Genomic DNA, 115,343 nt, shown 5'->3' with positions numbered 1-115,343 from the left:
TTTTTATATGTTTCTGAGAAACATTTTTACATCTGATCATAAAATCCTGCACCGCTTTGGAAGGGGAGGTCTGCGCAAAAGCAAGGCATAACCTGACTCCCATCTCATTTGTCTGGATGTTCATATATAAATGAGATATCTCAATCGCGTTTAACGGACGTTTATCACTAAATGGATTGAGTCCGTTGAAATACTTTTTGCTGTCTACATAATCAATTTGTTTTGGAGGCTCAATATAGGGATGCCTTGAATTGATTCCTTTTTTTAAAGCAATTTCCACAGCATGATCATAGAGGGAGGCCATGTCCTGAAGTGCCTGTATAGAATAATCCCGGATTTTCTTTTTTGTACTCATTGTGACGAATCCGCTATACGTAATCATCCCAATTCTTGCCATATGTGTTACATAGGTTAAACAAAAAACATCGGTGAAAAGCCAGGGTGCATTCATATTGACATCCTTCTCTGTAAATCCGTTTGGAGTTGCAAAGTTCTCTTCTTCATAAATCTGATGCAGCTGGTCTATTTGTTTTGTGAAATTGTCATAGGCATGCTGGACAACAGGCTTTATTTCAGGATCATCCATATGCTTTAACATAAAGCTTAAAATGCTTTTTGCCAGCGTATCATTCATATATCCTGTCCATACTGAAGCAATCTCGGCAGCAGTTAAATGTATATTTTTTTCATCCATTTGATTTGTGACCCCTTTCGCAGGCGATATAGATAGGTTTAGATTTTACAGCTGGATATATTTTATACATAAATGAGGTCCTATTGGGAAAAAGAAGAGGAGTAACTATTTTTAGAGGGTGTTCAAAAAGTCTGGGTTCTCCTCCTTTTTGAACACGTACTATTCAGATGACTTGAGGGGATAATGTTGGGACGATCTTTCTATTGGCAAAATAAAAAGAAAAGTGGAAAAGAAAATTTCTCTCTGGAAATCGGAACAAAACTGACTGATAACCTGGAAAATATAAGAAAAATGCTCGAGAATCCAAGTGATTTAGTAATACGTGAATTCACTATTGGCAATACGAATCATCGAATCGCAATTGTTTATATCGATGGCATCGTGGATAATGTCTACATTTATGATCATATTATGGAGGATTTGAAAAATGCTTCGGGCTTGCCTGAGGACAAACAGAAGCTTTTTGATGCGATTGATAAGAAAGTTATTACGGTAACAGGCATCGAATTTGGAAACTCGTTAGATGATGTATCGAATGCCATTTTAAGAGGAAATACGGTGCTTTATTTAGATGGAGTGGACCAAGTACTTATCATGGATACGATAGGCGGAGAAAGTCGTGCTATCGAGGAGCCGCAGTCGGAATCGCTGATTCGCGGATCCAAAGAGGGGTTTGTCGAAAATATACGAACCAATACCATGATGATCCGCCGGTATATTGCGGACCCTAATCTGCGTTTCAGCACCTATAAAGTCGGCAGACGCTCCAAGAAAGAGCTTGTTGTGTCCTATATGGATGGTATTGTGAATCCCGATATGGTGGATGAAGTAAAACGTAGACTGGAAACAATTGATATTGATGATGCACCGGAAAGCGGCTATATTGAGCAATGGATTGAGGATAGCTTTTTATCTCCTTTCCCGCAGATTTTAAATACGGAAAGACCAGATAAGGCTTCTGAGGCACTTCTTAAAGGAAAAGTAGTTATCCTCCTTGATCGTACGCCGTTTGTATTGATTGCACCGGCGACCTTTGGAAGCTTGCTGCAGTCACCTGAGGATAATTATTGGCGCTGGTCTCTTGGAACGCTGGTTAGAATGCTGCGTTATCTGGCAGCTTTTATTTCCGTATTTTTACCGGCTCTTTATATCGCTTTGGTATCCTATCATCCAGGTCTGATCCCATCTGATTTAGCATTTTCCATTGCGGCAAGCAGAGATGAAGTTCCTTTCCCGCCTGTTATGGAAGCATTGATTATGACGGCAACGATGGAATTACTGCGGGAAGCTGGATTACGGCTGCCGACTGCGATTGGGCAGACCATCGGCATTGTTGGCGGACTCGTTATCGGGGAGGCAGCAGTTTCCGCTGGGATCGTCAGCCCTGTGATGGTCATTGTCGTTGCACTCAATGCCATTGCATCGTTTGCTTTGCCTTCCTATAGTATTGCCATCACATTTCGAATCCTGCAGTTTGGGTTGATGGCTGCAGCGGCTGTATTCGGACTTTATGGAATCATCCTTTGCTACATCATGATTAATATCCATATTGTGAATTTGATGAGCTTCGGTGTGCCATATTCCACTCCATTTGCACCAAGCTTTATGAATGATTGGAAGGACCTTGTGTTACGTGCACCGATTGCAATGATGAAAAGGCGGCCTGTCTATATGCAGACCAATGATAAAAAGCTCATGAACAAAGGGGAGCGTAAACAGTGAAAAGGTTTAAATATGCAGATGAAAGAATTAGTGAAAGAGATATCATGATTGCTATCCCATCCATTGTAATTGGGGTAGGGATTCTTTCGATGCCAAAACAATTAGCCTCTGTAACGAAAGGTGCTGATGGATGGATCCCCTTGCTCCTTGTCGGATTATTTGCTGTTTTTATATCCTGGGCAATAGCTAAATTTGCGTCAGGATTTCAAGGGCAAACCTTCCTTACCTACGCTTCCAAAATCGTAACAAAACCAGTAGCGATAGTTTTAAGTCTGATGTTTGCAATTCTCTCCATCTTTGTCACTGCCTATCAAATTCGTAAAATCAGTAATATATCGCAGCAATATTTATTCGACCGTACCCCAATTGAAGTGATTGCACTGACCTTTTTGCTGGTAGTTGTTTATGCTGTTTCGGGATCACGCGCTGGGCTGTTCCGAATCAACATGATGTTTATGCCGATTATTCTTTCGATAGCTCTTATCATCGTGGTATTTAATGTTGGTTGGTTGAACGCTGGAAACTTAATGCCTGTATTACAGACCCCCATAACTGGTTATACACAGGTGATTGCGAATACAGGTGCCATCTCTTATCTTGGATTTGGAATTTTATGGTTTTACCTTTCGTTGGTTGATAAACCAAAAAAAGCACCAAAGGCAGCTGCACTTGGTATGTGTATTCCTGTTGGATTATATATAATGATTTTTATCATGTGTGTTGGCGTCTTTGGGAATGCTGTTACAGCTAATTTACTCTATCCGACGATAGAGCTGGCAAAGGTGGTAGAGATACCCGGCGGTTTTTTTGAAAGGTTTGAATCGGTTTTCTTTGTGATATGGATTATGGCTATTTTTATTACGGCAACAATGGCTATGGACATTGGGGTCTTTGCATTGAATGCCATTTTTGAAAATGCGGAGAAGCTAAAAATTATTTTTATTTTAACACCTATCATATATTTTGTCGGGATGTTTCCGCAAGATGTCATGGAAGTGGATTTATTAGGATCAGTAATGAGTTGGATGATGCTTATTTTGAACATCACGGTGCTTATTCTATTGACGGCAGTTGCTAAAATCAGAGGGGTGAAGCGAAATGAATAAAGCATATCTATTCCTTTTTGGCTGTATTTGTTTGCTGCTCGCCGGATGCTGGGATGAAGTGAATATTGAAGAACGAGGGTTTGTGATTGGTGTTGCACTCGATTTAGCAGAAGAACAATCTGGAGATAAACCAATTATAACAATGACAGATCAGTTTGTTGTTCCTTCAGGGTTAGGCACTCCCAGCGAAGGCGGAAACAATGCTGATACTCCTTATAACAACCTATCTATTAGCGGTCAAAGTTTGTTTAAAATAACTCGGGAAATGGCACTCATTCAGGGCAATCCTCCCTTTTATGAGCATTTAAAATTAATCGTGGTTTCAGAAGAATTAGCAAGGGAACCAGAAATATTTGCAAATAGCATGGATTTACTTATTCGTGACCCCGAGATGCGAAGAGAAACCAAAGTGATCATTTCCGACCAGAAGGCGAAAGAGTTGCTGGAAATCGAATCCCAAATAGAGCCGCTTCCTGCGATGCATATTGACAGGGTAAATGAAAATATGGATAAATCAGGAGCATTGATTGAACCGCTACGAATAGGGGACCTAAATGAATACATGTTAGAAAAAAATAATTACCTTATTCCAAGAGTCGTTCCATCAGATGGAAAAATGATGTTTAACGGAGCTGGTGTCTTTAATGGAAAGACGAATCAATTAGTTGACGTTATCAGTGGATTAGAGATTGTTTCCGTCAATTTAATAACAGGAGATTTAAAAGGGGGTTATATTGAATTTGAGAGTAATGATGGAGAGATGGTTTATGAAATTAAGCGTGCAAAAAGTAACATAGAAATGGACATAGATGAGACGGGTAAACTGAACATTGATATAGAAATTGATACAGAGGGTAATATTGCCGAAGTGTTTAGCGATAATTCCTTGCTAAGTAAAGACTATTTCAATGAATTAGATAAACTGATAAGCGGAAGGATGGAACAAATCACATCCAATATCATAAAAAAGGCACAAGAGGAAATAGGAATGGACTTTTTTGGATTTAGAGAAATGATGGAGGAAAGGGATTACAAAGAGTGGTTGAAAGTAAAGGATAACTGGGACGAAGGCGAAAATATCTTTCAGAATGCATCCATAAATGTAACGGTAGATGCCACTGTCCGTGCAACAGGCACCATGGATCAGACAAGGGATTAAGAAGGGAAGTGACGTATTTATGTGGGATCAACTGACAGGCATATTACCTAATTATTTAATTCTGCTGTGTACCTTATTATCCTTCCTGGTTCCGTATGTTATTTATAAAGTGAATCAAAAGCTGCATGAATATGGAGACCCGCCGTGGAAGCATAGCAGATATGAAGAAAATAAAAACAAAAAATCATGACCCCTGCAGATGCTGGCAGATAAACAGATTATGTTCCGTTTTTGTGGAAGATAACAGCAGCGAAGCAGGGGCAGTTAATCAATTGTTATTTCGGAAACGTCCAAATACTCAACACCGAGAACTGCAAGACAAAGCAACCTGTGATGTAAATTGGAGAAAAAGGAGTGTGTACAGATGGTGCTCGATATCATTATTCTTATTCTGCTTAGTCTGTTTATTATCATGTTTTTTTTGTTGTTTATCATGAGACGCCATTTGATAAAAAGGATGGTTGATCATTATGGGAAAACCTTAATGGAAGATCGTTATCAAGAGAATTTATTTGAAATGGTAACCGGTTTTAAACATATGGGGATCCAGCGAACCTTTGAGAATAATTTACGGGCGGAATCTGGCGATGTCTTGCACCGTCCGCTTGGTTCTTCCAAAACGTGGCCGGATTTTGAAATGCTGACATTTATACCGGCCCAAGTAGCCGCGTTCCCAACAGAATATACGGAGCAGGTAGATTTAAAGGTGAAGATAGGTCCGCAGGCCAAGCAGCCAATGGAATTAGATATTCCCTTAATGGTCAGCGGGATGGCGTACGGGATTGCATTAAGCAAAGAAGTGAGACTGGCGCTGTCTGATGCGGTAAATCAGCTGGGCACCGCACTTAATTCTGGAGAAGGCGGGGTGATGGAGGAAGAAATTGATGGAACAGATAAGTATATCCTGCAGTTTTCCAAGACAAGCTGGTCCAAGGAAGAACAGCTTATCAAGAAAGCATCGATGATTGAAATAAAATTTGGCCAAGGTGCTTTGATGAGCTCCGGTGTTGTGATTCCGGCAGAGGAACTTCAAGGAGATATTCGAAAGGTCTTAAACCTGGATGATGGAGAAGAGGCCATTATTCATAATCATTTTTTTAAGGATCAAACCTTAGAAGATTTTAAAAACCTTGTCCAGGAGTTAAAAGAATTGACTAACGGCGTGCCGATTGGAGCAAAAATTGCTGCCGGCGGAAAAATAGAAGCGGACATTGATGCTTTATTAGAAATCGGCGTAGATTATATTGCTGTAGATGGCGCACAGGCAGCAACCCACGGAGCACCGCCAATCTTATCAGAGGACTTTGGGATTCCTACCATTCACGGTCTGCACCGGGCGCATCAGCATTTGCAAAAAAAGAAGGCAAGAGATAAGGTCAGTCTGATTATTTCGGGCGGAATGTTTACACCGGGACAATTTTTAAAAGCAATGGCATTAGGGGCGGATGCTGTTTATTTAGGATCGGCTGTTTTATTTACTGTCTCTCACAAGCAGGTGTTAAATGCTGTGCCCTTTGAACCGCCGACACAGGTTGTCTGGTACGATGGCAAATACAAGGATGACTTCAACAGACAGGAAGGGACGAAGGCATTAGTCAATTATTTCAATGCTTCGGTAAAAGAAATGGAAGAAGGGATTCGAATGATGGGAAAAAAAGCATTATCGGAATTATCGAAGGATGATCTTGTGGCCTATGATGAGGCTGTTGCCCGGGATTTTGATGTCCCTTATAGTGTTTGTTCGGATGAGGGAGATTCTGAGAAGAAGGAGGAGCCGATGATTGAGCTTTAGATTTTAAAATTTATACCTATTTCATCTATTTTGTTGTTGTATTTTAAATAAAGTAACCTCTCCAAGATAAATTTTGGGAGAGGTTACTTTATTTAGTGAAAAATTAATAGAACTTATCAAATTATATTTTCTTAGGAAAAAATATATTATATTTTTATATGCTTAACTATTAAAACCTCTTTAGTCAAATTTATTAGTTGGCAATCAAATTAAAATAAATTGTATCGCTGTATTCTAATTTGATTATGAATTTATAAATCATTTAAAATAATTAGAAAATTACATTGACAATATATCATATATGATGTAGGTTAGATGATATAGGATGATGAAAGGAGTAGTTGACGTGAGGGGATACCAAACCAAGAAAGATATAATTTACGAAACATTAAAAAAAGAAATATATGAAGGTGAGTATGAATTCGAAGAAAAATTGGTAATTAGTAAGATAGCAAAAAGGTTTGATAGTAGCGAAAGCCCAGTAAGAGAAGCAATGAATAAATTGAATTCTGAAGATTTAATTGAATTCAAACCACATGTAGGAGCAGTTGTTAGCACGTTATCATCAGAAGATATTAAAGATATTTTTGAATTAAGAATAGAATTGGAGGGATTCGCAACTAGGTTAGCAACAAATAATTTAGAGGAAAAAGATTTTGAAGAAATTCGACATATAGTAAAGGAATCATACAGTGCAATAGAAAAACAGGATTATGACTTGTTTGAGAAACTAAATATTGATTTTCATATGAAAATATATAGCAAATGTCAAAACAAATTACTGGTTAAAACAATACAGGATTTGTGGAAAAACACCAATCGCTACCCTTCGCTATTTAAAAAAAATGATGAACATAATAAACTTTCCGTTAAAGAACATGAGGAAATTTATTTAGCTTTACTAGAAGGCGACAGTGTATCTGCTGAAAGAAATATGTTGAAACATAAAGCACGGGCAGGAAAAGAAATTTTAAGACTTACAGAACAAGAATTTTATAAAGATTTAGATTCAGTTAGTTTATCAGAAACACAAAAAATTACAAATATGTAAAATTTTAGTAAAATAAATAAATTTAAGCAGTATATACTGGGAGGGTAGTTAAAATTCAATGAAAATTATTTCTTATAGTAATGAGAATCAAATAAGTGTAGGGGTAATTAAAGATAATGCAATAATTGATATTAGTAATGAGTTTCAAGACGTTTTATCAATTATCAAAGCAGGAAGTGAAGGACTTAATAGAATTAACCAAATTATTCATTCTAATGTTGAAAGTAGAGAAATTCAAAGCGAGCATCTATTGTCTCCAATACCTAAATTGAAGCGAAATATTATGTGCGTTGGATGGAACTACTTTGAACATTTTAACGAAAGAGCACTACAGGATATCGATTTGCCATCGAAGCCGACAATATTTACAAAAGCAACCGGAACTATTGCTGGTCCTTATGAAGGGATCCCTATTCCAGAACATTTTACAAATAAATTTGATTATGAAGCAGAGCTGGCAGTTGTTATTGGACGTGAAGGGAAATTAATTTCTGAAGAAGAAGCGGAAGATTATGTTTTTGGGTATATGTGCGCCAATGATTTATCTGCAAGAGATGTACAACAAGCTCATGGAGGCCAATGGTTTATGGGGAAAAGCATGGACAAGTCCTGCCCGACAGGCCCTTGGATTGTCACAAAAGATGAGATATCAAATGTTCAAAATTTAGATATAACTTGTAAAGTTAACGGAGAAACTGTCCAATCTAGTAATACAAGTTTAATGATGTTTTCAGTGAATAAGATTATCTCTGAAATTTCAAAAGCGATGACTCTTATTCCTGGAGATATTATTTTGACAGGAACACCCCCTGGAATTGGGGCTAAACGTAATCCACCGATTTTATTAAAACAAGGAGACGTAGTTGAAATTGAAATAGCTGAAATTGGCAAAATAAAAAATAAGGTTGTTGCTGATTATGTCTAGATTATAATACAAAATATAGACTTTAATGAGGTGAAAATATGTTAGAGAATAAGATAGATAATAGTAAACTTGGTATCACCAAAAAGGATGAATTGCAAGTTTTGGATACTAGTCAAGAGAATATTACTTGGAGATCTGGAGCAGTTGGAGAGAAAATTTGGATGGGAAGTTTGACAGTTGCTCCCAGTGCTGAATCAAATGTACAACATCATGCACAATCAAATACAGTCCATTATGTATTAAATGGACAAGCATCGTTTTTCTACGGAAAAGGATATAAAAAAGTTATAGAACTAAATGAAGGCGATTTCATTTATATACCATCTTATCAACCATATATGTATCAAAATAATAAAGATGCAACCCCGCTTCAAATTATTACCACTATGGCTCCGTCTTATCAATTAGAATATCTGAATAAAGATGAAAGTGTTATAAATTCAGGAAATGACAATAGTCAAGAAGAAATTTCAATTGTGAAGTCTTCTGATTTAATGGATTCAACAAGTCAAACGAAAAATATGCCAAGAAAAACAGCAGTTCAAGCTCCTAACCTTTGGATTGGTCGCGTTACTGGTGAAACTGCGATGGATTCAGGAACACATCATCATGGAGAAGCAGAAACAGCTGGCTTTATTATTAGTGGTACCACTGAACTTCTATACGGTGAAGAGTATGAAGATTATGAAAAATATAACCAAGGAGATTTCCTTAGAGTTCCAGCTTATTTACCGCATATTGAACGTAATCCAAGTAAAACAGAGCCAATTGAATTTTTAACTGCCCGTAATCCTAAGAATGTTGTGGTAAACATAGATTAAAAATTAAATAATAAGTGAAAGAAACTAAAGAAACAATCAGCAGTATTTTATTTACATTATTAGTATACTGAATGTTTCGTTGAATAATTCAGAAGCAAAGAACAAGGTTTTATAGGAGGGACTAAGTTGGCATTTCCTAAAAAGGTAATAATACGTGAAGTTGGACCAAGGGAAGGAATGCAGATAGAAGAAGCACCTGTATCAACGGAAGATAAAATTCGAATAGTGGATATGATTTCAGAGTGTAATTTTCCAGTTATTGAAGTCACCTCTTTTGTAAGTCCGAAATGGGTCCCTAAAATGGCAGATGCGGAAAAGGTCGCTGCGGGTTTTAAACGATATCCTGAAACAGAATATCAATGTGTCTATCTTAACGCAAAAGGAATTGAGAGAGCTCAAGCCACTGGGAAATTTGATTTAGAAGGCGTACTTCAGATTACAGCGAGTGAAACTTTTTCTGTAAAGAATACAAATTTAACAATCGATGAGACATTTACAAAAATGGACGAACGAATTTGTACACTGAACGAATTTAATATACCAGTTCACACTATCGCAGTTATGACTGCTTTTGGATGTACGTATGAGGGGGACACCAATCCGGAACTTGTGATCCAATTGATTGAACGTTCGATAGCAAAAGCAAACTCGTTTGGTGAAAATCCTAAACATATTCTGTTGGGAGATACAGTTGGCTGGGCAAACCCAATTTCCACAGAGATGCTTGTTGGGAAAGTACAGGATAGATGGCCTGAAAAAGACATCATCTTGCATTTGCATGATACTCGTGGAATGGGCATGGCGAACGCTTATGTTGGATTGAAGATGGGGGTTACTCACTATGATTCCTCTGTGGGAGGACTTGGAGGATGTCCGTTTAGTGGGGCTAAAGGAGCTGCTGGAAATATTGCAACAGAAGATTTAGTTCACATGTGTCACGAACTTGGCATTTCAACTGGAATTGATCTTGAAAAGCTATTAAAAGTAACTGAGAAAATTGAAGGAATACTTGGAAGAGAGCTTCCGAGTAAAGTATCTAAAGGAAGAAGTTTAAATTCTTATCGACGAATTGCTTCAAATTAATTGTAAAAGCATTTCATAACAGCAGTTATGTAAGCGGTTTAATTATAAATGAAGGAAGTGATAGGTTATGCAACAGGATATATTAAATAAAAAGAGCGGCCATGATCAAAAAGTATATGAAAAATTGGATGAGATAAAGACAAAATCGAATCGGCCCTACTATCAAAAGTTGAAAGATCAAGGAAAGCTATTTGTTAGAGATAAAATTAAATACTTGGTTGATGAAGATAGTATTGAAATTGAAGATGGCGTTTTTGCACGTGAAAACGATGAACAGTTTTTACCTGGAGATGCTGTTGTTACTCTTATTGCTAAAATTAATGGGCGAAAAGTTGCGATTATCGCTAACGATTTGACTGTAAAAGCTGGGACTTGGGGAGTTAAAACGATTGAAAAAATAATGCGAATGCAAGAATTAGCTGAAAAACGAATGATTCCATTAATTTACATGATTGATTCTGCTGGAGCACGTTTAAATGAACAATTTGATACCTTTATAGATCGCCGTCATGCGGGAAAAATTTTTTATAATACAGCTCGTATATCAGGAAATGTTCCACAAATCTCACTCGTCTTTGGAGCTTCTCCAGCAGGAAGTGCTTATCTTCCAGCTCTATGCGACTTTGTTGTCATGGTAGATAAAAACGCTAGTGTTTATCTTGGTTCGCCTCGAATGGCAGAAATGGCAACTGGAGAAAAAGTATCCATGGAAGAAATGGGTGGAGCACGAATGCATAATCAAATTAGTGGCCTTGGAGATATGTTAGTAAAAACTGAACAGGAAGCATTAGATGCCACTAAACGTTATTTGGAATTTATGCCACAAAATTGGAAAGAGACTGTTCCGCTTTCAGAGTCTATAGATCCATTACCTGGAAAAAACATTGAAGAGATTGTACCAGCTAACCAACGTGTTCCAATGGATATGTATGCTGTAATTGATCGAATTGTGGATGCTGATTCTTTCTTCGAATTTAAACAACTATATGCGAAAGAGTTGATTACAGGATTTTGTAGAATCGGTGGAAGAGCAGTTGGAATTGTGGCAAACCAATCCAAAGTAAAAGGAGGAGTACTATTTCCTGAATCTGCTGAAAAAGCTGCGCATTTCGTATCTTTATGTGATGCATATAATGTCCCTTTACTATTTTTAGTAGATTTACCAGGCTTTATGGTTGGAAGTAAAGTTGAAAAAGAAGCGATTATCCGCAGGGGAGCAAGAATGTTATCTACAGTAGCAAATGCTACGGTGCCTAGGATTTCAGTTATTGTGAGAAAAGCCTATGGCGCTGGATATGTGGTAATGTCAGGCGCCTCCATGCAACCCGATGCGTGTATTGCGCTTCCACAGGCACAACCTGCTGTTATGGGTCCTGAGGCAGCAGTTAACGCAATGTATTTTAATAAAATTCAATCTATAGAAGACCCGGAAGAGCGACAAAAATATATTATTGAGCAAAGAGAAAAATATAACAAAGATATAAATGTATGGAGCCCAGCATCACAATTGTTTATAGACGATGTGGTACCTGGGGATAGGCTCCGAAATGATTTGATAAATCGCTTCGAATTATATTCAGAAAACAGGGGTACTCTGGAGGGAATTGCTGATAAGAAAACAGTAGTCAGAAGAGGTTAAGTATTATTTTTAATAGCTCAAAGGAGGTTTAGGCTAAAAGTGGTCTCTCTTAAAAGTCGAAGAAAAACATTTGAAATAAAAAGTAAAGAATGGAGTCCTGAACCTGTTCATGAACTTTTCTTTCAAATGGCCAACCAATATAAAAATAGTGAATTCATCATTTGTGAAGAAAAATCTTGGTCTTATTCAGATGTGGAAGATTTCAGCAAGCGATTTGGTGCTGGGTTAATCGATTTAGGATTGAAAAAATATGATCATGTAGCTTTAATTTTTCCAAACTATGCAGAATTTATCTTTACAAAATTTGGAGCATCCGCAGCTGGAGGAATTACGGTACCTATAAATTATAGATTAAAAAAAGAAGAATTCGCATATTTAATCAATCAATCTGATTCTTCATTTATCGTTACCGTAGATGAATGGAATGAGATCAATTATGTTTCAATTTTAAAACAATTATGTCCAGAAGTCTTTAAAGAAGAGCAATCAGAACGATTTCCAAAGTTGAAAGAAATTATTGTTTTCTCTCCAAAAGGAAAAAAATATTCAGGTACAACCGATTTTTATGAACTGATTTTTTCTTCGGAAAGAGATCGGGCGGGAAGGGTAATTAGCAATATACCAAAGTCACAGGTAACAGAGGTAACAGATATTATGTATACGTCTGGAACCACTTCCATGCCAAAAGGCGTGTTAGTTACACATGATATGATTTGGCGCAGTGCATTAGGCAGCTGCTTAAACCGTGGTTATCAAGAAGGAAGAAGAATTTTCATTCCAATTCCGTTTTATCATTGTTTTGGTTTTATTGAAGGAATTATTGCAGGAAGTATGGTAGGGGGAAGTTTAATACTTCAAATCAATTTCAATGGATCGAAAGCACTGGATTTAATGGAGCAGCACGAAGCGACAGACATCTTATGTGTGCCGACGATTGGTTTAAAACTAGTGGAAGCTCAGCAACAGCTGCCTCGTGATTTATCAAAATTACAATCCATGTACTGTGCAGGTGCTGAAGTGTCTCAACAAATGTGGAAGGATATTAAGAATCAATTGAAAATTAAAGAATTAAACACAGGTTATGGCATGACCGAGTGCGCAGCGGGAGTGTTACAAACCGATCCGAATGATGATATCACCTATCTTTCTAAATATGTTGGGCGCATCATCCCCGGCGGACATGTGGGGCTTGATGAATTAGAAGGAAAAAATATCTCATTCAAAGTCAGGGATTTAGAAACTGGAGATATCCTCTCTCATGGACAATCTGGGGAGTTGATTTGCAAAGGACCTTTAGTTACAAATGGGTATTACAACAAAGAAAAAGAAACTGCTGAAGCTATTGACCGGGAAGGCTGGTTAAAAACAGGTGATTTAGCGGTGATAGATGAAAATGGTTATATTTCTTTAACGGGAAGACTTAAAGAAATATATCGAATGGGTGCAGAAAATGTGTCACCTAAGGAGATCGAAGATGTATTAACTGGCCATGAATTAATTAACCAGGCATATGTAGTCGGTGTTCCTGATCCAGTGATGGGTGAAGTAGGATTGGCTTGGGTTGTGCTTGAACAAAATGCGTCTTTAAGTGAAAATGAAATATTTATATATGCCTCTGAATCTCTAGCTAAATATAAAATTCCGAAATATATAAAAATTGTTGAAAAAAATGAGCTTCCAATGACACCAGTAGGAAAAGTGTTAAAACGAGAGTTAAAAGAATGGTTTATTGGTGAACAACAAAAAGTAGAATCCCGTTTCTAATATTTTTAAAATATGATTCCGATGCAGTACAAATTTCTAGTGTTCCAAGTATAAGAAAATATCATATTTATAAGTGTTGAAAGAAGAGTTCGTTTACTATAAATTAAAATATCTGACGAGGTGAAAGTGATGAATATAACTTCTAACATGGCAGGAAATGTATGGAAAATAACAGTGGCAGAAGGAGATAAAGTTAGTGCTGGACAAGATGTTGTTATTTTGGAATCGATGAAAATGGAAATCCCTATTTCAGCAGATTCAGAAGGGGAAGTAGAAGAAATTATTGTTAGTGAAGGTGACTTTGTAAGTGATGGAGATGTGATTTTAAAGTTAAAACAATAGGTTACCATAATCTTTAATATAGAAAGGTGATTATTTTGTTCAAGAAAATTTTAATTGCTAATCGAGGAGAGATTGCAGCACGAGTAATTCGTTCTTGTCACTCAATGGGAATCGAAGCAGTAGCAATTTACTCAGAAGCAGATGAAAATTCTCCGCATGTTAGAGTGGCGGACAATGCTTATTTAGTTGGTGGACCACGTGTGAATGAAAGCTACTTAAATGTAGATAAAATTATTGAAATAGCGCTAGAAGCAAATGTAGATGCAATTCATCCGGGCTATGGATTATTATCTGAAAATGCTGGATTTGCAAAAGCATGTCATAATAACGGGATTGTTTTTATAGGACCAACTCCTGAAGTAATTGAGAAAATGGGAAGTAAAATTGAGGCCAGAAAAGCGATGGAAGCAGCCGGTGTTCCAATTGTTCCGGGTGATAGTACACCTTTATTAAATGTAGAAGAAGCTGAAATTGCAGCAAAACAAATTGGATATCCAATTATGCTGAAAGCATCTGCCGGTGGTGGAGGAATTGGAATGCAAATGGTTCATAATCAGGATGAATTGAAAAAAGCATTTAGTGGAAATCAAAAACGAGCAACTGACTTTTTTAGCAATGGTGCTATGTTTTTAGAAAAACTGGTTGAAAAACCGAGACATATTGAGATTCAAATTCTAGCAGATAATGAGGGGAATACAATTTTCCTCGGAGAAAGAGAATGCTCTATCCAAAGGCGTCATCAAAAAGTAGTGGAAGAGGCACCTTCACCTTTTTTAGATGAAAAAACGAGAAGAAAAATGGGGGAAGACGCAGTTCAAGCTGCTAAAGCTATTGGATATAGAAATGCGGGAACCGTTGAGTTTATTATGGACGAAAATAAAAACTATTACTTTTTGGAAATGAATACAAGATTACAAGTGGAACATCCAATTACTGAAGAAATTACTGGGGTAGATTTAGTAGAGCAGCAAATCAAAATTGCTAATGGAAATTTACTTACTTTAGAGCAATCAGATATTCAATTAAATGGTCATGCAATTGAAGTTCGAATTTATGCAGAAGATCCTAAAACATTTTTCCCTTCTCCTGGAAAAATCACAAAATTTAATATTTTAACTGGAGAGAATATTCGTCATGAGTTAGCAATTGAAGAAGGAACAACTGTCACACCATTTTACGACCCAATGATTGGAAAATTGATTGTAAAAGGAAATAGTCGTGATGAAGCAATTAAGAACTTAGTAAACGTTCTAGAAAAGTATGAAATAGAAGGTATCAAATCAAATATTCCCGTATTATTAAAAATTGTTACTCACCCTGAATTTAAAAATGGAAATACGACCACCAATTTCATTAAAGAATATTTATTTCAAACGAAAGTTTAGGTGGCAACATTAAGTTCATTGTGGAAATAACTTTATTTCCACAATGAAAACAGTTCAGTGTAAAGGATGGTATTGAAATGAATAAACAAGAAATTGTGGTAGAAAAACATAAAGGAGTAGCTACTTTATTATTAAATCGTCCTAACGTTCATAATGCACTTTCAGGTGAAATGATGGAGAAGTTTAAACAAGCCTGTGAAGAGTTGTCAAACGATTCTGAAGTAAAAGTTGTCGTGTTGAAGGGAGCAGGTGAAAAGTCATTTTGTTCAGGAGCAGATCTTGGAGGAATGAGTGAAGATAACAATATAATCAATTTCAAAAAACATGTTACTAAATATAGAGATTGTTTATTAGCTTTACGCAAAATGAAAAAACCTATAATCGGTGCCATAAACGGGTATGCTTTAGCTGGTGGTTTGGGATTGGCGGTTTCTTGTGACCTAGTTTATGCAAAAGAGTCTGCTCAGTTTGGCGCTCCAGAAATTAACGTAGGTTTATGGGGGATGATGATCAGTTCTCCCTTAGTAAATAGTGTTGGACAGAAAAAGGCTTTTGAGCTGATGTACACCGGTGATCGTATAAATGCAGAAAAGGCCAAGGAAATAGGATTAATAAATGAGTTTTTTTTAGGGGAAGAATTTGAAGAAAAGGTATATGAGATGGCAGAGAAATTAAGTGCAAAAAATCCTGTAGCACTTTCTCTAGGCAGAGAAAGCATGTATATGATTCAAAATATGGATTATGAAAGCTCTTTAACATATTTAAGAGATCAGGTAGTTGTGTTGAGTAGAACAGAAGATTACAACGAAGGAATGTCAGCATTTAAAGAGAAGAGAGATCCGATTTGGACAGGGCGATAACGAATAATAAGAAGGGTGAGTTCAATGACAATGTACTTTGATGACTTTGCAATTGGAGATGAAATGATATCTCCTCGACGTACAATTACTGAGTCCGATGTTGTACAATTTACAGGCCTGTCAGGCGACTTTAATGCATTGCACATCGATGAAGAATTTGCTAAAACGACACCATATAAGACGAGAGTAGCGCATGGGCTATTATCTGTTTCCGTTGTTACTGGGTTACAAGCTATGATGGGACATGTGAATGATTCTACTCTTGGCTTGCTGGAAATTAATTGGCGATTTAAAAAAGGAGTTGTTCCAGGGGATACAATTCATGCAAAATTTGTTGTAAAAGAAATGAAGGAAACTTCAAAAAAAGACAGTGGTGTGCTAACTCGTAGTGTCTATGTTTACAACCAGCGAGGAGAACTTGTTTCAGAAGGAGTAATTATTTTACTGATGCAAAAAAAAGCTTCTTCTTTTTAATAAAACTAAGGGCGGGATAAAGAATGAGTAAAAGAATAGTGTCTCTATCTGTTGTATTAATGATGTTTAGCTTCATTTTGTCTGGTTGTTTAAATGAAGATTCTTCTGCTTCAACAGAAAATTCAAGCGGAGAAACATTTAGTTGGAGAATGTCAAGTACGTATCCTTCTGGCTCAATTCAATTTGAACGAGATAAAAGATTTGCAGAACTTGTGAATGAGCTTAGTAATGGACGGTTAGATATTACCTTACACCAAGAGGGCGAATTAACAGCCAGTGATCAGTTGTTAGATACGGTTAGCAACGGGACAATTGAAGCAGGGGGGGATTGGCCTGGTTCATGGTCTGGGCTTAATTCAGCATTTAGCTTGTTAGGCACAAGTGCAGCTGGAATGAGTGTTTTTGATTATGCTATGTGGATTCAATCAGATGAAGGAATGGAAATCTACAATGAAATTTATGGTCAGCAAAATCTTGTCTACTTTCCGTACAATATTCCAGCTACTGAATCAGGTATTCGATCAACTGAACCGATTGAAAGTCTCGAAGATTTAAATGGTTTGAATATTCGTTTTGTAGGAACTGTACAATCTAGGTTAATGCAAGAATTTGGAGGTAATCCTGTCAATTTGCCAGCTGGAGAATTATATGAATCGATACAAAGAGGAGTAATTGATGCTGTTGAATTTAGTGGACCATCGGGAGATAAAGCACTGAATCTTGATGAAGTTACAAACTATGTTGCAACACCTTCTTGGCATCAAACTGCTTCTGTAACAGGAGTAATGATTAATCAAGATGTTTGGGAGTCTTTACCTGAAGATTTACAACTTGTCGTTGAAACGGCAGCAAAAACAACAATGTTGGAAACAACATTTGATGAGCTTTATCAAGATGCGCTCGTTACAGGTGAAATGATAGAATCAGGTTCTGTTACAGTTACTGAGTTTCCAGAAGAAGATGTGGAAACGATTATCGAAACAACAATTAAAATTCAAGATGAATTGGCAGAAGAAAACTCGGATTTTGCAATGGTCTTAGAAAGTCAAAAAGAATTTATGAAAACGTTTTCTGGGTATCGGGATATCATGGGACCTTGGGGATTTGGAACAAATGCAGAGACATTATTAGATTAAAATTTTCTGGTTATTTTAGAACAAATTCCTCTAATTTAGATAGTAGGGGGCTGATAAATCGGCCCTCTAAAACTCCAGTGAAGTTATTATATCCTGAGAAAATGGAAGGAGTAAGTTAATATGCGTGTTGTTCATAAAGTTATCAAAGGTATAGACACGATAAATTTATGGGTAGGAAGAATAGGATCCTGGTCTATTCTCGTGTTGACCTTGCTTATTGTATTTGAAGTAATCAGTCGAAGGGTCTTTAACTCTCCTACCATATGGACTTATGAAGTAATTACTATGGTATTTGGTTTTCATTTTATGATTGTCGCAGCCTTCGCTCTACTTTACAAAAGTTTAGTTTCCGTTGATTTGCTATATAGCCGTCTATCAGAAAAAAAGCAGGCAATCATGGATTTAATTACTTACTTTATTTTGTTTTTTCCATTTATTATCTTTGTTTTCTATATAAGTTTCGGAAATGCTGTTGATTCGTGGATTATAAAAGAGACCTCCTCATCCTTATTTGGAGCACCAGTGTACTTAACCTATACTATAGTCCCGGTTGCATTTGGGCTATTGATGCTGCAAGGTATATCTGAAGTATTAAAAAGAATCGTTATATTAGCGAAGGAGGGAAGTCACTAATGGCGGAAATCCTGGCTATATTACTGTTTGTAGGTTTAATTCTAGGGCTTATGACAGGACATCCCATCGCTTTTGTGTTGGGAGGGCTTGCTCTCATATTTGGTTTAATTGGATGGGGTCCGCAATCCGTAAGCATTTTTGTCAATGGTATCTATGACATAATGAATAACTATACTTTAGTTGCAATCCCTTTATTTACTTTTATGGCAAATTTGCTGGCTGGATCCAAAATCGCAGAAGGGTTATTTGAGTCGTTGCGGTACTTATTAGGCGGACTACGTGGAGGAGTAGCATTAGCTATCGTTATTGTATCGACTGTATTTGCAGCAACAACAGGTGTTGTTGGTGCGTCCGTTCTAACAATGGGTGTTTTAGGTATCCCAGTTTTATTAAAGTATGGATACAACAAAAGCTTATCAGCAGGTGTTGTTGCTGCAGGTGGAACATTAGGTATACTAATACCTCCAAGCATCATGTTAATTGTAATGGGAGCTCAGGCTCAAGTATCTGTAGGGGACTTATTCAAATCAACCATTGTTCCTGGACTGCTTTTGGCGTTTTTCTATGCTGTATATGTTCTTTTTATATGTTGGAAAAACCCAGATTATGGACCAGCTTTAACAGAGGAAGAAGCAGCGGCTATGCCGATTAGAAAACGAATTACAGGAAGTTTAGTTAATTTGGTTCCTCCTTTAATTTTAATTTTGGCTGTGTTGGGTACGATATACACAGGAGTTGCCACACCAACAGAGGCTTCTGGTGTAGGTGCATTTGTGGCATTTTTAATGACAATATTTTACCGGAAGTTTAGTTTGAAGATGCTTACGGAAGCAATGTATGAAACAGCTAAGACAACGGCAATGGTTTTAATTATTATGATTGGTGCTACAGCTTTTGCATCCATGTTCTTAAGTTTGAATGGGGCGGGGGTAATACAAGGGTTTGTTGATACGTTAGGACTGAATCAATGGGGAATCTTTATATTTATGATGGTTCTTGTCTTTATTTTAGGTATGTTTCTTGATTGGGTTGGAATTATAATGATTATTTTTCCGATATTTATGCCTTTGATTCAAATGCATGATTTCAATATGATTTGGGTAGTCACCTGTATTGCAGTACTTTTACAAACTTCATTTCTTACACCTCCATTTGGGCATGCGCTTTTTTATACGCAAGGAGTTGTAAAAGGACAAATAACAACAGCAGAAATTTATCGAGGGGTTGTTCCATTTATTCTTATTATCATTTTTGTTCTTATTCTAACGTTAGTATTCCCGCAATTAGTTTTGTGGTTACCAAGTATTTTTAGTAATTAATGAAAGGTTGTGAATGAAAATGAGTAAATTATTTTCAACGTACAAGTTGAAAGGAATTACTTTAAAAAACAGAATTGTCATGTCTCCAATGTGTATGTATTCATCAAAAGAAAAAGACGGTAAAGTAAACGAATTTCATAGATTTCATTATATAAGCCGAGCTATGGGGCAGGCAGGATTGATTATTCTGGAATCAACAGCTATCAATCCACAAGGGAGAATTTCTGAATTAGATTTGGGAATCTGGAAGGATGATCATATAGCAGGTCTTACAACAATCGTGGATGCTGTTCACAAATTTAATTCTAAAATAGGAATTCAACTTGCACATGCTGGCAGAAAAGCCGACGTGGAAGGTCCTATATTTGCTCCTTCTTCGATTCCGTATAAAGATACAATGAAAACACCTAAAGAAATGAGTAATGCAGATATCAAGACTACTATAGAAGAATTTAAAGAAGGAGCAAAGAGGGCTAAAGAGGCAGGTTTCGATGTTATTGAACTCCATGGTGCACATGGGTATTTAATCAATGCGTTTTTATCACCGTTATCTAATAAAAGAACCGATGAATATGGAGGAACTAGAGAGAATCGTTATCGTTTTTTAAGAGAGATTTTAGATGAAATAATAACCGTATGGAGTGGCCCTTTATTTGTAAGAATATCTGCATCTGAATATCATCCGGAAGGAAACAAGATGGATGATTTCATTTATTTTGCCAAACAAATGAAGGAGCAAGGTGTTGATTTAATAGATTGTAGTTCTGGAGCAGTGGTCCCAGCCAAAATCGAGGTGTTTCCAGGTTATCAAGTTCCTCTTGCAGAGAAAATTAAAGAACTAGCTAAAATAGACACTGGAGCTGTTGGGTTAATTACCTATGCCAGTCAAGCTGAAGAAATATTAAAAAACCAGAGAGCAGATTTAGTATTTCTGGCAAGAGAATTATTACGCGATCCTTATTGGCCGCTAAGAGCTGCAATCGAATTAGGAGAATCTATCGAAGGACCGAAAAGCTATGAAAAAGCGTGGAGTGAGGTATTGCCTAAAGGACTTAACAGAGTTTCTGAAAAATGGTACCCAGGAAAAGAATCATTAATTCAGCGTTAATTATAAAAGATTATAGATTAATGGAGGATTTAAAGTGAAGAGACTAGAAGACAAAACAGCTATTATTACAGGCGCCGCTAGCGGTCAAGGAAGAGCAGAAGCTTTATTATTTTCTAAACAAGGAGCGAAAGTTGTTATAACGGATATAAATGAAGAAGGTTTGTACGAAACAGAAAAAGCTATAATAAATCAAGATGGAGAAGTAGTTTCTATCAAACATAATATTTCTTCAGAAGAAGAATGGGAGAATGTTGTATCTATTACAAAAGAAAGATTAGGAAAATTAAATGTGCTTATAAATAATGCTGGTATATTATCAAGAGAAGGGTTAGAGTCGACCTCACTTGAAGATTTTAATCATATTCAAAGTATAAACACGCAAGGGACCTTTCTAGGTATGAAGCATGCTGCACCCTTAATTAAAAAATCAGGCGGAGGGTCAATTATAAATATTTCTTCAATTTACGGTCTCGTAGGTAGTGGAGGATCTATTTCTTATCATGCTTCAAAAGGGGCAATAAGATTAATGAGTAAATCAGCTGCTGTACAATTGAGCAAAGACTACATTAGAGTTAATTCGATTCATCCAGGTGTTATAGAAACTCCAATGTCAAGTTCTATAGCAACAAACGAGGGGCATCCTCTTGAAAGTAAATTTCCTTGGCCAGAACTAGGCAAACCAGAAGATATTGCTTACGGTGCTCTTTATCTAGCGTCGGATGAATCTAAATTTGTGACAGGAAGTGAATTAGTAATTGACGGAGGCTATACTGCGCAATAGAGAAATAAGATGAATAATTTTAATGAAAACAGGAAGGTGAAAAGCTAATGGTTGTTAGAATGGGGATATTACAAAAAAAGAAAAATATAACGATTGAAGAATTTCACAATTATTGGGTAGAGAAACACGGTTCAATTGCTTCCCAAATTCCGAGGCTACGTAAATATCATCAAAATCATGTGACTAGTTCTGAACAATTAGGTATAGATTATACACGAGGATCGCAAGCGGTAGATGGTTTTTCTCAGCTCTGGTTTGATGACTTAGCTTCAATGAAACACAGTTTTAATTCAGATATTACTAAGGTGCTTTCAAAAGATGAAGAGCAATTTATTGGAAAAATGCAATTAATTATTGTAGAACAAAATGTAGTAATTCCAGTTTCTAATGATGAATCTCTTTTAAAACGGATGTCACTGCTTAAGCGCCGTCCAGATGTGGATATAGAGGTTTTTAAAAGTGAGTGGGCAGAAGTACATGCAGAACTTTTAAAAGCTATGCCTGATGTAAAAGGTTATACACAAAATTTAGTGATCGACCGTAACATTAACAGATCCCCAGCTGGATATGAAGATGTACCAATCGATGGTGTTGTTGAACTTTGGTTTGAGGATACAAACAGTTTGAAGGCTGCTTTTGCTTCAGAAGCAGGCAAGAAGGCAATGGAACATGCAAAAACATTTATTGAAGAAATTACTACCTTTATTGTAGACACACATGAGATTGTTTAACGTTATAAGGAATTCTCAAAATTTAAACCTTATGACTTAATCATTATACCAATTTATAGGTTTATTTTGGAAATTAATATTTTAATCATTTAGAAAAGCGTTTTCCTTTATGAGAGTTTATTTAAGATATTTGTTGAAACTTAGTATGCGAGGAGAAATTATAATGGGAAAGTTAAATGGTAAAGTTGCGTTGATTACTGGTGGTTCTGGCGGCATTGGTAAAGAAACAGCAACTACCTTTTTAAAAGAAGGAGCGAAAGTAGTTTTAGTTGATTTGTTTGAAGAATCGCTTAATAAAGTTAAGGAGGAACTTGAGTCTTTTGGCCAAGTAATTACAGTTGGGGCAGATGTGTCTAAAGAAGAAGACGTTAAAAATTATGTGCAAAAAACTGTTGAACAGTTTGGACAAATCGATATTTTCTTTAGCAATGCAGGTATAACAGGCAAAAAAACCTCCTTAATTGAACAAACAGCCGAAAACTTTGATAAAGTGCTTGCTGTAAATACTCGCGGTGTATTTTTAGGACTTAAATATGTACTGCCAATTATGATAAAACAAGAAAGTGGCAGTGTTATAAATACTTCCTCTGTTGACGGATTAAGAGGTTCTCCTGAGATGGCACCATATGCAGCTTCTAAACATGCTGTTGTGGGGTTAACGAAAACTGCCGCATTAGAAGTATCTGATAATAATATCCGAATAAATTCCATTCATCCATCACCAGTGAACACTGAAATGATGCGTTCACTTGAAGCAGATACGAATCCGGATGAACCGGAGTCTGTAAAAACAACTTATAGTCAAGCAATTCCATTAAAGCGTTATGCAGATTCAAATGATATTGTTTCCTTAGTATTGTTTCTAGCCTCTGATGAAAGTAAGTTTATAACCGGATCACAATATCGAGTTGACGGTGGGATGGGAGCTATTTAAAGTCAATTTGAGTATTAAATTTAATTTTATATATTATATAACCAATATTCAGTAGTGTTTAATTTAGTATCATGAAAAAAAAGTTTTTTTTACTTGCAATTGTGTTAGGTAATACATTCATTTGGCAGAATTTTAATTCAGCTCCAAATTTAAATGTGTGATTGACGTTACTTATCCAGCGATATATAATAAAATTAAATTCAGAACGGAAGGGAAAATGTGCTAAGATGAGATTTCGATTCCTAGACTTGAACAATTAATTTGATAACATGTTCAAGCTCTGCCTGTGCTTTGACGCTCGCAGAGAAATAGGAGTCGTCTGTCTTTTTTAGCTATTATAAGGAAGGTATACATGAGGTATATCTTTTTCCTGAAGGAAGTATGTAAAAAGGACAGCAGACGATTTGCTGTCCTTTTTTAATGATGAAATACAGGTACAACAAAAGGATTTCTATTTCTTTTTGCGCGGGGAAGCAGGGTGTTCGTTCTAATAAAAAATAGGGAGAGATGACGATGCAGATGCTATTGTTCTTTTAATGGATACGGGCTTGTTATCAGAAAATACAAGCTCGTATCGATCCAGTTACAGGCTATCGATACGAGAAATTAAAAAATCTCGGAGGTAGCAAATATGCAAAACATTCAATTTGAAATAAAAGACGTCGAATTAACGTATTTAGATAAAGATATTTTTTCCATCGAACGGTTAGCGGTTCATTTTATGGATCGGATTGGTATTGTCGGTCCGAATGGGGCGGGAAAAACAAATCTGCTCCGTTTGCTGGCAGGAGAGATAGAGCCGACAAAAGGGAAAATACACCGCCATGCAAGCTTTGCTTATTTAAAACAAATGGAATTCCCGGGTGAGGAACAAGCAGATCCAAAGGTATTAGGCAAGCTTCAGGTTCCCAATATAGAGGAAGGTATCAGCGGCGGTGAGCAGACGAAAATAAAAATAGCACAGCTTTTGGCAGCGTATAACGAAGCACTGTTGATTGATGAACCAACTACGCATCTTGATCAGCAGGGAATCCGTTATTTACGGAGAGAACTGGAGAATTATTATGGGACGCTAATGTTAATCAGCCACGACCGGAAGCTTTTAGACCAGCTCGTTACAACGATTTGGGAAATTCGTGACGGAGAAATCCATGTTTACTCCGGTAATTATACGGAGTATGAAGAACAGAAGGCTTTGGAGGAATATCTGCAGCAGGAAGCGCATGAGCAATATTTGAAGGAAAAAGCCCGTTTAGAAGCAGCAGCACAGGATAAAATGCAAAAGGCTGCGAAAATGACGAAGGGCGCAAAAGCAAATGCCCGAAAGAAAGAAGGAACGGACCGGCGGCTTGCGTCAAAACCTAAAGATGTTTCGCAAAAGGCGATGCAAAAAAGTGCCAAAGCCATGGAAAAACGGATGGACCAATTGGAAAAGGTCGATGCTATTCAGCATGAACGGCCCATTCAGTTTCATCGTTCCAAAGCGTTAGAACTGCATCATTCCTTTCCGGTAATGGGAAATCAGCTGACGCTAAAGGCTGGGGAAAAACTGCTTTTAGAAGAAGTCCGTTTTCAATTTCCTTTGGGTAAAAAAATTGCGATTACCGGAGCGAATGGTTCTGGAAAAAGTACGCTGCTGAAGGCGGTTTACGAGCGGCAGGAAGGACTGGAGATTTCACCGAAAGTAGCATTTGGTTTCTTTGACCAGCTTGCTTATCAGGAGAAGTCAGACGAAACGGTTTTAGACAGTTTAAAGAAAACAACCGATTATGAGGAAGGCTTTTTACGCAGCATTCTGCATGCTATGTATTTTAAAGGAAATTCGATTTATAAAAAACTGTGTCACTTAAGCGGCGGTGAAGCGATCCGGCTGCAGCTGTGCAGATTATTTCTTGGCTCTTACCATATTTTATTACTGGATGAGCCGACGAATTTTTTGGATATCCAGACAACGAAAGCTTTAGAAGCATTCTTTAAAGGCTATCCGGGCACCATTATTTTTGTTTCCCATGATGCAGCCTTTATCGAAAATACAGCAGATCATGTATATGAAATAAAAAATAAAAATATCACTGAAAAGTAAGGAGAGCAGGGGCAGCTATTTGCTCCTGCTTTTTTACCTTATATAATAAAAACAAAAAATCATACACTTTCCAGATGGACAAAACAGTTCACAATATCAATAATAAGAACAGACAATTCATTTAAAGCAAAAAAGGTGGACAGCATGATGAAAAAGATACTTATTATTACATGTGTCATTGTAGCAGGAGTATTTTTCCTCGTTGGAAAATGGGGAGGAGATAGTAAACTATTTGCACAAACATTACCCTCTAATATGAATGAAGCACATGAGATTAAAGAAATTACCATATACGAAGTGAAGCCGACAGGAAAGCCTAAAGCCATTTCGCTAACGGAAAAAGAAGATATTGCCAAGATTTTAAAAGCTGGTGAAGCAATGGAACTCAATGAAACAAATGACTTTGTAAGCTCTGGTTATCTGCTTCTGTTTCAAGGCTCTAAAGAAAATTATGCGTTGACCGTAAATGAAGAAGGGAACATAGATATGAACGGGCATGAAGAACATTATGATATTAAAGGAAAAAATGCATTATTCCAGGCTATTCAAGGAATGGATAATCAATGGGAGCTGTTAAAGGAAGGGGAGTTATAGAGATTTACTATTTTGACGATCTGGAGGTGAAGAAATGATTTTAATGATAGATAACTATGATTCATTTGCTTATAATATCGTCCACTATCTGGAGAATTTAGGTGAAAAGGTTGTCGTTAAATATAATGACCAGCTGACTATCGAAGCAATCGAGCAGCAGCAGCCGGAGTATATTGTCTTATCGCCAGGACCCCATACGCCTGAAGAAGCAGGAATGACATTAAAGGTCATTGAGCATTTTAAAGGAAGTATTCCTATTCTTGGTATTTGTCTCGGGCATCAGGCTATCGGCCAAGCCTTTGGAGCTGCCGTGATAAAAAATAATCCTGTTCATGGAAAGCAGTCGCTTATTTTTACTGACCAGCAGGGCGTTTTTTCACAGCTTCCTAAAAGCTTTACGGTGACAAGATACCATTCCTTAAGTATCGATTCGGACAGCATTCCGGAATGCCTTGAAGTCAGCGCGACTACAGAGGATGGAACAATCATGGGGATACGTCATAAAGCCTACCCCATCGAAGGGATGCAATTCCATCCGGAATCCATCAGCACGGAGCATGGCTATACATTGCTGAAGAATTTTCTAATGCAATATAAAAAGGCAGGTGAACTTCAAAAATGATAGAGAATACGAAAATGTTATTTGATTTTTCATTTGAAGAAGAAGCAGGTGTGCGCCGTATTTTTGACAAGCCGATGGACATTCTAATTGCTCATTCAGATGATGAAGTAGAAAATGTTTTTGCACAAATGGAAGGATACCAGCAGCAGGGCTATTATCTGGCTGGATATATTTCCTATGAAGCTGCCTCGGCATTTGATAAAAATCTGGTGACCCATAAAAAAAGCGACCTGCCGCTTATGGTGATGGGGGTTTTTAAAAGTGTACAGCTGGAGCACACAAGGCCGGCTGCTGACCGTGCCTATCCTCTGGTGAATTGGGAGATGACAACCCCCAAGCAGCAGTATCAGCAAAATATCGAATCGATAAAAGCTGCGATTGCGAGAGGAGATACATATCAAGTAAATTATACTGTTCGGATGGAAGCAGATAGATCAGTGGATGCAGATTTACTGTATGAACAATTATCTGGAGCGCAGCAGGCAAGGTATGGTGCCCATCTGCAAATAGGGGATTACCAAATTGTATCTGCCTCTCCGGAGCTGTTTTTTGAACGAAGGCAGCAGTTCATCCATACGAAACCAATGAAAGGAACCATCAAACGAGGGCGGACTCCAGAGGAAGATTCCTCTAATAAAAGGAAGCTCACTCATTCCGAAAAGGACCGGGCAGAAAATGTAATGATTGTGGATTTACTTCGAAATGATTTATCGAAAATTGCTGTGAGGGGCTCTGTTCATGTACCGAAGCTTTTTGAAATAGAAAAGTATCCTACAGTTTATCAAATGACCTCAACCATTAGGGCAGAATTAAAAAAAAACCTCAGCAATTTTGATCTATTTAAAGCGTTATTTCCTTGCGGTTCCATCACCGGTGCACCAAAGCAAAGTACAATGGAAATCATTCACGAGCTGGAGGATTCACCGAGAGATATTTATTGTGGAAGTATCGGTTTTATCACACCAAATCAAGATGCACTATTTAATGTTGCGATACGGACTGCTTGGATGAAGGATGGGAAACCGCCTGTTTATGGAGCAGGAGGAGGAATTACCTGGGAGTCGGATACGGAAGGGGAATATGAAGAAGCTTTAGCAAAAACAGCCATTTTAAAAGCGGCTTCTCCATCCTTTCAAATTGTAGAAACAATGAAATATGATGGGACACAGATACTTCGGCTGAACAGGCATTTCGCCCGGCTAAAACGAACGGCGCTTCAATTCCAGTATCCTTATTCCATGGATAATATCCGGCAACAGCTGAAGGAAAAGGTAAAGAATTATGATGGAGAACAAAGAGTACGCCTTTTATTGGGGCAGGATGGGGAAATAAACATAACCTGTACGCCGCTTATGAAAGAGTCGGAAGCAATAAAAAAAGCAGGGATAGCTTCCTCGCCAATCAATAAAAATGATATTTTTTACTATTATAAAACGACGAATCGGCAAATGTACACGTCTTTTCGAGAGCAAGCCCCTGCTTCCTTTGATGTCCTTCTATGGAATGAAGAAGAACAGCTGACGGAGTTTACGATTGGGAATCTGGTAATAAAACAACAGGGTGACTATTATACGCCGCCTGTTTCTTCGGGACTCCTTGCGGGTACTTACCGGGAAGAACTGCTGGAGCGGGGAGTAATAAAAGAAAAAATTCTATGGAAGAAAGACATCTCTTCTTTTGAAGAGGTCTGGCTGATTAATAGTGTACGAGGCTGGGTAAGGGTAACATTTTAAAAAATAATTTTGTAAAAAAGATTGCATGATTAACCGGTGCAATCTTTTTTTATGCATTATGAAATGACTGGAATATTGCTGCAGCAAAAAGGATTTATAGCTGTTCGATTATAAACATGCATGTTGTTAAAAGAAGTCGATGGCAGTCGAAAAAAAGGCAAAAAAATTTTGAGCAAAAGTATATCTGAAATAAAAAAGTTGTGATATGATGTATCAGATTCCTAAGGGAGGTTTTAAATGAAATTTTAGTTAAGGAGAAATGAAGTATGGAAAAACAAAATATGACACTGTCTATCTTGCTGATGAATTTGTTTATTGCATTTTTAGGTATTGGGTTAGTTATTCCAGTTTTACCTACTATTATGAATGAATTGAATTTGTCTGGATCTGTTGTAGGGTACTTGGTAGCAGCTTTTGCAGTTGCGCAGCTTATTGTTTCACCACTTTCTGGAAGATGGGTCGATGTGTTTGGACGTAAACGCATGATCGTTATCGGATTATTGATTTTTAGTTTTAGTGAGTTTTTATTCGGTATCGGGAAGACCGTAGAAATTTTATTTATCTCAAGAATTTTAGGTGGAGTGAGTGCTGCTTTTATAATGCCTGCAGTTACCGCATTTATTGCCGATATTACAACGCTTGAATCCAGACCGAAAGCGTTAGGCTATATGTCTGCAGCGATCAACACCGGATTTATTATTGGTCCTGGTGTCGGTGGATTGCTGGCGGAAGTAGGACCGAGAGTCCCGTTTTTCGCAGCGGCAGGTTTAGCCTTATTCACAGCGGTTTTATCCACAATAACATTACGTGAACCAGAAAGAAAACAAATGGAACAAGGAGAAACAGCAGCTCCAAAACCCGGCTTAGGAAGAATCTTTGTTCCAATGTACTTTATCGCGTTTATTATTATATTTATTACCGCATTTGGTTTATCTTCCTTTGAATCGCTATTTTCTCTATTCGTGGATCATAAATTTGCATTCACACCGAAGGATATTGCGATCATTATTACCGGAGGAGCGATTGTCGGCACGATTGCACAGGTTGCCTTGTTCGGTAAATTGGCAAATAAATGGGGAGAAATCCGTTTGATTCGTTATTGTCTCATTTTCTCTGCCATTCTTGTTACGGCAATGACCGTTGTGGAAAGCTATGCGATGATTTTATTCGTAACGATTGTTATCTTTATAGGCTTTGATTTACTAAGACCGGCTGTGACCTCTTATCTGTCAAAAGCGGCTGGAAATAATGAACAAGGCTTTGTTGGTGGAATGAACTCGATGTTTACAAGTATTGGAAATGTATTTGGACCAATTATTGGCGGGATATTATTTGATATAAATTTAAATTATCCTTATTATTTTGCAGCAATGGTATTGTTAGCAGGTATTGCTGTGGCAATGGTTTGGAAAGAACCAAAAACGCAGGCAGAACACGCATTAGAAAAAATAAAATAATTGCTGAAGAATAACTGGATAGAAGAAACGCACTTGTGCGAGCGGAAGGCTCTGAAGCACAAGTGCGTTTTGTGTATTAGCAATCATTTTTTTACAGAAAGGGAGCAACCTTCAGGAAACAAAAGCTAATCCTTTCTGCTTATATTTTCAATCGTAATCGATTTTGGCTTTCTAGCATCTCTCTGCAGTTTTAAATCGTCTGTAGAAGCCCGCATAAACGACCATGCCAGCAGAATCATGATGAAAATAACCGGGAATCCGGCAACAATACTGGCTGTTTGCAAGGTCTCCAACCCGCCGATAAACATTAACGCCATCGGCAAAATCATTAGCATAAATGCCCAGAAAATCCGGTGCCAGCGCATTGGCTCGCCGCCGATTAGTTTTCTTTGGGCTACAGCTGCCAAAATATAGGAGGCTGAATCAAAGGTGGTCGCTAAGAAAATAATAGCGAGTATCGTGAAGACAGGAATAATAAACCAGGAAATCGGCAGCTGATCCAAAATAGCAATAATGGCAGCCGGGGCTCCATATTCATTCATAAATCCAATCACATCGAAAGATTGGGACAGCTGCAGATAAAGGCCATAATTTCCTAAAATCCCAAAGAACAGGACACAGCCCAGTGTTCCGTAAATTAATGTTCCAAGAACCATCTCTTTGATTGTTCTTCCTCGTGAAATTCTAGCTACAAAGAGCCCGACAAACGGTGCATAAACCACCCACCATGCCCAGTAGAAAACGGTCCAGGTTTCCGGGAAATTCGTTGCTTCATATCCTGGAACAGAAGCTAATGGCTCAAGCCAGGTTGCCATGGAAAAGATATTATTGACAATCCGTCCGATACTTGTAAACGTCATTTCGCTGATAAATAAGGTTGGACCGAAAATAAAGACGAAGGCTAGAATAAATAACACGAGCCAGATATTTAAGTCACTCAGCAATTTAATCCCTTTATTAATACCGGAATACGAGCTGAATGCAAATATAGCAGTACATATGAGCATAATGACTGCCTGCATTCCCAGCGATACAGGAATACCAGTAACGTGATTCACGCCTTCTGCAATCATTGGCGTTCCAAGTGCCAGCGTTGTTCCGGCTCCACCAAGCAGACCGAAAATAAACAAGACATCAATTATTGTCCCCAGCGGTCCATCTGCGTGTTTGCCAATAACCGGTCGGGAAGCTTCGCTGATTTTAAGTACAGGTTTTTTGCGGACATAGTAAAAGTAAGCGATTGGCAGGGCGGGCAATGTATATAGTGCCCATGCAACAGGTCCCCAGTGGAACATGCCGTAGCTTGCTGCCCAGTTGATAGCCTCCTCCGATTCCGGTGTAATACCGAACGGCGGCCCTTCATAATAGTAAGCCCATTCAATCATTCCCCAATATAATATACTGGAGCCGATACCTGCGGAAAAGAGCATGGCAGCCCATGAAAATGTTCCAAATTCTTTTTTTGTATTTCTGTCGCCGAGTTTTATGTTACCGTTTCTGCTGAATGACACATAAAGCAGAAAGATTAGGACGCCGAGTCCCAATAATAAGTATAGAATACCAAAATTTCCTGTGACAAATTCATTTGCCTGATTAATCACGGATGCGCCGGCTTCCGGGAATAAAATCAATGGAATAACGACACTAAACAAAATAACAAGCGCTAATATGAAAGTAGGCCAGTCTATTAAACGTTTATTCATTTATTCATCTCCTCATCTGTGTTGAATGTTTTTAGGATGTCATGGATAACTGTCTGAATCAATGGTTTAAAAAGGGCCTGCCTTGTTTTGTATGCTTCCCTATATATCCGTTTACAAACAAAAGTACAAGGGACTCATGTTTCCTGGCTGAAACGCTCTTGCAAACGGTATAGTAAAAAGCAGAAATTATTTAACATTCGGAACGGAAAAGGACGGTATTATTTTTTTCGTTAGCTATTAGGAAGCGGAATTATTCCTGATAGCGGACGATGCGAATGCTGGGGCAGAATATTGTAGAGAAAAGTCGCCATTTGTAAAACGATATCATTATAATATTCTCTGCAGATTTTATCAAGGGCATTTAGATGGAGGAGGCTTTGTTCCGGGCAGTTTGAAACCGTATCGTTTATGGTAAAAATAAGGTAGAATAAAAGGAAATTGGGAAGGAGATACAACAATTTGAAGAAAACACGATGACATTCCCGCTAAAGCAGATTCAGGCAGGCGCTGTACCAAATATATTGCAGCAATCCGAATCAGAGATGGACCTGCTGTTTCCCTATTAAAAAAGAAATATAAGGAAGTGATTCGATGACGTTTCATGAATATAAAAACTATGATGCAACGGGTCTGGCAGAGCTTATCCGGCTAAAAGAAGTACAGCCCTCTGAATTAGTAGAAACCGCCTTTAGTCAGCTGCATCAAGTGAATCCCGAGTTAAATATCACTACCCATCAACGGGAGGAAGCAGTGAAAAAAGAAGCAAATCAATTTCTTGTTCAAGAAGCTGCTTTTTCAGGTGTTCCCATATTGATGAAAAATATCTCACAAGCCATTGAAGGAGAAAAATTAACCTCAGGCTCGCGGCTGCTTCAGAATCATGTAGAGAAGCATGATAATTATTTTGTTAAAAAATTTCGGGAAGCGGGCTTTTTATTTATGGGGCATACCAACAGCCCTGAATTTGGCTTGAAAAACATAACCGAGCCAACGCTGTATGGGCCGACAAGAAATCCTTGGAACCCGGCTTACTCTCCTGGCGGGTCAAGCGGAGGGGCTGCAGCAGCTATTGCCTCTGGTGTTGTCCCAATGGCAGGAGCAAGCGACGGCGGCGGTTCAATCCGCATACCTGCATCCTTTAGCGGGCTGGTCGGATTAAAACCGACACGCGGACGAACTCCTGTAGGACCGGGAGTCGGCAGGCAGTGGCAGGGAGCATCGATTAATTTTGTATTAACCAAAACTGTACGGGACGCTGCTGCCATGCTGGACCAATTACAGGTGGTAGAGCCTCATGCTGCCTTTCAGACGCCGTTATATGAAGCGGGATATCAGCATACGCTGTCTGCCAAGCTTCCCCAACTGCGGATTGCTTTCACTACAGACTCACCGGCAAATACCCCTGTATCCGATGATGCGAAAAAAGCAGTGCTGCAGTTTGTCCGCCATTTGGAACAGAATGGACATATTGTGGAAGAAAAAACTTCTCCCGTTGACGGGGTTCAGCTGATGCGGGATTACTATGTGATGAACAGCGGGGAAATGAATAGCGTTATCCGCGGACTTGAAAAGACAATGGGAACGTCATTGACAGCAGAGGATATGGAAATCGAGTCATGGCTGCTTCATCAAGCTGGAAAATCTGTATCAGCTGCAGATTATTCGGACAGTCTGGCGTCCTGGGACCGTGCAGCAGAAACTATGTCTATTTTCCACCAGTCCTATGATTTCTATATTTCTCCGGCTGCCGCTTTTCATGCTCCAAAGGTCGGGGAGCTGACGATGACAGCGCAAAAGGAACAGGAATTTAAGGAAAGAATGGCTGTTGAAAAGGAAAAGCAGAGCATCATTTACGATATGTTTTTGCCCAGTTTAACGTACACCCCATTTACGCAGCTTGCGAACTTAACAGGGCAGCCGGCTATTTCTTTGCCGCTTTATGTCACAGATAATGGATTGCCAATTGGTGTGCAGGTTATGGCAGGAAAAGGCGGAGAGCATCGTCTTTTGCAGCTTGCCTATGAAACAGAGAACAGTGATTTATGGAAGGGCATGCAGGGCAACCCTTATTTTTCATAATAAACCTTACTCCTTTTAATATCTGTTAGAATAATGAAAAAGTAGTTTAAATAGAATAAAAGAAGTGTCGAGGAGGGACCAAATGGAAATTACAGTTCAAGATATGTTGCAGGAAGAGTTATTTGCACAGGCTGTTGTCGAGACAGGGAAATCGAACTTTTCTGAGAAGAAAATCCAATGGGTATCTGTCATTGAAATGCCTGTGGAGAATTTTGTCCGGAAAAATGAGCTTGTTTTAACTACAGCGCTTGGCTGTAAAGATGATTTGGATGCTTTCATGCAATTTGTAGAAGATATTATCCGTGCAGAAGCGAGTGCATTAGTCATTGCAACAGGGAGACATATTAATGAGATACCGTCTGAAATCAAAGCGTTGGCAGAATCGCATTGTTTAACAATGATTCGCATTCCCTGGGAAATCCGTTTTGCAACGATTGTGGAATTCGTCATGGAGGAGCTGGCACAGAGGAAAAGTTCGGAAATCCTTCAGAATGTGAAGGTACAGCAGGAGCTGCTGCAATTTCTTCTGGAAGAAAAACGTCTGCACGAGCTGCTGGAATTTATCCAAATGCAGGTCGCTGCAAATGTATACCTGACGGATCATCACTTTCGTTTGTATGATTTGGAGGAGTATTCCAAAGGAGCACAGGAAAAATGGCAGCTTGTTTTTCAAATGGAAGAGAAAATCATTCTTCGACAAGATAGATTCATGCGTGACCCATATAGGCAAAAATTTGATTTAGTTGCTTTTCTGGATAAAGAGCTGATTCAAATTCCTATTTTGCAAGTAACCGGCGAAGCGAAAGGCTATTTATTTGTAGAACTTCCCAATCAGGCAGCTTACGAGCCTTTTTTAAATAAATACGGTCAAATACTGGAGCATGCGGCTACAACGATTGCCTTATGGCTCTCTAAAAGAAATGCCGTGGAAGCAACAGAGAATAAACTGCGCAGTGATTTTGTCGAAGAACTGGCAAAAGGAAAATTTCGTAATGTGGAAGAGGCGGCTTTACGTGCAAATCCGTTAGGGTACTCTGTTTATCATACGTATGTATGCATTCTTGCTCAGCCGGAAAAACTGCGTGAGATTTATAAACAGAGGAAAAATGCATCAGGCACTTATACTTTATGGGAGAAAACGATGCTTGGCTACTTAGAGGAAGAACTGGTATATGCTGCGCAGACGTTAAAACAAGAAGTGATGATGACGCAAACAGAGGAAGCATTTTTGGTATATTTGCATATCAAGCATCAGACGGATTATCAGCTTGCGACGGATTTTTTGGATTTGGTTGACAGACGGCTGAAACTTTTTTTTCCTGAGGTAACTTTACGTTGGGGAGTTAGTGGAAAAGTAGAATCATTTACCGATTTTCAAAGATCATTTATCGAAGCAAAACAGGCAATGCAAATTGGAGAAAAGAAAGGAAATCCGCGTACATGGTATGAAGATACAGTGCTTGAGCGGATTTTGTTGCAGCTCCATCCTATTTCAGAAATGGATACCATCAGGGAGAACGTATTAGAGCCGCTGTTAATGTATCAAGAAGAAAGGAAGATTAATCTGATAGAAACATTTCTCACTTTCCAGCAGCATCGGGGAAATGTCAGTAAAACAGCTCAATCACTCCATCTTCACCGACAGTCATTGTTATACCGCTTGCGAAAAATAGAAGCGTTGACGGGACTGTCGCTCCATGATTCTCATCATTTATTCCTGTTGGAGTTGAGTATGAGAGCATGGGAAATAAACAAAGCATGAGCGGAGTAACGAGTGGAAGTACAAAAGAATCAAACGAAGAGAAAGTATGGTCCGTATGATCATGCTTTTTTATTTAGGACGACACCCCCTAACTGTATAATAAAATAATTTTCTTTTCATACAAAATGTCGGATGATTTAAAGAATAGTTTAAATATATAATAAATTCAAACAGAAATAAATATCTTTTCATCGCAGAAGAGCATTTTTGGAAAATAGGAAGATAGGGAGGGGGCTTGTTTGCTGTGAAAGTGGCTCGAGAGGAGTACCGGGAACGTTTAGCGAAGACAAAGGAGAGTATGGCAAAGCAGAAAATAGAAGTATTGCTTATCACCAACCCGGCAAATATGTATTATTTAACCGGTTTTGACGGCTGGTCCTTTTATGTCCATCAGATGCTGGTTGTAATTGATGAGGAGGAGCAGCCAATCTGGATAGGGAGAACAGCAGATGCCAATGCTGCAAAAGTGACCACATGGCTTCGGGAAGAAAATATAATTGCTTATCCAGACACGTATGTACATTCGCAGATAACCCATCCTATGGATTTCATCGCAGCAATTTTAACAGAAATCGGTTTAAGCAGCCGCCATATTGGTGTGGAAATGGATAGTTATTATTTTACGGCAAAATGTTACGCTGCGTTAACTCAAGGGCTTCCGGATGCAATATTTAAAGATGCGACGTTACTTGTGAACTGGCTGCGTATCGAAAAGTCTCCAGCGGAACTAGCTATGATGGAGCGTGCTGCAGTGATTTCTGAACAGGCGATGCAGGCAGGAATCGAATTGGTGAATGAAGGGGTTAGAGGATGTGATGTCGCTGCCCAAATCAGCTATGCACAATTCCGTGGAACGCCGCAATTTGGCGGCGATTATCCAGCGATTATACCATTGCTACCAGCCGGCGAACGGACTTCCACGCCTCATTTAACATGGACGGATCAGCCCTATCAGATGAATGAGACCGTTATTTTAGAGCTGTCAGGCTGCTATCAGCGCTATCATGCCCCGATTGCGCGGACCGTTCAAATTGGGAAGCCGTCTGTATCGATGAAAAAACTATCATCTATTGTTTTAGAAGGCTTGCATGTATGTCTTGATTTTATTAAGCCGGGAGTCACCTGTGAGGAAATAGAAGCAGTTTGGCGGAAAACGGTAGAGAGACATGGCGTCTTCAAAGAGTCACGTCTCGGCTATTCGATGGGATTAAATTATCCTCCAGACTGGGGGGAGCATACAGCAAGTATTCGAAAAGGGGATAAAACAATCATCCGTCCTAATATGACATTCCATCTCATTCCTGCCATCTGGTCGGAGGGGGAAAGCTTTGAAGTCAGCGAGTCTTTCTATGTGACAGAAACAGGCTGCAGAACATTTGGAAACGTACCAAGAAATCTTTATGTCAAGGAATCCATGCCAATGAAAGAGATAGAGGAAGACAAAAATGAAAATTCTGCCGGGTAAGGGAAGGCGGCAAAATAGGAGGCTGAGAAAATGACACACAAGAAAGAAATTGGCTTGGCGACCAAAACGGTCTGGGCGGGAGAAGCGGATTATTTGGTTCATGGGGCGACGCAGGTGCCTGTTGTGTTGAGCGTAGCCTATAATTATGATGATATAGATGAATGGTTTGACGTAGCTACAGGAAAAAAAGCAGGGCATATTTATGGCCGGAATACGAATCCAACCGTCCAATCCTTTGAAGATAAAATCAAAGAAATGGAGGGGGCAGAAGCGGTAACCAGTTTTTCAACGGGAATGGCAGCAATCAGCAACACATTAGCTACGTTTTTAGTTCCGGGAGATCGAATTGTTTCTATTAAAGACACTTATGGCGGAACGAATAAAATATTTTCCGAATTTCTTCCGCGTCAGCAAATTGAAGTTCATTTATGCGATACAGGAAATATGGCAGAAATGGAGAAAGAGATAAACAAAGGCTGTGAAATTTTATATTTAGAAACGCCTACGAATCCAACTGTAAAAATAACCGATATTGAACGGATGGCTAAGGCAGGGAAGGAAGCGGGCGCATTAGTGATTGTGGATAATACGTTTGCAACACCGATGAATCAACGTCCGCTGGCTCTTGGAGCAGATCTTGTTATCCACAGTGCGACCAAGTTTCTGGGAGGGCATGCCGATGCTTTAGGGGGTGTCGTCTGTGGCAGGAAAGCGCTGATTGAGCCTATTTTCCATTATCGGGAAATCAATGGTGCTACAATGGACCCCATGGCTGCTTATTTAGTCCTCCGTGGTATGAAAACATTACATCTTCGTGTTCGTGAGCAATGTAAAAATGCGATGGCGCTGGCATTATACCTTCAAAAACAGGATATCGTAGAGGATGTATTTTATCCCGGCTTGCCAGACCATCCCAATCATGATATTGCTAAAAAGCAGATGGATGATTTTGGCGGCATGCTGAGCTTTTCTGTAAAGGGAGGCATCGATACAGTTCGAAAAGTACTTCCAAAGCTGCAGTTTGCCCATCGTGCTGCGAACTTAGGGGCAGTGGAAACAACAGTAGGACCGGCAAGAACAACCAGCCATGTGGAATGCACACCAGAGGAGCGTGCAGCCCTTGGTATACCGGAAGGGCTTATCCGTGTTTCCTGCGGTATTGAAGCTACCGATGATATAATCCATGATTTTGAGCAGGCGCTGCAAGCAGCGAAATCAGATAAGCTGCTTTCTTAATCATAACAATAAGAGTAAATATGAAAACCGAATGGGTACCTTACATTCGGTTTTTCATGCTGCAGGATAGCATATTAAACGAAATGTTAAGACCGTTCTACAGAAGGCCTCCTTGATAATAAATACAGTATTCATAAAATTATACCTAATGTTACTTTTATTACTTTTGCGGAAAGGGTTTTCATTATCGATTAATCTATGTATAATGAGAACCGTTCTCTAGGCCTTTTATTAGTCAGAATATTATCGATTTACAAAAAGAGAGGAGCGACAATATGTCTAAAGAGAAAAAGAATCCATTTCAACGATTTTTAGATTTTGTGGAAGTGGTCGGAAATAAATTGCCGCACCCGGCTACATTATTTGCCATTTTGGCCTTACTGGTTTTAGTCCTTTCTGCGGCATTACAGCCATTTAATATAAGTGTTGAAAACCCTGGCGATCCAGGAGAAGCGGTGGAAATTAAGAATCTTCTGAATGCAGAGGGGATTGAATATATTTTTGGCAGTATGACCGATAACTTTATCGGATTTGCGCCGCTTGGTGTAGTACTTGTTACGATGCTTGGAATCGGGGTAGCAGAGCGGACAGGCCTTATTAGTGCGTTGCTGCGAGGGTTTGTATTGGCAATCCCGAACCGCTTTATTACATTAGGTATCGTTTTTGCGGGGGTAATGTCCAGTGTGGCTTCTGATGCAGGCTATGTTGTTTTACCTCCATTGGGTGCATTAATTTTTGCGGCGCTTGGACGCCATCCATTAGCAGGTCTTGCGGCAGCATTTGCCGGCGTATCTGGCGGTTTCAGTGCGAACTTATTCTTATCCGGAACAGATGTGATGCTTGGAGAAATGACCATTGCCGGAGCTGCTATTATTGACCCTGCCTATGCAGAGCAAATGAATATTGCCATGAACTACGGTTTTATTGCCGCATCAGTGGTAATACTCACCCTTATCGGCAGCTGGGTAACAGAAAAAATTGTGGAGCCTCGGCTGGGTACGTATAAAGGAGAAGCAACGGAAGACATAAAAGGAATTACAGCAATAGAGAAAAAAGGACTTATTTGGACAGCAGTTTCGTTTGTTGTTTCTTTTGTACTCGCGGCATTGCTGGTTATCCCTTCTAATGCGCCGCTGCGTGGAGAAGACCCTGGATTAGACGGGATTATCATGTCACCATTTATGGATTCCCTTGTACCGATTATCGCTATTTTATTCTTAATCCCAGGACTTGTTTACGGTTTGATAACCAAAGAAATTAAAAGTGATAAAGATGTTGCAGCACAAATGAGCGATACGATGGCATCAATGGGGATGTTTATCGTCCTTGCCTTTACAGCAGGTCAATTTGTCGCTTACTTTAATGAAACCAATATGGGACTGGTAATTGGTGTTTATGGAGCAGAATTCTTAGACAGTGTAAACTTCAGCGGAATTGGCTTAATTCTGTTGTTTATTCTGATTGCTGCATTTATCAATATCTTTATTGGAAGTGCATCTGCAAAATGGGCCATGATGGCTCCCGTATTTGTTCCGATTATGATGCAGCTTGGCTATGCACCGGAATTTACACAGATGGCATACCGTATTGCTGATTCAGCAACAAATATTATCTCGCCATTGATGACATACTTTGCAGTAATTATTGCCTTTGCCCAGAAATATGATAAGAAAATGGGAATTGGAACCCTCGTATCAACCATGCTTCCATACTCTATCTTCTTCTTGATAGGCTGGACAATCATGCTGGTTGTTTGGATGTGGCTTGGTATTCCGCTTGGACCAAACGGACCGATTCATTACGGATAAATTGAAAACCATGAAGAGTGTGACAGCTTTTCATGGTTTTTTAATTTGTTTATTATTTTAATAACTGTTCCATTTTACTTATCCACCCTGGAAATGGTAGAACGAAGTCACTATAAAATCATGGAAAAGCATTAGCCGCTATGTTTAAATGGAAGTAAGATTGGATGAGCATGAAGGTTATGACAGTGCCTTCTTAAAATAGTGAATGAAATAGAAATACAGCTGGAAGGGAACGATCCACATGGAATTAGAGGAATTGTTATCACAAATGGCAGAAGAAGGTGTGATTCATGGCGGTTCAGAAGTCAATAAGGCAATGGTGGCCGTATCAGATGAAACGAGGCGATTATGTGCCATATTAAATAATGGCGTGTATACCAATGAAGAAATCAGACAGCAGATGTCCCAGATTACCGGCCAAGAATTAGATGAAAGTTTTTCCTTGTTTCTACCGTTTACCTCCGATTTTGGAAAGAACATAAGCATCGGGAAAAATGTATTCATAAATTCGGGATGCCGTTTTCAAGATCAGGGACAAATCATTATCGGTGATGGAAGCTTAATCGGGCATAATGTTGTGTTCGCAACTATCAATCATGACTATGATCCGTTAAACCGGGGAACGATGTACCTTAAACCCATTGAATTGAAGGAGAAAACCTGGATTGGTTCGAATGCAACCATTCTGCCTGGGGTAACAATTGGTGAAAATTCGGTTGTTGCAGCTGGATCCGTCGTTACGAAAGATGTTCCGCCGAACACCATCGTTGGCGGGAATCCTGCTAAATTTATCTCGAATTTAGAGGATAAAATAAAGTAATCCACGTTATTTTTAACTGGCAGAAGAATGGATAGTAATAAGTATGCCACAGGCAGGTCAGAGTGATTTGCATGCAGTAAAAGAACATGGTTTAAACCATACCGATTTACGGGAAAATACGTTTCGATAATAAACAAATAGGATTTATCACATTTGCGATAAATCCTATTTGTCGTAAGTAATATTAGGTATGCTTTTGGAGTATGAATTGCATGCAATCTAGGCATTTGTTGTCAAAGATACCGCGTTTTATAATGATAGATAATGAGGGGAATATAAAGTAGATTTGTTGGCAACCGTTAGAAAAAAGCGAATATTCGTAATCAAAGAAGGGTGTTTTAGATGGAATATGTAAAGTTTGGCAATACTGGTCTGGATGTTTCTCGTATCTGCTTGGGAGCGATGGGATTTGGAGATCCCGAAAAATGGATTCATAAATGGGTTTTAAATGAAGAAAAAAGCCGGCCTGTGATAAAAAAAGCGATCGATGCAGGAATTAATTTCTTTGATACGGCGAATGTTTATTCCATGGGAGAAAGTGAACGGATTCTTGGGAAAGCGTTAAACGATTATGCCAATCGTGACGATATCGTTCTGGCTACTAAAGTGCACCAGACGATGCGCCCAAATCGTCCAAATGGAGGCGGTTTATCCCGTAAATCCATTTTGAGTGAAATAGATCATAGTTTAGAACGTCTTGGTACAGATTATGTTGATTTATATATTATTCATCGCTGGGATTACGATACGCCGATTGAAGAAACGATGGAGGCACTGCACGATGTAGTGAAGTCTGGAAAAGCACGTTATATCGGAGCCAGCGCCATGTATGCGTGGCAGTTCCAAAAAGCTCAACGGGTAGCGGAACGCAACGGCTGGACGAAATTCGTCTCTATGCAAAATCACTATAATTTAATCTATCGGGAAGAAGAGCGTGAAATGGTACCTTTCTGCGAGGATGAAAAAATAGCACTCACACCATATAGTCCGCTTGCTTCAGGAAGATTGACACGTGACTTGTCTAAAACGACGTATCGCTCGGAAACAGATACCGTTCAACAGTACAAATATGATGCTATGATGGAATCGGATAATGGTATCGTAGAACGTGTGGGTGAAATAGCAAACAACCATCAGACAACAAGAGATAAAGTTGCCCTGGCTTGGCTTCTTCACCAGAATCAGGTTGCAGCTCCAATCATCGGTGCCCAAAAAGAAAATCATATTGAAAGCGCAGTAGCTGCATTAGATATTCAGTTGACGTCTGAGGAGATAGATTATCTGGAAGAATTATATATACCTCATCCAGTCGTTGGGGCGCTTTAATGTTTTAAAAGAAAGGTGTAAAACTCGTTATTTTCTCGATACCGCCTCTTTTGCGTTTCATTTTGCTCTAAGAGTGGAACAGACATAGAAAGCAGTTCCTAAAAAGAGGAGTGAAGCGCAATGAAAAAGGTGGAAATTGCCGGCAGAGAAGTGCTGCCGATTGGCTTAGGCACCATGAACATGGGAGACAAGGCGGGTACATTTAATCAAGAAGTACAGGCCATCCGTACCGGGATTGATCAGGGTGTACAATTGATTGATACGGCTGAAATGTACGGCAGCGGGAATGCGGAGAAATTAGTTGGAAGCGCTATAAAGCCTTATGCCCGGGAAGATTTATTTCTTATTTCAAAAGTTCTCCCGTCGAATGCATCAAAAAAAGATTTGCCAGTCAGCTTGGATAATAGTTTAAAAAGGTTAGAAACCAATTATATCGACTTATATTTACTGCATTGGAAAGAAGAGGTTCCTCTTAAAGAAACGGTAGAAGCTTTAGAGGAGGCAAGAAATCAAGGCAAAATCAAAGCATGGGGCGTTTCTAATTTAGACGTAAACGATTTGGAGCATGTGATTCATTTACCGGGCGGGGATAACTGCAAAGCGAATCAAGTACGCTATAATGTCGCAAACAGAGGTATCGAATTTGATTTAGTGCCGATGATGGCTCAGCATAACATGCCCGTGATAGCTTATTCTCCAATTGACCGCGGCGACAGCTTCGGAGCGAATTTAACGAAACAACAGGTGTTAAAGGATCTAGCAGAAAAAAACGAGGCAGACGTATTCCAAATTCTATTAGCCTGGTCGATACGGAATGGAAGAACGATTGCTATCCCGCAATCCAGTAATCCGGATCATGTTGTGAATAACATAAAAGCAGCGGAAATGGAACTAACAGAGCAGGATTTGAAGCAAATCGATACAGTGTATCCTGAACCAGCCTCGAAGCAGCGCCTTGCTTTATGGTAGGAAGGTTTCGGGAAATCTGATTTTATTAAAAGGAAGGGCAGCTGAGGAAGAAACCCCGGCTGCTCTTTTTGCATGTTGAAAATAACAGTGTAATTCGTTGACATAAAGTTCACTTTATAATGTAAGGTGAACTTATTAAGTGAAATTACATTTAGTGGTCTTTTCCTCCTCAACTGAAAGATTCTTATAAAAATGAGTTTAAACTATCTAAGTTGAAATAGTTAATCTATCTTTTTTGAGGAGGCTGAGGACAAGCCCGTGGAAAGCGTAGTGTATTTCCGGAGCGACTGCTAGAAAGTAAAATCTTTGTTCCAACTAATATATATCAGAAAAATGCATTAACAACCAACCAATGAATATTCATTCTATCATTTGTCCACAATAAGAGATAACTAAAACTTTGGAATGCATTTCGTTTCAATATGCTTCCTAATATAGTAACATGAAAGGCAGAAAGGTTCAGGAAGATAAGGAGGGTGATGATGGAACAGGAAAAGTTAGCAGAAAATATACAGATTCAAGATGTGTTAAATAATATTAATGACGTTATTTTTGGTAAAGAAGAAATTGTAAAATTGAGTTTAGTAGCCTTATTAATAGAAGGTCATGTCTTACTGGAGGATGTGCCCGGAGTAGGGAAAACAATGCTCGTCCGCACATTAGCAAAATCAGTAAATTGTAATTTTAGCCGGATTCAATTCACACCAGACCTGCTGCCGTCGGATGTGACAGGGGTGTCTATTTACAATCCCAAAGAACTAGAATTTGAGTTTCGGGAAGGACCGATTTTTGGAAATATTCTTCTAGCAGATGAAATTAACCGGACGTCTCCCAAGACACAATCCGCCTTGCTGGAAGCGATGGAAGAAAAGAGCGTCACTGTAGACGGAGAGACACGACGGTTGAATAGTCCTTTCTTTGTGATGGCGACTCAAAACCCGATTGAATATGAAGGAACCTATCCGTTGCCAGAAGCGCAGCTCGATCGCTTTCTATTAAAATTGCGCATGGGCTATCCAACCTATGAGGACGAGTTAGAAATGCTTGCGAGAAATAAAAGCCATCATCCGATTGAAGAAATCCAGGCAGTGATGTCGCAGGAGGAATTATTGCTGGCGCAGGAAGAAGCCAAAAGTGTCTATATAGACGAAACGATCCAGCAATATATCTTAAATATCGTTACGCGCACGAGATCACACCCTTCGATTTATTTAGGCGTGAGTCCGAGAGGGTCACTTGCTTTAATGGAAGCCTCCAAAGCGTATGCGTATATCGAAGGAAGAGATTATGTTATCCCGGATGATGTGAAGTATCTGGCAGGATTTGTGTTAGCTCATCGGGTGATGCTGAAAGCAGAAGCGCGATATCAAGGCAAATCAAGTGAGGAAATTCTTGATTCTATTATACAGTCTGCTCATATCCCGATTAAGAAAGGCTTTGGAGAATGAAGGAGAATCTCCGGATTATCCTTCGCAGTCTTGGCGTTTTGACACTCATTGTTATTCTCTTCTGCTATGCCATGTTCCAGGGAGGATTTGTCAGCTGGTTTTTATTTTATGGCTACTTGCCAATCGGCATCTACCAGCTCCTCTTTGCCAGCTATCCACTGCGTGCGTGGCAGATTTACCGGGAAATCAAGAATCCGGTATGTCAGGCGGGAGATGAAATCGTTGTGAAGGTGCATTTAAAACGGAAGCTGCCTTTTCCTTTATTATATTGTACGTTTGAAGAAAAATTTCCCCAGTCTTTAATGAAGGAAGATACAAAGAAGGCGAAATACCTTTCTTCTCAGGCTTCAGGACAAATGACAGTTTCTCGCAGACTGATACGTATGTTATTTCCTCTATTCCGCAGAAATTTTACATTCAGTTATTCGATACAATCCCTGCCGCGCGGAGAGCATGTACTGGATAAAGTAACGATCCAAACAGGTGATATATTTGGTTTTATTAAGAAAAGCCGCGATTTTCAGGTGGAAAATACATTCGCTGTCTATCCTTATGAGCATGAGCTTCGTTTAGTGAGTGATATGGCAAGCTACGAGCAGGGCGGAGTGCTATCCAACCAATTACAGCATATGAATACGACCGTTGCTTCCGGAGCCAGGGAATATGCTCCAGGGGACCGATTTGCATGGATTGACTGGAAACAGACAGCAAGAAAACAAACGATGATGACCAAGGAATTTGACCGGGAGAAAAGCATGGATATCTTGCTGGTTCATGATAATTTTATGAACGGGAATAAAAATGAACTTATCTATGAAGCATCAATTGAAATGAGCTTATCTTTTATAGAAAAAATAGCAAAGAAAGATTATCAGACAAGCTTTCTTTCTATTGGCGAGAGGCCGCATGTATTTGAGCTGGGACAAAGTGAGCAACAAATGGAGCGGATGAAGCATTATCTTCTGACAGCGAGAGGGGAACAGGAAGGTTCTTTTTCCATCCGTTTTCGTGAAGAAATGGCTCATTTCCATCAAGCGGATATTATCTTTTTGATTGTAACATCCATAGATCCCCAATTTGTGCAGGCTATCCAGGAAGCCAGACAGCGTATGAAGCATTTATCGATTATTTATATCCATCCAGAGAAAGTCCTGCCGGACACGGAGAAGCATCTGCTTGAGCCTTTGCGATTTTCCGGGATAGCGGTACAGCAATTAAGTATGGAACAGCTTGCAGCGGATCCGGTTGAGGTGATTTTTAAATGATAAAGACCCAAAAACAAGTAAAAACGCTGCATACACTACTATTATATATTGCAGGATTTTGCCTTTTCTTAGAATGGCTCTATCCGCTTGGGGATATTTCGGAAACCAATATTGGTGTTTTTGTATTATTCGCGCTGTACTGCTTTTTTATTTCTTATTTTCAGCTGCATTGGCTGATTAGTATCCCTGTAAAAGGACTGGGATTGCTTTTTATCGTCCATATGCTTTACTTTGAGACAAGCTTTTTAGACCTGAACTGGGCAGGAGAAGTCCTCCAGGAAGTCAGGTATAATATGGAGTTGATGTTTTCAGGCGACTGGTATATGCTTACCAACTTTTTCAGAAGTCTATTATTCCTGGTGCTCATTTGGCTGATGAGCTATCTGCTTTATTACTGGTTTGTCAGAATGAAAAATATTATCTTATTTATTCTGTTGACCTTTGTCTATATCGGCATTTTGGATACATTTACGGTATATGAAGGCGCTGCGGCAATCGTCCGTATTTTCATTATTTCCTTTATTGCACTCGGAATGTCCAGCTTGAGTAAGGAGATTGAAAATAAACGAATTCCTATTTCTGTCGGCGAACGATTAAAATATTGGCTGCTGCCGCTTGTGTTTGTCGTAGTAATCGTAAGTATTATTGGATATCAAGCACCGAAAGCAGAACCGCAATGGCCGGACCCGCTGCCATTTTTGCAGGGGGCTGCCGATAACATAGGAGATAGCGGCGTCGGAACTGGACGGGTTGGATATGGAGAAGATGATTCCCAGCTTGGCGGCTCCTTTGTCCAGGATGATACAGTTCTTTTTGAAGCGACCGTAGAAGAGGATCATTATTGGCGGATTGAAACAAAGGATGTCTATACAGGCAAGGGATGGGAGACTTCGCAAGATCGAAACCTTCTGCATCAGACAGGCGGGCAGATTACCCTATCTACCTTCGAGGACAGTGTCGAGACAGAAACGTTAGAGACACAGATTGCTTTTACGGGAAGTAACCGGCTGCCAAAGGTCGTCTATCCTTATGGTGTCTCCTCTATTAGAACAGAGGAACCGGTTGATTTTCACCTCGATGAAAGTATGGAGGGGATCGAAACGACACGGGATGGAGAGGACAGTACGCTGGAAGCTTATGAAATAAACTATGAGAGTCCATCCTTTGATATCGAAGCACTGCAGAATAACTCTGAACAGGATCCTGAAGAAATCCGGGACCGTTACACACAGCTGCCGGATGATCTTCCGGAAAGAGTGGGAGATTTAGCCGCAGAAATAACAGAAAATCATGAAACAAGATACGATAAAGCACGCGCAATCGAGCGTTATTTCAGTGCAAATGGCTTTGAATACCAGACAACAGATATTCCAAGGCCAAGAGAAGAAGAGGACTATGTCGACCAATTTTTATTTGAGACGCAGATTGGCTATTGTGATAACTTCTCTACCGCCATGGTTGTGATGCTCCGGTCAGAAGGGATTCCTGCTAGATGGGCGAAAGGGTTCACTAGTGGAGAACGAATCGATTCCAATGCAGAAGAACAAACGCATGTGAATGAAGTTGCCAACAGCAATGCTCACTCCTGGGTAGAGGTCTATTTTCCGGAGGTAGGCTGGGTGCCATTTGAACCGACACAAGGCTTCACCAATATGGCTGACTTCGAAGTAGATGTGGATGAAAATGATTCTCCTTTGCCAGAGGAAGAAGAACCGCTTGAAGCACCAGAATTAGACCAGGAAGAAGGCGCAGAAGAGGAAGAAGATACAGAGGAAGCGGAAGGGCAGGAAGAAGAGACAGCTGCTTCCGATGAAGAGACAGGGATTTCTGCACTAACGGGTTATATCCTTATTGGAATAGTGATTGTTCTGTTGCTGATTCTACTTGCCCTTTATATAAAGCGAAGAGAGATACGGATTTATTTCCTGCAAAGAAAGCTGGAAAACCATTTTGACGAGACGGCATTCCAGGAAGCCTATCTCTACCTGTTAAAGCTTACAGGTAAAAAAGGCTTCAAACGAGGAAGTGACGAAACCTTAAGGGAGTTTGCCCGAAGAGTGGATGAACATCTTTCTGCCGTGGAAATGAGCAAGCTGACAAGAATCTACGAGCGGATGATTTACAGTAAACGGCTCACAGGTGAAAAAGAGGAAATAATTCAATTATGGAAAAATTTAATCAATCAAATAATGGCTTGACCCGGGGCGTATCAATTAGTAGAATGAAAAAGGAAATACTGTGGGAGACGTTGTAAGAATATTTCTTCCCATAATGAAAAATTATCGTTTGACATATGCCTTTCGTATATCCTCGAAAATAAGGTTCGAAAGTTTCTACCGGGTCACCGTAAATGACTCGACTATGAAGGCAGAAGAAGGTTTGCTTATGCTGCCCGGATTCTGCCTTTCTATGATTTTTTGTGTGCGTGAGCTGCAGGAAGTAGAAAGGTGGAACCCGGGCTTTTTTATAGGTGAGACAAAGGATTTCGAATACAGGGTAAAGGAACGTATAGTTTACAAGCTATTTTCTATAAAAGATACAGATTGGAGTCTAGTTATGGAGAACAATGAATTAGTACTGGTTTTAGATTTTGGCAGTCAATATAACCAATTAATCACACGCCGTATTCGTGAATTTGGCGTATATAGTGAGCTTCATTCACATAAACTGACCGCTGCAGAAATTAAAGAAATGAATCCAAAAGGAATCATACTTTCCGGCGGACCGCACAGTGTTTATGGCGAAGACAGCTTCCGTTGTGATGAGGAAATCTTTGAATTAGGAATTCCTGTCCTCGGTATTTGCTATGGCATGCAATTAATGTCCCTGCATTTTGGCGGAAAAGTAGAAGCATCCAAAAACCGCGAATACGGAAAAGCATTAATCGAATTAAATGAAAGCCCGGCTCTATTTAAAGATACACCGACAAAACAGACGGTATGGATGAGTCATGGTGATAAAGTTACAGCTGCACCACCTTCTTTCATCGTTGATGCAACAAGTCCATCTACACCAGTTGCTGCTATCAGCGATATTGATAAGCAAATGTATGGGGTGCAATTCCATCCGGAAGTACGTCATTCCGAGTATGGAAATGATTTATTAAACAGCTTTGTCTTCGATGTTTGTAAATGTACAGGAGACTGGACGATTGCAAACTTTATCGAAATGGAAACAGAAAAGATCAAAGAAACTGTCGGCGACCGCAACGTACTTTGCGCATTAAGCGGCGGCGTAGACTCCTCTGTTGTTGCTGCTTTAATTCATAAAGCTATCGGCGACCAGCTGACTTGTATCTTTGTTGATCACGGTCTCCTTCGTAAAAATGAAGCAGACGACGTGATGGAAGTATTTGCAGAAGACTTCCAGATGAATATTATCAAAGTAGATGCAAAGGACCGCTTCTTATCTAAATTAGCAGGCGTTTCCGATCCAGAGCAAAAACGTAAAATCATCGGAAATGAATTCATCTATGTATTTGACGATGAAGCAGCAAAATTAAAGGATATTGATTTCTTAGCGCAAGGAACGCTCTACACTGACGTGATTGAAAGTGGAACAGAAACAGCTCAAACCATCAAATCACATCATAACGTAGGCGGTCTGCCGGAAGATATGCAATTTGAATTAATTGAGCCATTAAATACATTATTCAAGGATGAAGTGCGTGAATTAGGTTCGCAATTAGGAATTCCTGACCGTATCGTTTGGCGTCAGCCATTCCCAGGGCCGGGACTTGCTATCCGTATCCTGGGTGAAGTAACGGAAGAACACTTAGAAATCGTTCGTGAATCCGATGCAATCCTTCGTGAAGAAATTGCAAAAGCAGGTCTTGACCGCGATATCTGGCAATACTTCACTGTCCTGCCAAACATCAAGAGTGTTGGTGTCATGGGAGATGCTCGTACGTATGCACATACAATTGGGATTCGTGCGGTAACTTCTATTGATGGTATGACTTCGGATTGGGCAAGAATTCCTTGGGATGTGCTTGAGAAGATTTCGACGCGTTTGGTGAATGATGTGGATAATATTAATCGAGTGGTGTATGATGTTACTTCTAAGCCGCCGGCTACGATTGAGTGGGAATAGTAACAGGTGCCCTAAAAGCCTTGGTAAAACAGGGTTTTTAGGGCTTTTATATTTTTCATGGCACAGTTATGGCACACTTTGATAAGTGGTGTTCATATATTGGTTGCTGCTGTAGTGTTCAATTTGTGTATCATCGCTTGTTTTAAGCTGAATAAAACTGCTTAATCTATCGGCAACTTGAAAATTACTGTTTGGATAGAGGTGCCCATAAGTGCCTAAAGTTGTTTGTACATCTTCATGTCCAAGTCTATCTTTAATCACTAAAGGATTTTCCCCCATACTAATTAACAAGGAAGCATGAGAATGCCTAAGTCCATGAATTTTAATCCGATGGATATTTGCAGCTTTGGCAAAGCGTGTAATTGCATAGGAAACAGTGTATTTTTGAGTTGGAATGCCATTATACGATAAAATAAAATTGGTCTTACATTGTTTCTGCTGAATTTCTTTCCAATTCTGTAATAGTTGCAGTGTATCAGAGTCTAAAGCAATAAGACGAATGCTTGCTTTGGTTTTAGGTTCTGTAAAACGGTAATTAGAAGCATTCTTATAATATAGCGTTTTAGAAATGTTTAGCGTTCCTTCCTCAAAATCTACATCATCCCATTGTAAAGCAGAAGCCTCACCAATACGCATACCTGTCATGAATAAAAGCCAAATAATAATAAATTGAAAATGTTGAAAATAATCACCTAGATATATTTTGGATATAACAGCTTCAAATTCTTCTTTTGTCCAAAAATCAATTTTAGTTTTAACCTTTTTGACATTTCCAATTATTTTTGATGGATTTTCTTTCATCAAGCCTAAAATAATCGCTCTATCAAAAGCTAAGGATAATAAACCTTGTATGCCTCGAACGTATTGACTAGAATATTTTTCAGTAGCCTTTAACTGCCATTGTTGAAGAATTAATGGCGTGATGTCTGAAAGACTAACTTTGTAAAAATAGGTAAAATGTTTATCGATTGTATGCTGCCTATTTTCAAAAGTGCTTTCTTTCACTTGATTCTTATACCAAGGTACAAAAAATTCCTCGGTAAACTTTTCAAAGGTCATGCTACTGTTCGGGTTATAAGCACCTTCACTATTGTCTAAAATAAGTTTAGCATAAGCAGATTCCGCTTCAGCTTTGGTTTTAAACCCGCTCATTCTTTTTTGAATTCTTTTTCCTGTAACTGGATCAGTTCCTAAACTTACCCTAAATTCATACGTTCCATTAGCTTTTTTCTTTACTTTAATCATTTGAATTCCTTTCCTTGATTAAAGCAGCCTCACTGGAACCACATGATTTTAATAAATCTTCTTGATTAAGTGTTATTCCCAATATTTCCTCTACAGCTTCCACAGGTACTCGACCTAGTTTTTTCGTGTTATAAAAGCTGTATCCCTTCTGCACCATTAGACATTTAGCCTGACGGATAATGTCACGAGAGAAGGAAGGACCATAACCTAAAGCTATTAAGTCTTTGCGGGTTATAGTAATTATCATATTACTCCTTTCCCGGTCGAGCCAATACAATATATATTTATTATATCATCCTTAGAGAGAACTTGAAAAATCAGATGGCTGCTGGTAACAGCTCCACGGGAATTTCACCCCTGCAAGTATTTCTTCCAGCCCTACTCATAGCTTGCGACGCTTCAAACGCTCGAACAATGACGGTAGGGGAGTATCATTATCCTAACTGATGGGTCATCGCCAGTAATCCACCACGATTACATGAGATAAAGTATGTATCGCTCGTTCCATTTTTGGAAGTCTTGGCGTACTTGTCAAATAGCTTATCATCAGCAGAATGTATCTGATTTCCGTATTATGCAATTGTCAAAGAACATTGGCTTATCAGCCTATCAAAGCATACAGGGAGCAGTATGCTTTGATAGAATGACAAACTTCTAATCAGGAAGCGTGTAACGCTCCAACACGCTTCCACGGTTGGCGAAATGGTTAGTTGATTTCAAAGGACAAAACTTTGGTAATCAGTCGAGTTTGCATTCTGGCTCGCAGCACTTCATCCACGACCATTTGTTGATTCCCATAGTCATCTTTCATAGGTCGGAGGGAGCGTTTTGAGATATAACCTCGGTAGTGTTTTACAATGTGATAAATAGCTTCTGTATCGCCGTCTGTAGCCTGCACAATAAGAGAAAAGGGAACCGTAGGATAGGTTGTTTTCATTCTGCATGCTCCTTTATAAATTTTTTAATAAAGGCTAGTCCACTGGTTCGGTGACGATAGACTGTCGAACGACTTAATTTTAATAACTCTGCAATTTCCGTATCGCTCATTTCCATAAAGTAATACTGCAAAATGATGTTACGCTTTTTTACTGATAGATTCCGTAGTGCTTCACCTAATAAATTACTTTTCACACCAATGTTAGAACCGTACAATGTGAACATTTGCAAATCGGTGTCATAGTGATCGACGGTAGAAAACTGATTCACAAGATAATCTCCTATATCAGAAAAGGAAATTTCTTGTTTTGAAATTGTCAATAGATGTTTGAAATAATTTTTACGTTCATCTTCCATCGCACGCTTACAGATATAATCAAACTGATTTTCTATCGTTGTTTGAAAAGAAGATGGCTTCATTTTTTTCACCTCCTTTCGTGGTATGAAAGGAAGTGAGCGTAGCTCTTTTGTCTCCCTTTGTACTAAGTCCCAACTCGGAAGGGCTGTTTGTTGCAATTTTGGTAAAAAAATTTTAAAAAATGTTTTCAGCAAACAAAAAAAACACATAAGCAGATGGCTCAATCTGTCTATGTGTTTTGCTGGTTTGTTCCATATGTCTTAAAAAACCACATTGAAGAGTGTTTTTATCCAATGGTAGGTGAACAATCTTTTTTGATAAGATTTCAAAAAGAAAATAATGCTGAACAACAATATATTGCATGACGACTACCTCCTAGAAGCCGTCAACTCAGTAAAAGATAACGATTAGTTCACCATTATCTATAGATTCTGTACAAAAATAAAGACGGCGGTTATTAAACCGTCGTCTTGGAAATGGGGTATACTTTTACGAATGAAAAAGGGTGCTGCCAGATAACGGTTTTTTATTTTCGTCTGACAGTATTTTTTGTTGTATAAAACATGTAAGGAGCAATAAAATGTATAAAGGTAGTTTATGATGCGTAAAAAAGAAGATAAATATGATTTTAGAGCGTTTGGACTGGCAACAAAAGAAGCACGTACAAAACAAGGATTAACCTGAGAACAAGTAGGAAAAAGAGCGACCCATATATCACTGCCCACCGGCTGGTTTTTTAATCCTCTTTTTCGGGTGTTTTTGCAAAAACACTCTTATACGTAAATGAGCGCCAAATCCATTCCATAGGACCGAATTTAAAAATTTTAACCATAGGTTGCTGACGATGATTTGTATACCAAAAATGATGAAGGCCAGAACGACTCCGAGTGCAGGACCTAACTTCCCATACATACCAAAACCGTAACTATAAAAAATTAATGTGCAAACGACTGTTTGTAATAAATAGTTTGTCAGTGCCGTACGCCCTACAGCTTTTAAAGGACGCAGTATCCGCTGCCATATGCCTCTTTGCAAAAGCAACAGGATCGAAGTGATATAGAAAAAACATAAATCCGGTCCACTAATCAACACACCAATGATGTGTGCCATATTGTAGCCTGAGTTGCGCATCCACCTGCGTTCGCAGAACAACTTGAACAATCAAAAAAGCAACACCAATGATAAAACTCCATAGCCATACCTTTTTAATGCCAGTACGATGCACGTTGATTGGAAAACATTCCTAAATAACCACACATAATACTCTTTCTCCCCTCAAGATATTACTATTATTTCCGTTGATGAACTTATTCGAGAATAGAACTTTGATTCAATTTTCACACCCAATAAATGATACATTATTCCGTTAAAGCGCCCTTTTGCAGTAAAACAACTAATGGTGCTAATTTCGGTAGATAAGTCTACGCAACAAGGCATCTGCCGGACCACGCATTCCTTTATACTCCATCATCATGGCCAAAAGTAGACTAATGAGCCAGACAAACACAGCGATAATAACTGCCCCTGTACTATGCAATACCTGACCCAGTCCAAATGCAACTGGTGATAGAGTAATAACCAGCATAGTTTCGATTAATACATAAAAAGTGAGTGATCGTTGTCCTAACGCAGTCAATGAGCGAACCATTAGACCTGTACGACTGACAATAGAACCAATCAGCCCAAATATGGCTGCGTACCCAATACCACCGGCGAGCCCCGTAATCATTTGAAGAGCCATGAACAACCCTTTCATCGTTGGGGAAGAACTCCATAACTGCGTCCCATCAAGGGCAAGCGGAAGTCCCCCAATGATTGAGATTAAAGTGCCTATGACAGCTATTCGAACTAATTGCTTTCGGTTGCCAACAAGCAGCAAGTTATTACGTGCAGCCCATACCCCGATTAGTATCGGCAAGAGCATGGGGTACATGAAAAGTTGACTCAAAATCATGAAAGGGAAACTGATTAAATTAAAGAGTGTGGTTTCTATATATGATTCCGAATTTGATTGTCCCAGTGTTTCCAGGCTTCCCCCAGTAGCATCCATTGCATGTGCCATACCCACCCACACAATAGGAAGCAGAAAAAGAAAAAACAAGGAAACAAACAGAATAGCACGAATAAGTACGCGATTCTGGCGAAATAAAATCCATCCGATAAGGAGAGTGGAGAAACCGTAGAAAGCTAGAATATCAATCCCGCCGATAATAACGGCATGAACAAATCCAAATAATAAAAGGAAAAACCCGCGACGCCGCAATAATCGTTTAGATTCTATTTCTAACGTTCCGGCCTTAAGCTGACGATTAACCATCATGGCTAACCCATAACCTAACAATATAGCAAACAATGGAAGTCCTCGATTATCCACGAATAAGATACTGACAAAATTAACAGCTTCATCAATAACGCTACCGCCGTCTTGACGATCGAGCAATAATGGCGCATGAGCAAGAGCAATGATCAAAAGCATAAACCCGCGGGCTAAATCCGGCGCAAGCAGACGCTCTTTCGTTGAAACAGACCTTTGAGCTAATCCTCTCGAGTAAGAAGCACCATTGCCCGTTTGTTTTTTTAAATTCTTCATATCACAAACAGCCTCTCATTATTTTTTTCGCATAGTTCATATTTTATCCAATAATATTAATTATCTTTCTTTTGGTAATATTAGTGTAGCAACTTAGTGAAGCCCTTTTGCCAAATTCTTCGTGGACATTGTTTTCAACTTCATCATTACTAAAGGCTTCTTCAATTACTAGCCGATTTAATGAAACATTAATGCTGATAACCGTTGTTCACAGACGCTTCAAACGAAGTAATCTCTTAAATCCAAGATCGCAAAGGCGTACGTTCTTTTAAAAATGTAGCTATCGTCCATGAAAGGAAAACGCATAGGATAACCTGAAAAATATACTTTCCGATGACCGGTATATTAATATCACGCATTAAATAGACAACCACATATACAATAAGATAATGCACAATATATGTGTTATAACTATTCGCTGATAATCTCAGCATGCCATCTGACCGATTGTTAAAAAATTTTTTAAACAAAGCAATCAGCAGCATTACTCCAGCAAATGTCATGCCATTGGTGGCAAATGACAGGAGTGGATCATTTCCCGTACCCTCAATCGGGTTAATATCTTTGATCACCATTGTTCCCCCATAAAGAAGGAAGTTGGCTGCATAGGCAATGACCCAAGGAAAAATCCGAACCGTATGCTCATCCGTAAACCACATCTTCATGGAAGCATATATCCCCAACGCAAAATACGCTGCATAGACAGGGAGCATCACTGGAGAAAAGTAAAGAATATAAAAGCTGATAAACACTTGAGGCTCATAGAAAAACCCCATACCATAGTACAAGACAAATGTGAGGACCAGAAACAGTATGTATACCCGACTTGGTACGTGGTGGTCAGAACCTACCGTTTGAACATTCCAATATTGCAATCGAGAAATAATTGGTATGGAGGCAAGAGAGAACAGTAACAAAATACCAATAAACCACAAATGATGCAGATCAATGTTTTCCGGATGAAAGAAGTCTGTAAACCAAAATTCTATCAAACCAGCATTGCTTCCCCAAGACCGGTTCGCAATATACTGTGCCAGCGGAGCTAAAATGACAAGTCCAAAAAGATAGGGAATCCCCAACTTAATAAGTCTATCTTTTGCAAACTGCGAACCTCCCTTTTTCTTATACGAACCTATAACAAAATATCCCGCAATAAAAAACATGATCGAATTTAGCATAGGTCCACTTATCAAAAACGTCACAGTCATAAATAATGGATCATATCCATCCGGTACTGGATTTTGGACAAATGCAAACTCGTTAGTATATAGTAATGTCACATGATAAACAATGACCATCGTAATCGTAAAAATTCGAAGATGATCCAAAAAGTAAATTCTTTTCTTCATTATTCGTTCCTCCTTGCTTTAAAACGGCTCTGCAATACCTCTTAAAATCTCTCATTTCGTTCCATTCATTCCCGATGATCCGCTCGACCCTTTCCGATTTCCCCCCATTTTGCTTCATAATGATCCATGATACTTTCAATGTATTGAATCACATCATCATCCAGCATGAACAAATTGCCTTCCTTTGGCGGTTGCTTTTGAAGCAACCAATACTTTTCAATAAGTGCGGAATCACCATAAAAAGTATTTTCAAGAAAATATACGAGTTTATTAGCCAAACCCTGTGACTTGGGTGATTCAGGCTCTTCGCTCTTTTGCTCCTTGGCCGTCTTCAACAACGCAACCAACTCTTTGGACTCTCTTTCACCCAAATCCAAACCAGGGTTTTTCAAGATGTTCAGCTCGCGTTCATCAAAATACTGTTCCAAAAATAAATGATTGTTGTAGCGTTCTTCTTCCGTCTGTCTGACAAATTGAAAAATATTTCTCCAGCTGAGCTCCTGCTCAATCTGAGATAAATGATAAGACATTCGCATCGTCTTTTCTAAATCACGGAGCCTTTCTTTTTCCTTCGCGATGAGCGCCAACTGTTCTTCAAAAACGTTTTCCCAATTTTTTTGATCCAGAATGGTTTTAATTTCGTTTAATGGAAAGCCAAGTTCCTTCAGGGCAATAATCCGCTGTAATGTAATGATATTTTCGTTTGAGTAGAAACGGTAACCCGATTCTGCGGTATAAGAGGGTTTCAACAGATTGATCTCATCGTAATATCTGAGTGTCCGAACGGTTATGTTCATTTCTTTTGCTACTTCTCCAATACTGTACATCGTGAACCTCCACACTATTTGTCGTAATTACTATACATCCTTACGTCAACGTAAGAGTCAATACATTATTTAAAAAAGTATGTTAAATTTCAATGTTGATTACCAGCCAAAAATATAACCACCCTTAAATTGGAGTCGCCGCTGGCCTTATTGGTGTGGATGTCATCTTTGGGCAACACTCATTTAGGTGCTTTATGACCTTGTATCATTGCTTCAAGTGTCTGTTGACGAGTTTTCCTTACCCACTAATGATCTGGATAAAAGAACCAGACGTCTACAGGTAGAAAAACTCATGGATAGCTTCACTGATAAATAGTTTGCACTTATGGAAGCATTACAGACAAATCATAAAATCTATACATAACAGAAAGAGCCAATAAGATGAGAATATGAATCTCAAATTATCGGCTCTGCGTCATTAATTCGTGAGTTTGTATCCTTTGAGATACCTAATTGGCAAATATATGAAAAGGACTTGATTGCTTACAAAGCACTTAACGGGGTACCTGTGGAAAGTTCACGACAGAAATCCAGAGATTATGTTTGGGGGGATAATAAGAAAGAAGTCCTTGAACAATTTCATGAATCTCCAGCAAAAGTGTTAGCTGAATTGCATCAGTTACCAAAGCAACATACAGAAGGTGTCAAATTACCTGTAGAGGAAGGAAGTGAATTAAAACTCATAATGAATAAGCGGGTAGATCATGTAAAAGAGACGTTTGGTGTTGATCAATCATTATGTAACAGGTGGCAAGACATGGACATTAATAAAAGAACATGTGTTGGAACGCATGGCGACGTACCCAATCGAAATTGCCGAGTTTGTCATGGTACCCGGAACAGAAGAACATGAACAAATGGCAAAAAATTAGCTGCGTTTCTATAGTTCAAATAAAAAAATTATACAATAAGATTGTATAAATGCGTTGATTGTAATCAAAAAATATGGTAGATTTGTATAGATGCACTTTGAAAAAGGGGGGATTATGCATAGATATCCTATTTTAATTATATAACAGCTGATCTTGTTTAGTCAACACTTTTTAAAAAGTTTTTTTTGAGGGTTTAGTACGTTAGTACAAAGGAAAGGATATTGCAGAAATAGGAATAGTCAGCTAAATAGGTGAATGAGTTAGTTTAGTGCTGAATGAATAAAAAGGAGAGGAGAGAAATATTCATCACTTCTTTTACAGCTCCGAGCTGGACACCATTTTTTGAATCATCAAAGGATGGATCACCAAGATTGGCAGACTGATGACTTATGGAGCAGTGATTGCACATGGATACGGTCTACTGGCAGTAGTTGGGGTGAAAAAGGCAACTAAATGTATTTAAAAGACGGGCAGCCAATTTAGATACATGGAACAGAAGGGTATATCGAAAAATTGTAATGAGGAAAGAAGGGACATAGGAATTGAAAACTGTAAACGAAATTAGCTTTTTAGCAATATGCTGAAAAATTTTAGCATTATATAATTTAAGCTGTCGTTAGCAGTTGGCGATAATCCCATGTTTAATATTATTTTCCACATGATACAGGGATTATCATCTGTAAAAATATTTGATTTAAGGGGTGAAGCAGTTGACAGGTCAACTAGTTCAGTATGGACGGCACCGCCAACGCAGGAGCTATGCACGTATTAATGAAGTATTGGAATTACCTAACCTAATCGAGATCCAAACCGCTTCTTATCAATGGTTCTTAGAAGAAGGTTTGAGAGAGATGTTTCAGGACATTTCTCCTATTGAAAACTTTACGGGAAATCTATCACTGGAGTTTGTGGATTATAGTTTTGGGGATCCGAAATATTCTGTAGACGAAGCAAAAGAAAGAGACGTGACATACAATGCCCCCCTACGCGTGAAGGTTCGTTTAATGAATAATGAAACCGGAGAAGTAAAGGAACAGGAAGTATTTATGGGTGACTTCCCGTTAATGACAGATACGGGAACATTTATTATTAATGGAGCAGAGCGGGTTATTGTGTCCCAGCTTGTGCGTTCACCGAGTGTTTATTACAACGAAAAAATTGATAAAAATGGGAAACGCGGGATTACCACAACGGTCATTCCAAACCGTGGAGCTTGGTTAGAGTTTGAAACAGATGCAAAAAATGTTGTTTATGTCCGTATTGACCGTACTCGTAAATTACCAATCACAGTTCTATTAAGGGCTTTAGGATTTGGTACAGATCAAGAGATGGTTGATTTGTTGGGCGAGAATGAATATTTACGGAACACGTTAGAAAAAGATAATACAGAGAATGCAGAGAAAGCTCTTTTAGAAATCTATGAACGTCTGCGTCCTGGTGAGCCACCAACAGTAGATAATGCGAAGAGTCTGTTAGTATCTCGTTTCTTTGATTCCAAACGCTATGATTTAGCACATGTGGGCCGTTATAAAATGAATAAGAAACTCCATATCAAGAATCGTTTATTCAACCAGGTGCTTGCAGAGCCTGTTATCGATTCGGAAACCGGAGAAGTACTTGCGAATAAAGGCGATCGGCTGGAACGAAAATTATTAAATAAAGTTCTTCCTTATCTTGAGCGTAAAGAAAACCGTTTTGGCGATAAAACAATGACACCGCATGACGGGGTTCTGGAAGAGAAAATCACCGTACAGTCTGTAAAAATTTTTGACCCGACAGATCCAAATGGAGAGAGAGAGTTAACTGTCATTGGTAACGGAGAAGTAACAAAAGAAATCAAAAATATCACACCGGCTGATATTTTAGCTTCTATTAGTTATTTCTTTAATCTGCTTCATCACGTAGGGGACACAGATGATATCGACCATCTTGGAAACCGCAGAATCCGTTCTGTTGGAGAATTATTGCAAAACCAATTCCGTATCGGGCTGTCCCGTATGGAGCGTGTAGTGCGTGAGAGAATGTCTACCCAAGATACTTCCAGCGTTACACCACAGCAATTAATCAATATTCGTCCTGTGATTGCTTCCATCAAAGAGTTCTTCGGAAGCTCACAGCTGTCTACGTTTATGGACCAGACGAACCCGCTGGCAGAACTGACAAATAAACGCCGTCTTTCTGCACTTGGACCTGGTGGATTAACTCGTGAGCGTGCAGGGTTTGAAGTTCGTGATGTTCACTACTCCCACTATGGACGTATGTGTCCAATCGAGACTCCCGAGGGACCAAATATCGGTTTGATCAACTCGCTTTCCAGTTATGCGATAGTCAATAAATTTGGATTTATTGAAACACCCTATCGCAGAATTGATCATGAAACCGGCAAGGTAACTGAACACATTGATTATCTGACTGCTGATGAGGAAGATAATTATGTGATTGCACAGGCGAACGCACCTTTAACGGAAGAGAAAACCTTCCAAAACGCTGAAGTCATTGCCCGATTTGGCGGGGGAAACACGATTGTTGCACGAGAGCAGATCGATTATATGGACGTTTCTCCTAAACAAGTTGTTTCAGCAGCGACTGCATGTATTCCATTTCTGGAAAATGACGATTCTAACCGTGCATTGATGGGTGCGAATATGCAAAGGCAAGCCGTTCCTTTGATGAATCCCAAAGCGCCGATTGTTGGAACAGGTATGGAATATGTGAATGGGAAAGACTCTGGTGCGGCTGTTATCTGTCGTCATGACGGAGTGGTAGAACGCGTGGATGCGAAGACTGTCATTGTACGTCGTATTTCCAATGTGGAGGGAAAAGAAGTTAAAGGCGACACAGATCGTTACGGATTACAGAAGTATAAGCGTTCCAACCAGGGAACCTGTTATAACCAGCGCCCGATTGTTGCAGAAGGAGATCGTGTAACAAAAGGAGAGGTTCTTGCGGATGGCCCTTCGATGGAAGGCGGAGAATTAGCTTTGGGCCAAAATGTTCTCGTAGGCTTTATGACTTGGGAAGGGTATAACTACGAGGATGCGATTATTATGAGTGAACGTCTTGTAAAAGATGATGTTTTTACTTCCATTCATATTGAAGAATTTGAATCAGAATCTCGTGATACCAAGCTTGGACCAGAAGAAATCACAAGAGATATTCCAAATGTTGGGGAAGACGCACTGAAAAACCTAGATGAACATGGAATTATCCGTGTCGGTGCAGAAGTAACGGACAGTGACATTCTTGTAGGAAAAGTAACACCGAAAGGAATGACGGAACTTTCCGCAGAAGAGCGCTTATTACATGCGATTTTTGGTGAGAAAGCTCGTGAAGTAAGAGATACATCCTTACGTGTTCCTCATGGTGGCGGTGGAATTGTCTTAGATGTAAAAATCTTTAACCGTGAAGATGGGGATGAACTGCCACCGGGTGTGAATCAGCTTGTTCGTGTATATATCGTTCAAAAACGTAAAATTAACGAAGGAGATAAAATGGCAGGCCGTCACGGTAACAAAGGGGTTATCTCCAAGATTTTACCGGAAGAGGATATGCCGTTCTTACCAGACGGTACACCAATCGACATCATGTTGAACCCGTTAGGGGTACCATCACGTATGAACATCGGACAGGTGTTTGAGCTGCATTTAGGAATGGCTGCCAGACAGCTTGGACTGCACATAGCAAGTCCGGTATTTGATGGAGCAACCGAGGAAGATGTCTGGGAAACCCTTGAAGAAGCCGGCATGCCACGAGATGCGAAAACCATTCTTTATGATGGCCGCACCGGAGAGGCTTTTGACAACCGTGTATCTGTAGGTGTTATGTATATGATTAAGCTTGCGCACATGGTTGACGATAAGCTGCATGCCCGTTCAACCGGACCATACTCTCTTGTAACGCAGCAGCCGCTTGGCGGGAAAGCACAGTTCGGCGGACAGCGTTTTGGTGAGATGGAGGTTTGGGCATTGGAAGCTTATGGTGCTGCCTATACACTTCAAGAAATCTTAACGGTTAAATCAGATGATACCGTTGGACGTGTGAAGACATATGAAGCCATCGTAAAAGGGGATAATGCACCTGAGCCGGGAGTTCCTGAGTCATTTAAAGTACTCATTAAAGAGCTTCAAAGTCTTGGGATGGATGTCAAGATACTCTCCAGCAATGAAGAGGAAATCGATATGCGTGAGATGGGAGAGGAAGAAGCTGAGCAAACAAATAAGCTTCATTTAGAAGTGGAAGATAATTAAAGACTGCCAGCATAGCATTTAGGGAATATAAACAGTATGTTTATCTCCTGTCTTGGAAATGGATAAGGAGATTTTTATCGTTTAGTCGTTTTGTGAAAAACGATGTTAAAGGAGGCAGACAAATGAAAGTTGAATTGAAAAAGCTCACGTTGCTTAATGGTGAAACAATGGGGTACAGGGAGAGATCAGGCGGGGAAGAAGTGCTTCTCCTGATCCACGGAAACCAGTCATCTTCCCTGCAGTGGGATGTTCTTTTAGAGAAGCTGGATCAATCCTATAAGGTGTATGCTGTTGATTTACGTGGATTCGGCACATCGACATATCACACTTCTATTCAATCACTGAAGGATTTTTCAGAGGATCTGAAATTGTTTGCGGATGAGTTAGGATTGGACCGCTTTCATCTGATGGGGTGGTCAAACGGGGGCGGTGTAGCTATGCAGTTGGCTGCAGACTACCCTGACTATGTCCAAAAGCTGATATTGCTTGCTTCATTATCAACGCGCGGTTATCCGATGTACAAATCCAGTGAAGCAGGTGTTCCAATCACGGATGTCCGTTTAAAGACGAAGGAAGAGATTATGAACGATCAAGGATTGCAGTCCACATTGGAAGCCATGAAAAACAGAGACAAACCATTTATGAAAAAAGCGTGGGATTATTTAGTGTTCTCCGATAATAAGCCGGAAGAAGAACAGTATGAGCGTTATTTAGAGGATGTATTTAAGCAGCGTAATGTGGTGGATGTGATGGATGCAGCTAACCGTTTTAACATCAGTGACGAGTTTAACGGACTGGTTGATGGAACGGGAGAAATAAGTCAAATAGCTGCTCCGGTGTTGGTAGTGTGGGGTACGCGTGACTGTTTGACACCCCGATATATGACACAGGAGATTGTGGATGACTTTAGAATTTATGAAAAGGATGTAGATGCGATATATCTCGATGCTGGCCATTCGCCGCTCATAGATAACCCGGAAGAACTCATCAAGGCGATGCTTGATTTTTTGCAGAAAAAGTAGGGGAAATACAGAAAGAAATTTGGGTTCTTGCTAAAAAAAGAAGTAGGTAGAGTGGGGTCATTGTGATCCCTCTTTTGCTTCTTAAGCAATCGAGGCGCGATTGTTGAAGGTCACATCCGAAAGTGATCAAACTTTTTTATAAAAATTGAGCCGTGCTCCATAAAGAAAGAATCCATTTTGATTAATCTTTTTTCCAAATGGATTCTTTCTGTTTACGGTAACATACAGGGTTTGTGAGATATTTTGATCGAACTTTATTTTAAAGCTACACCTATTTGGAGGGTCAAATGAACCCGACTTGAAGCGAGCCGGGTTACTGTATGGGTTGTGCCATTTAATGATGAATTTATAGTGCCAAATAAAAATGAAAGTCACAGACTTATACATTTTTAAGTTAAATAAGTCATCAAAGGGATAGAATAATGAAATTGTAGAAAGCATATATTTATCTAGAAATAGCAGCTTCGTCACTTTCATCTTCCCTATTTCACAATCATCCAGTTAATATCTTTCTCTAATGTGAGTTCATACTGTGAAAGCTGTGTTGCTTTGCTTGTTTCATCCAAATACATCACCGTAACCCATACTTTAATCTGATTCCCTTGTTCTTGATACACAGGATTAACCAACTCTGAAAACGTATAGTCCTGTTCAATAGGAGGTAAGATATCACCATCTACATAATAAGCGAGTTCTTGAGTAGTTGCCGTTGGGTAGGAAGAAAAGAAAGTCTCTAAAAACTCGGTGACTTCTTGCTCTATGGTGCCGTCTACCGTTCCATTGCTTTCCACTTGTTCTGGTTTAAAGTTAGATTTTTCAGGTTGGTTCCATAGTGTTGGATTTTGGATTATGACTAGATTTTCTTGTTCGTCCTGATGCAGGACAATGCGATAAGTTGAATGGGTCAACGTAGAGTCTTCATCATCTTCTGTAATTTTTTGTTCGACAGAATAAACAACCTCACTGGTGTCTTCCGTTTCTTCTGTGACCGACCAAATGTTGATCTCTTGCACACTGGCACTTGTCGGAATATCATCTCGAACCGAATCAACATTTAACGCTTGCAATTCTTCGGTCAGATAACCCTTGAGTTTTTCAGTTCGTTCTTCCAATGCCTCTGTTTCATTGTCCCACGTATAATAGTCTTGCACAAAATTTCGTGTGAAGCTTTCGATGGCGTTGGTGTCAATAATGGTCGTTTCCACTTTTTCTACTTCATGCGTGGTGTGTTGATCGATGGCCGTAAAGTTTTTATAGATGCCAAAAGCTAAACTGCTAATGAGCAGCACCCATAAAACAATGACGGTTTTTTTATGTTTTCCAATGGTCTTCACTTTGACCTTTTTACTTTTCGATGGTGTTGCTTGTTTTTCTTTTTTACCAAAAGACAGACGCATGTCATCCCACCCTTTCTTTATTGTTTAATCCGTCCAGCTCCAATAAGGTGTTCTTGCCAATAATCCGAGGTCAAATCATCATAACCAATAGGATCACCAGCGTTGTACATTTGGTTATCTCCAACGTAGATGCCAACATGTGTGACATAATTGGCGGTGTTATATGTGGAGTGAAAGAACACCAAATCACCGGGCTCAGCTTCCGATAATGGAATCGACTCGGTAGCATCATATTGTTCTTGTGCAGTTCGGGGGAGGTCAATACCAACCTTTCCATACACCCATCGCGTGAGACCGCTGCAATCGAATGACGTATCCGGGTTATCACCGCCAAAAACATAAGGATACCCTTCGTATTTTAAGGCTTCTTCCATCACCAACTGCACCATATCATCGTCAAATTCCGGCGTGTCCGATAAATACGGATCAAGCAAATCCACATAAAACATGTTGCCATAGTTATATCGCCAACCACCGTTTTTTTCCTCAGCAATCGGATTACTATAAGTGACCCGACTACCCCCAGATTGTTCTTCCGCAAAGCTTTCCGCCAGCTCAAAGGAGTAAGCAGTGTCTCTTTCTGCGACATAATCAATAAAACCACCGCCGTAATTGTAAGCTTGAAGGGCAGTCAAGTCATCGACACCTTTTGTTTCCGCTGACTCTAATAATTCCGCCAAGTATTTTGTACCTTGCTCAATCGATGATTCTGTATCTAAAGAGTTCGGCGGTAAGCCCAACGATTTACTCGACTGCATGACATCCTCAGCAGTACCGCCACTTTCTACTGCGATAATGGCAAGTAAAAGAGGAACATAATCATCAATGCCGTACGCTTGTGCATGTTTCTCTACCAATGACTGGTGTGCCAATACTTCTTCGGGAACAGACACATTCTGTATGTCTTCGGGTGACATGCCACCTGTGGGTGCATTAAAATCACCGTCTTCATCGGAAATGAAAATCGCCACAAACATCAATAAACCAAAAAAAGCAAGATAGCCTAATCCGCCGGCAATCAAGAAGAATTTCCATTTAAGGAGGATCATCGGCGATTCCTCCTTTCATGATGTAATGGACGTTTGACCGCCTGTTTTGGACGGATGCGGGATGAGTTCAGTGCTGCCTGCCTTTTTTTTCGTTGTTTTAATGACTGTTCAGATGGTCGGCTGGAAGGTGTGTTTTTCCCTTGCTTCTTGGTTTGAACGGAATTTCGGTAAAGATGGCGTTGATTCCTTTTGATGTTGGCTTGTACGGGTGCTTGTTTCTGTTTTGGTTGTTCTGGATTGACTGAATTCTTTGGTTGACTTCGTGATTGATTGTGACGTGATGACTTTTCTTTATTCAAAAGTTTAGATTGCTGTTGAGAAAGCGATGGTTTGGAAACCATTATTTGTCTTTGTTTTTGTTCTAACGCTTGCCGTTTTTCAGCAATGGTTTGTCGGTGCTTGCGGGTACGTTTCGTATTTACACGTTGCCGTTTATCCGTGGCTTGATAAATACCCTTTTTAAAATCTCTACCGGGGCGTTTCAATTGCTCTTTTCCTTGCGTCAAAGCATATTTCGTTGTGGTCGGTAAATCTTTGACTTGTTGTTTTCTGTGTTGAATATTCGCCCGCATGCGTTTCTTGGTATCCAATACTTTGCCAGTGGTTTGTCCCACTTTCTGACTGATTGATGGGCTTTCACGGCTTCTCCGTTCCTTCTGGTTTTTATTGCCGGATGATAAACGCTGCAAAGGCCGGAGAGGGGAGAAGGTATTTTTTGTTTGTCTGGATTTGCCGACCATTGATCCAATGGTTGCTCCAGCCGTTGCACCTGCCAGTGTGCGTCCCAATGTCCGCTGCAATTGACGACCACCTCGGTAAGCCATTTGTCGTGGACGGTGCATGACTTTTCGTCCGACTTGTTGACTGTCACTGCTTTGTAGGCGGAACATCCCCATAATGTCACCAAGCTTCATATAAATTCCTGCAAATGTGACGATTTGCAGGAATGCAATCAAAAAGAAAGAGTACGTGGCGGTTAAAGAATAAATCATGGATGAGATACTAAAAGCAACGGTAATAATCAAGGTGATTCCTGCCCGTAACATAATCACGTTAAACAATTTTAAAATCGCTTGCTTGGCCATCCCTTCAAACGTTGGAATCATCGAAAGTAAGAAGCTAATCGGCAAAAACATCGCAAAAATGATAAATAATATTTGCGAGAAAATCATAATACCCGACAGCAAAAACACGAAAATGGAAATTCCGATATTAAACAGAAATAAAAAAGAGACCATGCCTAAGCGGGTGGTCGTCTTCGTGATCGTGAGATTTTTGTTATCATGGTCTTCAATTTCTGCTTGAACAGCAGCTTCCCGATCTTCACCGTTATTCGCATTGGGATCGATGGAGACTAGCGCTTCCACTCGTTCTTCACCAATCGCTTCTTTATCCGAGTCATCAAACTGTAATAACATCCACGGTTGTTCTACCTGAATGGAAAAAAGGTTATTGCGTATCATATCCACACTATCTTTTCCCCGACTATCTGAGCTTGGCATTAAAATTCGAGTCCCTAAATCCAAACTGGCTTCGCTGATATCCGCTGAAAATTCATTGATCTTGGTGATATAGGTCGGAGCAAAGGCAATAAAGGCACCAGAAACGATAAAGACAAGCAGGAAATTCAGGATGGCTCGTATCGCTTTGGTCGTTTCTTGTTTCAACAAACCCGTATAGGCCACATAGATTCCAATAATCAAAACAAAGAGAAGCAAAAAGCCAACATAGAAGCCGTCTTCTCCAAAACCTTGTGAAGTGATCCCTGCTAAGGTCTGCATATTTTGTCCAATGGCAGTGGCTGTATCGGAAATAAAATCTAAGGAATAGGCTTGCTGCACCAAGTATCCGGTGGCATTGGATAGGTAGAGATTAATAATCCATATAAAGTTGGTGATGGTATATAAGCCGTACATCACCTGTTTACCAATCCCGTCATTCCAATTCCACGGCAACCAGTCCCACCCCTCATCCACGTAAAAGTCAAGTTGATAATGATCAAGGGGATAGAGGGAATAGAGATTGTCTTCGGATATCGTCTCATCCACTAATCCAGCAGCATGGGTGACTGTCATAAACGATAAAAGCATAAAAAAAATGACCGCACTTATAAGTGCCGCCATCCATGCTATCTTTTTCAATGTTTGTTTTTTCAAAGTCATCACTGCCTTTCTGCAACAGGCGGTCTGGTGTCAAAGGCTTCAAATAAATCTTCAAAGACAGGATGGACTTGTATAACCCCAACCCGTCCATATAAATCCTGCATGAGACACTGTCCGTTTTCCAGTTCTCTAAGCCTTCTTTGATTTGCTTCATCTTCCGAATCGACACCAAAAAATTGAAGTGTTTTCTTGATTTCTGTTAAATCTCGAGAGCGGAAGGCAAACTTGACACCAATATTATTCTTCAATTTTTCATCGGTGAGATCGTCCGCATTTTGCGTGACGAAATACACACCCGCATTCATTGCCCGTCCAGCTCTTACCAACTTATTAGAAAGGGTTTTCCCTTGAGCAATTTGCAAAAACGACCATGCTTCATCAAGGTCTACGATTTTAAATACGCTTCGGTCAGAATGAATAAAATCTAAGGCAAAAGTTGATATAATAATCAACATGGCAACACTTAAAAGCTCCATTGTTGTATACTCTTCAAAGCTTGTCTCTGCGTCAGGAAGCACCAAATCTGCCACCTGTATCATATTGAGCTGTTTCTTTAGACTAATAGAATTTTGTATGGTTCCATCGGAAAAGAGTAAGTGAGCGAAATCATAATCGGTAAAGCTTTCGATATGGTCTGCGATGGTGGCAGCAAGTGGGTTTGGGTCGCTTCTCAATTCTTGAATGACAAGAAGCAAACCACGTTCTTCCTGTTGACCAATCGCACGAATGGCTTTTCGTAAAACAGGAAACTTTTCACCATCTCGACTGGAAATACCAGTGAGAAAAGTGAGAATATCAATGGCTAGGCTCTCTGAATCTTTCTTGTTTCGCATGATAACAAACGGATCAAGTAACCCTTTATTTGAATCCTCACTGGTAAGATTGACAACATTAATTTCATCGGCAATATCCGGTAAGGTGTCTTTCCAATTTCCTCGTTCCGCTTTGGGATCAACAATGAGCGCCTGTCCGCCAAAGAGCACCGCATAATAAACGAGTAGATTATTGGAAAAGGACTTGCCACCACCAAGCGAACCTAAGAAAGCCGACGCTAAAGCATTGGTGACAGAACCTTTGACCCCTTGACTGGCAAGGCTCGGATTCAAATAGACGTTACGTCCAGTATCCAAATTGTAACCGAAATAAATGCCTTCCGTTTCACCAAGCATTTGTGTTGCGCCAAACCCTAATCCTGCTAAAAAGTCAGAGGTCACATACTGTACATAATCATTGATATAACGCTTGCTGCCGGGAATAAATTCGCCATGTAAGCCCAACATATCCCCAAATGGGCGAATCAATTTAACATTTAAATCATCGTAAAAATCTTTGACTTCATTGCACCGTTGCTTTAACTCATCTTCATTGGAAGCAGATACCCGGATGACATAGCTCAACTTATACATGGATTCCTTTGTTTGATCGAGGACATCTTCTAATTCATTCACTTGTTCTAACGCTTCTACAACATTATTACCTGTTTCATTATCGGATTCCGCCGCGTGATTATCTAAATCCTTTAATTCCTTTTTCTTGTTTCGAACCGTTGATAATGCCTTTTTATTAGTTAGGATTTCTACATGCATAGACGTATCAATAGGAAAATCAAATTGCTGTTGTTGATAATAAAAGATTTCATCGCTGGGAAATTCTAAATCGCCTACAATGGAATTAACCGTAAAGTAAGCAACATAGGTTGTGTTATCTTCCTGTTCCAACTTGAGATAACGTTGCTTTTCCGTAATTAGACAACGGGTAGGTTTGATTAAATCAAAATGTTTAATATACGTTTCTTTTTCCCCTTTTTTCACAGACAAGGGATAGTTGTAATCTTCAAAAGCAACACCAGCTTGCCCATGAAGATGTTCAATAAGATAGCCCATATCATCTTTTGTTAGCGGGCGGACATTAAATCGATTGGAAATTTTATTTCGCAATAATTGTTCCATTTTCAAAAAGCGAGCAACTTCACGATGAGGCATGGAAACAAAATCACCCATAAGGTGATGGTTTACATCCCGAACAAAACTAGAAAAAGAATTTTTCAACGTTGTTCCCATGGATTTGACACTTACTTCCTCATCATTCAACAACAGTTTAAAACCGATAAAAAAACGGTAGTCTACCTGATTTTCGCCAATCATGGAAACAAGTGCGTCGGTCTGGTCGTCAATTCGCTCGTAAGCTACTTCTTTAAGTTTTCCTGTGACTAGCTCTTTGCTTTTTTCTTGTACCGAGCGAATACTGTTTTCCGTACTAATCTGCAACGCATGGATTTTGCCATCTTGATTTTGAGCGACTAACTGACGAAAATGTTCATGAACCTGTATTTTTTCATCCTCCGACAAAAAGGAATAATTATAGGGCAACAGTTCAAAATACGCAAAGCACTCGGCGTCATGGTTAAAAACAAGGTTGTTTTCGATATATTTAATCGGATAGCGCATACGCTTCACCCCTTACCACAGTGATAGCTTCATTCATAGTCTGTTTTTGAAGCTTTACGGCTTTTCCTGCATAGGTCGTTTTCGGGCGAAAGTAGTATGTCAAAACCGACTTCAAAAAACCATAGGGTTTCTTGCCATCGAAACTTTTTTTACTCATAAACCAAGTCAATAGTATGGGAAGCCCAACATATTTTAATAAAGCGCCATCAATCATAGATAGGGGAGGAAGGTTTCCCAATAACATGACAGCTAATAAAGAAAGTACAAACCACGTCATTTGATTAAACGTAACGGGAAAAGGCAGTCGAAAATCATTAATGGCATAAATCACTTTTTCCACTGACCAGATTCGAGTATAACTTTTTAATTTCTTCACAAATCATCTTCCTTTCCAAAAGAAAAAGCAGCCTGTTACAAAACAAGCTGCTTCACCATTTACTGAGCATATTCAAATACACCATGTGAGCTGACTAGAAAGCTGCCTTCGATTTCAAGGTCACGTCCAAAAGCCTGATAATCAATATAGTTTTGTAGATTGGAAGGAACTTCACCAAGTACGCCTGTTTCTTCGATTAAATACCTTGCGACGTCTTCCATGTCATCACAATCGGGGTAATAAATGATGTCATCTTGATTTTCCAGTAATTCTTCTAAACTATTGAACCAATAGCCTTGTACATCTGAAAGTGCGTCATATAAAGGAGAACCTTCTAATTCAGCAACCATTTCACATAACCGATTGATTTCAGAAATAGGCGTGTATTCATCCACCTCAAATGGCAGCTCGTAATCATGAATAGCATATTCTTCATATTCGCCATTTAAGCCAATTCGCTCTTTCACTTCCTCCATATCTATCGGGGGAGTAAACCAAGCACCAATCAGTTCACCTTCATTGTATTTTCCGAGATTCGCTATATAAACCTGCATTTCCATTCATAATCACAACCTTTTCATCAAATAAGCATAAAAAAAGCACCTACGCTTGGTTTGCTGGTACATGAGTCTAGCTTGTTAATCCCTACCGCACTCCGTTTGGTCCACCATTTTTTTGCAGAACATAAGGAAAGCACTTATCTTCCACAAAAAAACGGTACAATTTAAGCCCCTATGATTCGATTAAATAGGTTTAATAAGACTTCTTGCACACCACTTGCATTAAAAACTAATCCCACAGCGACCAAAGCGATGATTAGAAAGCCAATCAATTTAGAAAACTCTCGTTTAAACGCTAAATAGAGTCCAATCACGACAATGGCCGTTAAAACTAAAGATTGCGCATTATCTAAAAACCAGTTATATAAGTTTTGTCCAAAATTCATGAGTGTAGCTCCTTTCTAAGATTCATTCTCTTTAGAAGAAACATGAATAGCGTCATCTGTCGTAATTGCCTGTTGCATAAGCAATTTTTGATGACGCTCTGTTAATTTTGCTTGTTTGAGCATGTCCTGAATGATCGTTGTTTGATTAATTTCATCCAACTTGGTTGCAAGTTTCCACGTTGGGGCGACTTGACGCGCCAACCATCGCAAAGTTCTGTCAAACGTGTAGGGTTCCGGTTGCGTCGTTAACGAGATTTTTCTATTCTCACCCAAATCCAAAAAACGCTGCCAATCGGCATTGATTTTCCAACTACTACGACGTTTTTTTATGTCCGTGTCTACAAAACGAATGTAACGATTGATAATAGAGAAAGCGGTACGTCCGGCATTTTCGTACATCATTAAGTCAACAATTGCATGGTAGGCACGATCGTTTTTAAGGCGAATTTCTAATCGATTTTTCACTTCCGTATCTTCCATTGACATTCCGTATTTGACAATTTGCTCATAATCCTTTTCGTACAAGCAAAAATAGACATCACTTTTTAGCGATCCGATATATAGTGTGTTTCCCATATCTGGCTTATCTTCTCCATGTACGAGTTCACCCGACCGATAACTCTTAAAGCTGCGAAAAACAGAGACACATTCCTCATTGCGACACTTCTTTGTAAGAAATGGAATATCCAATATGCCTGTTTTATCATTGATGGCCAGATCAATGCGTTTAAAGACACCGCCCACCTTAAAAACATGCATGAAGAAATCAAACCATGTGCGCTGTTGAGCGAGCAGGAAATTTTCAAATTGGCGGCATCCTTTGCCTTTGAGTTCGAGTAAACAGCCTTTGTCCTCATCAGGCGAAACCATAACCACAATATCGCCAAAAACGTATTGTTCAAGGTAGGAATAAAAGGCATAATCTTCATGAAGCATGTATTCCATCTTTAATTGCAGGATATCTTCAATCACAGGAATGGGGTCTGTCGTTAAAAATCGTATTCGCACATAATCAAATAAAATTTCTAACGGGGCTTCTGGATTAAACTGTTCCAACACATCAAACAAAGTCGCTTGCAATGTTTCCGAGGGTTTTACTTTTCCTGTCTCAATTTCACTTACATATTGTCTGGTAATTCCAACGTGTACAGCCAGCTTGTTTTGTGATACACCGTACTCTAGCCGTTTTTCTTTTAGCACTTGATACCAAGGCACTTGATTCATTTGCATTCCTCCTAACGCAAAAAAGATGTCAACTAGAGATAAAAAGTTGACATCTTTCTAATGTGTCCTAAACCCTTGCGCCATCAGGCGTTAATGGACTTTTGGGACAGTTTCCAATTGTTTTTCTACCCCCCTGTTAGAAATGGGGGGTTAAGGCGTGGCTGTCGCCACGCAGGCTTAGCCCAGTGCAGCGACTTTCGCTTCGCACGTCGCTGCACTGGGCAGCCTTTTAGCTAGATAATTTATCAATTTCTTTTAAAAAGTCATGTCCTTTTGGGACTAAGGGTGTGTAAAATTCAGAAATGACATTATCGCCTTTATCGACATATCCACGTCCTTTGATTTGTTTGAGAAAGAACTGTTTTTGTACATCGCTTCCAAACATCATTCCGTACCCCAGCTCACTCATTCGACCAAGAGCTACCCGAAAGTTAAACTGATCCCTTATTCCATCTCCAAGATATTTTGCGTCGGGTCGCTGGCAGGCTAAGACTAGGAAAAAACCTGCTTGTCTACCTAGCATGACAATCTGTTTCAATTTGCTTAAAACGACTGTATTTTCTTTGGATGTAAGTAGTTCCATAAAGGCGACATACTCATCAAAGACTAAAAAGTGTGGGGATAAGCCCAGATAGGCATAATTTTCCCCTGTTTTATAACCTTCCATTTGCTTCATTTCTTCGCTTCGAGCCATCATGGCTTCATGAAATTGGTCAATACATGCCTTTATATCTTCCTTTTTGTGATACACATCAGGCATGACGGTAGCTAAGTCAGCTAAATCAGCATTTTTCGGATCTAATATATATAGTTTTGCGTCTGTTTTGAGTAGAGCTTCAATGAGTGTAAGAATGAAATACGATTTTCCGCCACCTGTTCCGCCAGCAATTAGCATATGAGGGAACTTATCATATTCCCAATACATAGATTCCATGAGTTTTAAGCTGCCATCTTGTGCTACAACTTCATTAATCGGAATACGGTTTGCGATCATGTCATAGAAAAGCACATACTCCACATAGGAATCATGTAATTCTTTTGAGATCAGTTCACAATACAAACCACTTTCCAATTTTGTTTCCAAGTTTAAAAGCGGTTCTTGAAACTTTCCGAGCGTAATCTCTACCTGAATATGCAATAACCCTTTCTCAAAACGATAATACATCTTAGGAAAATGGCTGATTTTCTCCTTTGCTTTATCAGAAGGGATGTCCTTAAAGAAACTTTCTTTCGTGACTTGTTTCGTTTCATACCAGCCATTCTCTAAGATCATCTTTGCGAGTTTTTGACGATGAATAATTTGTTTGAAATGGTTATAGCCATACCGATAATAGACTAAGGCACAAGTTGCTGTTAAAACAAGACTGATAAGCAGTGTCATCAATCCATAAGAGCTGATAAAATGGGTTTGAAAAACCTCTAACTGCCACTTACTAGTTAGTAAAAATGACAAGTGAAAAGGAATAAAGGTAAGAAGCCATACACCAACTACCGATATAAATACAAATTGAAAAACGAGGGAAGCGTCTTTTGCTTTAATCCGTTTCCCTCGTCTTTTAAAAAACTTCATATTTATTTATCCTTATCAACTGGCTTCTTTACAGATTTATCACCAACAGGTGCAGCTTTTTCTTTCAACACCAAGTCATCTGCCTTGATAAACCAATCCACATCTGCACCACGAAAAGTGGCGTTTGCAACGGTATCAGCGACAGGATTTATCATTTCCACCTCTGCATTATAATCAAATTCCTTTAACGGAATAGAAGCAGGAATGCTTACTTGAATCATTCGACCTTGCTCTCTTGATTTCAAATCATAGGTACGTTCCTTCACTTCGGTTGATACCGTTCCATCCTCATTTTGAAGAAAGACCTCACGTCGTAATGCCGAAAACTTCAATAATCCAAAGGTTTTTTCTTTATCTAGGATAATGCCTTGTGCTAATCTCATGTGTGAATCCTCCTTATGCTTTGACGATATCGTCAGCATGTAATTTATAGTTTGTAAAACCTCGATCACCAATTTTATAGCCCTCTGCGGTGATTCTTGCATTGACTAATTTTACACTGTCTTCCTGTTCAAAGAATTTTTCGCCAGCTTCATTAGGGAGTATGACTTCAATATCATCTGCTCTTTGAACATCTGAATAAAGATTATAACTGCGAGATAGGGTTGTCATCCGTCCGTTAATCCGTTGCTGTTCGACTTTGCCTTCTCCTGCATATTCTAGGTTTCCAAAGGTTTTTTCCATGTTTGGGATTACATATTTTAATTCCACGATACAGACCTCTTTTCTTATTTTAGTTTTTAATTCATGGTTTATAATTAGACGTAAAGGGAGTAGGGGGGGAACGAGAGTTAAACGTCTGCATGATTCATCACTCCTTATGCGTCTTGAAAATGATAATCTACTCGTCCATAAATCACATACCAAAACACAACCATTGTTTCACCTTGTTTATCACGCACCAATTTTCCATGAAGAAAAAATGGATAATCTTCAATTTCAACCTCATTCATAATGGAATGAGCTTCAATCCATTCCAAGACATTATCTTCGTATATTTCCTGTTCATTCATAGACATCATGCGGCGTTCTCCTTTTCATTTAATTTTGGTTACAACAACTGTCTGTTTCTAAATAATTACATAAAAAATAGACACCTCGATTTGAAGTGTCTATCTATTTCATATTTAATGTTCATAAAGGAAGTATCTTTTATTGTTCTTCACTTTCCTAAGTGATTATGGCCACGGAATTGTACCACTTGTGTCATCTTTTTTACCAGTGATTGCCACAGAACTTACCACCTGTTGCCACCATATTTACCAAGGAGATTTTAAATAACGTAGGATAAAAAAGCCTAATTCCAGCCTGTTTTTGGCGAGGAATTAGGCTTTTGATGTTCAAAAATCGCGCCCGATTGAGGCAGAACCAAAGAGTCCATATTTGCAATATCCAACGTTTTTATCAACATTGATTATGGCTAATCAGTCATAACTTCAAATAGGCAACCATCTAAATTGGTCCAAAACAACCCACGGGAAGCAAATGGGTGATCTGTGCGTCGATTTTCTGTTTTAAACGGGCTGTTCCCAAAAGCTACATTCCTTTTACGAAGTTGTTCATGAATCTGGTCAAAAGTATGTCCATCAACACTGAAAGCCAAATGCTGTTGTGGAGTATCATCCTCGATTGTCATAAAGAAAACAGAAAGATCGTCATTAACTTGCACTTCTGCAAACTTATTGTCTATCCCTTCATAACCATTAAGTTTTAGGCCCATATTCTCTGCAAATTCGTGTGCAGCTTTATCATTATTTTTAGCGAATACCACTGTGTGGTTAAGTGTAATTGTCAATTTAAAGTCTCCTTATATATTTTTATAAATTATTGTCCATCTGAGTTTTTCTCTTCGTCATCAACTATTTTCAAAAGCTCTGCCCGTGTTTTTTCGAGCAGGTTTTGTAGTTGTTCCTTCTTTTCGGGCTTTTCTATAGCTTGACGGCCCACCTTGAAAAATTCATGGAATAAACCCTGAATGTCAGATCTTAAAGTCTGAATTTCGTCCAAGTCCACATTTTCAAGCAAATTCATTCTTGAGTTAACAGGATCTTCATCTTGTTTTTTTTTCAAAAAGGCTTGCCCCTCATCTGTAAGATGATAAACTTTTTTCCGACCTTCTTTGATTACATTAACTAAATCTTGATCCTCAAGCATCTGTAGAATAGGATAAACAGAACCGGGACTAGGCGAATAAAGCCCCTTAAACTTTTCCTCAAGCTCTTTGATTAATCCATATCCATGTCTTGATTGTTCTTGTAACAATTTTAATAAGACAATCTTGAGATCACCACGCCCGAAGAAACGTTCACCACTAGTATCCTCACCGGATTCTTTGCCTGCGAAGATATGAGGTCTGCCTTGCCCGTCAAAGTTACCGTTTCCCATCCCAACTTCCGCGTCGAATCTGTTGCCTCTAAAGACACCATGATGATAAAAATGACTCTGTCCTTTTAAAAAAGGATATTGGGCCATATCAGGTCTTTTGTACACATTCAAAACCTCCTGTTAATTTTATTTTAATTTAACGATATATCGTTACGTTAATAATAAACGATATATCGTTAAATGTCAAGTTGGTGAATATACTTTCTCCAGTTCATTTTACCTATAACACGCTTTACTTAGAATAATGCCCTCTCTTATTCAGTTATTCAGGTCCTACAATGAAAAATAAGCGCTTATCCTTATTTAAGGATAGCGCCTGTTTGTTGGAAAACTGAACCGCCAATATTTTAACGAATGTATACTCTACGCCCCGGCCATGTTCGACTTGGCGTTTCTCTATGCTCTAACGACATTCTCGTCCGAGCAAAAAAACTTAAATGGACTCGAAAAAAAGCAGTCATTGACTAGACACACTAACCTAGAAAGTCATGGTATTGAACTAACGTTACCTGTTAGCGTAACACTCCTTTAAAAGACTGAGATCCACCAACTACAAATGATGCAATCTTTTTGGCTACTTCTTCCTTTTTTAAGGTATGTTTACCAAGATACAATTGCAATCCACCTTCATGAATGATTTGTGCTAAGATTGGCACGAACATATCCTTTTCAATATCTGAATACTTATGATCCAAACTTTTTGATAAAAAACACTTTAATTCATTTAGTATTTTTTCCTTCATTTGAGGTAAAGCCCATTTACCATAGCTGCTGCGACATTCAATATTCGGTTGTTGGTAAAAATCGTATACTGCAAAAATGAGTTGATGTATGGTCTCCTCACCGAATTTCATATCATCTAAAGTATGACTTTCGATAGATGCAGAGGCAAAATCCCTCATAATATAGTCAATTAAATCGTATTTATCATTAAAATGTGCATAAAATGTAGCCCGGTTAACCTGCGCTTCCTTTGTTATATTAGCTATTGTAATTTTTTCAAAATCCTTTTGAGAAGCTAGATTGTAAAAAGCATTAATTAAGAACTGTTTTGTTTGTGTAATACGTAGGTTCCTTACTTTCGATGCCATTGTCTCACCTCCCACCCGACAATTTCGTAATGTTGTTGCTATAGCAACATTCGGCAGTAGATTGTTGGTTGTTGTAAAAATGTATTGGCTGTATAGTTTTCATTAAAGCAACACATGTTGTTTTAATATATCACAGATTGGAGTTTATAATAAATGAAAACTATTGCTATCGTTGGTGCAGGCCCTGGATTAGGATTGTCTATAGCAAAAAAATTCGGAGAGAAGGGTTTTAGGGTAGCGACCATTGCAAGGAATCCTGAGAAATTAGCAATTATCGAACGTGAACTCAAGGAACTAAATATTGAAACACAATCTTTTGTAGCCGATGTTACGAACTTAGCTGCCTTAAAACAAGCTATTCAATCAGCTAAAAAAGCATTCGGTTCGATTGATGTACTAGAATTTAGCCCCTATGCTAAGGAGGATATATTCACTTCTGTGCTTGAAACGAAGCCGCAAAGTGTAGTAGATATTATGAACAGCTATTTGTTGGCTGGCATTCTTTCCGTGAATGAGGTGCTACCAGATATGATAAGTAACGGTTCTGGTGCCATATTATTTACAACAGGTGTATCTACTATTTTCCCTTTACCATATGCGGGAAATGCCGGAATCGTTGGGGCTGGTATGCGTAATTATGCCTTAAACCTGCACAATGAGTTGAAAGAAAAAGGGGTGTTTATCGGACATCTTTCAATCGGAGCCATGATACAACCTGGAACAGAAGGAGACCCAGATCTTATTGCTGAAGCTTGGTATAACTTATATGAGAATAATGACCATTTTGAAGAAGTATTCCCTCCAGGACTCGATCCAACTATACTTCTTGGCGGAAATTAATATAAAGGAGATAAGACAACTATTGAAATGATAGTTGTCTTATCTCTTTTGCCCGTACTTAGTGCAACATTTAGCTATTTACCTCTCTGTCAAAATTAACATGAGTATCCTGTTTTATTAGGAAGTATTATTCAACTAAATGGCCCGATTGTTGAATACGGTTCTTATTAAAACCAATCAAAATAGTACAACAAGTATAACATAACTGAATATGCGTATGGCATTTTTACTTTTAATCATTTAGAAAATATGAGGTGGTAATCACCTGTCATTTACCGGTGCATTTCATGTCATTCAGTGGTAAAAACTATGTCAGAGGTGGTACATTTCAGTGGCTGTAATCATCCTAAGATATTTCGTCGTATCAAGACTCATCCAAAAGTAGTAATTTAATGGTAAAAAGGATTGTTTTATCCTTGAAAAGTATTTGTAAATCTAGTGTTTATACGGATAATCTGATTTTTACACTTTCTTTATAATAAAAAAAGACACTTCAAAATGAAGTGTCTAGTGTCTTTGGATTTTGCTTTGTATAGATATTAAGAATATTAATTTTAATCAACAATATTTATATCATCATAACCAGAAACATTTCCTATCGAGCCTCGGTTTCCTGGATTACCGTAATTCCCAACATTTCCATAGTTACCGTAAATCCCGTAATTTATATTTTTATATGGAGAATTACGTTGATACATCAATCTATCGTTATAAACAATTTCACCTAAATACTTTCCACTCATATCAATAAAGATTTTATCTTCTTGGATATAGTGGCCAATATTCTTTCCTCTTGGTGAATGCAACTGTCCATTTACATAATTAGCAATATGCTTTCCCTTACTGTTAAAAAGAAATTCCATAAGTAATAATCCTCCTTGATTTTTCATTTGTATTATTTCTATAATTATATTTAACAGGAATAAAACTAGGTTTTGTCAACATATTTACGCCATTTGTTATAGTCCTTGCTTGTAATTAAATAAATATCCCCCTTTGAACGTGTTAAAGCAACATATAAACTATTTTTAGTCTTTGGTGCAGAAATATTTATCCAATTGTCAGGATTATTCGTTGGACCAGTTAAGATAATACAAGATTGAGAGTATGTGTCTCCTTTAGAATATGACCAGTTTACATAGTTTTTCCCTTTAGGATGATTACTGCGCTTATCCCATACTAGTTTTGGGATATTAGGATCTAAAATTATTTTATGAATGTCTTCAACGCTAGTTAAATATATTATAGATGCTTTTTCTTTGGACTGTGATTGTATACTTATTGCTAATTTATCTTGAATCATATCACATACTGGTTTAGGTACTCGTCTGCTTTTTTTTAGGGTTATTTCATCAAAAATCACTTTTTTAGGTACTTTCTTTTTAAGATCGTCCACACCATTTAATTTATAAAAAGGTAACTTAGCTACTGGGTTTCCTGAACTTCTTAAAGGTGTCAAACAACTTTGATGAATATCTCCTACAGCTATTACTCTTAACTTTGATTTTTCTAAAAGATATTTTAAGACTTTAAAGTCAAATCCATTATAATCTTGAAATTCATCAAAATAGATTGCATCACAATATTTTTCTAATCTGTCGATTACTAACCTTTGAATGTCTGTATTACACCTCAAAAATAGCTTTCCGACTCTATTTACGTAATATTCATTACGAGCATTCATGAAATGTGTAATATCATCTACCTTTACGTAATGAGGATTTCGTGTATCTTCTACAGGGTTAGTATTCACATCAATCCCTGTACTTCTTTTGCAAGAAATTAAAGGTTCTATTGGCTTTACCAGATTATTGTAGGCGAAAGAATCAAAAGTCATAATCTGAACATTGTTAGGAACTCTATCATTGAATCGTTTTTGGACTTCTTGACGAATGTTATCGACATTAGAATTAGTAAAGGAAATCAAAATAACTCTTTCGTCTTTTTCAAAATTATTCGCTATAAAATACGTTTTCCCAGCACCGGCAGCAGCAATAACTATTCGCTTATCCATCTTATAGCCTTACTTAGATAGTTAGGGATGTTAAGATCAGTTAGGGCATTTTCAATTTCCAGTGCATTTTCTGTCTTATTTTTTAGCATGTGAGCTTGTGCTTTTGGCATTGGTACTTTGTTATAGCTAGCTTCCGTTTTTCTATTAGAATAAAGATTATCAAAAAAGTCCTTATTACTATTGTAAAATGATACTTCTAATGTCCAATTTTCGGTCGAGTCATCAACGTATATATTAAATTTATCATCTGATTCATACTTAATATCTTTTTTGTCATTGTCTGTAATGACTGCGACTTTTTTATCAAGTATTTTAGATAGTTCACGATATTTCTCAAATGAAATACTGCCCATAGAAATAATATCTACACCATTGTTATCCATTTCAGATTCTTGAATAATATTGAAGAGTTTTGGCAAGATAATATATTCTGCGGCACCTTCAACCAAAATAACTTTCTCAGCTAAGACAAAACGTAGAATATCTAAATTATCAACTTTCTCAAAATATCTGGCTGTCTCTGGTTGAAGACGGGTTAAAGAACGAGAATTTTCATTTGATAAGATAATTGTGTTTTTTAAATTAAGTCTATTTACAATTAAAGAACTATGAGATGCAATCACTACCTGTCCTTGACTAATGTTTTTAATTGCATCAATTAAGCGGCGAGTTCTAGTGTAGCTCAAATGACTTTCTGGTTCATCTATTAGCACTAGGTCAAAAACATCTTTGTTCAGCGCCATTTCAGTTCGAACAACGTTTTCTTTTCCTTTACCCATATCCTGAATAGATATATCCGATTCATAAATATCTAGTAATTTCAAAATGTCAGTCTTAGAGGAATCTAATCCAAATTTTTGATTTTCTTGAAGTGTTAATAAATGATCAAATTCTTCACGAAACTTAGACAAGATTTGCTTAAAATTAGATGATATACTTCTATGATCTTTCTCTTCAATGTTAGCATTGTAGATCTGTCTAGCGTAATTACCGAAAATATCATGTTTTATTGTAGAGTTATCTAAATATATCATTTTAATAGGAGATAGTTCTATACCAAAGTCCCTACCAATTTATTTTTGGTAGGGACTACTTTTTTTAACTGCATCTGATTATTGAAAAGTATCATTGATTAATTAAGTATATTAAGGCTTTAAAATAACCTGTTCATTTAATTTATTCGTAAATATAATTATATCTTTTCCTTGTCCCCGTATAAACCACTAAAAAAGCTTTTTATAAATAACAAGTTTTCATTATCTAACCCTTTTATTAATGCAATTAAATTTTCTTCTTCATGCCACTTACTGTATTCAAAAAACTCTTTCAATAGCAATGCAGAACTTAGAAGGTCACTGGCAGCTTTGTCGGAAATAACCTCTTTCGGTGTTTTAGTTACATTTTGATATTGGTCGACATAAAAGGAAGCATTCTTTAGATTATCTAACTTTTGAATTGTTTCATCAAAAATAATATTGGTAGAATTGACAGAGAAAAAACTAGTTATTATTTCGATTCGGTCTAATTTACTTAAGGGCCTGGTATAGCCTTTTAATTTCTCTATAAATGAGTATGCAAGCTGTATTTTTTGTTTTGGCCTTCTGTTTAGTTTTTTAGCGTCTAAGGCTTTGATTCTGAACTTCGTAACTGCAGATGCAAGCATTATACAGCGTGCTAGTTCTTCTATACCAATATGAGAAAGCAGATATGCTTTTGCATATCTATCCTGCTTTAATAAAATGCTAGACTCCTCTAGCAAATCACTAGCATTATTGAACGTCTTAGTGTATGCAATCTGTAGTTCACTAAAATTATTTATGCTCATTATTCTTCCTCCATTATTAACACCTAATGATTTTTATACTTATTGAATATTATTTGATTAACCCAACTTGTCTTAAAAGTTCCCTGTTTTTCTGAGCACCTTCATTATCTAGAGACTTTTTAATCCCGCCTTTAATATGAAACTTGGCAAGAGAGCAAGTTTTGAACATTTCTTCCACTAATTCCAAGTGAACTAAAGCCAATCTTTCATTGATCTCTTTTGATGGTTTAGTAAATCTGTTGTTTTTTAAATCTGCATATAGACTCACATTTTTCAAATGGTTAACAAATGCAAGGTTGTCTTTTATTTTGTTATAATCAAGATTCATGCTATTATTTCCCAAAGCATTGAGCATGGTCTGATAGAAAACATAATTTTGCTTGTTTTTAGAAGTGTGGTCTTTTAAACGCTTATAAAAATTCTTCCAATCGTGGGTTTCCTTATAAAATGATCTAGTCGTTTCTTGATAAATAATTGGTAATTTTGCTAGTTCCTCATGTGCTATTTGTGCCAAAGTGTATGACCTAGCATATCTTTTATTTTCAAACAATAGCCGAGAATCTTCCAATAATTCCTTGGAATTCTCGTAAACCATAGTATATGCTTCTTCAAGTTTTTGAAAAGACAATGTCGTCATAATATCCCACTTATATTTTTATTGAACCTATCTAACATAAATCGAATGGTTAAACTCTGTAGGGTAGTCATAACAATTTTTTTGTAAATCAGTTACTAAATATCTACAGTCAGTATACTTTAATATCTTGTTTTACTTTTCTTTCATATCTATTTCCTGTAATAGCTCATTATTTTCTTCTGCTTTTTCATTTTTCTCTGTTTGTTCCTGCTGAAAGAATGATGAAAAGTAAGAAACAAAAATACCAATAATAACTACGTTTATTATAAAACCTAAAGAACTTTCAACTAAAAGTATAAATGTTTCAGGATGTTCCAATGTTACTTGTCCGTTTTCAAGAGGTAAGTAAAAAGGGAGCAATCCCTTATATACAAGAAATAGAAGAGCAATATACATATTTCCGTTTGAAATAAAATCAACCTCATTAGAATTAAAAAAACCAAAAATTTCATTGTGTGAAAAATAGTAGGCGCCAAAAGCCATACCTAGCGTACTAATAATAATTATGATACTGCCAATCATATTAAATAATTGGAACCATTTTCTTTTCTTAAAATCTTTCAACACACTGATTACCAATACAAGAGAATAAATAACTGTAAAAGTAACAGTGAATAATAAAACTTTATAATTTTCAGGATTAGAATACAACGCACTCAAAAATAGTAACAGGAATTGAAATAAAATCATTAATTTAATAAAATATAAACTCAACTTATCCAATTGGTCTAGTTTAGAGAATTTACCAGAATTTAAAAAAAAGGAAAATAAGCCGATTAAAAATACTATTAGAATAAAGTAGTTTATCAAATATGGCATATAAACATCTAATTTGAATTGAACCAAAAAAATTATTGAACAAGGGGGGCCAACCAGAATAATTATATGAAATTTTTCTTTGTTATAGCTTCTCATAAATTTAAAGAACATATTTTTTAGTTTAATAAGATCCGTTTTAAAATCCTTTTTAAGATCTCGATTTCTTTTCGTAACTCCCTTATTTAAATTGTCTTTTAATTTCTTAATGTGGAATTTCCTTAATCTTTTTCTGAAGTTACGTAAATAAATACCGATTGGCCATAGAAGAGAAATAGCTATAATAACAATTATAATACCAGCAATTATCCCTGCAAACATAAACAACACCCTTCTAACTTAGTAATTAAATGTACTACGGTCTTAATTTTTGAAAAGTTTCAAAAATTACAGTATAAAAATTATTATCTTTCTTCAATAACTTCTGTCTATATAATTAATTTGTGCCTTTATGGTAGTTAAAACTTTGGAAAATTACGAAGAAAATCGAATATATACAAGAGTCAAATGTTTCATGGTTCAAATCCACTAAACATTTGAAATAAAATTAACTCAATTTTTTACCGTGAAAAAAGACGCTTCATCAGAAACGTCTTTGATAGAGGAGCAATATTTTATAGTGATAACGTGAAATAGTGATCTGGATTTATTGAATTAAAATTGCATTTTAAATTTTTTTATTTTAAATAAAATGTGGATGTTAGTTAGGGAAATCTAGCAAATCAATAATGCTTATTTTATCGATATTGTTAATTGAGATATTCTTTTTATATTTACCCCGGCTAGTATAAATTTCTAAAAAGGAAGTTTCATTTATAAAAGCTTCTACGTTATAATCAATTAAATCAATAGTAATTAAACCATATACAGCACCATAAGATTCAATGCTAATAGGAATAGTATCATTAATGATTTCTTGGGTGATTTCTTTCCTGGTTGTGGTATGAGCTACTCTATGCCTTAAGAATCGTGCAAATCTAGTTTTATCTTCACCATTCACTATACTGTGTATTGATATACTGGAAATAGAAATAGGGTTTTTAGATTTATTAGTAAAAAACATATTCAAATGTACTCTTTTTATATGAGGTAAAGATGCTTGATTGAGGACTTCCACATTCAAGTTCATTCTTTCCATATATAGAGTTCTAACTGCCATAAATATAGTAATACTTATTGATATTATAGAAATTACTAATGCTGTTATAGCCATATTTAAAATGCTCTCTTTCTTGAATTTATTGGTTACATCTTTATTTAATTAGAGGATTCTCAATCTATAACAATAAATTGATTACAAGTGTTTATTATGTCAAATAAGTTTTATATAACTTGTAATGTTAATCAAGCCTCTTTAATGTATTAATTTTGAACAACAATTTCCTTATCCAGTCTAATAACATTTACATCGTGAAGCTTTTTAATAGATTTTTCATCTTTAGGACTTAAGTTATCGAACTGTATAAATAATCTTTTTTCTGCTCTACTCATGGCTACATAAAAGATTCTTTGTTCTTCATTGTTTTCTAAATTCGGTTGTTTAAGTAGATTTATAGTATCTTTGTTTCCTATTACAAAGACATTTTCAAATTCATCCCCTTTAGCTTTATGAACTGTAATATGATTACTTATATCGTCAATAATATTCACACATATAGCCAAATCATAATACATGGTATTTTCATAAAAATCTTTAATTTTCCCTTTTCTGAATCCAGGAATTTTTACATCTAAAAAGTCACTTAAAGCATTATAGAAATCCATTAATGTCCCTTGCTTAAATTGACTATAATTATTTATTATATTTGACAGAGTATAGAGTGCATTTTTTTTAGGATTTTCATTCTCTCTATAAAGCCATTCTATTTTCTTTAGTGCTTCTTTATATTTAGTGTTTACAGCTAACTCAACAGCTTGAATTAATGAGAATATAAAATTCTTTCTTTGCCTGCTACTGTCGGTTTCCCTAAATTTTTCTAGCAATTTTTTATCAAAATTATTTCCCTCTATATTATTTTTCATTGCATTGGAAATTATATTATCCCTGGAAAGAGAGGTTATTAGTTCATTATTGCAAATACTAGTTGCTTTCAGAAAAACTTTATTCCGCTCTCCAACCAAAATTGTAACAGGAATATTTTCTTCTTCATTACAGTGTTTTTGATTGATGTCCTTCCTTATATTATTTAAAAAAGTAACTATTTGGTACGTACTTCTATGGTTTTCAAGGATAGTATGGGAATTGAGTTGATCAACCTTAAAATTTTCAAATAGGGACACCTGTGCTCCTTGAAATCCATAGATTGATTGAGCTTTATCACCAATTACACCAACTATACATTTTTCCTTTTTAATTTCATCTATAATAAAAGCCTGTACTTGACTGGTGTCTTGAAACTCATCTATAAAAAAATAAGGATACTTAGCTCGCAAAATGGTAAGGATAAATGGATATTTCTTTATTAAAATATATGAAAAGAACAAAATATCTTCATGGTCAATATGTCCATTTTTCCAGTATATTTTTTTATAGCTTAATAATTCTTTTTGTAAAATATTTAGGTTTGAATTTCTAATTCTTGTTATATTTTCACTGTTAGTATCTTTTGTTTTAGCCTTATTATGATCACAGCGAAATTCAATATTATTATTTTCATAGAAGGTTTTCATGGATAATAGCCAATTTTGTAAAGCTTTACTTTGATCAGGCATTCCCAAAAGCTGTTTTTTAGTATTAGGGTTTTTAAGCCCGTTTAAATCAGTATTCTCTAACCATTCTCGCATATAAGCATTAATTACGATTGGATCATTATGTCCTTTGAATTTTTGAATATTAAATTCATATTCTTTTGGTAGAAAGTCACAATATGGTTTAACTACGTTCTTATATAAAAAACTGTGTATTGTAGATACATCTGCTCTATTTGACACACTCTTTCCAAGTCTTTTCAGAACCGTTTCAACAGCTGTATTAGTATAGGTGATGCAAGCAATTTTCCTCGTGCGATCCAGTTTTTCAGATAGCTGTATTACATTTTTTATATGATTTACTAAAAATTCGGTTTTTCCAGCACCAGGTCCGGCTTCTACTTTAAATCCTTGATTTATATCTAGTTTTGTTTGAGCATTGATAATCATATTATTCACACACCCATTGAATAGCTTTGGCTATATAATCTGGTACTACAAAATCTTTATATTCATCTTTTCCCTTTAGTTCTAAATTATCTTTTAATGTTGCAGCAAGCTCTAAAGCATTTTCCCCTTTACCAATAGAATTTAAATATCGAGAAGCAATCAATGCTTTCTTTTTATTATCTTCTGTCCATCTTTCGTTTGCATTTTGTAAAGAAGATTTTATTCGAATATTTTCTTTAGAATCAGATAAACGATTTAATAATTCAGTTAAAGGCTTATCATCTTTATATAATTCCATTAAATCACTTAATTCTTTTTTGTTGGAGATAGAGTCTGTAAGTAATATTTCTAATGATGGATTATCAAGCACAATTTGATACTCTAATGTTTTTCCATACTTTTCAGGTTGAATAAAGGTCTTTATATTACTGTGTTTATCATCTAAATATTGATCCATTGTAGTATTCCTCGAATAGTAAAATTCTTGTAAGTTAGCTTCATATTCAAAGGGGTAACAAGCATTAAAGCTATTTTGTTTGCCTTCATCACTTTGTTTCACTTTTCTCATTGGATCTAAATCAGTAATACAAGCTATTCTACGATTAATGGTACCATCCTTATTACTATCAAATAGATGTAAGAAATGTTCAAAATATTTTCCGCCAACACTGATTACTGCGACATGATTTTTTTCTAAAGAAATTCCTAAGTATTCTGCGAATACACGTAATAATAACTGTTCGGCTATGCCTTCAACAAATATGATTTTTTCAGCAAATAACATATTTGATTTAGTAGCATCTAAGAAACGCTGCACATATTTTTTGCTTTTAGCTTCCGTAAACACTTGCCCAGGATAACTCACATTTCTTTTTCCATTATTTGTGAATAAACAAATAATATCGTCCAGTTCTGTAGCAGATGAGATATGAGTTGAATGGGATGTTATAAATATTTGTTTTACTTTTTTATTATCTATATTGTTTTTTAAGAATTTAATGAATTCGTTCTGCATAGTAGGATGTAAATGAGCTTCCGGCTCTTCAATAGCCAGTATAGGGAAGACCTTCGCATTATTACCCAAATATTTTCCGTCAGAATCCACTTGCATTTTTGCCAACAATAAAGACATAAAAATTAAATTATTATATCCAAGCCCATTATGAGTTATAGGTATTGTCATTCCAGTTTCTTGTTTAACTATTAATTGTAATACAGTATAAATTTCACTTTCAGTAATATTGCCTTCAAAATCTGGTTCTGATTTATCGTAAGATGCTCCAATTCCATCTGTATAAGATAAAATTTCTTTATTTCCACTTTCTAATCTTTGTTGAATATTTTTGATTAGTTTATGGGAATCAATAGAAAAATCATCCTTTCTTTCTCGAAGTTTCTGTTTTTGTTCTTCTTCCGTAATACTTTTGTCAGATTTTATATCATAGTCTATAAAAAAATCTATTACATTTTTTAGTAATGTATTTTTTCCACTAAACATATCTCGTTCTACATCCCGTATTGCATCTAAAAATTGAAAATCAAATTTATTTAAACTATCATTATCTACACTTATTTGATTTTCTGGGTTACCGACCCAAGTTTTATTAATATATAATCTAATAAATTTACTTTTAATTATATCCCAAATTTCATTTCTAGAACTTGCATTTTTTACAGCGGCAATATATCTGTTCTCTTCACCAATAGGAAGAAAGAATTCATATTGTATTTTGGCTTCGTATGGTTCTTGAAGTCTTGTCAACCAATTACTTACAGTTACTAATTCATCTCCCATTAAGTCTTCATCATCTGACTGTGTAAGGCAAACCGAAATTACTATTTTGGGAGAAGACGCTTTTAATTCTTCTATTGTTAATGAGTTGTTAAAGTCATCTACTGAAAGTCGCTTCCTGACTGAGTTATCAAATATTATAGATAAAGCACGTAATAGGTTAGACTTACCAGAGTTATTGTGACCAATTAGTACATTAATACCTTCATGAAAGTCAATACTATTATCATAGAAACTTCTAAAATTTTTTATTGTAACATTAGAAATATACATTTAATACCTCCATTTTCTAAAATCTAATTACTAATTACTTCCTTCTTTTGTCCTATTATCGTATAATAATAAGTAATATTCAATTAAATAAAATTATCGAATTATTTACTTCATATTTAGTGTTTATAAATGTATTTAAATCTTAGATATGGATATTATTTTTATTTGATAATTTAGATTTAATAAACCGAGGTGAAATAATGAAGAATGAAATTACAACTACAACTAAAATTAACATTAACCCTTCAGAGGTTATAACTCCCAGTGAAGATATTGTTTCTACTATCACAAACAGTTTATCAATTCCAAGGGATATACTTCCAGCTTCAGAAGATATAAACTTATCATTATCTCTTCTGCCGAGAGAATTAAATCTTATTTCTCCGAGATTAAGAGACAAATTTATTGCAAAGACTTGTGTAGCAATATCTGTAGGTCTGTTTGATGGAGCCATAGTATATATATGGAATAGTGTTATCAAAGAATTAAGATTTAGGGTACAATCATTTGGCATGGAGATGATTAAAAATGTTCTAGGTGATAAAAAAGATGATAATTTTCTTGATAAAATCACAGACGCTGAACTATTAGAGCTCTCCTATCAATTAAATATTATTTCTGAACAAGGTTTCTTTTATTTAAGCCAATGTAGAGAAATGAGAAATAATGCTTCAATTGCTCATCCCACTGAAGTTGAAATTGACGATAGGGAATTAATTACTTTTATAAGCAGATGTTGTAAATATGGTTTATCAAATGATGAAGTGATAAAAGGTATAGATATGAAGGTATTCATACATGTATTAGAAAATGAATTAACAACAATTGATAACTTATCGACTATGTCAGACTCGATAATGAATACTTTTGATTTACAACAAGAATTAATTATGAAAATTTTACATTCTAATTATGTGGATGGATCTTCATCAACTATTAAAAGAAAGAATTCACTAGAACTAGCAAAACTTCTTAGACCGATACTTACTAATAAGATTGTGACTACTTTTATTGAAAAACATAATCATTTGAGAGTAGTGGAAGATACTCCTGCGTCATCAGCTTCCAGAACATTTTTTGAAAGTATGGGATTATTAAGCAGGTTACATGATGCTGAGAAAGTTGCTATTTTTAAAAAGGCAATAACACAATTAGTTAATGCTCATTTAGGTATGAATAATTTCTATAATGAGCCAGTGTTTGCAGAAAGGTTATTTGAAATTTCAAAACAAATAACACCAATTCCTGAAATCATTATCCCAGAGTATGTTAATGTTATATTTAACTGCTATTTAGGAAATGATTATGGAGTATCTAACAACGCAATGAGTTACTATTTAGATATGCTAAAAAACTTAACTCCTAAAGGTATTGAATTTATTCTTGAATGGATTGAACAGGATGATCAATTAATTTCAAAAGCCCTAAGTGTACCTTGGAAAAGAACAAATTTATCCTCTTTAATTGAATATTATGCCGCACCATCATTATTAACCGGAAGTCAAGGGAATAAATTACAAAGTATCAGGCATAAATATTCAATATAATTCATGTTTATTTTTAAAAACACTTTGGTCAATTTAATAAAAGATATTAGGGGTTAGGCAATACTAGCATTTGGATTGATAGTATAACTAAAAAAATTATCCTTTTTTAAATCGCAAAGCTGAAATGATTTCTCATTCCAGCTTTGCGATTTATTAAAACCAGTGGCACAGTCGTGGCACACTTTATATCAATTTTCATGTTTTTATAGTTTTTTATACTTCCCGAAAACCTATCATATCAACGATATTGCACCATATTGTATTGGCGAAGTACTGAGTGGGAATAAGAATACAAACTAATTTGAAAAGAGAACGCCTATTTATAAGGATTTTTCCTAATCTAATATGGATAAAATGATTTAAATAAAGATAGTTCCCTGTCAAAATCCCGCCAAAGGAATAGGCAGGGAAGTAGAGCTACTGTATGAAAGCAGTGGCTCTTTTTTTGTTGATAAAGTCAATGAAATGGACGAATAGAAAGCATTTTATGTTTTAGTACGTAAAAATTAGAGTTAACTTGTTCATCCACCTTTCTTTTAATGACTGGACTATAAAAGGTAGCAATTGAAAAGAAATCAAAGTGTTATTTATGCTTTAATATAGAAAGTAGGCATGGTCATAAGGTTATTGAATATCATGCATGTGAGATATTTTTAAAAATTTCTAGAGAAAGGTTGAGTAGGATGAGAAAGATTGTCTTATCAATGGTCATGTCATTAGATGGATTTGTTGCAGGTGAAGAAGGGGATAGCTCTTGGCATGTGATGGATGAGGAAATGCACGATTTTATGGATGACTTTTTGGATTCTGTAGATACACTACTTTATGGAAGAGTTGCCTATGAAATGATGCTCCAGCATTGGCCTTCTGCTGAAATTGATAAAAAAAGTACGGAAAAAAATCGTTCTTTTGCTAGAAAAATGAATAAGATGAAAAAAGTTGTTTTCTCTCGAACGTTGGAAAAGGTGGAATGGAATGCAAGATTGGTTAAAGGAAATTTGGCTTTTGAAGTGGAAAAACTGAAGGACCAACCCGGCAAAAAAATAGCACTACTTGCAGGCGCAAGCATTGCACAAACCTTTATCCAACATGACTTAATTGATGAGTATCGACTTATACTGAATCCTGTTTTAATTGGAAAAGGACAACGGTTATTCAATGATGTTAATCAAAAACTTGAATTAATTGAATCACGAACGTTTCAGTGCGGGAATGTACTCTTAGTTTACAAATGAATACTCCCACCACTATCCCATTGGTCTTGCCTTTGGGACTACTTTTATTTTAGAATGATTCTGTCGGTCGAAGCAACATCTAAGCACAAGCAAACGGTTCTTTGAATGCTTTTCGAATCATTTTCATCATAATATTCCCGGCTCTATTGACATCGGCGTTCGCGATGACTCCATTCTTTGATTGATAAAGCCCACGTTTCATTCTCTTAACTGAAAATGATGGGTTCGAACCCTTTTTACCATATAAGGGCATTTCGTCCTGATCAAGGAAACCGTCAATTCACCTCCCACCTACAATTCCACTGAATGTTTGAGGATGGAGTCATCTTGGCTGAAATGATAGAAAATTACTTTTTGTGAGAACTTTTTCTTTGCCAAGGATTGCTTTTAGCATCATTCGTACTTTTTTCCTGATATTCGGGGTCAATTTGAAGCATATTTTTGAACACTAAAATAGACACCTCATTTTGAAATGCCTATCTATTCCATATTCAATTTTCACAATGGAAGTATCTATTATTGTTCTTCACTTTTCTAGGATATTTCATCGTATCAAGACTCATCCAAAAGTAGTAAATTAGTGGTAAAATGGAGTGTTTCATCCTTGAATAGCTTTTGTAAATCCAGTGTTTATACCAATAATCTGGTTTTTACACTTTATTATATAAAAAAAGGAGTAGGAGGGGAACGGCTAGGAAATTCACTCATAAGATTGTTCCCTATAATTTATGCCGTTAAATGTTCCTTTTCTCGCGCAACGTTATACGCTTAAAGCGCCAGTTTGTCGGCTATAACCATATTATTTGCCTTCATATTCGAAATTGACAATAACCAATGAATTTTAATGCTATACGTTTTAAGGTACTATTTCACCTCGTAGTACAGCTTGTATTCAATGTTATCATCTGTCCTAAACGCCATTTCAATAGAATCAATTAACTTTTCAAGGTTACATTCAACAACTGATAAATAATATATATACCTAAATAAGCACCGGCAATTAAGAAAAAGGGATTGAGGAAAATGGCATGGATATTTGTCATAAATACGGTTTTATCTTTAATAATTTGATAAATGGAGACAGAAACAATATTTCCAAAGACAAGCGTTGATACAAGGGTAATAAGATTAAAAATGAAATGCAATTTATCCCATTTTTTTCGCAGGAAGTACATTGCAAGTGGAATCAATATACTTATTAATACAAGGAAAACGTTCATAAAAACACCCCTATTTTTCCATGGTATTGTCAAAAGTTTTTAATAAAAATTAGTCAAAGCATTGATATGAAAGGGACTGTTAACAAAAAAATATCCCCCTCCTTAAATATAGGAAGTCATACAAGTTTTTTCAGTGAGACTTTACTTGGAGCCACAAGCATGATAAACTGTAAAGCCTTACGCAACAAGGATTAGCTACGTTCTTGCGTAGTAATTCATGCTTGTAGAGACTTCATGTCAAGCCTTCACATTTCTTTTAACACTACCTTCCCCAGTTTATTAGTATTACCATTTTGTTTCATATCATTCTAAATGAAATCCTTTCGTCATAAAATATACGCCTTGAGGGATGATTAATATTAAATGAAGAAAGATAGTGAGAAAATGGACATCAATCAAACATATAGGCCAGGCGAAGTTATGTATATCCTCAAGCTTAGAATGTTGCCCAAGCCCAACAAGCAGCAGTTTTTGGAAATCCAGATAACCCCAATGAATTGGCTGTTTTTTTCCGGGGAGTTCTATGGTTAAACTTTTTATTTCTCAACTTGTTTATGTGGAACCTAAAGCACTAGAATACCCACTTGGGAAAGAATTTGTATCTAAATTTGAAAAGATAGGGATTAACCAGAAAAATAACATCACATAATCAAATCCGTAATTTACCTGGTGAAAACCATTCCCAAAAATATTGTACGGCTAAATCAACTCTTGTTATCAGAATTCGAAAAACCTTAAAATTCGGTACATCTAAGCCATCAGCAGAATATACTATTCCCTTTGCAACAGGTTGTATTGGTCATTGTCATTTTGGTTATATACAAACAATGATGAGCAGCAAGCCATGTGACATATGTTAACGAGATTTTTGAGGCAGCAGAATTTTATATGGAGGAGAGGGCTCTTGAATTTACAAAATTTGAAGTCTTCTGTACATCATATATTGTTGGTATAGATCATTTAACTCTTACGCTTAAACGAGCAATTTAATATTTTGGTAATTCGAAGTATGGCAAGCATCGTTTTGTAACCAAGTTTGCGTATGTGTACCATCTTCTCGATGCCAAACATAATGGCAGGACATATTTTCGATTCAGTATCAATAATAATTTCATTATTAAGTTTATTGATCCTGGTAAATCTAGACTGAACGAGCGCGTTGAAGCAGGAGTGAAAGTCGCAGAACAGGAAGATATCAAAGATACAATTGGGGGCTATATTCATCATTATTTTCTTGAATCAAGAATTGAATATTTTACATGAACATCAATAAAAGATAGTTAATATATAACTAAGTGTTTAGCATAACTCATGGGTATCTTTTATTTAAATATGTTAATACTAGTTATCAAAAAAGGGAGTGAAAATATGCTGAAATTACAGACTGATATTGAAGGCAAAAAGGTATATTTTGGTGAAGTGCGTAATGTATTTGATGCTAATGGATTTACCTTCTGCAGTAATTTTGAATACACCCACGGAAAGTTTGATATGAATTTATGCCGAGAAGGTGGAGAAACAATTTACATAAGAGTCCCCTTTAACGTTTTGCATGGAGAACTGGATCGCCCAAATGCATATATTCAATTTGGACAACCATATGTCATCAAACATGTTGTGAATATAGGACTGGATTGGGATGAAAATTCTTTATTAACGGCAACAGGATTTAATCAATTCCAGAATCCTGTAGATAAAGATGGTAACATATTGGATAAAAGCAGATGGGAAGAAGCTGGTGAGCAAATGGTTCATCGTGTTGTTAGTTCATTGAATGACATGCAAGTTTCCTGATGTTGCTTTTACACAGTGTTATCATCATTAAATAAGGAGCGATTAAATGTGAGTCAATATAAAAAAGTATTGAGAAAATACTTAATGACAGTCATACCGGTACAATGGCAACAGTAAAAAATAACAAAACTCATTCTAGATATATGATCTTTTTGACCCGCATGCGACAAAAAATTGATCCATCCAACTAAAGGATTAGAACCTATTAACCGCAGTGTCATTTACTTGCTCTTTACCGCCGTGCCAATTCTTAGTGAATGCTGGAAGGGAACCGGCCCCGCCAGCAGAGCATAGAATTGATTGTCCAGGGTACGCTATTGATGCGGATAGAGCCATAAAAGGTTTGTTTTTTGCTATCCGCTATAAATTTCACTACCAGGGACACAAACAAGTTCAAGGGGGGTGGAGTTAAGACTACACTGGGTGCACTTATGGCAGAAGCGGGTCAAAAAGATGGCACACCTGGGTCTCCTTCATGGCAATACTCAATCTAGCTAAAACCAAGTATCAATATACATTAAATGATATTCTGATATGACCCAAAAGCTTCTTGAAATTGATAATTAATACGCTCCAAATCACACATTAAAACACAACCATTGTTTTTCTTTGTTTAACACACCCCAGTTTTCCATGAGGAAAAAGCACATAATACTCAATCTTAACCTCTTATAGACTTTGATAGCATTTAATATTTTTTTATATGTTAAATATTATAGTTTGAACAATCATTATTATGCTCTTTATTACTCGTTTTTGCCGGCATTATATTTCCAATAATCTCATCACCATTCGTATTATAGGTAGAATCATTGCTGTATTACTTCATGATTTCAATTTATTCACTATCTGTTGTTTATACTATCCAAAATTAATGGAACAAAATAAAACACCCCATGATATGATACTCGAACAAGTACATTTACTGATACTTTTCTATTCAGAGAAGGTCTATCTTAGTTATGAAAACTACCCAAAATCATAAAATCCACAACAATCCCGCTCACTGGATTTTCCGAACCCAATACACTTATGCCTAGAACGGTTACACCACTAATATTTGTAACATTGGCCGAAACATATTTTCCCGTAATGTTCTTCTCACGCATTTGCACTCTTGGTCTTGCATTTATCGTAGCATTTGTTGAATATACGCTCGATACCGCATAATCAATCGTATCTAATAATGGATTTCCATCTGCTAATCCATTGTCTGTGAAATAAAGTGTAGCTATCCCATTTGCATTTGATGTAGCCTGTCCATAAACCATTCGTTTTGCTTTTTGCGGGTTTTGCTCTCCTGCCTCATATATTTGAATAGCTGTCGGACCCAATGTAAAGAATTCAATACTCATAACTAATCCCCCTCGTATTCTTTAATGGAAATTAAAAAGCATGACAGTATAATGTATTCAAACTTCCAAAAAAGTGCGGTAATCTAAACAGACCTTTTCTTATATGAGGTATTTATGATGAAAATAGATAAATTTCTTTGTGCCCTGCCAGTATCTGGCGGGCACAAAGGAGTACTTATATTCTAGGTGTCAAATGTCCCTGAGGATGTTGCTGCGAAATTAACAACTTGCAGGATAACAGTTTGGTTTGCTGGAATGGACCCTCCGCCAGCAGGAACAGCAATGTCTAATGAGCCAGTCCCTGTAGCACCTGGTGTATATGTTGATATGCCTTGCATTTGCTCAACACCGTTAATTTCCACAGTGAAATAACTATTATCTTCTGCAAGTTCTGGAAGTGTCGTTACCGCTTCACCATCATCCCCCAGGAAACTTGCAGCATCAATAGATAAGGTACTTCCTGCTGCTGTATCTTCTGTTGTGATGTAAAAGAATTTTGCGGACTCAGGATTAACATCTGTGTCAATTGTACCGCTAATAGCGATTTTCATTAATTGAAGTGCCATATTCATTTTCACCTCCATTTTATATCAACCACATTTTATTCTATGAAGAGGAGTTGGAAATGCTTGGTCAGACGAATTAGTTCGTATTGAAAGTTAACAAAATGCCCCATTAAAAAAGGCATATTTATTACATAGCAAGGTAATATTATCCTTTAACCGTGACAAACAGAAGCGTAATTGGGGCATCCTTTGGAGGGAGGTCACTGGACTCTAAGTGAAGAATACCTTCCTCGACAGTGTAAATGGACGGGGGTTGCAACACTCCATTGACAAATAAATTAAGAGTGGAAACATTGTCCGGATCAAGTATATCACTGCTTCCATATTGCTTTAATGCATCTTTATTCGTATAAACCTTTTTCCCTTCTTCGGCAAGGGTAAGGTATTGGACCGTCTCCACTCCTATGGGGGTTGGTGTATATTCAGGGGATATATTGACTGTAATGGATGGATTAAATATAGGATTAAAGGTATTTGTATTGGATGTGTTATTTTTATTTCCCTCATGAATTTTTTTGCGCTCTTTACTGCAATGATGGCAGTGGCAATTTGAACAAGAATCCCTGCCGCGTAGCTTTCTACTATGATAATAGCTTTCATTCAACGGTATTTCACCCCCTCCTACGTGAAATTTTGATGTGTTGTTTTATATCTTATTTAAAAAGAAGGTGATTTGACTGTGCAGCTGGCTGTATTTGGCAAGTAAAAATGTATGTCCCTTGCTGTCCCGAATTATTGCTGTATGAATGATTCTTTGTAACGGAAACTTTCACGGTTAAAAAAGGAGTAAATGTGAATGATGAATAAGCCGGCCAATCACCGCTTCAGTTAATATTGGATCTCCTAAAACATGATTCCATTGCCCAAATGGAAGGTTAGTAGTAATCACCAAGCTTTTATTTTCACAACACATAGAGATTACCTGAAACAATAACTCTGCACCTTCTTTAAGGAGAGGAATGTCTAATATAAGTAAATCCAGTCTATCAAGCTGTTTAATCAGCCTAGAGAGCTCGCCAGAAATAACTATAAAACATTATGCGTATTAATGGAGTAGAAATGATGAGCCACTTGCTAAAAAAATGCCAGTGAATATTCAGTTTAATCTTTCTAAGGAAACTTATGTGGATTTCAATGGAAATCAATACATTAAGATGGAATTGGTTCTTTGCCAAAAACCTGCCATAGAGAAAAATTTAGCTGAAAATAGTGATGGCAAGGGTTCTAGGTAGCTCACCGACAATTGAGTGAGAATAATTCACTAGTATGATTTGAAGTGAAAACGTTAATTTGGCAGTATTTTAGGGAGACATAAAATGGAAGAAATGATTAAAAATCAATAGATTCCCCGCCAAAATCCCGCAAAAGGAATAGGCAGGGAAGTAGGGTTACTGTATAAAAGCGTGGCTCTTTTTTTGATGATAAAGTCAATGAAGTGGACGAATAGACAGCTTTTTAAGTTTTAATACGTGAAAAATTAGAGTTATTATTAAAATATCTTAACAACCTTAGGTAGAGAATGTTCTCCGCCAGAAGGTCGTTTTTTCTTTTTAAAAACCAAAATTCCATTAAAGTATTTCACCTCTTTATTCAAATATATACTTGAATGAAATTCGTGAATAAGATACTATATATTCAAATGAGTATTTGAATGAAGGTGGAGTGATTACTTTGGTTAAAAAAGATATGTGTGAAGTGTATTGTTATGACGAGGAAAAAGTCAATCGTATACAAGAAGAATTACAAAGAGAAGACTTATCTCATGTTTCTCAATTGTTCAAAGTACTTGCAGATGAAAATAGAACAAAAATTTCTTATGCCTTATGTATAGACGATGAGTTGTGTGTATGTGACATTGCGAATATCATAGGCTCTTCTGTGGCAACTGCCTCCCACCACTTGCGGACACTGCATAAACAAAAAATTGTGAAGTACCGAAAAGAAGGAAAACTTGCTTTTTATTCATTGGACGATGAACATATTAAGCAATTAATTTCGATTACATTAATCCATCAGAAAGAAGAAAAAGCAAATGTCTGAATCACTAACTAAACAAGATGTAAAAGCATATCGTGTTCAAGGATTTAGTTGTGCCGGGTGTGCAAAAACTTTTGAAAATAATGTCAAGAAAATACAAGGGGTGGAAGACGCCGAAGTTAATTTTGGAGCTTCAAAAGTATATGTAAAGGGACAAATAACCATTGAAGAGCTTGAAAAAGCAGGATCCTTTGAAAATTTAAAGGTTCGAGATGAAAAAGAACAAAAGGTAGATCATGAACCTTTTTGGAAACAAAAAGAAAATATAAAGGTTTATATTTCAGCCATATTGCTTTTGGTTAGCTGGTTTTTAGGAAAACAATTAGGAGAAGAAAATTTTTTACCAACAATCGGGTATGCACTGTCTATTTTAATTGGCGGTTACACGCTTTTTATTAAAGGGATTAGAAATCTGAGTAGATTACAATTTGATATGAATACGCTTATGACCATTGCGATTATCGGTGCAGCTATTATTGGCGAATGGATGGAAGGTGCGACGGTTGTTATCCTGTTCGCTATCAGTGAAGCATTGGAACGCTATTCCATGGATAAAGCCCGTCAATCGATTGAATCGTTAATGGATATCGCACCAAAAGAAGCATTAATCCGTCGGGGAAATCAAGAAATGAGTATCCATGTAGATGACATTGAAATTGACGATATGATGATTGTAAAGCCTGGTCAGAAATTAGCGATGGATGGTACTGTTCTCAAAGGAACTTCCACCTTAAATCAATCTGCTATTACAGGTGAAAGTGTTCCTGTTACGAAAACAGTAGATGATGAAGTATTTGCTGGAACATTAAATGAAGAAGGCTTACTTGAAATTAGCGTAACCAAACGAGTGGAAGATACTACACTTTCAAAAATCATTCATCTTGTAGAAGAAGCACAAGCAGAGCGTGCACCCTCTCAAGCATTTGTCGATAAATTTGCTAAATATTATACACCAGCTATTGTTATTTTAGCTATATTAATAGCTGTTATTCCTCCTTTATTTATTGGTGGAGATTGGAATACATGGGTTTATCAAGGCCTGGCTGCACTCGTAGTTGGTTGTCCTTGTGCTCTTGTCGTTTCTACTCCAGTAGCTGTAGTTACTGCCATAGGGAATGCAGCAAAAAATGGGGTATTGATTAAAGGCGGTGTCTATTTAGAAGAGACTGGAAACCTTAAAGTTATCGCTTTTGATAAAACAGGAACACTTACAAGAGGGGTTCCTACTGTCACAGATGTTGTAACGTATAGCCGAAGTGAAGACGAATTAATCACCATTACCGCAGCAATTGAAAAAGGATCACAACACCCTCTCGCTTCCGCTATTATAAGAAAGGCGGAAGAAAAAGGTTTATATTACAATGATATAGCTATGGAAGAATTTCAATCCATTACAGGAAAAGGCATTAAAGCTAAGATAAATCATGAAACATATTATGTAGGAAGTCCAAGTCTTTTTGAAGAGCTGCATAACCAAATAGAAAATGACCAAAAAGAAAAGATTACCTCTTTACAAACAGCTGGAAAAACAGTCATGGTGTTAGGAACAGAAACAGAGATTCTTGCATTCATTGCTGTCGCAGATGAAATAAGAGAATCATCTAAAGAGGTTATCAGCCAATTAAATCATCTTGGAGTCGAAACAGTCATGCTAACAGGTGATAATCAACGAACTGCACATGCGATTGGACAACAAGTTGGGGTTGTAGATGTCGAAGCTGGTTTATTGCCAGAAGATAAGTTGACCTTTATTAAAGAACTTCGAGAAAAACATCAACAAGTAGCCATGGTTGGTGATGGTGTGAATGACGCTCCAGCACTGGCTGCTTCTACGGTCGGAGTAGCTATGGGCGGTGCAGGAACTGATACAGCACTAGAAACAGCAGATATTGCTCTTATGTCAGATGAATTGAATAAGTTACCATATACCATTCAATTAAGCCGGAAAGCATTGATGATTATCAAGCAGAATATTACCTTCTCTTTAGGAATTAAAGCTGTTGCTTTACTATTAGTTGTTCCTGGTTGGTTAACCTTATGGATAGCGATATTTGCAGATATGGGAGCGACCTTGCTTGTGACATTAAACAGTTTACGATTATTGAGAATTAAGAAATGAGTTATTCCATGACATATGACGTTATCATAATCGGCGGTGGGCAAGCTGGTTTAGCTTTGGGGTTTTCATTAAAACAGAAAAACATTCCTTTCGTTATTCTTGATGAGAATGAGCAAACTGGCATGTCTTGGCGAAAACGTTATGATTCATTACGTTTATTTACTCCTGGAAGTTACAGTCAATTGCATGGGTTTCATCTGAAGGGCGACCCCAAAGGATTTCCAGATAAGAATGAAATTGCAGATTATTTAGCTGCGTTTAAAATACAGAATGAATTACCCGTTCATCGTGAGAAAGTTATCAGACTAACTCAGAATGAGAGGAAACAGTTTTTAGTCACCACTCCAAATAAAATATATACAGCTAAACAAGTAGTTATTGCTACTGGAGCTTTTCACAATCCTTGTGTTTCAAAGGTTCATGATGGGACAGCAGGTTTTGAAATTCATGCTTCCAAATATCAGAATCCATCTCAAATACCTAATGGGAATGTTTTAATCGTAGGTGCTGGTAATACAGGTGTTCAAATTGCGGCGGAATTGAGTAAGACACACCAAGTTACACTGTCACAAAGCAAACCAATGAAACGTGTTCCTTAAAATATTGCTGGGCGAAGTCTTTTTTGGTGGTTGGAAACATTCCGAATTGGTCGAGCAAAGCCATATTCCTTTGTGGGAAAAATGTTATATGTACGTATCATGTATAGTTTTAAATGTCACTATTTTACCTTGATAAAAGTAAACAGATTTAACTAACTAGAACAATATAAGGATAAAATTGAAATGCTTGATTTAATTTTCATATAAATTAGCTAGAACATGTATTTTCCGTTTCAATTCTGTTCGGATATGTAAAGGCTCTAAACATTCACATTTATCACCAAAACTTAAAAGGATATTGTAATAATAGTCATTTTCTACAAAAGGGAAAGTAACAATGTAGTACTCATCACCGTCTGGTGAAAAATCTTCATATTTACAATAATCAAGTGCTCTATCCATGATAGATTTATGAATACGAAGTTTGATTTTTGTTTGTATCGTTGCCAAAATATCAGTGAAATCCAATAGTGGTTTTTGATAATCTCGTGGCGTAAAGAAGATCTCTTCTAATTTTAGGTTTGATATACGAGCTAATTTGAACAGACGAAAATCATTTCTTTTATAACAGTAGCCTTGAAAATACCAATGATTACCCTTTAATACAATTTGACAGGCTTCAGCTTCTCGTTCCGTGCTGTTTCCATGACGGTCGGCATATTCAAACGAAAGCAGTTTGTTTTCTTGCAAAGCTATTTTTAAGATTTCTAAATAGGATTGTACATTCCTATAACCTATCCACTGACTTAAATCGATATGTATTTGATCCGTTTTTAATTGAATCTCGTCAACTCTATCCGCTGGGATAAAACTTTTTACTTTTGCAAGGGCGTTTATCAGTTCGTCACTTTGTATCATATTGGAGAGACTAGAAAGTCCTGTCAAAATAGTAGAAATATCAGCAGTAGAAAAAACCGTACTATCCATTTTGTAGTTTTTCATAATTTCAAAGCCACCTCCTACTCCCGATGTTGAGCGAACTGGAATACCTGCCATGTTGATGGCATCTATATCACGGTAGATTGTGCGTGTTGAAACTTCAAACATATTTGCTAACTCCTGTGCGCCTATCCGTTGTTTATCGAGCAGTATCATAATAATGCTAACAAGCCTGCTAACCTTCATCTGTTAACCACCTTTCAGGAAAAATATTTCTTCATTCTAGATTGTTGCCATATTGTTGTCAACAATAGATAAGTATAATAATAATCAAACAGTAAATTTATTACAATCAAATGGAGGAAAATGATGAAAATAATTTATATTTATGTACTTGATACTTTAGCAGACTGGGAACTGGGATATGTTACAGCGGAGTTGAATTCCAGGAGATTTTTCAAAGAAGATGCGAATCAAGTATTGATTAAAACAGTCAGTTACTCTAAACAACCCATCCGTACAATGGGCGGAATGACAATAGTTCCTGACTGCTTCATTGATGACATTATGGTAAGTGAAACAAACATGCTGTTATTACCAGGTGCAGATACATGGAATGATCCAAAGCATGAAACTATTCTCGTAAAAGCAAGCGAGCTGCTCACTGCAGGTGCTACAGTATGTGCAATCTGTGGAGCTACTGCGGCACTTGCAAATTTGGGAATATTAGATAATCGCCCCCATACTAGCAATGGTCCAGGATTCCTTGAAATAGTTTGTTCTGATTATAAAGGGAAAGATTTTTATATAGATCAACCATCTATTGCATCTAATAACCTTATTACTGCTGGTTCCACTGAAGCTTTGCTATGGACGAAACAAATCATTGAGTGCTTAGATGTTTTTAAATCAAACACATTAGAATCTTGGTATAACTATTTTAATACTGGCGATTCTAAATATTTCTTTGAACTTATGCAAACTTTACCGTCTAATAATAAAAATTAACCTATTTTTATGTCGAGTGAATAAATTAATGAATTTACTGCTGATGTATAGGCTGTATCACAAGAAGACCGTCTTTAAAATATATATAGAATGGTATCTTTTTTGAGTGACATGTGTTATATTATAAATAACTTAATTGTTCGTGCTAGCAATACAGGATTTATGTCATAACTTTACAATTTATATCATCGTCTTGAATTATTATCAGAACAACCAAAGTAATAAATGTGTGCATTATGCACAATGGAGGAATTTCATATGAACACAGGTTCAGTAAAATGGTTTAACGCAGATAAAGGTTTTGGATTTATCGAAGTTGAAGGTGGAGACGACGTATTCGTGCACTTCTCAGCAATTCAAGGCGAAGGTTTTAAAACATTAGAAGAAGGTCAAGCAGTTACTTTCGACATCGAAGAAGGTAACCGTGGACCACAAGCAACTAACGTTGTTAAGTAATAATTTATAATTGATAAAAAGTCTTTCTTTCATAGAAAGGCTTTTTATTTTTTACAGACCGCATGATATCAACGGTATTGCACTATATTGTATTGTCGAGATATTGAATGATAATAAAGGGCTATAAACCTTTTCTTTACAAGGATTTATAGCCTTTTATTATATTTTTATAAAAAGTGAAGTAACATGAATAGAAGCAGTACATATTGAAAATGATAAAGTCGCTCAAACGGAATCCAAGATTAGCCTATTTAGCAGCTAACAATTCAAAATCCAGCGTATACTGCTCGACGCCGTTCACAATAAGCGTAACCGAATGGATGCCTGTATAATGCTTCCTTGTGCTTAGATTTGCAAAAGAATGTTTTTTTGTGTAAGTCTTCGTTTCGTTTTTCTTTAAAGAAAGCTCGGATATTTGGAATATTTTACGGTTTCGCTTCCCGTTTGCTTTTACATAATCAATGCCATATTCCAGCCGAACCTTGGTTGCTTTTTTTGCCTCAATCTTAAAAGAAAAGACCATATTCCCGCCAATGGAAATAGACGTAGCATCTAACGTAAAGGCGTCAACATCCACGTAATCGGCATCTGCAAATCCAAAGATGGTCAATACATCCCTGTTGCCCTTTTTAAGAAGTGTCCTGCACCCGTGCTTTACAATCCAATCCGTATGCTCGTTTTGACCGTACCAATCCTTGGCAATTTCTACAACCAGGTCAGGATGTGTTTTGGAAATATCGTTTAGGTTATTGGCCACGCTTTTACGGACATACAGTGATGGATCAGCTTTAAGCTGTTCTAAAATACCAAGAACTGGCGATGGGTCTTTTTTGAAACTGATTAATGCTTGTCCCCATGGCAGTTGAGGGCGGCAACCCTCACTGGCAAGCCGCCGGACATGCTCATTGTCATGCCTGGCCCAGGCAGCCATCTGGGACATCATACGCTCTTCATGGTTTATGATAAAAGGTCTCACGGCAAATTCAGAAGAGGAGGATGAGGTATATCTTTCTAACGCAGCAATTGACAGATCCCAATGGCGTTCATCCTGCCCATAGACTTCAACAAAATCTGGTAAATACATGAAAGAAAAGTCGTTAAATCCTGCAGGATAACCCGCAATGACTTCATCAAGGATATCAAGCGCCTGTTCATAATCGGCTGGCAAATACTTTCCTAAATTTATTGCAATTTGCCGCATACGTGCTTTCAATCCTAATTCATTCCATCTTTCGTCCATAATGTCGTTGACAAAATCATCAATCTGAAACGAATGATATACAGATCGAATACTTAAAGCCAGCTCGTGAACGGACTCGTAATTATACTTGTTTTTTAGTAATTCTGCCATATGCTTCTCCTTCTCAAATGGTGTGTAGCCGAGAGTACTCCGCAATTAACGGGATAACAAAGGAATAACTGCCTTTATAGTCAAGCTGATTTACTCCCTTTCACATGCTAGTATGTGGCTATTATAGCTTAATATATGATAAAAGCATAGATACAACCTCATGCTTGAAGTGTATTCCTTTATATATTGATATAAATAATTACAAAAGGCTGTAAAACTTCCTTACTTTCAAGGAGTTGCAGCCATTCATTGTCTGTATAACTATAAATGTTCAAATGATGAAACAAATAACCGCGACTATATACCAATGTTGGAAACATGAATATATAATAGTGTAATGAAACAAGAAGAGATAAAATAAAATATTCATGAAAGTGGTGATGAATACAGCTAAGAATGGGTTACTTAAAATTATTGATGAAACACCTGAACAAGAAGTGGATAAAAATCTGGATTTTGAGGAGTTTTTAAAAGCTAAAAGCGATAAAATCTGAATATTTAACAAAATCTAGTGAGAGCAGCAAGAATCGGGCGTAATTGTTGCGCAACAGAGACAGAAAATAGGTATAAAAGTCAAATGGTCTATTTATACAATAAAATAAGAAATTGTTTTGATGAAATGTCTGAGAGAGCTGTATTACAATGAATCTGAGTATGAAAGGTTAGGAGGTAGCGGATGACAAAAGAATTTAAAAAATACATTAAAGAAGTCCAGGCGAAAAAAGACCAAGTAATAGAATGGAGTGCTTACTTAGAGAACGGGCTGTATACGTTGGATAAAGATCTTAGAACTGTTTTTAATACAACAAAAACTGCTCATCCTATGGTTAATAACCTTAAAAATACAAAAAAAGAGGATCAACTTTCACTGGAAATAGGAGATTCCAGGCTGAAGTATTTCAATGGAAGTATCTTATGGTTCTGTATTAATGGCGATATCAAAATTTTTTCAGATGATGAGGTACTTGTCATTTGTACCAATAAAGAAAGTTATCAAATGAAAATCGCAAACTATACTTATTTTTCACCTTTCTTCCGTATCCCCTCATTAATCAATCAAGACGCCAAGCACAACATGTTGATGGAAGAATTCGTTCATTTTGAAGATAAAACAGATAACGATGAAGCTTTCATTTTGAAAAAAATATATGATGATTATCGTAGTTATTTCAATTATCTAACGCTTCATTCAAAGGTTGATTATCAAACGTTGAACCGCTTATTGAACACAAGTTCAAATGGGAAGCATATCCATCAGTTTGAGAAAATAATAGAAAAAGTTTCCCCAGAATTGCTTTCTCTAAATTTGCCGTTTATCAACTTACACGGCGATTTGTGGTCTGATAACATTCTTTTAACTGATGAAGCAGGGGAAAAAACTTTATGGTATATCGACTGGGAAACTGCAGGCAAATATGTTTTCTTCTATGATTTTTTCAAATTTATTTGGAACGAATTAGATGTACACCATAATTATTCCTATTATAAGAGGTATATCGCAGGGGATTTTGATGAAGGATTAACGAGTCTTTTTGCTATTTTCCATTTAACGTTTGAGCCTAAGTACCGGCAATCTTATTTTTGTCTCTTTTTCCTAAATTTTATTCTCACAGATACAGATAATATGGCGTTTAAATACAAACATGAGGAAATAATTAACTTTGAACGTAAAGTTTTCCCCTTCATGTCTTAAGACGGTATCCATACTATAAAGTGTATAACCTATACTTGAAGAACAGAAAAAACGTACCGCCATCTTCCCTGTAGATAGCGGTACGTTTTCCATCAAACATATTTGATTTTTTCCACTTGCTCTAACCCTGCTTAAGATTTCGAAAACGAACAAAACCTTATTTCGCAGGCAACCCAAGCGCTTTGGCTATTCCATCCGCATGCCCTTGTGCTATTTTTTCTATAGATGCAGCACTTTTCAGCTTGTCCGCATCTGCTGCATTATCGATAAACCCATTTTCCGTTAAAATGGCTGGTGCACTCGATTCGCGTAAGACATGTAAATTGGCTTCTTTTTTTCCACGATCGGTGAACCCTGTTTGTTCCACCGTTTCATTGTGGATTGTATTTCTTATGGCGTTGGTTCTCTCCTTATTTTCATAGCTTCCGTTCCATGTAAAAGATTCATAGCCTGTAGAATTACCTGCATTGATATGTATGGAAACAAAAAAGTTAGCTCCCCAATTATTTGCTTCATTTGTTCTCGCATCTAATGACTTGGTTACATCGGACGTCCGTGAAAGTTTAATCGTGTGACTGCTATACTGTTCATTTAAAATGTCTCTGGTTCTCAATGCGATATCCAGCGTTACATCCTTTTCCTGTAAACCGTTCGCTGATGCCCCTGGGTCAGCTCCGCCATGTCCTGGATCGATATAAATGCGCGTGTTTGCTGCTTCTACTGCATGATGGGAAATAGTCATACCTGTTAGGGCAATTCCCAAAATAATAGAAACAAACAGAAGCTTTTTTAAGTCTTGTTTTACTTGTTTGGAAAAGATAATGCTATTCCTCCTTCTTTATAGTTATTCAACCATTTTAGAATCTATTAAAAAATTTGTCGATAGGCCGATATGTTGATAGAGTGAGGAAATATATTTCTGGATGTTCAAAAAATCGTAAAGTGACAGGTGTTAGAAATTCCGTTTGACACCTTTTATTCATTTGACATCCAAAATTTCAAAAACATTATTTAATCCTGATACACTAGATGTCAGGTTAGGAGGGGTATTCTTCCATTAGCCGTAATGAAAGGAGTTGGATACAATAAACCATAGGATTCATTAAAATACGAACAGATACGAAATAGTCTATTGTTTCAGCCAAGAGGGCTCCTTCCTCAAAAACTCCAAAGAATTATAGGCGGGAGGTGAGTTGGAGGTTTTACCACGTCAGCATTTTAGATTCACGAGTGTCGATTAACCAATAATATACAAAAACAAAAAAGACACCTTCCCGTAGAATGTTAACAAACATACAAACTACAGAGGGGCGTCCTTATGACAAAGAATACCATATTCCATAACTTTTTTAAAAATAGCACAAGTGTTGATTATGCAAAATTAAACAGAAACACCGCTTGAAAATATTCATATCTTTTCAAAACAATAGCCATTCCTGATTGCCAATCCATCGGATCATTCTTTCCCGAAAATGATTGAACATACATTAGTCCATAGGAATTTCAGTTTCATCTTTTTTATGAATAGCTTCCGTTCCTGCCTCCAAGGCTGTTTTGTAATACCACCGTTTATGCTTGATGACCTCCATCGTCTTTTTCATTTTTTCCAGTTGTGCTTCTACCGTAGCTTCTCGTTCGATAAACATGTCATATCTTTGTTGCAACGTAGAATCTCCCTCAGAAATCCAATCAATAAATGTTTTAATTTCCTTAATAGGCATCCCTGTATCCTTTAGACATTCAATGACATTTAAAGTTTGGATATCAGATTCTTTAAACACTCTTGTCCCGCTAGCTGTACGTTCTACAAAAGGCATAAGCCCTTCTTTATCGTAGTAACGCAGGGTATATACAGTCAGATTCAATTCTTTAGCAGCCTCACTGATAGAATATGTCTTCATCATTACGCACCTTTCTTTTTTATAATATAGACTTCGATATAACTATAGGTTATCGTGATATATTCTGAGTGTCAAACGCTTCAATTAACTATATGATTTAAAAAATTTTATAAAAGCGCTTGACCTCGAGTTGACTGGAAGGCTTAACATTTGCTTTGTAAGAGAAAATAACGCAGAGGTACAAGCGTATTCTCATTAAATCATAAGGAGTGGTTTTCATGACAACGATGAAAGGTAAAGTAGCACTGGCAACTGGAGCAAAAGGTGGAATGGGGCTTACAACGGCACAATTGTTTGCAAAAGAAGGAGCAAGTGTAGCCTTAGTGGATATAAACGAACCTAAACAAGAAGCACAAGCCTTAGTTGATGCAGGCTATCAGGCGATATCCATCCAATGTGATGTTTCAGACGAAGAAGCTGTTAAAGCAATGGTAGAAAAAACAGTTGATACATTTGGAAGATTAGATTATGCATTTAACAATGCTGGTATTCAAAACCCGGTGACAGACACCGTTGATTTAGAAGAAGTCGTTTTTGATAATGTCATGGATGTTAATGCGAAGGGCGTTTGGCTTTGCATGAAATATGAATTGAAACAATTTGAGAAACAAGGCAGCGAAGGAGCTATTGTTAACTGTTCTTCCATGGGAGGAATTGTTGGTGTTCCTGGCCGTTCCGTATACCACGCATCTAAACACGGAGTGATTGGTTTAACGAAGAGTACTGCCTTAGAAGTTGCCTCAAAAGGCATCCGTGTTAACGCAGTTCTACCAGGAATCATTGAAACGCCAATGGTTGAAAATATGTTAATTAATGAAAGTGATGCAATGGAGGAATTAATCAGCCAACTCCCTATTCGCCGTATAGGTAAAGCGGAGGAAGTTGCTTCCGTTGTCCACTGGTTATGTTCACCGGCCGCAACCTATGTCATTGGTCAATCAATATCTGTGGATGGAGGATATACAGTTCAATAATTATTTGAAGATACGCAGCGCTTTTTTTTAGTTCTGATTCAAAAAGTTCCGTATCGATTCTAGTACAATGAAAGAACTTCTACTATGACTGCCTGTCAGCGGGGGATAGTAGAAGTTTTTTTGCATTTCTCTTTTCTAAGGGTATACGTAAATCACTTGTATTTCATATAGTTTCCTAAAAGTAACCAGGTTTAAATAAAGTGCCTTCTTCCCAAAAAGAAACGTTAGATTTATGCTAACTTTAGTAACCAAATGAATACAAACGTATGATTTGATTCATTCAATAAAAATTTTGAATATAGATGTTGACCAGTTACAATTTGGACTGGATACATTTGGTGATATTGCTTATTAAAGATGAGACAAAAGAACGGATGAGCTATGAAGAATCATTACGAAACATTGTGGAAGAAGCAAAATTAGCGGATGAATATGGTGTAGATGCGATTGCTTTAGGCGAGCATCACCGTGAAGAATATGCTATTTCAAGTCCAGAGGCCGTTTTAGCTGCTCTTTCTTTGGTAACGAAGAATATTACGTTAGGTACAGGAGTAACGGTTCTAAGTTCAGATGACCCAGTGAGGATATACGAGCGTTTTGCGACAATTGATGCTTTATCAAACGGGCGGATGATCGGACGTGGAGCCTATACGGGGTCTTCCCGCTTTTTGGTTATAGTTTAAGAGACTACAATGAACTTTTTGAAGAAAAGATTGCGCTTCTTAATGAATTAATTAAAAATGAACCTGTCACTTAGAAAGGCAATCTCACGCCCAGTCACTGGTTTATGTTCAAATCTATCCTAAACTGGATGTTGTTGGTGGTGTGGGCGGTATTCCGGAGTCTATCGTTCGTGCAGCGATTTAATTTAGCTTATAGTGTGGGGGGACAGCTTCAAAAACAGCGTTTCCAGACGATTCGTCTATACGGGGAAAAGGTTATTCCAAGGGTAAAAGAATTACTAAAAGAAAGTAATGAGTGAGATTATATAATTCTTATCAAAAAACTACCAAGAAAAATTTGGTAGTTTTTTAGTGATTTTACAAAATACCCACATTAAATTTAGGGTTGAATGCTCAATCTGTGAAAACAGTAATTAGAAGCTAACTTAAGGCAAGCCTTTTAAGGTCTGACTAATAGATAATAAAACTATATCCAATGTAATGAGGGAGATAGGTGGTTACCCGTCTTCCTTCTATTACGTAATCACCCAAAATAAACCTACTAAAATTAACGCTTTTTAAAATAGTAAAAAATTTATCTTCATTCCCCTATTGTATTCTTTCAAATATGATGGTAACATGTAAAACGTAATCGTTACTATTTACATAAAGAAAGGGAGAATTTGCATGAGTAAAAACTTGCTCAGAATTGCAGGAATATTATTTCTGGCACTGGTGCTTGCAGCATGTCAAGATACTGCGGACGAAGAAGATACCGGGTCGGAGGAAGAAGCAGCAGCTACAGAAGAAGAAGCAACAGAGGATTCAGAGGCAGACGAAGAAGCGGACCACAATCACGACCATGATCATGAGTCCGAAGAAAATGCAGAAGCTGGCGGTGCTGAGATTGAAGGATTCAATGCCCATTATCACACTGGCGATACATTAAATCTTACAGCAGTCTCAGCTGAAGATGAAGGAGACGGTCATTGGCATTGGTATGTCAGAGGCGGCGATGAAGGGGAATGGGAAGAAGCTGACGGCGGAGATGGAGAAACTTTCGAATCTGAAGCAGTAAACCACCAGCAGATAAAGGCAACATTATATGGTGAAGACCATGAAGTCATCAGTGAAACGGAGCCTGTCACCGTAGTAATTGATGACCATGATGGCGATGTGTATGAAGGCTACTTTGATGATGAAGATGTGGAAGACAGAGATATTTCGGACTGGGCTGGAGAGTGGAAATCCATCTACCCTTACTTTGAAGAAGGTGCTCTTGACGAAGTATATGAGCATCGAGCTGAAGAAAGTGACGATATGACATTTGAAGAGTACAAGGAGTATTATGACACAGGTTATGCAACGGATGTAGATAACATCGAAATCACAGAAGATGGGGAGTTTACCTTCCATGAAGGGGACGAAACCTATTCAGGCACCTATGCATATGACGGCTACGAAATCCTTGAATATGAAGCAGGAAACCGTGGTGTCCGATTCCTGTTTGAATTAGAAGAAGGCGATGAGGAAGCACCTCAGAACATTCAGTTCAGCGACCATATCATCGCACCACAGAAATCTTCTCATTTCCATATTTATTGGGGAGATGACAAAGACGAACTTTTGGAAGAAGTTGACCAATGGCCGACTTACTATCCTGAAGATTGGAGCGAGGAACAGATTATAGATGATCTGTACTTGCACTAAGCATTTAAGGATTTCTATAATGTGCTGTTACATGTAGATAATTAAAGAAAGACTATAAACCTTATCGATTCTATATTATAAGGTTTATAGTCTTTCTATTTAAATAGCAATTGAGAAATAGAACGAGAATCCAAGCCCATTCCTTTTCTAGGTGAATGCATACATTAAAAGTGGATGTGAAAAGAGAAAGGAATGAGCATGAATATGGATGAGACGCATATGCCTTCTGCACAGCAATATAATCAACATGGAATGATGGATTCCCGGCTCTTTTTTGGAGGACCGGGGCCGTGGGGACCGGGATTTTTCGGCCCAGGATTTGGCCCGGGATTCGGCCCGGGTTTTTATGGACCTGGCTTTATAGGACCAGGTTTTGGAGGCCCGTATTATGGAAACCCAGTTTTCCAATATGGCGTGCCATTTTTGGGCGGAGTCATCACAGGTCTGGCGATTGATAATTTTCCTCGTTCTAGCCCATATGGATATGCAGCTCCTTATTGGGAAGGAAATCAATCTAGTTAAGTAAAAAATTGTCCTGCTGTGAAGCGAGTCGTTCCTGTAGAAGTCTTGTACGGAATTTGGTGGAGACATCCCTCGTTATAAAATGGATGGAATCGGAAGAGAAGTGAAAGATAAGAACAGCTGAAAAAGGCATTCCAGCTTATTAGTCTGGAATGCCTTTTCGCATGTTAAGCTGAAGGATTTTTACGAACAAATAGCAGATAGCTTAACAACCCGCCAAGATTGGCAATCACCATGGTGATCCCCATTGGAACAGCAGTACTTTCTCCGGCAATCCCCACAAAAGGGATCGCGATGCCGCCTAATAGATAAGGCAGAATTCCTAAGAAAGCAGATGCGCTTCCTGCATGCTTTTTCTGATTACGCATGGCTAAAGAATGGAAAAATTGAGAGATACCCCGACGTTTGGAAGACTGTTTAGAGAAATCGAGGAAGAGGCGACAAAAAAGGGCATGGAAAAAGGCATGAAACAAGGTATAGAAAAAGGTAGACAGGAAGGAGTAGAAGTAGGAAAAGAACAGGGAATAAAGCAAGGCAGGGTAGAAGCGGAACGGAATTTTGCCACCAAGCTGTTAGAGAGAAACTATTCGGATGAAGAAATCACTCAATTAACAAGCCTCAACATGGAAGAAGTAAAAATGCTTCGGGAATCACTTGAAAATTAATGTAGAAAACAAATGAGAAAAATGATGCTTGTTGCATAAGTTCAAACTTGGTTGCTGCTTCATGACTTGATGGCAACCAAGTTTTTTATGTACACTTTCAAAATAACTTTAGTAAAAATTGCAGTGGTAATATTATCAGAGATTCTAGAGGAATTTATTGCAGATTATCCTGAAGTAACGTTTAGCATTTTCAGTGGTACAGGTGAGGATATTATTGATAAGCTGGATCGAGGATTATTAGACGTTGGCGTATTAATAAAACCAATCTAAACAGTATACTGTCAAACCGCCATTTTATTGCAGCATGGTGCGCATATTTATGTGGGAAATAACTTTTTCTGCAATTTTAACTGTATTTTTTTAGACTTAAACAAGATTCATAATGTTGCGATTGGTCCGAGAGTCAGCATTTACACTGCACTGCATCCCATTGATAGAGAGGGGAGGAATACTGGTCTAGAATATGCCTCGCCTGTTACGATTGAAGATGATGTTTGGGTAGCGGGGGATGTTGTAATCAATCCAGGGGTAACTATTGGTGAAGGAAGTGTGATTGGTTCCGGATTTGTCGTGACAAAGAGCATACCCAAAAATGTTGTTGCTTTGGGGAATCCCTGTAGCGTTCAAAGAGAAATTACAGAAAAAAGATAAAAATGATTGGCAGCTCCTGTACGAAGCGTATCGAGCAAGTGTAGAATAAAAGTATTCATAATAATTGTTGTAGAGAATGGAAGAGCAGAGGAACGAATTCTGTTATTATGGATTTAATGATATTAATTAAGTGCACTTATGACGAACAAAGCAATATCCAGCAGGTGCATACTTATTTAAATGGATTACAAAGTCTCGGACTGGATTTCTTGTTAAGAGTGGCCATCCGAAGGGAGAGAAAAAATATGAAAATAGAACACGTAGCAATTTGGGTGAAGGATTTAGAAAAGATGAAGACATTTTATGAAACATATTTTCAGGCGGTTGCAGGTGAGAAGTATCATAATGAAAAGAAGGGGTTTGAATCCTATTTTCTAACATTTGATACGTCTGCACGCTTAGAAATCATGCGCAGAGCAGATATTGAACAATCCGCTTCTGTTGAACTGCTAGGCTGGGCTCATATTGCCCTTTCGCTGGGCAGCAAAGAGCTCGTTGACCAAATGACTGCCAGATTAAAAAAGGATGGCTACCCGCTTGTAAATGGCCCGCGTGTGACTGGGGACGGGTATTATGAAAGTGTCTTTGAGGACCCGGAAGGTAACTTGATAGAATTGACTGTGTAATAGGAGAAGCTGATGGATATAGGGTTGCTTCGGATTCCGTCGTCATAAAGGAAGTGCCCGATAATATTTTAATTGCCGGGAATCCAGCATCCATTTGCTTATGATTAACAAAAGGCATATTTATCAATTCAAAGAGAACTGTTCATAGATAGCCATATTAGTTGAATAGAGAGAGAATAGAGGTCGATTTTCTGTCACTTACAGAAAAAAGTAGACACCATTTCGAGGGAGGGGTAAGTGATGAATGATAAATTAGGATTTTTTGCTATCTATTTCTTTTCTGTTGCGATTATAAGTTTAACGATACTTTATTTTTCTGGATACCTTTCTGTTGCGACTGGTTTAGTAGATATTCTCTTAACGGCGATTACTGGTTTAGGTATTATTAAGTTATTGGAATTAGAAGCAAGGGCAAAAGAAATAA

General features: G+C 37.5%; 104 protein-coding genes, 7 pseudogenes and 1 riboswitch (2 of these 112 cut by a window edge). Of the genes and pseudogenes, 66 read left to right on the top strand and 45 right to left on the bottom strand.

The window, feature by feature from the left end:
- A protein-coding gene (locus tag ACZSMY_RS10185) for a DUF3231 family protein (RefSeq protein ID WP_465147747.1) crosses the window boundary here: on the bottom strand, positions 1 to 694 show its 5' portion. 326 nt of this gene lie to the left of the window's left edge; 694 of the gene's 1,020 nt are visible here — the first part of the coding sequence; it begins with the start codon at positions 692 to 694; its stop codon lies beyond the left edge, outside the window.
- A gap of 183 nt (positions 695 to 877) precedes the next feature.
- Between ACZSMY_RS10185 and ACZSMY_RS10180 the strand changes: the two genes are divergently transcribed.
- The 27 genes and pseudogenes from ACZSMY_RS10180 to ACZSMY_RS10050 all read left to right on the top strand — a co-directional run bounded on the left by ACZSMY_RS10180 (position 878) and on the right by ACZSMY_RS10050 (position 29,948).
- Positions 878 to 2,416: a spore germination protein gene (locus ACZSMY_RS10180; protein ID WP_465147746.1), complete on the top strand. Its 1,539-nt coding sequence runs from the start codon at positions 878 to 880 to the stop codon at positions 2,414 to 2,416.
- The gene (locus ACZSMY_RS10175; RefSeq protein WP_465147745.1) at positions 2,413 to 3,522 is read left to right on the top strand and encodes a GerAB/ArcD/ProY family transporter; all 1,110 of its coding nucleotides are present in this window, start codon (positions 2,413 to 2,415) and stop codon (positions 3,520 to 3,522) included. The genes ACZSMY_RS10180 and ACZSMY_RS10175 overlap by 4 nt, the downstream gene beginning before the upstream one ends.
- A complete protein-coding gene (locus tag ACZSMY_RS10170; protein WP_455725545.1) occupies positions 3,515 to 4,681 on the top strand; it encodes a Ger(x)C family spore germination protein in 1,167 nt (388 codons plus the stop codon). The genes ACZSMY_RS10175 and ACZSMY_RS10170 overlap by 8 nt, the downstream gene beginning before the upstream one ends.
- Positions 4,682 to 4,700: 19 nt before the next feature.
- Positions 4,701 to 4,871 carry a hypothetical protein gene (locus ACZSMY_RS10165; RefSeq protein ID WP_465147744.1) on the top strand — a complete coding sequence of 57 codons (171 nt, stop codon included), beginning with the start codon at positions 4,701 to 4,703 and terminating at the stop codon, positions 4,869 to 4,871.
- Between the two features lie 174 nt (positions 4,872 to 5,045).
- A complete protein-coding gene (locus ACZSMY_RS10160; RefSeq protein WP_465147743.1) occupies positions 5,046 to 6,473 on the top strand; it encodes an FMN-binding glutamate synthase family protein in 1,428 nt (475 codons plus the stop codon).
- Between the two features lie 325 nt (positions 6,474 to 6,798).
- Complete coding sequence (locus tag ACZSMY_RS10155) at positions 6,799 to 7,524, top strand: GntR family transcriptional regulator (protein ID WP_455725547.1); 726 nt, start codon at positions 6,799 to 6,801, stop codon at positions 7,522 to 7,524.
- A 58-nt stretch (positions 7,525 to 7,582) separates the two neighbouring features.
- A complete protein-coding gene (locus ACZSMY_RS10150; protein ID WP_455725548.1) occupies positions 7,583 to 8,449 on the top strand; it encodes a fumarylacetoacetate hydrolase family protein in 867 nt (288 codons plus the stop codon).
- 38 nt (positions 8,450 to 8,487) lie between these two features.
- Positions 8,488 to 9,270 (top strand): cupin domain-containing protein, encoded by a 783-nt coding sequence (locus tag ACZSMY_RS10145; RefSeq protein ID WP_455725549.1) that lies wholly within the window; start codon positions 8,488 to 8,490, stop codon positions 9,268 to 9,270.
- A gap of 126 nt (positions 9,271 to 9,396) precedes the next feature.
- Entirely contained in the window at positions 9,397 to 10,353 is a 957-nt protein-coding gene (locus tag ACZSMY_RS10140; protein ID WP_465147742.1) for a hydroxymethylglutaryl-CoA lyase, read from the top strand.
- 67 nt (positions 10,354 to 10,420) lie between these two features.
- On the top strand, positions 10,421 to 11,992 hold the full coding sequence (locus tag ACZSMY_RS10135) for an acyl-CoA carboxylase subunit beta (RefSeq protein WP_465147741.1): 1,572 nt from the start codon (positions 10,421 to 10,423) through the stop codon (positions 11,990 to 11,992).
- Positions 11,993 to 12,031: 39 nt separating this feature from the next.
- Entirely contained in the window at positions 12,032 to 13,756 is a 1,725-nt protein-coding gene (locus ACZSMY_RS10130) for a class I adenylate-forming enzyme family protein (RefSeq protein ID WP_465147740.1), read from the top strand.
- A 129-nt stretch (positions 13,757 to 13,885) separates the two neighbouring features.
- Positions 13,886 to 14,098, top strand: coding sequence for an acetyl-CoA carboxylase biotin carboxyl carrier protein subunit (locus ACZSMY_RS10125; RefSeq protein WP_042532608.1), 213 nt, complete (start codon positions 13,886 to 13,888; stop codon positions 14,096 to 14,098).
- A gap of 35 nt (positions 14,099 to 14,133) precedes the next feature.
- Positions 14,134 to 15,483 carry an acetyl-CoA carboxylase biotin carboxylase subunit gene (locus tag ACZSMY_RS10120; RefSeq protein WP_465147739.1) on the top strand — a complete coding sequence of 450 codons (1,350 nt, stop codon included), beginning with the start codon at positions 14,134 to 14,136 and terminating at the stop codon, positions 15,481 to 15,483.
- 77 nt (positions 15,484 to 15,560) lie between these two features.
- A complete protein-coding gene (locus ACZSMY_RS10115; RefSeq protein ID WP_042532612.1) occupies positions 15,561 to 16,343 on the top strand; it encodes an enoyl-CoA hydratase/isomerase family protein in 783 nt (260 codons plus the stop codon).
- 24 nt (positions 16,344 to 16,367) lie between these two features.
- Positions 16,368 to 16,817, top strand: a complete 450-nt coding sequence (locus ACZSMY_RS10110; RefSeq protein WP_042532614.1) for a MaoC/PaaZ C-terminal domain-containing protein — start codon at positions 16,368 to 16,370, stop codon at positions 16,815 to 16,817.
- Between the two features lie 23 nt (positions 16,818 to 16,840).
- Entirely contained in the window at positions 16,841 to 17,953 is a 1,113-nt protein-coding gene (locus ACZSMY_RS10105; protein ID WP_052484993.1) for a TRAP transporter substrate-binding protein, read from the top strand.
- A 120-nt stretch (positions 17,954 to 18,073) separates the two neighbouring features.
- Complete coding sequence (locus tag ACZSMY_RS10100; RefSeq protein WP_042532616.1) at positions 18,074 to 18,586, top strand: TRAP transporter small permease subunit; 513 nt, start codon at positions 18,074 to 18,076, stop codon at positions 18,584 to 18,586.
- Complete coding sequence (locus tag ACZSMY_RS10095) at positions 18,586 to 19,905, top strand: TRAP transporter large permease (RefSeq protein WP_455725556.1); 1,320 nt, start codon at positions 18,586 to 18,588, stop codon at positions 19,903 to 19,905. Before ACZSMY_RS10100 ends, ACZSMY_RS10095 begins: the two co-directional genes overlap by 1 nt.
- Positions 19,906 to 19,918: 13 nt before the next feature.
- Positions 19,919 to 20,935 (top strand): annotated as a pseudogene (gene namA / locus ACZSMY_RS10090) (NADPH dehydrogenase NamA); the annotation flags it as partial.
- Between the two features lie 112 nt (positions 20,936 to 21,047).
- Entirely contained in the window at positions 21,048 to 21,794 is a 747-nt protein-coding gene (locus ACZSMY_RS10085; protein WP_465147738.1) for an SDR family NAD(P)-dependent oxidoreductase, read from the top strand.
- 47 nt (positions 21,795 to 21,841) lie between these two features.
- Positions 21,842 to 22,525 carry an EthD family reductase gene (locus tag ACZSMY_RS10080; RefSeq protein ID WP_465147737.1) on the top strand — a complete coding sequence of 228 codons (684 nt, stop codon included), beginning with the start codon at positions 21,842 to 21,844 and terminating at the stop codon, positions 22,523 to 22,525.
- 163 nt (positions 22,526 to 22,688) lie between these two features.
- Entirely contained in the window at positions 22,689 to 23,459 is a 771-nt protein-coding gene (locus tag ACZSMY_RS10075) for an SDR family NAD(P)-dependent oxidoreductase (protein ID WP_465147736.1), read from the top strand.
- A gap of 631 nt (positions 23,460 to 24,090) precedes the next feature.
- Positions 24,091 to 25,542 carry a ribosomal protection-like ABC-F family protein gene (gene abc-f, locus ACZSMY_RS10070; protein WP_465147735.1) on the top strand — a complete coding sequence of 484 codons (1,452 nt, stop codon included), beginning with the start codon at positions 24,091 to 24,093 and terminating at the stop codon, positions 25,540 to 25,542.
- 144 nt (positions 25,543 to 25,686) lie between these two features.
- A complete protein-coding gene (locus ACZSMY_RS10065) occupies positions 25,687 to 26,136 on the top strand; it encodes a hypothetical protein (RefSeq protein ID WP_042532624.1) in 450 nt (149 codons plus the stop codon).
- A 34-nt stretch (positions 26,137 to 26,170) separates the two neighbouring features.
- A complete protein-coding gene (locus tag ACZSMY_RS10060) occupies positions 26,171 to 26,758 on the top strand; it encodes an anthranilate synthase component II (RefSeq protein WP_212928813.1) in 588 nt (195 codons plus the stop codon).
- Positions 26,755 to 28,491 (top strand): aminodeoxychorismate synthase component I, encoded by a 1,737-nt coding sequence (pabB, locus tag ACZSMY_RS10055; protein WP_465147734.1) that lies wholly within the window; start codon positions 26,755 to 26,757, stop codon positions 28,489 to 28,491. The genes ACZSMY_RS10060 and pabB overlap by 4 nt, the downstream gene beginning before the upstream one ends.
- Before the next feature lie 266 nt (positions 28,492 to 28,757).
- Positions 28,758 to 29,948, top strand: a complete 1,191-nt coding sequence (locus ACZSMY_RS10050) for an MFS transporter (RefSeq protein ID WP_042532630.1) — start codon at positions 28,758 to 28,760, stop codon at positions 29,946 to 29,948.
- Between the two features lie 125 nt (positions 29,949 to 30,073).
- Here ACZSMY_RS10050 and ACZSMY_RS10045 read toward each other — a convergent pair whose 3' ends face one another.
- Positions 30,074 to 31,651 carry a BCCT family transporter gene (locus ACZSMY_RS10045; protein ID WP_042532632.1) on the bottom strand — a complete coding sequence of 526 codons (1,578 nt, stop codon included), beginning with the start codon at positions 31,649 to 31,651 and terminating at the stop codon, positions 30,074 to 30,076.
- A gap of 591 nt (positions 31,652 to 32,242) precedes the next feature.
- On the opposite strand from ACZSMY_RS10045, the gene ACZSMY_RS10040 reads away from it, so the two are divergent.
- The 12 genes from ACZSMY_RS10040 (at position 32,243) to guaA (ending at position 49,921) form a co-directional block, all read left to right on the top strand.
- Positions 32,243 to 33,730, top strand: coding sequence for an amidase family protein (locus tag ACZSMY_RS10040; protein ID WP_465147733.1), 1,488 nt, complete (start codon positions 32,243 to 32,245; stop codon positions 33,728 to 33,730).
- An 82-nt stretch (positions 33,731 to 33,812) separates the two neighbouring features.
- On the top strand, positions 33,813 to 35,492 hold the full coding sequence (locus ACZSMY_RS10035; RefSeq protein ID WP_042532636.1) for a PucR family transcriptional regulator: 1,680 nt from the start codon (positions 33,813 to 33,815) through the stop codon (positions 35,490 to 35,492).
- 244 nt (positions 35,493 to 35,736) lie between these two features.
- The gene (locus ACZSMY_RS10030; protein WP_276325302.1) at positions 35,737 to 36,957 is read left to right on the top strand and encodes a M24 family metallopeptidase; all 1,221 of its coding nucleotides are present in this window, start codon (positions 35,737 to 35,739) and stop codon (positions 36,955 to 36,957) included.
- Positions 36,958 to 36,987: 30 nt separating this feature from the next.
- The gene (locus tag ACZSMY_RS10025; RefSeq protein WP_465147732.1) at positions 36,988 to 38,193 is read left to right on the top strand and encodes a cystathionine gamma-synthase family protein; all 1,206 of its coding nucleotides are present in this window, start codon (positions 36,988 to 36,990) and stop codon (positions 38,191 to 38,193) included.
- Between the two features lie 275 nt (positions 38,194 to 38,468).
- The gene (locus tag ACZSMY_RS10020; RefSeq protein WP_042532639.1) at positions 38,469 to 40,001 is read left to right on the top strand and encodes an AbgT family transporter; all 1,533 of its coding nucleotides are present in this window, start codon (positions 38,469 to 38,471) and stop codon (positions 39,999 to 40,001) included.
- Positions 40,002 to 40,242: 241 nt separating this feature from the next.
- Positions 40,243 to 40,821 (top strand): DapH/DapD/GlmU-related protein, encoded by a 579-nt coding sequence (locus ACZSMY_RS10015; protein WP_193063096.1) that lies wholly within the window; start codon positions 40,243 to 40,245, stop codon positions 40,819 to 40,821.
- Between the two features lie 342 nt (positions 40,822 to 41,163).
- The gene (locus ACZSMY_RS10010) at positions 41,164 to 42,147 is read left to right on the top strand and encodes an aldo/keto reductase (RefSeq protein WP_465147731.1); all 984 of its coding nucleotides are present in this window, start codon (positions 41,164 to 41,166) and stop codon (positions 42,145 to 42,147) included.
- Between the two features lie 120 nt (positions 42,148 to 42,267).
- Positions 42,268 to 43,116, top strand: coding sequence for an aldo/keto reductase (locus ACZSMY_RS10005; RefSeq protein WP_465147730.1), 849 nt, complete (start codon positions 42,268 to 42,270; stop codon positions 43,114 to 43,116).
- A gap of 482 nt (positions 43,117 to 43,598) precedes the next feature.
- On the top strand, positions 43,599 to 44,564 hold the full coding sequence (locus ACZSMY_RS10000; RefSeq protein ID WP_465147729.1) for an AAA family ATPase: 966 nt from the start codon (positions 43,599 to 43,601) through the stop codon (positions 44,562 to 44,564).
- Positions 44,561 to 45,829 (top strand): DUF58 domain-containing protein, encoded by a 1,269-nt coding sequence (locus ACZSMY_RS09995; protein ID WP_465147728.1) that lies wholly within the window; start codon positions 44,561 to 44,563, stop codon positions 45,827 to 45,829. Before ACZSMY_RS10000 ends, ACZSMY_RS09995 begins: the two co-directional genes overlap by 4 nt.
- Positions 45,826 to 48,027, top strand: coding sequence for a transglutaminase TgpA family protein (locus ACZSMY_RS09990; RefSeq protein ID WP_465147727.1), 2,202 nt, complete (start codon positions 45,826 to 45,828; stop codon positions 48,025 to 48,027). The genes ACZSMY_RS09995 and ACZSMY_RS09990 overlap by 4 nt, the downstream gene beginning before the upstream one ends.
- Positions 48,028 to 48,109: 82 nt before the next feature.
- Positions 48,110 to 48,211, top strand: a riboswitch (purine riboswitch).
- A gap of 174 nt (positions 48,212 to 48,385) precedes the next feature.
- Positions 48,386 to 49,921 (top strand): glutamine-hydrolyzing GMP synthase, encoded by a 1,536-nt coding sequence (guaA, locus tag ACZSMY_RS09985; RefSeq protein ID WP_042536056.1) that lies wholly within the window; start codon positions 48,386 to 48,388, stop codon positions 49,919 to 49,921.
- A 66-nt stretch (positions 49,922 to 49,987) separates the two neighbouring features.
- Here the strand turns inward: guaA and ACZSMY_RS09980 are convergent, their stop codons facing one another.
- From ACZSMY_RS09980 to ACZSMY_RS09960, 5 genes are all read right to left on the bottom strand, one after another.
- On the bottom strand, positions 49,988 to 51,166 hold the full coding sequence (locus ACZSMY_RS09980; protein ID WP_465147726.1) for a site-specific integrase: 1,179 nt from the start codon (positions 51,164 to 51,166) through the stop codon (positions 49,988 to 49,990).
- Positions 51,159 to 51,410 carry a DUF3173 domain-containing protein gene (locus ACZSMY_RS09975; protein ID WP_077605157.1) on the bottom strand — a complete coding sequence of 84 codons (252 nt, stop codon included), beginning with the start codon at positions 51,408 to 51,410 and terminating at the stop codon, positions 51,159 to 51,161. Before ACZSMY_RS09975 ends, ACZSMY_RS09980 begins: the two co-directional genes overlap by 8 nt.
- Positions 51,411 to 51,872: 462 nt before the next feature.
- Positions 51,873 to 52,103: a helix-turn-helix domain-containing protein gene (locus ACZSMY_RS09970; RefSeq protein ID WP_465147725.1), complete on the bottom strand. Its 231-nt coding sequence runs from the start codon at positions 52,101 to 52,103 to the stop codon at positions 51,873 to 51,875.
- Positions 52,100 to 52,522: an RNA polymerase sigma factor gene (locus tag ACZSMY_RS09965; protein ID WP_465147724.1), complete on the bottom strand. Its 423-nt coding sequence runs from the start codon at positions 52,520 to 52,522 to the stop codon at positions 52,100 to 52,102. The genes ACZSMY_RS09970 and ACZSMY_RS09965 overlap by 4 nt, the downstream gene beginning before the upstream one ends.
- A 112-nt stretch (positions 52,523 to 52,634) precedes the next feature.
- The gene (locus tag ACZSMY_RS09960) at positions 52,635 to 52,823 is read right to left on the bottom strand and encodes a hypothetical protein (RefSeq protein WP_465147723.1); all 189 of its coding nucleotides are present in this window, start codon (positions 52,821 to 52,823) and stop codon (positions 52,635 to 52,637) included.
- Between the two features lie 237 nt (positions 52,824 to 53,060).
- Here ACZSMY_RS09960 and ACZSMY_RS09955 point away from each other — a divergent pair.
- Positions 53,061 to 53,141: pseudogene (locus tag ACZSMY_RS09955) on the top strand (XRE family transcriptional regulator); the annotation flags it as partial.
- Between the two features lie 33 nt (positions 53,142 to 53,174).
- On the opposite strand, the gene ACZSMY_RS09950 reads toward ACZSMY_RS09955, so the two are convergent.
- From ACZSMY_RS09950 to ACZSMY_RS09935, 4 genes are all read right to left on the bottom strand, one after another.
- Positions 53,175 to 53,591, bottom strand: coding sequence for a DUF418 domain-containing protein (locus ACZSMY_RS09950; protein ID WP_465147722.1), 417 nt, complete (start codon positions 53,589 to 53,591; stop codon positions 53,175 to 53,177).
- 271 nt (positions 53,592 to 53,862) lie between these two features.
- The gene (locus ACZSMY_RS09945; protein ID WP_465147721.1) at positions 53,863 to 54,900 is read right to left on the bottom strand and encodes a DUF418 domain-containing protein; all 1,038 of its coding nucleotides are present in this window, start codon (positions 54,898 to 54,900) and stop codon (positions 53,863 to 53,865) included.
- 386 nt (positions 54,901 to 55,286) lie between these two features.
- Complete coding sequence (locus ACZSMY_RS09940) at positions 55,287 to 56,399, bottom strand: acyltransferase family protein (RefSeq protein WP_465147720.1); 1,113 nt, start codon at positions 56,397 to 56,399, stop codon at positions 55,287 to 55,289.
- 65 nt (positions 56,400 to 56,464) lie between these two features.
- Positions 56,465 to 57,226 (bottom strand): MerR family transcriptional regulator, encoded by a 762-nt coding sequence (locus tag ACZSMY_RS09935; protein ID WP_465147719.1) that lies wholly within the window; start codon positions 57,224 to 57,226, stop codon positions 56,465 to 56,467.
- A gap of 187 nt (positions 57,227 to 57,413) precedes the next feature.
- Between ACZSMY_RS09935 and ACZSMY_RS09930 the strand changes: the two are divergent.
- The 4 genes and pseudogenes from ACZSMY_RS09930 to phaZ form a co-directional block, all read left to right on the top strand.
- A pseudogene (locus ACZSMY_RS09930) lies at positions 57,414 to 57,542 on the top strand (XRE family transcriptional regulator); the annotation flags it as partial.
- A gap of 406 nt (positions 57,543 to 57,948) precedes the next feature.
- Complete coding sequence (locus ACZSMY_RS09925; protein WP_465147718.1) at positions 57,949 to 58,098, top strand: hypothetical protein; 150 nt, start codon at positions 57,949 to 57,951, stop codon at positions 58,096 to 58,098.
- 710 nt (positions 58,099 to 58,808) lie between these two features.
- Entirely contained in the window at positions 58,809 to 62,345 is a 3,537-nt protein-coding gene (gene rpoB / locus ACZSMY_RS09920) for a DNA-directed RNA polymerase subunit beta (protein WP_465147717.1), read from the top strand.
- Between the two features lie 122 nt (positions 62,346 to 62,467).
- Positions 62,468 to 63,367: an intracellular short-chain-length polyhydroxyalkanoate depolymerase gene (gene phaZ / locus ACZSMY_RS09915; RefSeq protein ID WP_465147716.1), complete on the top strand. Its 900-nt coding sequence runs from the start codon at positions 62,468 to 62,470 to the stop codon at positions 63,365 to 63,367.
- 482 nt (positions 63,368 to 63,849) lie between these two features.
- On the opposite strand, the gene ACZSMY_RS09910 is transcribed toward phaZ, so the two are convergent.
- From ACZSMY_RS09910 to ACZSMY_RS09840, 15 genes and pseudogenes are all read right to left on the bottom strand, one after another.
- Entirely contained in the window at positions 63,850 to 64,764 is a 915-nt protein-coding gene (locus ACZSMY_RS09910; RefSeq protein ID WP_465147715.1) for a conjugal transfer protein, read from the bottom strand.
- A 17-nt stretch (positions 64,765 to 64,781) separates the two neighbouring features.
- Complete coding sequence (locus ACZSMY_RS09905) at positions 64,782 to 65,813, bottom strand: bifunctional lytic transglycosylase/C40 family peptidase (RefSeq protein ID WP_465147714.1); 1,032 nt, start codon at positions 65,811 to 65,813, stop codon at positions 64,782 to 64,784.
- Positions 65,810 to 67,975, bottom strand: a complete 2,166-nt coding sequence (locus tag ACZSMY_RS09900) for a CD3337/EF1877 family mobilome membrane protein (RefSeq protein WP_465147713.1) — start codon at positions 67,973 to 67,975, stop codon at positions 65,810 to 65,812. The genes ACZSMY_RS09905 and ACZSMY_RS09900 overlap by 4 nt, the downstream gene beginning before the upstream one ends.
- The gene (tcpF, locus tag ACZSMY_RS09895; RefSeq protein WP_465147712.1) at positions 67,975 to 70,422 is read right to left on the bottom strand and encodes a conjugal transfer ATPase TcpF; all 2,448 of its coding nucleotides are present in this window, start codon (positions 70,420 to 70,422) and stop codon (positions 67,975 to 67,977) included. The genes ACZSMY_RS09900 and tcpF overlap by 1 nt, the downstream gene beginning before the upstream one ends.
- Positions 70,406 to 70,798 carry a conjugal transfer protein gene (locus tag ACZSMY_RS09890; RefSeq protein ID WP_465147711.1) on the bottom strand — a complete coding sequence of 131 codons (393 nt, stop codon included), beginning with the start codon at positions 70,796 to 70,798 and terminating at the stop codon, positions 70,406 to 70,408. Before ACZSMY_RS09890 ends, tcpF begins: the two co-directional genes overlap by 17 nt.
- Positions 70,799 to 70,857: 59 nt before the next feature.
- On the bottom strand, positions 70,858 to 71,358 hold the full coding sequence (locus ACZSMY_RS09885; RefSeq protein WP_465147710.1) for an antirestriction protein ArdA: 501 nt from the start codon (positions 71,356 to 71,358) through the stop codon (positions 70,858 to 70,860).
- 164 nt (positions 71,359 to 71,522) lie between these two features.
- Positions 71,523 to 71,744 carry a hypothetical protein gene (locus ACZSMY_RS09880; RefSeq protein ID WP_040984046.1) on the bottom strand — a complete coding sequence of 74 codons (222 nt, stop codon included), beginning with the start codon at positions 71,742 to 71,744 and terminating at the stop codon, positions 71,523 to 71,525.
- A gap of 15 nt (positions 71,745 to 71,759) precedes the next feature.
- Entirely contained in the window at positions 71,760 to 72,968 is a 1,209-nt protein-coding gene (mobT, locus tag ACZSMY_RS09875; protein ID WP_465147709.1) for a MobT family relaxase, read from the bottom strand.
- A 177-nt stretch (positions 72,969 to 73,145) separates the two neighbouring features.
- Positions 73,146 to 74,538 (bottom strand): annotated as a pseudogene (locus tag ACZSMY_RS09870) (FtsK/SpoIIIE domain-containing protein).
- A gap of 2 nt (positions 74,539 to 74,540) precedes the next feature.
- Complete coding sequence (locus tag ACZSMY_RS09865) at positions 74,541 to 74,921, bottom strand: YdcP family protein (protein ID WP_207452105.1); 381 nt, start codon at positions 74,919 to 74,921, stop codon at positions 74,541 to 74,543.
- Between the two features lie 13 nt (positions 74,922 to 74,934).
- Entirely contained in the window at positions 74,935 to 75,249 is a 315-nt protein-coding gene (locus ACZSMY_RS09860) for a YdcP family protein (RefSeq protein WP_465147708.1), read from the bottom strand.
- 107 nt (positions 75,250 to 75,356) lie between these two features.
- Positions 75,357 to 75,560: a hypothetical protein gene (locus ACZSMY_RS09855; protein ID WP_207452103.1), complete on the bottom strand. Its 204-nt coding sequence runs from the start codon at positions 75,558 to 75,560 to the stop codon at positions 75,357 to 75,359.
- A gap of 398 nt (positions 75,561 to 75,958) precedes the next feature.
- Positions 75,959 to 76,333 (bottom strand): VOC family protein, encoded by a 375-nt coding sequence (locus ACZSMY_RS09850; protein ID WP_207452102.1) that lies wholly within the window; start codon positions 76,331 to 76,333, stop codon positions 75,959 to 75,961.
- A gap of 29 nt (positions 76,334 to 76,362) precedes the next feature.
- Positions 76,363 to 77,028 (bottom strand): PadR family transcriptional regulator, encoded by a 666-nt coding sequence (locus ACZSMY_RS09845; RefSeq protein ID WP_465147707.1) that lies wholly within the window; start codon positions 77,026 to 77,028, stop codon positions 76,363 to 76,365.
- A 407-nt stretch (positions 77,029 to 77,435) separates the two neighbouring features.
- Complete coding sequence (locus ACZSMY_RS09840; protein ID WP_207452101.1) at positions 77,436 to 78,014, bottom strand: TetR/AcrR family transcriptional regulator; 579 nt, start codon at positions 78,012 to 78,014, stop codon at positions 77,436 to 77,438.
- A 153-nt stretch (positions 78,015 to 78,167) separates the two neighbouring features.
- Here ACZSMY_RS09840 and ACZSMY_RS09835 point away from each other — a divergent pair, with 153 nt between their 5' ends.
- Positions 78,168 to 78,854, top strand: a complete 687-nt coding sequence (locus ACZSMY_RS09835) for an SDR family NAD(P)-dependent oxidoreductase (protein ID WP_215123783.1) — start codon at positions 78,168 to 78,170, stop codon at positions 78,852 to 78,854.
- A 554-nt stretch (positions 78,855 to 79,408) separates the two neighbouring features.
- Here the strand turns inward: ACZSMY_RS09835 and ACZSMY_RS09830 are convergent.
- The 9 genes from ACZSMY_RS09830 to ACZSMY_RS09790 all read right to left on the bottom strand — a co-directional run bounded on the left by ACZSMY_RS09830 (position 79,409) and on the right by ACZSMY_RS09790 (position 89,349).
- Positions 79,409 to 79,717 carry a hypothetical protein gene (locus ACZSMY_RS09830; RefSeq protein ID WP_207452099.1) on the bottom strand — a complete coding sequence of 103 codons (309 nt, stop codon included), beginning with the start codon at positions 79,715 to 79,717 and terminating at the stop codon, positions 79,409 to 79,411.
- A gap of 65 nt (positions 79,718 to 79,782) precedes the next feature.
- The gene (locus ACZSMY_RS09825; RefSeq protein ID WP_207452098.1) at positions 79,783 to 80,868 is read right to left on the bottom strand and encodes a UvrD-helicase domain-containing protein; all 1,086 of its coding nucleotides are present in this window, start codon (positions 80,866 to 80,868) and stop codon (positions 79,783 to 79,785) included.
- On the bottom strand, positions 80,853 to 81,902 hold the full coding sequence (locus tag ACZSMY_RS09820; RefSeq protein WP_465147706.1) for an ATP-dependent nuclease: 1,050 nt from the start codon (positions 81,900 to 81,902) through the stop codon (positions 80,853 to 80,855). Before ACZSMY_RS09820 ends, ACZSMY_RS09825 begins: the two co-directional genes overlap by 16 nt.
- A gap of 158 nt (positions 81,903 to 82,060) precedes the next feature.
- On the bottom strand, positions 82,061 to 82,693 hold the full coding sequence (locus ACZSMY_RS09815) for an AbiV family abortive infection protein (protein WP_465147705.1): 633 nt from the start codon (positions 82,691 to 82,693) through the stop codon (positions 82,061 to 82,063).
- Positions 82,694 to 82,742: 49 nt separating this feature from the next.
- Positions 82,743 to 83,330 (bottom strand): AbiV family abortive infection protein, encoded by a 588-nt coding sequence (locus tag ACZSMY_RS09810; RefSeq protein WP_455725563.1) that lies wholly within the window; start codon positions 83,328 to 83,330, stop codon positions 82,743 to 82,745.
- Positions 83,331 to 83,462: 132 nt separating this feature from the next.
- Complete coding sequence (locus ACZSMY_RS09805) at positions 83,463 to 84,467, bottom strand: hypothetical protein (protein WP_455725564.1); 1,005 nt, start codon at positions 84,465 to 84,467, stop codon at positions 83,463 to 83,465.
- Between the two features lie 379 nt (positions 84,468 to 84,846).
- On the bottom strand, positions 84,847 to 85,359 hold the full coding sequence (locus tag ACZSMY_RS09800) for a hypothetical protein (RefSeq protein ID WP_455725565.1): 513 nt from the start codon (positions 85,357 to 85,359) through the stop codon (positions 84,847 to 84,849).
- Positions 85,360 to 85,508: 149 nt separating this feature from the next.
- A complete protein-coding gene (locus tag ACZSMY_RS09795; RefSeq protein ID WP_465147704.1) occupies positions 85,509 to 87,284 on the bottom strand; it encodes a UvrD-helicase domain-containing protein in 1,776 nt (591 codons plus the stop codon).
- Position 87,285: 1 nt separating this feature from the next.
- Complete coding sequence (locus ACZSMY_RS09790; RefSeq protein WP_465147703.1) at positions 87,286 to 89,349, bottom strand: ATP-dependent nuclease; 2,064 nt, start codon at positions 89,347 to 89,349, stop codon at positions 87,286 to 87,288.
- Between the two features lie 200 nt (positions 89,350 to 89,549).
- Between ACZSMY_RS09790 and ACZSMY_RS09785 the strand changes: the two genes are divergently transcribed.
- Together ACZSMY_RS09785 and ACZSMY_RS09780 are read left to right on the top strand one after the other, a co-directional pair.
- Entirely contained in the window at positions 89,550 to 90,896 is a 1,347-nt protein-coding gene (locus ACZSMY_RS09785) for a hypothetical protein (protein WP_455725568.1), read from the top strand.
- 683 nt (positions 90,897 to 91,579) lie between these two features.
- A complete protein-coding gene (locus tag ACZSMY_RS09780) occupies positions 91,580 to 92,131 on the top strand; it encodes a dihydrofolate reductase family protein (protein ID WP_332094238.1) in 552 nt (183 codons plus the stop codon).
- 935 nt (positions 92,132 to 93,066) lie between these two features.
- On the opposite strand, the gene ACZSMY_RS09775 is transcribed toward ACZSMY_RS09780, so the two are convergent.
- Positions 93,067 to 93,351, bottom strand: a complete 285-nt coding sequence (locus ACZSMY_RS09775) for a transposase (RefSeq protein WP_193063141.1) — start codon at positions 93,349 to 93,351, stop codon at positions 93,067 to 93,069.
- Positions 93,352 to 93,714: 363 nt separating this feature from the next.
- On the opposite strand from ACZSMY_RS09775, the gene ACZSMY_RS09770 reads away from it, so the two are divergent.
- From ACZSMY_RS09770 to ACZSMY_RS09760, 3 genes and pseudogenes are all read left to right on the top strand, one after another.
- Complete coding sequence (locus tag ACZSMY_RS09770; RefSeq protein ID WP_193063143.1) at positions 93,715 to 93,882, top strand: hypothetical protein; 168 nt, start codon at positions 93,715 to 93,717, stop codon at positions 93,880 to 93,882.
- Positions 93,875 to 94,536: pseudogene (locus ACZSMY_RS09765) on the top strand (spore photoproduct lyase family protein); the annotation flags it as partial. The gene ACZSMY_RS09770 and the pseudogene ACZSMY_RS09765, both read left to right, overlap by 8 nt.
- 183 nt (positions 94,537 to 94,719) lie before the next feature.
- On the top strand, positions 94,720 to 95,145 hold the full coding sequence (locus ACZSMY_RS09760; protein ID WP_193063145.1) for a YugN family protein: 426 nt from the start codon (positions 94,720 to 94,722) through the stop codon (positions 95,143 to 95,145).
- A 956-nt stretch (positions 95,146 to 96,101) separates the two neighbouring features.
- Here the strand turns inward: ACZSMY_RS09760 and ACZSMY_RS09755 are convergent.
- The 4 genes and pseudogenes from ACZSMY_RS09755 to ACZSMY_RS09740 all read right to left on the bottom strand — a co-directional run.
- On the bottom strand, positions 96,102 to 96,500 hold the full coding sequence (locus tag ACZSMY_RS09755) for a hypothetical protein (protein WP_256705934.1): 399 nt from the start codon (positions 96,498 to 96,500) through the stop codon (positions 96,102 to 96,104).
- 182 nt (positions 96,501 to 96,682) lie between these two features.
- Positions 96,683 to 97,066 (bottom strand): DUF4183 domain-containing protein, encoded by a 384-nt coding sequence (locus ACZSMY_RS09750; RefSeq protein ID WP_042536064.1) that lies wholly within the window; start codon positions 97,064 to 97,066, stop codon positions 96,683 to 96,685.
- A 145-nt stretch (positions 97,067 to 97,211) separates the two neighbouring features.
- Positions 97,212 to 97,670, bottom strand: coding sequence for a DUF4183 domain-containing protein (locus tag ACZSMY_RS09745; RefSeq protein WP_175297041.1), 459 nt, complete (start codon positions 97,668 to 97,670; stop codon positions 97,212 to 97,214).
- A 128-nt stretch (positions 97,671 to 97,798) separates the two neighbouring features.
- A pseudogene (locus ACZSMY_RS09740) lies at positions 97,799 to 98,084 on the bottom strand (ATP-binding protein); the annotation flags it as partial.
- A 653-nt stretch (positions 98,085 to 98,737) separates the two neighbouring features.
- Between ACZSMY_RS09740 and ACZSMY_RS09735 the strand changes: the two are divergent.
- Genes ACZSMY_RS09735 through ACZSMY_RS09725 form a run of 3 tightly spaced genes read left to right on the top strand, consistent with a single transcriptional unit; the run spans position 98,738 to position 101,821 of the window.
- On the top strand, positions 98,738 to 99,106 hold the full coding sequence (locus tag ACZSMY_RS09735; protein ID WP_042532685.1) for an ArsR/SmtB family transcription factor: 369 nt from the start codon (positions 98,738 to 98,740) through the stop codon (positions 99,104 to 99,106).
- Complete coding sequence (locus ACZSMY_RS09730; protein WP_465147702.1) at positions 99,099 to 101,222, top strand: heavy metal translocating P-type ATPase; 2,124 nt, start codon at positions 99,099 to 99,101, stop codon at positions 101,220 to 101,222. The genes ACZSMY_RS09735 and ACZSMY_RS09730 overlap by 8 nt, the downstream gene beginning before the upstream one ends.
- A gap of 8 nt (positions 101,223 to 101,230) precedes the next feature.
- Positions 101,231 to 101,821, top strand: coding sequence for an NAD(P)-binding domain-containing protein (locus tag ACZSMY_RS09725; RefSeq protein ID WP_455725570.1), 591 nt, complete (start codon positions 101,231 to 101,233; stop codon positions 101,819 to 101,821).
- A 192-nt stretch (positions 101,822 to 102,013) separates the two neighbouring features.
- Here ACZSMY_RS09725 and ACZSMY_RS09720 read toward each other — a convergent pair whose 3' ends face one another.
- Positions 102,014 to 102,946, bottom strand: a complete 933-nt coding sequence (locus ACZSMY_RS09720) for a helix-turn-helix transcriptional regulator (RefSeq protein WP_212929579.1) — start codon at positions 102,944 to 102,946, stop codon at positions 102,014 to 102,016.
- A 123-nt stretch (positions 102,947 to 103,069) separates the two neighbouring features.
- Between ACZSMY_RS09720 and ACZSMY_RS09715 the strand changes: the two genes are divergently transcribed.
- On the top strand, positions 103,070 to 103,708 hold the full coding sequence (locus tag ACZSMY_RS09715) for a type 1 glutamine amidotransferase family protein (protein ID WP_256705940.1): 639 nt from the start codon (positions 103,070 to 103,072) through the stop codon (positions 103,706 to 103,708).
- Between the two features lie 258 nt (positions 103,709 to 103,966).
- On the top strand, positions 103,967 to 104,164 hold the full coding sequence (locus tag ACZSMY_RS09710; RefSeq protein ID WP_042532689.1) for a cold-shock protein: 198 nt from the start codon (positions 103,967 to 103,969) through the stop codon (positions 104,162 to 104,164).
- 247 nt (positions 104,165 to 104,411) lie between these two features.
- On the opposite strand, the gene ACZSMY_RS09705 is transcribed toward ACZSMY_RS09710, so the two are convergent.
- Positions 104,412 to 105,515 carry a DNA alkylation repair protein gene (locus ACZSMY_RS09705; RefSeq protein WP_256705941.1) on the bottom strand — a complete coding sequence of 368 codons (1,104 nt, stop codon included), beginning with the start codon at positions 105,513 to 105,515 and terminating at the stop codon, positions 104,412 to 104,414.
- A 676-nt stretch (positions 105,516 to 106,191) separates the two neighbouring features.
- Here ACZSMY_RS09705 and ACZSMY_RS09700 point away from each other — a divergent pair.
- Positions 106,192 to 107,208, top strand: coding sequence for a phosphotransferase (locus ACZSMY_RS09700; protein ID WP_465147701.1), 1,017 nt, complete (start codon positions 106,192 to 106,194; stop codon positions 107,206 to 107,208).
- 160 nt (positions 107,209 to 107,368) lie between these two features.
- Here ACZSMY_RS09700 and ACZSMY_RS09695 read toward each other — a convergent pair.
- Positions 107,369 to 107,950: pseudogene (locus tag ACZSMY_RS09695) on the bottom strand (N-acetylmuramoyl-L-alanine amidase family protein); the annotation flags it as partial.
- A 745-nt stretch (positions 107,951 to 108,695) separates the two neighbouring features.
- Positions 108,696 to 109,109 (bottom strand): MerR family transcriptional regulator, encoded by a 414-nt coding sequence (locus ACZSMY_RS09690; protein WP_256706289.1) that lies wholly within the window; start codon positions 109,107 to 109,109, stop codon positions 108,696 to 108,698.
- 218 nt (positions 109,110 to 109,327) lie between these two features.
- Between ACZSMY_RS09690 and ACZSMY_RS09685 the strand changes: the two genes are divergently transcribed.
- The 5 genes from ACZSMY_RS09685 to ACZSMY_RS09665 all read left to right on the top strand — a co-directional run bounded on the left by ACZSMY_RS09685 (position 109,328) and on the right by ACZSMY_RS09665 (position 112,977).
- Complete coding sequence (locus tag ACZSMY_RS09685) at positions 109,328 to 110,083, top strand: SDR family NAD(P)-dependent oxidoreductase (protein WP_455725572.1); 756 nt, start codon at positions 109,328 to 109,330, stop codon at positions 110,081 to 110,083.
- Between the two features lie 338 nt (positions 110,084 to 110,421).
- The gene (locus ACZSMY_RS09680) at positions 110,422 to 110,766 is read left to right on the top strand and encodes an LLM class flavin-dependent oxidoreductase (protein ID WP_256705945.1); all 345 of its coding nucleotides are present in this window, start codon (positions 110,422 to 110,424) and stop codon (positions 110,764 to 110,766) included.
- 170 nt (positions 110,767 to 110,936) lie between these two features.
- Positions 110,937 to 111,065, top strand: a complete 129-nt coding sequence (locus ACZSMY_RS09675; RefSeq protein WP_256705946.1) for a hypothetical protein — start codon at positions 110,937 to 110,939, stop codon at positions 111,063 to 111,065.
- Positions 111,066 to 111,432: 367 nt separating this feature from the next.
- Complete coding sequence (locus tag ACZSMY_RS09670; protein WP_212929594.1) at positions 111,433 to 112,455, top strand: ZinT family metal-binding protein; 1,023 nt, start codon at positions 111,433 to 111,435, stop codon at positions 112,453 to 112,455.
- A 192-nt stretch (positions 112,456 to 112,647) separates the two neighbouring features.
- Positions 112,648 to 112,977 carry a hypothetical protein gene (locus ACZSMY_RS09665; RefSeq protein WP_212929593.1) on the top strand — a complete coding sequence of 110 codons (330 nt, stop codon included), beginning with the start codon at positions 112,648 to 112,650 and terminating at the stop codon, positions 112,975 to 112,977.
- A gap of 167 nt (positions 112,978 to 113,144) precedes the next feature.
- Here the strand turns inward: ACZSMY_RS09665 and ACZSMY_RS09660 are convergent, their stop codons facing one another.
- Positions 113,145 to 113,345, bottom strand: coding sequence for a hypothetical protein (locus ACZSMY_RS09660; protein WP_332094236.1), 201 nt, complete (start codon positions 113,343 to 113,345; stop codon positions 113,145 to 113,147).
- Positions 113,346 to 113,354: 9 nt separating this feature from the next.
- Between ACZSMY_RS09660 and ACZSMY_RS09655 the strand changes: the two genes are divergently transcribed.
- The 5 genes from ACZSMY_RS09655 to ACZSMY_RS09635 all read left to right on the top strand — a co-directional run.
- A complete protein-coding gene (locus ACZSMY_RS09655; protein ID WP_212929592.1) occupies positions 113,355 to 113,642 on the top strand; it encodes an RpnC/YadD family protein in 288 nt (95 codons plus the stop codon).
- A 123-nt stretch (positions 113,643 to 113,765) separates the two neighbouring features.
- Positions 113,766 to 113,912, top strand: a complete 147-nt coding sequence (locus ACZSMY_RS09650) for a LysR substrate-binding domain-containing protein (RefSeq protein WP_246529059.1) — start codon at positions 113,766 to 113,768, stop codon at positions 113,910 to 113,912.
- 51 nt (positions 113,913 to 113,963) lie between these two features.
- Entirely contained in the window at positions 113,964 to 114,293 is a 330-nt protein-coding gene (locus ACZSMY_RS09645) for an LbetaH domain-containing protein (protein WP_246529058.1), read from the top strand.
- Between the two features lie 245 nt (positions 114,294 to 114,538).
- Positions 114,539 to 114,919 carry a VOC family protein gene (locus ACZSMY_RS09640; RefSeq protein WP_212929591.1) on the top strand — a complete coding sequence of 127 codons (381 nt, stop codon included), beginning with the start codon at positions 114,539 to 114,541 and terminating at the stop codon, positions 114,917 to 114,919.
- 240 nt (positions 114,920 to 115,159) lie between these two features.
- Positions 115,160 to 115,343, top strand: partial view of a hypothetical protein gene (locus ACZSMY_RS09635; protein WP_212929590.1) — the 5' portion only. It continues 17 nt past the right edge of the window; only the first 184 of its 201 coding nucleotides appear in the window; it begins with the start codon at positions 115,160 to 115,162; its stop codon lies off the right edge, out of view.

The organism is Oceanobacillus sp. B139/18 (assembly GCF_055524595.1).
Note: the sequence above shows the minus strand (reverse complement) of the source record. Positions and strands in the feature narration are given on the sequence as shown.

Bases quoted from the DNA above. Each gene is read 5' to 3' on its own strand.
- ACZSMY_RS10180 (WP_465147746.1), top strand. From the start codon at position 878: ATGTTGGGACGATCTTTCTATTGGCAAAATAAAAAGAAAAGTGGAAAA.
- ACZSMY_RS10170 (WP_455725545.1), top strand. From the start codon at position 3,515: ATGAATAAAGCATATCTATTCCTTTTTGGCTGTATTTGTTTGCTGCTC.
- ACZSMY_RS10165 (WP_465147744.1), top strand. From the start codon at position 4,701: ATGTGGGATCAACTGACAGGCATATTACCTAATTATTTAATTCTGCTG.
- ACZSMY_RS10160 (WP_465147743.1), top strand. From the start codon at position 5,046: ATGGTGCTCGATATCATTATTCTTATTCTGCTTAGTCTGTTTATTATC.
- ACZSMY_RS10155 (WP_455725547.1), top strand. From the start codon at position 6,799: ATGATGAAAGGAGTAGTTGACGTGAGGGGATACCAAACCAAGAAAGAT.
- ACZSMY_RS10150 (WP_455725548.1), top strand. From the start codon at position 7,583: ATGAAAATTATTTCTTATAGTAATGAGAATCAAATAAGTGTAGGGGTA.
- ACZSMY_RS10145 (WP_455725549.1), top strand. From the start codon at position 8,488: ATGTTAGAGAATAAGATAGATAATAGTAAACTTGGTATCACCAAAAAG.
- ACZSMY_RS10135 (WP_465147741.1), top strand. From the start codon at position 10,421: ATGCAACAGGATATATTAAATAAAAAGAGCGGCCATGATCAAAAAGTA.
- ACZSMY_RS10125 (WP_042532608.1), top strand. From the start codon at position 13,886: ATGAATATAACTTCTAACATGGCAGGAAATGTATGGAAAATAACAGTG.
- ACZSMY_RS10115 (WP_042532612.1), top strand. From the start codon at position 15,561: ATGAATAAACAAGAAATTGTGGTAGAAAAACATAAAGGAGTAGCTACT.
- ACZSMY_RS10110 (WP_042532614.1), top strand. From the start codon at position 16,368: ATGACAATGTACTTTGATGACTTTGCAATTGGAGATGAAATGATATCT.
- ACZSMY_RS10105 (WP_052484993.1), top strand. From the start codon at position 16,841: ATGAGTAAAAGAATAGTGTCTCTATCTGTTGTATTAATGATGTTTAGC.
- ACZSMY_RS10100 (WP_042532616.1), top strand. From the start codon at position 18,074: ATGCGTGTTGTTCATAAAGTTATCAAAGGTATAGACACGATAAATTTA.
- ACZSMY_RS10095 (WP_455725556.1), top strand. From the start codon at position 18,586: ATGGCGGAAATCCTGGCTATATTACTGTTTGTAGGTTTAATTCTAGGG.
- ACZSMY_RS10080 (WP_465147737.1), top strand. From the start codon at position 21,842: ATGGTTGTTAGAATGGGGATATTACAAAAAAAGAAAAATATAACGATT.
- ACZSMY_RS10075 (WP_465147736.1), top strand. From the start codon at position 22,689: ATGGGAAAGTTAAATGGTAAAGTTGCGTTGATTACTGGTGGTTCTGGC.
- abc-f (WP_465147735.1), top strand. From the start codon at position 24,091: ATGCAAAACATTCAATTTGAAATAAAAGACGTCGAATTAACGTATTTA.
- ACZSMY_RS10065 (WP_042532624.1), top strand. From the start codon at position 25,687: ATGATGAAAAAGATACTTATTATTACATGTGTCATTGTAGCAGGAGTA.
- ACZSMY_RS10060 (WP_212928813.1), top strand. From the start codon at position 26,171: ATGATTTTAATGATAGATAACTATGATTCATTTGCTTATAATATCGTC.
- pabB (WP_465147734.1), top strand. From the start codon at position 26,755: ATGATAGAGAATACGAAAATGTTATTTGATTTTTCATTTGAAGAAGAA.
- ACZSMY_RS10050 (WP_042532630.1), top strand. From the start codon at position 28,758: ATGGAAAAACAAAATATGACACTGTCTATCTTGCTGATGAATTTGTTT.
- ACZSMY_RS10045 (WP_042532632.1), bottom strand. From the start codon at position 31,651: ATGAATAAACGTTTAATAGACTGGCCTACTTTCATATTAGCGCTTGTT.
- ACZSMY_RS10040 (WP_465147733.1), top strand. From the start codon at position 32,243: ATGACGTTTCATGAATATAAAAACTATGATGCAACGGGTCTGGCAGAG.
- ACZSMY_RS10035 (WP_042532636.1), top strand. From the start codon at position 33,813: ATGGAAATTACAGTTCAAGATATGTTGCAGGAAGAGTTATTTGCACAG.
- ACZSMY_RS10025 (WP_465147732.1), top strand. From the start codon at position 36,988: ATGACACACAAGAAAGAAATTGGCTTGGCGACCAAAACGGTCTGGGCG.
- ACZSMY_RS10020 (WP_042532639.1), top strand. From the start codon at position 38,469: ATGTCTAAAGAGAAAAAGAATCCATTTCAACGATTTTTAGATTTTGTG.
- ACZSMY_RS10015 (WP_193063096.1), top strand. From the start codon at position 40,243: ATGGAATTAGAGGAATTGTTATCACAAATGGCAGAAGAAGGTGTGATT.
- ACZSMY_RS10010 (WP_465147731.1), top strand. From the start codon at position 41,164: ATGGAATATGTAAAGTTTGGCAATACTGGTCTGGATGTTTCTCGTATC.
- ACZSMY_RS10005 (WP_465147730.1), top strand. From the start codon at position 42,268: ATGAAAAAGGTGGAAATTGCCGGCAGAGAAGTGCTGCCGATTGGCTTA.
- ACZSMY_RS10000 (WP_465147729.1), top strand. From the start codon at position 43,599: ATGGAACAGGAAAAGTTAGCAGAAAATATACAGATTCAAGATGTGTTA.
- ACZSMY_RS09995 (WP_465147728.1), top strand. From the start codon at position 44,561: ATGAAGGAGAATCTCCGGATTATCCTTCGCAGTCTTGGCGTTTTGACA.
- ACZSMY_RS09990 (WP_465147727.1), top strand. From the start codon at position 45,826: ATGATAAAGACCCAAAAACAAGTAAAAACGCTGCATACACTACTATTA.
- guaA (WP_042536056.1), top strand. From the start codon at position 48,386: ATGGAGAACAATGAATTAGTACTGGTTTTAGATTTTGGCAGTCAATAT.
- ACZSMY_RS09980 (WP_465147726.1), bottom strand. From the start codon at position 51,166: ATGATTAAAGTAAAGAAAAAAGCTAATGGAACGTATGAATTTAGGGTA.
- ACZSMY_RS09970 (WP_465147725.1), bottom strand. From the start codon at position 52,103: ATGAAAACAACCTATCCTACGGTTCCCTTTTCTCTTATTGTGCAGGCT.
- ACZSMY_RS09965 (WP_465147724.1), bottom strand. From the start codon at position 52,522: ATGAAGCCATCTTCTTTTCAAACAACGATAGAAAATCAGTTTGATTAT.
- ACZSMY_RS09960 (WP_465147723.1), bottom strand. From the start codon at position 52,823: ATGCAATATATTGTTGTTCAGCATTATTTTCTTTTTGAAATCTTATCA.
- ACZSMY_RS09950 (WP_465147722.1), bottom strand. From the start codon at position 53,591: ATGCGCAACTCAGGCTACAATATGGCACACATCATTGGTGTGTTGATT.
- ACZSMY_RS09940 (WP_465147720.1), bottom strand. From the start codon at position 56,399: ATGAAGAAAAGAATTTACTTTTTGGATCATCTTCGAATTTTTACGATT.
- ACZSMY_RS09935 (WP_465147719.1), bottom strand. From the start codon at position 57,226: ATGTACAGTATTGGAGAAGTAGCAAAAGAAATGAACATAACCGTTCGG.
- phaZ (WP_465147716.1), top strand. From the start codon at position 62,468: ATGAAAGTTGAATTGAAAAAGCTCACGTTGCTTAATGGTGAAACAATG.
- ACZSMY_RS09910 (WP_465147715.1), bottom strand. From the start codon at position 64,764: ATGCGTCTGTCTTTTGGTAAAAAAGAAAAACAAGCAACACCATCGAAA.
- ACZSMY_RS09905 (WP_465147714.1), bottom strand. From the start codon at position 65,813: ATGATCCTCCTTAAATGGAAATTCTTCTTGATTGCCGGCGGATTAGGC.
- ACZSMY_RS09900 (WP_465147713.1), bottom strand. From the start codon at position 67,975: ATGACTTTGAAAAAACAAACATTGAAAAAGATAGCATGGATGGCGGCA.
- tcpF (WP_465147712.1), bottom strand. From the start codon at position 70,422: ATGCGCTATCCGATTAAATATATCGAAAACAACCTTGTTTTTAACCAT.
- ACZSMY_RS09885 (WP_465147710.1), bottom strand. From the start codon at position 71,358: ATGGAAATGCAGGTTTATATAGCGAATCTCGGAAAATACAATGAAGGT.
- ACZSMY_RS09880 (WP_040984046.1), bottom strand. From the start codon at position 71,744: ATGAATTTTGGACAAAACTTATATAACTGGTTTTTAGATAATGCGCAA.
- mobT (WP_465147709.1), bottom strand. From the start codon at position 72,968: ATGAATCAAGTGCCTTGGTATCAAGTGCTAAAAGAAAAACGGCTAGAG.
- ACZSMY_RS09865 (WP_207452105.1), bottom strand. From the start codon at position 74,921: ATGAGATTAGCACAAGGCATTATCCTAGATAAAGAAAAAACCTTTGGA.
- ACZSMY_RS09855 (WP_207452103.1), bottom strand. From the start codon at position 75,560: ATGATGTCTATGAATGAACAGGAAATATACGAAGATAATGTCTTGGAA.
- ACZSMY_RS09840 (WP_207452101.1), bottom strand. From the start codon at position 78,014: ATGGCATCGAAAGTAAGGAACCTACGTATTACACAAACAAAACAGTTC.
- ACZSMY_RS09835 (WP_215123783.1), top strand. From the start codon at position 78,168: ATGAAAACTATTGCTATCGTTGGTGCAGGCCCTGGATTAGGATTGTCT.
- ACZSMY_RS09830 (WP_207452099.1), bottom strand. From the start codon at position 79,717: ATGGAATTTCTTTTTAACAGTAAGGGAAAGCATATTGCTAATTATGTA.
- ACZSMY_RS09825 (WP_207452098.1), bottom strand. From the start codon at position 80,868: ATGGATAAGCGAATAGTTATTGCTGCTGCCGGTGCTGGGAAAACGTAT.
- ACZSMY_RS09820 (WP_465147706.1), bottom strand. From the start codon at position 81,902: ATGATATATTTAGATAACTCTACAATAAAACATGATATTTTCGGTAAT.
- ACZSMY_RS09815 (WP_465147705.1), bottom strand. From the start codon at position 82,693: ATGAGCATAAATAATTTTAGTGAACTACAGATTGCATACACTAAGACG.
- ACZSMY_RS09810 (WP_455725563.1), bottom strand. From the start codon at position 83,330: ATGACGACATTGTCTTTTCAAAAACTTGAAGAAGCATATACTATGGTT.
- ACZSMY_RS09805 (WP_455725564.1), bottom strand. From the start codon at position 84,467: ATGTTTGCAGGGATAATTGCTGGTATTATAATTGTTATTATAGCTATT.
- ACZSMY_RS09800 (WP_455725565.1), bottom strand. From the start codon at position 85,359: ATGGCTATAACAGCATTAGTAATTTCTATAATATCAATAAGTATTACT.
- ACZSMY_RS09795 (WP_465147704.1), bottom strand. From the start codon at position 87,284: ATGATTATCAATGCTCAAACAAAACTAGATATAAATCAAGGATTTAAA.
- ACZSMY_RS09790 (WP_465147703.1), bottom strand. From the start codon at position 89,349: ATGTATATTTCTAATGTTACAATAAAAAATTTTAGAAGTTTCTATGAT.
- ACZSMY_RS09785 (WP_455725568.1), top strand. From the start codon at position 89,550: ATGAAGAATGAAATTACAACTACAACTAAAATTAACATTAACCCTTCA.
- ACZSMY_RS09780 (WP_332094238.1), top strand. From the start codon at position 91,580: ATGAGAAAGATTGTCTTATCAATGGTCATGTCATTAGATGGATTTGTT.
- ACZSMY_RS09775 (WP_193063141.1), bottom strand. From the start codon at position 93,351: ATGAACGTTTTCCTTGTATTAATAAGTATATTGATTCCACTTGCAATG.
- ACZSMY_RS09770 (WP_193063143.1), top strand. From the start codon at position 93,715: ATGAAGAAAGATAGTGAGAAAATGGACATCAATCAAACATATAGGCCA.
- ACZSMY_RS09760 (WP_193063145.1), top strand. From the start codon at position 94,720: ATGCTGAAATTACAGACTGATATTGAAGGCAAAAAGGTATATTTTGGT.
- ACZSMY_RS09755 (WP_256705934.1), bottom strand. From the start codon at position 96,500: ATGAGTATTGAATTCTTTACATTGGGTCCGACAGCTATTCAAATATAT.
- ACZSMY_RS09750 (WP_042536064.1), bottom strand. From the start codon at position 97,066: ATGGCACTTCAATTAATGAAAATCGCTATTAGCGGTACAATTGACACA.
- ACZSMY_RS09730 (WP_465147702.1), top strand. From the start codon at position 99,099: ATGTCTGAATCACTAACTAAACAAGATGTAAAAGCATATCGTGTTCAA.
- ACZSMY_RS09725 (WP_455725570.1), top strand. From the start codon at position 101,231: ATGACATATGACGTTATCATAATCGGCGGTGGGCAAGCTGGTTTAGCT.
- ACZSMY_RS09720 (WP_212929579.1), bottom strand. From the start codon at position 102,946: ATGAAGGTTAGCAGGCTTGTTAGCATTATTATGATACTGCTCGATAAA.
- ACZSMY_RS09715 (WP_256705940.1), top strand. From the start codon at position 103,070: ATGAAAATAATTTATATTTATGTACTTGATACTTTAGCAGACTGGGAA.
- ACZSMY_RS09710 (WP_042532689.1), top strand. From the start codon at position 103,967: ATGAACACAGGTTCAGTAAAATGGTTTAACGCAGATAAAGGTTTTGGA.
- ACZSMY_RS09705 (WP_256705941.1), bottom strand. From the start codon at position 105,515: ATGGCAGAATTACTAAAAAACAAGTATAATTACGAGTCCGTTCACGAG.
- ACZSMY_RS09700 (WP_465147701.1), top strand. From the start codon at position 106,192: ATGACAAAAGAATTTAAAAAATACATTAAAGAAGTCCAGGCGAAAAAA.
- ACZSMY_RS09690 (WP_256706289.1), bottom strand. From the start codon at position 109,109: ATGAAGACATATTCTATCAGTGAGGCTGCTAAAGAATTGAATCTGACT.
- ACZSMY_RS09685 (WP_455725572.1), top strand. From the start codon at position 109,328: ATGACAACGATGAAAGGTAAAGTAGCACTGGCAACTGGAGCAAAAGGT.
- ACZSMY_RS09670 (WP_212929594.1), top strand. From the start codon at position 111,433: ATGAGTAAAAACTTGCTCAGAATTGCAGGAATATTATTTCTGGCACTG.
- ACZSMY_RS09665 (WP_212929593.1), top strand. From the start codon at position 112,648: ATGAGCATGAATATGGATGAGACGCATATGCCTTCTGCACAGCAATAT.
- ACZSMY_RS09660 (WP_332094236.1), bottom strand. From the start codon at position 113,345: ATGCGTAATCAGAAAAAGCATGCAGGAAGCGCATCTGCTTTCTTAGGA.
- ACZSMY_RS09655 (WP_212929592.1), top strand. From the start codon at position 113,355: ATGGAAAAATTGAGAGATACCCCGACGTTTGGAAGACTGTTTAGAGAA.
- ACZSMY_RS09640 (WP_212929591.1), top strand. From the start codon at position 114,539: ATGAAAATAGAACACGTAGCAATTTGGGTGAAGGATTTAGAAAAGATG.